Here is a 115,343-nt window from a genome sequence, read left to right on the forward strand (position 1 = left end):
GATTAATCGTATCTAATGTAGCTTCAATTTCGCTTTTTGCCGAAGTAATATTTGCACCCTGTACGGACTGAGTGTCAAATTCGCGGTAAGCATTTACTAATTTTAAAGTGGTAGGAAGATAATATTCCATAAACTTTTCTATTTCCGGAAGCTGTTCCGGATGAAGCTCCACGTAGTTAAAAATTTTACCAATCACTTCTTCCAAACGGTCTAATTTTCTGGATATTTCCTCTCCGGGAATTGCCTCATTGGCTTCACGAAGCTTAAAGATACAGTTCCTGCCGTTTTCAATGGCTTTTCTTAATTCTGGATTCATTCCTTGTGACCCAGAGGTTTCCCGGGACATTTCCTGCCCGCTTCCCTGTTTTACCGCATTTTTGCTTTTTTCCTGTTCTTCCAGATTCCGCATCTGTATACTCTTTTGGAGTTCCAGATATTGTTCATAACTTTCCCGGTTTAGCATGATACAAGTTTCCTGGTCATCAATACGGCCTTCGGGAAACATACCTAAGGATATCATTTTCCGTAAATCCTTTAAAATAAACTTCTGGCTTAATAAGGTATTCGCTGACAATTCCTTGATGGAATAGTAGCTGCGGTTCCGGAATGTCGCAAGATACCGGCGGAACCTTTTAAGACGCTTCCGTATCCTGGAACCCCTTGCCATTAGGAATATACTGATAAAAAGTATGGGAAGGAGACTTAAAGCAATTGTTCCGAAGAAATTCAGATTACCGGTCAGCTGGCCGATTAAGGCCAATACAAATGCCGAAATTCCTGCTCCTCCGAATCCTATGCTTCCAAATACGGTAAGAAGGATGCTGGAAACTCTGCCCACCGGAACCTGGGGATAGCTGCCTCCATTATTGCTATTCTTTTGCCGCATTTTATACTGATTATTAACAGGCTGAGGGGGTGCCTGTCCGGACCTTTGCCGGTTATAATTACGTTCGGTGCGGTTATTCTGTCTTTGAGCCTGTCCATAAGTCTGATCTGACCTGTTCCAACGGCGGTTACCTCGGGTTACATCCCAGTCCATCCTGCCACCGTTTATGTCTCGGTTCTGTCTGTCTCTATTAATACCCAGTGCACCTCGTACCTCATCTAAAGCACCGTTTACAGTATTTCCTATATCTCTGTTTAATTGTTGAAAGTTCATCGTATTAACTGCATCTTGGACAATGTCTTTGATATCGTCCCCTAAATTTGAAAAGTTCTTTCTGCTCATATTAACCTCCGCTATATCACATAAATATAACTAGTCCTATTATATCTTATTCTGGAGCAATTGACAATTTTAATAAAATTAAAATTCAATTAATAAGTAAAAAATAATCGGGCTAATCATATGTAATATATAAATAGGTTATGTTTATGTAACTTTAAATGATTGGAGATTCAGTAATTTAGTGTACTTTTGGTGTTATAGACAAAAACAGCTGTCTTATATACTCTTTCTGACGCCTGTTATAGAATTTCATAAAATATCCGATAAAATAGTTTAGTACGTAAAGCAATTAAAAATATTACTAATAATAATTTTAAGAAGGCGGCATTAATTCATGTCAGAAATTAGCAGAGTAAGAAAAATAATCCTCTTTAAAGGTCAAATCGAAACCCTTGGATACTTCTCGGAACAGCTTGCAAAGGCATTTGTCCAGTTGGGATATGAGGTTTATTTGTTTGATTTTAATAATAGCTATCAAGAAATAAATAATCTTATCTGGTTTTGTGATAAAGAGAATACGGTAATGATAACGTTTAATTTCATAGGTCTTAACAATGAAGATATTTTCCTCATGGAAAATGGAGAATTATTCTGGAACCAGCGTGAGATTTTGTGTGTAAATATCATTGTGGATCATCCATTCTATTACCATGAATTTTTTAAGAACCCCCGTTAAGATATGTTTTATTTTGCATTGACCAAAATCATATAAAATATATGGAACGTTTTTTTCCTGACATAAAATATGTTTCTTTTTTACCACTTGCCGGCACTCAGATAACCGATAACTATATTCCTTATACAGCAAGAAAATATGATATCGTATTTACCGGCAATTATACGCCGCCTCATACATTTGATAAATACATTAACCGTATTGATGACGATTATTCTTTATTTTATCATAACATAATTGATAATTTAATAAACAATCCGGATAAGACCATAGAAGAGGCTATTGAATACCAAACCAGAGCAGAGATTAACGATTTAACGGAAGAAGATTTAAAAAATGCTATGGCTTCTATGATATTTATTGATCTTTATGTAAGATTCCATTTTCGGGCTTTGGCAGTTCAAACACTTGTGGATAACGGATTTAGGGTTGATGTGTTTGGAAAAGGATGGGATTTGCTTGAATGCAGGAATAAGAGTAATTTAATTATCCATGGGGGGATTGAGTCACAGGAATGTATTTTAAATATGCTGGATTCCCGGATTTCCCTTAATGTCATGCCATGGTTTAAAGCCGGAGCCCATGACCGTATCTTTAATACCATGTTAAGTAAATCAGTCAGTTTAAGTGACGGCAGTACTTACATAACAGATCAATTTAATGAGGGGAAAGAAATTGTACTTTATTCATTATCATCCATGGATAAGCTTCCGAAGATTGCAGGTGATTTATTAAGTGACCCGGATAAAGCTGCGGGCATAGCAGAGGCCGGTTATCAAAAGTCGAGAATTTTACACAGCTGGAAGAACCGGGCTGAAGCACTCTCTGAATATATAAACAGGGTATGGTTCTGGATATAGCCAGTGATAAGAACCGCCTTCTGATGGGAACGCTGTTACACGACTACTTACTTATACATTTAAACTTGACAAACTGATTCGTTGTTATATAATAAGTTGAAAATATTGTAGAAAAAATGTATTTTTTGTCACTCAAGAATATACTACAAAATACTATAAGGGAAATTACTAGTTTTTTATGCATAAAATTATATTACTAATCATTATTTGCTCAATTTTATTTAATAATCCTGCAATTGTTCTTGCTTCAGGTAATATGAATATAATTAATATTAAGAAAACCGGCAATAACAAGCTGGAAATAAGCTGGATAAAAGTTTCTGACCAAGATGGATATAGAGTTTATCGGGCATCAGAATATAATGGAACTTATACTTTGGTAAAAGATACAAAAGATGATAAATTTATTGACAATGTGAGTATTGGCAATGGATACTATTATAAAATAAAGTCATACAAGAAAGAAGATGGTAAGGTTATTTTAAGTCATTTTTCATTAATTAAACGCGGAGGTATCAATGCAAATGGAGTGCCGGCATCCATACCTGCTACCAAAATCGGTTCTTTAAAAATTAACGGCAAACAAGTCATTATTGTTTCGGTTGATAAGGCAAACAATACAACGGCTAATGTAAGTTTTTATAGTAAAGATAAGAACGGGCAATGGATTTTAGACTTCTCCACCATTGGCTACATAGGTAAAAACGGTATTGGCAAGACAAAAGAAGGAGATAACAAAACACCCATTGGTTTATTTAATTTCACAGCTGCATTTGGGGTGGCATCTAAACCAGGTAATGCTAAAGTACCTTATGTAAAAGTAAATGAAACGCATTGGCTGGTAAGTGATTCGAATAGTAAGTATTATAATAGATTTGTTTCTACTTCAAAGAGTAAAGACGGATATTCTCAGACCCAAGAAGTAGTAAAGGATTGGGATTCGTCTTATGGAGAACAATTGTATAACTATCCGAAAGCTTATAAATATTCATTAATTTTAAATTATAATCCTGGGAATGTGCCGCATAAAGGTTCTGCAATATTTTTACATTGTTATACGAATAATAAGTATACCGCAGGATGTGTGGCTATACCTGAATCTAAGATGAAATATTTGCTGCAAAAATTAGACGTTAACAGCCAGAATAAAATAGCAGCATCCATTATAATTGATACGGCGGATAATATTTTATCATATTAGTTTTATTTTCATTAGGATCCATCAGAAAGCTATTAAAAGATAAGAACTAAAAAATCTGCTGTAATTAAAGGGATTGTTGCATTATTTTTGCAACAGTCCCTTATAGTTTTTGAGACAGTATAATCATATTACCTTTGCGATGCATGCCGCCATGTGCGGAAGCTTGGTATCGGTAATAATTTAAATACCATAAGCAAGGGCGAAGCAGAAGAAATCTAAAAACAGGCCTCAGAATATATACGATGTAAAGAATTGCATTGTATAGTCAACTGCAAATAGAATTAAAAGGAGGTATCAGTTCGAAAAGAATTCCGAATCTTCTGCGATTTCTTAGCCAATAAAATTGGCATTATTTATTAGTAATTTATGATTGACAATATAGAGCTATGATGTTATATTATAGATAATACGTAGGATGTTTAGGTGACATTTATTAACAGGTTTTCGTGACAGAAGAGAGGATTGATATAAAAGGGTATATACATAGAAAGGTTGAAAGGTATAAGCATAATTAAAAAGGTAGGACGTATTACGTAATATGAATAAGGAGGGAGAAATGGGAAAGACGGTATTAAGCATTAAAAGTGATAAATTTTATATTAACGGCAGTCTTATCTACAGCCAAATAAAAGACAGTAATCCGGATGCTTGGGGATTGTTAATGAATGCAAGGTTTATTCAGGGAATTTTTGACGATAAGGCTGGTAAAAGCCGGTTCAACCGGTTTGGAAGAAATTTTGACACAGAGCAAAATACGGAGGAACTGATTACAGCACTTCCTGAATGGTACCAATATGGATTACGTGGGTTTACGGTAGGCTTTCAGGGAGGCGGTCCTTGTTTTACTATGGACAATTACAGTATAGACAATAACCCTTTTTCTTCTGACGGTAAGGAAGTTGAACCAGGATATTTAAAGAGGATGGAGAAGCTTATAAGAGCGGCGGATGAACTGGGAATGATTGTAATTGTGAGCTTCCTGTATGGCGCACAGACAAGATTTTTAAAAGATGATGAAGCCGTTAAACACGCAGTAAAAAAGGCATCTAACTGGCTTCGTGACATGAAGTTTACCAATGTGATCATTGAGATAGCAAACGAACACAATGTGGATGATTTCAAAATTCATCCAATTGTATATACAGAGAAAGGAGTGGTGGATTTAATTAAAACGGCAAAGGAGGAATCAGGGGGAATTCCTGTAGGATGCAGCGGGACAGGAGGATATTTTTCAGAAAAGATTGCGGAGGTATCCGACGTAATTTTGATTCATGGGAATGGACAGACAAGGCAGCAATTATATAATCTGATTCAAAAGGCAAAAAGCATAAAACCATTGCGACCTATAGTCTGCAATGAAGATTCCCAGGCTTTAAGCCAGCTTCAGGTTACATCAAAAATGCAGGTTTCATGGGGTTATTACAATAATATGACAAAACAGGAGCCGCCGGTCAATTGGCACATTACTTCCGGTGAAGACCTGTTCTTTGCCCATCGAATGGCTGAAGTACTTGGTATAAAAACCGATGAGATACCTTTTGAAAATCAGTTTTATTTGCAGGGGCTGGAACCGGATATGACATATGAGCAAAAACGTTGGATCCGTCTTGCAAGCTTATATCCTGAAAAAATTGATCACGTAATATTTTACCGTAATGGAGAATACTTTGCTGCATCTTATGATGATCCTTTTATGATTCATTTTATTTGTAACTGGTTACAGGGTGCTGTGACAGGAACGAAAGCCGGTGAAGAGTGGGTTGCAGAAGTATATTTAACTAGTAGGGAAAAGATAGTAAAAAGTTGTAGGTTGCTCAGTTAAATAGTTAAAAATGTAAATTTATGTGTTGTGATTCCTGCTTTCCGGGGGTTTCATGGCAAAAGGAGGAGGTTTATTTATGAACGGCTTTAAAAAATTATTTAGTATAATCATTACTATAGCAATGATATCCGGTACGTTGACAGGATGCGGTAAGCAGGATGAGAAAACAGGAACAAATTCAGTTGACACAAATACGGCATCCGGAGATAAACCCGTTGTAAGAATGATAGTCCCGGGAATTAATGACCAGGATACAATTGATCCCATTTCCGGAATTAAATCATTAAGCCTGGGGGCTTTCGAAGAAATTCTGGAAGAACAGATTCCGGACGTAGATATTCAGCTGACAAGTATTCCATGGGACGGATGGATACAGAAAATGGAAGCCACCATTGCAGCAGAGGAAGTTGACATCGGTTTTTATACCAATCAGGTTATGGCACCGGACTGGTTTGTTGACCATAGACAATTTTTAGAAAAAGATACAGAGGTTAATCTTGACAATTTAGATGATATTTTCATTGAACCTGCCGTACATTATATGACATATAAATCCTTTAATTATCCCGAAGCAACCGGACAGATTTTTGGATTGCCGGTTACTATGGCCAGCAATATATTTGTTTACGATAAACAGCTATTTGAGGACTGGGGTGTTGAACTGCCCGGTGATAATGTGACCTATGAAGAATTAATATCAAAAGCAGAACAGATGAATGGCGTTAATCCTAAGACGGGAGCAAAAAATTATGGTGCATATATTGCATCTATGTGGATGGAATGGAACGCGATCGGTTTTGATGCGGTAAAATCATACTCCAGTGACACAATGTTATTATCAGAAATGGATAAAAGCCAATATGTAGATTATATTAAGGAATCACCGGAAGTATTAAATTTCTTTCAGAATATGGAACGTATCGTTAAGGTCTCACCGGAAGGAATAGCAACAAATTCAGGTTCAGAAAAATTTTTTACCAAGGATAATGATATTGCCATCAATTTTGATACTAATGCCATATCCGGTTCCATGCTTAAATATATATATGCGGATAAAAAAGAGATTACGGATCGTTTCATACCGATAACGATTCCTACAGGAAGCGGTGGAATGCAGGGATTTCCGGAATTTTTCAGGTATGCGGTTACTAAAAATGCAAAAAATCCTGAACTAGCCTGGAAAGTTATTAAGGCATTGGCTACGAATAAAGCTATAAATGATTTTTACTTAACAAATTATGCGAAAGATAAACTGACGGCTTTAAAAGATTTTAACGGAATGAAGTGTATGGAATATGATATCAATAAAAAAAGACATGAAAACCAACTGAAAACAATGTTTATTACAGATGACTATTGGTTCTGGAGAACTCCAATGCAGAATGTTTTAAGTCAGGTAATTGCTAAACAGGTCACACCGGAACAGGCAAGGGAAGAATTATATAAAGGCGTTAATGACTGGGTAGAAAATACGAAAAAACAATTAGGACAATAACTGATATCTGGGAATGCTGTAAAATAGCCGAAGCAAACATAAAAGGGCTATTTTGCAGCAGCCTTATCCATAAGGAGAGTTAATTGTGAAAAAAAATAGATTGAAAAACTATGTTAGTTGGTATATTCTGTTAATTATTCCTATCCTGGGTACCTTTATCTTTAATATTTACCCTTTAGTAAATACTTTTACGGATAGTTTTCAAAATATGAAAAATATATTTATCGGAACGGTAAATTATGATATTATGTTCCATGATACCGAATTTCGCCAATCAATCATAAATACCCTTTATATGGCAGTTTTGGGAGTGGGTTTTAATATTCCTATTGCATTTGTAATTGCCAATATGTTAAATAGCATACCCAGATCAAAAAATATATTTAAAGTAGTGTTTTTGCTGCCCATGATTATGTCGATGGTTACAGTTGCCATCCTTTTTAAATACATCTTCATGCCGGATGAAGATGGGATTGCCAATTATTTTCTATCCTTTTTCGGAATTGCTCCGAAAGGATTTTTTAACGATCCCGGTATGGCAAGAGAATCTGTTGTAACAATGGCGATCTGGAAAGGTGTCGGATATAATATTATAATGTTTTTTGCCGGGTTACAAACTGTATCAAAGGAACTTTATGAAGCGGCAGAGATAGATGGAGCCAATGAATGGAAAAAATTCAGCCGCATTACAATACCTTGTATGAAAAATACTTTTACCTATGTGTTGATTACATCTACAATCAGTGCCTTAAAACGTTTTGCTGAAGTTTATGCTGTAAGCGGTGAATACGGAAGTCCCTCCGGTGCATTAAATACGATGATGCTTTATATCTATAAAAAATCTTTTTCTACTTTAAATTATAAGGATATCGGCCTGGCAAGTGCAGCCTCAGTAACTCTGTTTCTAATTATTTTACTGATTACAGCCTTGAATTATTATTTAACGGAGAAAGAAAATTTTAGATTCGGCAGTATTTTAAAAAGAAAGGCGGGACGAAGGTAATGGAAGATAAACTAAATATCAGATTTAAAAAAATACATTTTTTTTATTATATTATTTTATCAATAATTTGTCTTTTGATTATTCTTCCTTTTATTTGGCTGGTGAGTACCAGTTTTGACAGGCTTGATACCTACTCCCTGCCATACCCTCCCAGACTGTTACCGAGAAACCCCAGCTTATTTAATTATCAGATGGCGGTTTCCAATGTGCCGATTATTCGGTATTTGATTAATACGATAATTATAGTATTAATCAGTTTAATCCTGAATATTTTTGTTGCGACGCTATCTGGTTTTTGCTTGTCAAAAGGTAAATTTCCTGGGAAAAATATAATTCTCATTTTTATTTTATCTAGCATGATGGTACCATATGAAAGTAAATTGATGCCAATGTATAATATTATAAAAAGCATAGGCTTATCCAACAATTTTTTAGGAGTTCTTCTGCCGGGTGTAATGACAAATGCAATTTATCTTTTTTTATAAAAAAGTTCTGTGATGATTTGCCCGACGATTTATATGATGCCGGCGTTGTTGACGGTGCTAGTAAATTTACGATCTATGTGCGGATATTTCTTCCTTTGATGAAGACAATTATTGCCACTCTGGCCATACTGGATGTAGTGAATAATTGGAATGATTTATTATGGCCTATGATTGTCTTAAGCAAAAATGAATTAAATACCATTCAGTTAGGCCTTATCAGGTATATGTCTGGAGCCAGCGGACAGGTACATGCGGGGATATCAACGGCTTTATCGATTTTAAGTGTTTTGCCGCTGGCCATGGTATTTGTTTTTCTGCAAAAATACATTGTACAAAGCATTGCTTCGACCGGTATAAAGCAATAGAAAAAAGTTATAACTATTTACCCGCACCGACTTATGATTGCTTTGATTCATTAAAACCAATATAATATATGCAGGAGAATAGTTACAGTAAATTTACATTAAGAAAATCATGGAGGTGGAGTAAATGACAGAAGCAAAGAAAGACTCTTTACCGCCTATAGGCAAAGAGTCAATAGTACAGCAGGTAGTAACAAGAATCATAGATTTAATAACCAATGGACATTACAAGGTAGGCTCCAAGCTTCCCAATGAATATGAACTGATTAAAGAGATGCAGATCAGCAGGAATTCACTCCGAGAAGCCATGAAGATACTCGAAGCAATGGGAATTGTGGAAATTAAGCGTGGTGACGGGACCTATGTCTGCTCACAGATCAATCCAAATACGTTTGATAAAGTTATCTATAGCCTGATTTTTGATTTGAGTACCAGCAGTGAATTATTGGAACTCAGACAGGTTTTGGATGAATCCATTGTTCGGCTGGTGATTACTAAGATAACTAGTGAGGAAATTGATGCATTGGAGCAAAATATCCGGAATATGCGTCTGGCCATTAACAACAATGATACGGAAGCAGCGGAAGAATACGATTATGAATTTCATATGCTGTTGATTGATGCCTGCAAAAATACGTTCTTTATCCGGATAGCAAAAGGTGTTTACCAAATATTAAAGCAATCCATAGGAGAAAATATCCATTTGGAGAGGGTCAATTCCCTGGCGCCGGATTATCATGAGGTTATAGTTGAATGCATTAAAAATAAAGATTATACGAAAATCAGCGAAGTTGTTTCAAATTCCCTGCTTACCTGGAGAGAGCGTATATAAAGTTCCTGGCCTGCCGTTTACGCTTTTGCTGAGAAGAAAGGACTTATTTGTAAGGCTAAATAGAGCTGCCGGAAAGGCAGTTTTATTTATAAATAAAAGGTAGTACGTATTATGTCTTATGATTACTTATTTTATACTTAAGGAGATGCAATTGTGAATCAAGAGGGTAGAATTAATTATTTAGAAATAAAGGCTAAAGAAATTCGTAAAACAGCGCTGACAATGATCTATAAAGCACAATCCGGTCATCCGGGGGGATCCTTGTCTGCCGCGGATATTATTACCGCCCTGTATTTTGAGGTAATGAATATTAATCCCCAGGAACCGAAGTGGACCGACAGGGACCGTTTTATCCTTTCAAAAGGCCATGTTTGCCCTGCCCTGTATTCCGCTTTGGCTATCCGGGGATATTTCGGCAAGGAACACCTTAATACATTACGGGTGCAAGGCTCAATTTTACAGGGACATCCGGATATGAAAAGGTGTCCCGGAATCGATATTTCTACCGGTTCATTGGGTCAGGGAATTTCCTGTGCGGTTGGAATGGCTTTAGCGGGGAAACGAGACCACAGGGATTATATGACTTATACCTTATTAGGCGATGGGGAATGCAACGAAGGGCAGGTTTGGGAAGCTTGCCAGGCTGCAAATAAATACCGTCTGGATAATCTGGTTGTGATTATTGATAATAATAATCTGCAAAACGACGGATGCTCGGAAGATATTATGCCCACTCTGGATCTGGCGGGAAAGTTTAAGGAGTTTGGTTTTGATACTATTAGAATAAACGGTCATTGTATGAAAGAGATAGTAGAGGCCTTAGATGATATGAAAGCCGAAAAGAATAACAAACCGAAATGTATTGTTTGCAATACGGTAAAAGGGAAAGGCGTATCTTTTATGGAAAATGTACCTGTTTGGCATGGCCAGGCACCCAATGAGAAAGAATATGAAACAGCAATGGAAGAATTAGAGGTGGGATTATCATGAATGGAAAGGCAACCAGAGATGCATTTGGGGATGAGATATTAAAACTGGGAAAAGAAATGAAGGAGCTATATGTAATAGACTGCGATATTTCCAAGTCCTGTAAGACGGTATTATTTTCAAGGCAGCTGCCGGAGCAGCATATTAATGTTGGAATCGCCGAACAAAATGCTGTGGGTATAGCAGCAGGATTGGCAACTACAGGAAAAATTCCCTTTGTGGTGACTTATGCGGTATTTGGAAGTATGCGTGCCCTGGAACAAATCCGTCAGGAAATTTGTTATACCGGCTTGAATGTGAAAATTGCATGTTCCCACGGAGGGCTGACGCCTTCCAACGACGGGGCTTCCCATCAATGTATAGAGGACATGGGAATTTTCAGAACCATACCCAATATGACGGTAATTATGCCGGCTGACTATTATTCGGCCAGAAAACTGATTGCGTTGGCAGCGAAAAGAAAAGGTCCGGTATATTTAAGATTTACCAGAGACGCCATTCCTTATATTTATGATGAAAACAGTGAATTCGAAATTGGAAAGGCTGTGGAACTAAAATCCGGCAATGATATCACAATTATTGGAAATGGCGATGTTGTCAGTATTTGTCTGAAAGCACAGGAAAAATTAATGGAATACGGTATTTCTGCCAGAGTGCTGGATATGCATACCATTAAACCCATTGACAGGGAAGCTGTGGAAAAAGCTTTAAGAGATATGGGGAAAATTATTACGGTAGAGGATCACAACATTTTTAACGGATTGGGTTCCGCAGTATGTGAAATAGCTGCTGAAACAGGGACAGGAACCGTAAAACGTATTGGAGTACAGGATTGTTTCGGAGAATCCGCCCCCTATTCTGAATTGTTAAAAATAAACGGCATTACTGTCGGGAACATTGTAAAAACGGCATTTGGTCTTCTTAAAAGGGAGGAAACCTATGAAAATAGTTGTACTTGACGGATATACCTTAAATCCCGGGGATTTAAGCTGGAACAGGTTAAGAGAGTTGGGAGAACTTTACGTATATGACAGAACGGATCCCGGACAGATCATAGATCGGATCGGTGATGCTAAAATTGTCCTGACCAATAAAACACCGTTATCCGAAGAGGTGTTTAAAGCCTGCTCCATGGATTATGTTGGGGTATTGGCAACCGGATATAATATTGTTGATATTAAGTCTGCCGATAACTATCACATTACAGTAACGAATATCCCTACTTATGGTACCTATGCCGTGGCTCAGTTTACCATAGGACTTCTGCTGGAGATCTGCCATCATATCGGAAGCCATTCTGAAAGTGTGAAAGCAGGAAAGTGGCAGAATAATGCTGACTGGTGTTATTGGGATTATCCTTTGATGGAATTAGCCTGTAAAACAATGGGGATAGTCGGATTTGGTAAAATAGGCCGTTTAGTTGGGGAAATTGCTAAAGCACTGGGAATGAAAGTGATTTTTTATGACAGGATTAAAACTTCGGAGGATGCCTGGTGCCGTCAGGTCGAATTGAATGAATTGTTTGCCTGCTCTGATGTTATTTCTTTACATTGTCCGTTATTTGACAGCACAAAGAATATGATAAATAAGGATTCCATAAAAGGCATGAAAGATGGTGTAATTATTTTGAACACTTCCAGAGGCCAGTTAATTGTGGAGCAGGATTTATGTAATGCCCTGGAAAAGGGAAAGGTTGCATATGCGGCAGTCGATGTTGTTTCAACCGAACCAATCGGCCCCCAAAATCCGCTGTTAAAAGCAAAAAATTGTCTGATAACTCCCCACATAGCCTGGGCCCCCAGGGAATCAAGGAAAAGACTGATGGATATTGCAGTGGATAATGTGAAGTCTTTTATAGAAGGAAACCCGGTAAATGTAGTCAACCGGCCGTAAGAAAGGATAAAAGAATGTTAAAACAGAAAGAATACAAGGCAGCAAGAGAAAAAGCAGTTAAAATGATTATAAATGCAGGTGTGGTAATCTGTAAAAAAGATATTGAAACTATGGATATTGCTGATTTTGGACTTTCAAATCTGAGCGAGGAAGGAGCACAGATTTTAACGTTATTCCAGACTGAAAAAGTGGCATGCAGGGTAATTGCACTTTTTGAGGACCAGACGGAGCCGGAACACTGGCATCAGCCGGTAAATGACATTCCCGGCAAAGAAGAGACACTTCGGATCATCTCAGGTGAGTTGAGATTATATGTAGATGGCGAGAATAACATAAAAGAAGGCCATATCCCGGATAAAAAAGAAAAATATTATACCTGCAGGCATGAAATAATCATGGGGCCATGTGACACCCTGACAATTTTACCAGGGGAAAAGCATTGGTTTCAGGGCGGAAAAGGAGGGGCAGTCTTTTTTACCATGTCTACAACTCCAAAAGATGCATATGATCCTTTTAGTGACCCCGGGGTAGTAAGAATTACACAGATTCGGACGGAATGATTATAAACCTGAGTGAATGCCGCTGAAATTCCTGCATAGCAGGTATAAGGATAGGCACAGCGTAAACGGACCTAAAAATATCCGTTTTGACTATGAAAGGTGGATGGAAAATGTCAAAAACTCATTATGAAATTATAAAGGATGATTTTTATATTAACGGGAAAAAGACTTATTCTGATATAACCGGGAGCAATTCTAAAATCCATGGATTACTGTTTAATAATCGTTTTATCCAGGGTATTTTTGAAGACAGGAATCCAAAAAATAGCGGAAAATATGACCGGTTCGGGAAAGTATATTCTGCAGAGGAGAATACGGAAAGCTTAATCCGAGCTTTAAAAAGCTGGTACGATTGCGGAATAAGGGCAATTACGGTCGGCCTGCAGGGCGGAGGACCGATCTATACATACTCGGATTGGAGTGTAATTAATACGGGGAGCTTTTCACCGGACGGCAAAGAGATGGATGAGGCTTACAAACAGCGTTTGATCAGGGTTATAAAAGCCTGTGATGAAATCGGTATGCTGGTAATCGTCAGTTTTCTGTATCAGGCCCAGGAACATTTATTAAACGACGGCGTGGCCTTGATGGAGGCAGTTAAGACAGCATCTAAATTCTTAAGTGAATTGAATTATACCAATGTCATTATTGAAGTTGCAAATGAGCACGATGTGGGAGCATTTTCAAAACATCCCCTTATTCACAGCGGGGAAGGGATAGCAAGTTTAATCCGTTTTGCAAGAGAATGGTCCCAAGGAAAATTCGCAGTAGGTTCCAGTGGGGGAGGCGGCATTTGTAAGAAAGAAGTAATAGAAAACAGTGATGTCATATTAATTCACGGAAATGGGCTGCGCCGGCAGGAGTTGTATGATTTTATACGCAGAATCAGGAAAACAGCTTCGGATAAACCAATTGTCTGCAATGAAGATTCCCAGATGTTCGGGCAGCTATCCATTTCAGTAGCGACTCACACTTCATGGGGATATTATAATAACATGACAAAACAGGAACCACCGGCAGACTGGGGGATTACAAAAGGAGAAGATGAATTTTATGCAGAACGGTTAAAGCAGATCATATATAATACACCGGATCAGGAGAATGAATTTTATCTGCAGGGATTTGAAGATAACAATGATATCGAAGGCAGAAGATATATAAAACTGGCCAGCAGATATCCTGAAAAAATAAATTATGTGGAATTTTATGAAGATGAAAAGTTAATCTATACTTCCTTTGCGGAGCCATTTATGTTATACAGCTTAACTACCTGGGAACAGGAGCCGTATAGTAAGAAAGATAGTGTTAATAAGTTCTCAGCTAAAATCTATTTACATAATGGAGAAATTGTAGTTAAGGATGTTATATTTAACAACAGGTAATTGCGAAACGATATAGTTATCTAATATATCACAGGGCTAATACTATTTTTTTGTTTCAACAGCCCTGGAAACCAGATTCAGACTGAAGTATCAGATGTATGGTGATAGATATAAAAATGTTGTTTTACAATCACCTCTTTATAATTAAATAATTGAGAAAGGAATGCATATTATGCAAAGAAAATATTCTATAATTACAGGTTTTATGGGAAAAGTACAGGACCGTTTTATCGATTACCAGCCGGTCCGCCCAATGGAAGAAATGGTGGAGATGGCTTCCAGAGTAAAAGGGTGTTCAGGTCTGGAGGTAGTTTATCCCCAGAATTTTACCAATGCCAAAAAACTAAAAGAACTATTGGATGCCTATCATTTAGGGGTTTCCACGGTAAATTTAAATGTGAAAGGTGACGTTATGTGGAGATACGGCTCTTTCTCAAATCCGGATCCGGAGATCAGAAAAGAAGCGGTAAATGCAATGAAACGGGCGATGGACTGTGCCGGAGAGCTCAATTGCGGAGTCGTCACTTGTGCATTATTAAATGATGGTGTTGATTATCCTTTTGAGACAGACTATCTGGATGCTTTCCAATATACCCTTGATGGAATCAGGGAAGCGGCGGAATACCGCAGGGATATTAAAATAAGCTTAGAGTATAAACAATCCGAGCCAAGAATCCACTGCCTGTTAAATAATGCGGGGAAAATGGCATATTTTACCCAGATGACAGGAAAAGACAATGTAGGGGTCACATTAGACTTTGGGCATGCCCTGCAGGCGTTGGAGGTTCCCGCTGATTCCGCTTCTTTTTTGGGGCAGACCAACCGTTTATTTTATATTCATATTAATGATAATTTTAGAAACTGGGATTGGGATATGGTTCCGGGTACGGTTAACTTTTGGGATTACATAGAGTTTGCCCTGGCTTTGAAGAAAGTAAATTATAATGGCTGGATTACAGCCGATGTTTTCCCCCAGAGGCATGATCCTGTTAAAATCATGGAGAAAACCTTTGAATGGATGGATTATATTTTTGATATTGCTGATAGAATAGATGAAAAAAAATTAAAAGAGATGCAGACGGAATTGAAAACCTTTGAAATACTGGATTATATCCGCTCTTTAATCTGACTAAGGAGTTAGTATGAAATATCAGAATATAAATTGCTATCGGAAAAATGAATTCTCCATCATTGAAATCAACCGTCCATATGCAAATAACAAACTATCCGTAAACTGTATGTCAGAAATATTGGAAGCCTTTGAACATTCGGAACATGATAACAATTGTAAGGTTGTAATTCTTACGGGAAAGGGAGAGTTTTTTTGCGGGGGCGGCGATCTTGGAGATTATTATCAGCAAAATTCCCGGGATATTCTTTATTTTGGAAACCTGCTTGTTAAGCTTCATCAAAAGATAGCGAAGTTCCCTAAACTGGTAACCGCTGCTGTTAACGGAGATGTATGCGGCGGAGGTTTAAGTTTGTTGGAATGTTGTGATCTTGCAGTGTCGGTGCGGACTTCCAGTTTTTCAATACCGGAAATTAATAATGAGTTAGCTCCCATGATTTCCTTAATGGGAATACGAAACCATTTCAGCAGAAAGCAATGTATGGAAATGATTGCTTTCGGAAAAGAATTAGATGCCGGAACAGCTCTTTCCTATGGCTTGATTAATCATATAACGGAACGAGAGGATGTGATTGATGTTGCTATGGAATATGTAAGAAAATTTTTGGGAAAAAACGAATTTGCATTCTCCATATGTAAACAATATTATAATAATACCCAGGGCTTATCCTATGACCAGCAATATGAGGCAGGGAAATATCATCTTGTGACCATGCTGAAATCTTTTTAAGAAGCTTCCTTTATGATAAAGCAATAACATAATAACTTAAAAGGGCTCCTTATAAGTATACCGCAGGATGTGTGGCCATACCTGAATCTAAGATGAAATATTTGCTGCAAAAATTAGACGTTAACAGCCAGAATAAAATAGCAGCATCCATTATAATTGATACGACGGATAATATTTTATCATATTAGTTTTATTTTCATTAGGACTCGTTACATTGTTATTTAATAAATATTTTAAAGGCTTGTAAATAATTGAGAAGGGGCTGTCGCAAAATAGTCAATTTACTAAACTTGTGTCTAGAATATGCTTTATATTTCTTGAATTTTGTTTCAAGTCGCGCGAATAAACGGCTCCATTCTCTTTCTTGGAGCCATTCGCACATACTTTCAACAAAATATCCGCGAAATATAAAGCATATTCTCCCACAAGTAAGTTATATTTTGAATTTTGCAACAGCCCCTTCTCGTTTTCTCTATTGGATAGCTTAAAAAGTCATTTCATCAAAATTGGCAGATATTTTTATCTCTTTGAATAGCCCAAATGCTGTCCACATAAAGATAGTAGGACTGGAATGGGCAGTGTACAAAAGGAAGTTTTAATTCTTTTATTGTTGACAAAATAAATAACCGATTTTATAATGAGTTTAAATTCACTCATTGAAAGGAGCAATTTTATGCCGCGCACAAAAGAACAGTTTGAAGCAATGCGTTTAGCAACACGTGAGAAAATACTTGCGGCAGCCGGAGAATTATTTGCAAAAAAGGGTCTGGCGGGGACAAACGTGCAGGAAATAGCTGATTTGGCAGGTATAAGTATAGGATTGTTATACCGCCATTATAAAACAAAGGAAGAACTCTTTGATGCACTTGTAAGTGAAGCATCCGATGGTTTAGCGGAGGTGGCAAAATTATTTTTATCAGATGCTCCGCCGGTAAAAATCATTGAGAACTTTTGTAAAGAAGTAGTAACCGATGTAGAGAAGAATGATGACTTTAACAATAGTGTCATGCTGATTACGCAAGCCATTACCTCCGGAAATCAAAGTACGGCTTTACAGACTTTATTAATGCGGGATAAAGAAATGTTTGATGCCTTGAAAAAATTAGTTGAACGGGGGCAAAGCGAAAGAGTTTGTCGGCCTGGTAATCCGTATGATTTAGCCCTGTTGTTCTGTTCTATGTTACAGGGAATCAGTCAATTCAAATTGGTTCTAAAAGAAGAATACAAAGCCCCTGCACCGGAATCTTTGTCGTCCATATTGCTTGTGTAGAAAGGAATTTTAGTGATGCAAGATTACATTATTAATATAAACGGGTTATACAAGTCTTTTAAGGGAGTTGATGTACTAAAAGGCATTAACTTGAAAATACGGAAAGGCAGTGTTTTTTGCCTGCTCGGCTCCAATGGAGCCGGTAAAACTACAACTGTAAAAATACTATCAACCCTTTTGCAAGCCGATAAAGGTAAGATTAATATTTGCGGATTTGATTTAAAAAAGGACCCGCAAAAAGTACGGGAATCCATTAGTATGACCGGGCAATATGCCGCTGTAGACGAACTGTTAACCGGCCGTGAAAATATGTATTTGATTGGACAACTTTTGCATATCGCCGGTTATAAAGAACGGGCAGAAATATTATTTAAGCAATTTGAATTATCTGGTGCCGCCAATCGGCGCAGCGGCACATATTCCGGTGGAATGCGCCGGAAATTGGACATTGCTATGAGCCTGATGGGGAATCCGCAAATTCTTTTTCTTGATGAACCCACAACTGGGCTTGATCCACAAAACCGCATAGCTATGTGGCAGGAAGTTATAAAGTTAAAACAAATGGGCATAACGATTTTTCTGACAACGCAATATTTAGAAGAAGCTGAACGCCTTGCCGACCATGTTGCCATTTTAAATAATGGTATCATTACTGCGGAGGGCAGTGTTGGCCAGCTTAAAAATTTACTGCCCATCGGAGCCGTTCAACTTATGTTTGATGAAAAACAGTATGGCCCGGCACAAAGCATTTTGGAAGCTGAATCGGCAGCTTCCAATGACGCGGGTCTGTCATTAACTGTAATGACAGATGGAAGTGTAGAAGCGTTAACCACCTTACTTGTTAAGTTTCGGGATGCCGGTATACGTGTAAAGAGTGTTGTGCAAAAACAGCCGACTTTAGAAGATGTCTTTTTAAGCCAGATATATTCTGGAAAGGAGGATTAGGACATGAAATTTATTAGACAAATAAAAGAAATAGGAGCAATGACCAAACGGTGTATGATGTATACGCTACGCAATGTGGATAATTTGCTTACTATGCTGTTCTTGCCTATTGCAGTATTACTTTTGTTCGTTTTCGTATTTGGTGGAGCAATCCAAACAGGAAATGATAACTATATAGATTATGTTATTTTCGGCATACTTCTTATCAACATAGGTTATGGGGCAGGAACAACTGCCGTAAGCCTGAATGTAGACTTGCAGAATGGTATCATCGATCGTTTTAGGACGATGCCTATTGGAAGAAATGTAGTACTTACCGGACATGTTCTCGCTTCCATTATTAAGAACATAATCTCAACAGTGGTATTGTTTGTATTGGCATTTTTGATAGGATTTCGATCAGTCGCAGGTTTTGGAGGATGGTTCGCGGCTGTGTGCATCCTTTTACTGTATAGCCTTGCTATGACCTGGCTTGCAATCGTTTTTGGGTTAATTGCAAAAACACCGGAGGGTGCCAGCGCATTTAGTTATGTGTTTTTATTCTTTCCTTATATTAGTTCTGCGTTTGTGCCAACAAAAACTATGCCAAAGGCATTACGTTTACTTGCTGAAAATCAACCTGTCACACCAATTAACGAAAGTGTTCGTACGCTGTTAATGGATTTACCCGTAGGAAACAATGTATTTTTATCATTGATATGGTGTCTTGGAATTACTGCAGTTACTTATGGCATCTCCGGATGGATTTATGGTAGAAAATCATAGGTTATATTTTAGGCATATAAAGTAAGGCCTTTTATTTTTAGAAGTATTAATGAGTATGTATTCACTCATTATTAAAATTAGATTTAAAGATTACCGGACCCGGAAGAGCCGGCCAGGAACTGTCTGAAATATTTACAAACGAGGAATTATGCCTGACCGGTTTACATATTGCACATTAAAAAAGTGGTTTTGTAAAAGAAAAAGCTTTTAACCGGTTTATGATCTTAACATTTTTCACCAATGGGATCTTCTATCAGGGTTGCAACTCTGAATTCATGTCTGTGTCCGTCATTTACAGTTGTTACCGACTCTAAAAAATGTACATGGCGGTTATTGCCAACCGGAATTGCTCCCGAGGTATTTCCACAAAATTCATGAAAGTGGTCTTCATAAAAATCTGTCCTGAATGCAACCTCATGGTAATGATCCTGTCCGTAAGGAATGGCTTCACCGGATACGGTTGCAAATCTATGATTATGCGGATCTTCCTCACGTTCAGCAATCATAACACTTCCCTGAACTTCATGAACATGTCTTTGTCCTTTGTTACAATACTGGTTATTATAATTTGTATAAGCCATATAATTGCTCCTCGCATAAGAGATTTAAGAATGAACCAGACTCATTCCCACTACAATTATATGACAAAAATGTCAAAATGTGACATGACCGATAAGTAATCAATAGGTAGTTGCGAAACAAGTTAAATGGTTGGTAAAAGGAGGATTGCAAAAATTATATTTATAATACAGTTAGAGCGTTTTAATTATTTGGCTCATATCCTCAGCTATGCCATTTAGCATTTCCGCACTGCTTGCAAGTTCTTCACTTGTGGCCAGATTCTGATTGATGGAATCAAATACCTGATTAAATCTATCAATTGTCTGGTTCGTAGCTTCCGTAATTTTTGAATTGAATACCACCGTATTCTGAGTTTCGCTAAGCATTGTCTGGGTAAGGCTGCTGATTTCATTAATATTTTGCCCCGAGTCTTTTAGGCTTGTAATCATATTGTTTACGTCATGTACCGCATTATTTAACAATGTATTACCGTGACTTACTTTTTCCGTATTTTGAGCCATTAGCGATTTAACCTGGTTTACTCTTTCCTTAAATTCCTGGGTGATGGAAGCTACCTGGGTTAACGAATTATTTGTATCTTCCGCCAGTTTTCTGATTTCATCTGCCACTACGGCAAATCCCTTACCTTGTTCCCCTGCTCTTGCCGCCTCAATGGAAGCGTTTAAGGAGAGCAGATTTGTCTGGTTGGATATCTGGCGTATGATTTCCAACACATTATCAATCTGGCCGGATTTATCCTCAAGAATATAGGTCGCGTCTAAAGTATTTTCAATATCCTTCTTAATATCAACAATAATGTTTAGGGTCTTATTCAGGGAATTTCCATTATTATTTGACAGTTCTATTAATTCTGCGGATTTATTTTCTGTATCTTTTATTTTATCAGTTATGGATTCGCAAGAATTTAATAAGTTATTTAAGCTTCGGTTATTTTCCTCAATGCCTTTTAACATCCTGTCTGAATCCGCCGCAGCTTTTTTACTGGTATCAGCAATCTCTTCAACGGATGCACTCTCTTCGTTTGCGATTGCCGCCAGATTTTCGCTGGATATAAGCAGGGATTGGACATATTCGGAAACTTTCTCAAATAAAATGTTGTTTTTTTCGTTATGTTCTTTCAAAGACCCTTCATTGATTTCAACGGTTTTTAAGATTCTGGATGAAAAATAAGTGAAAATAAATATACCGAAAGAAATCAGGCCGATTACTACAGCTCTTAAAATTAACTCTCTGATCATATGCCCTCCATCAGGCAGAGAAGATGGGTTTAAAAAGAAAATAATCACCTGTGATAGTACACCCAACAGGATATAAGCAATATTTAATTTCGTATCCAGTAATAAAGCACCTACAATTATAAAATAAAAAACAGAACACCAGATTTCCCGGGATGGTACCATAAGGCCGATATACAAATAATTTGCATAGGAAAATAACAATACGATGATTTTAAGTGCCTGAAACGTTTGAAAAGAATGATTGTTTTCTTTTGTGGTCTGGTCATATAATAATTTAAAAGTGATTATTTCAATAACCATAAGTGCGGAAAATATATTTAGGGACATCCATTTTATTTCCGGAAAGAAACCGGTTAGTTTTAAGAAAATAAATAGAGATGCTGCCAGAAAAGCACTGATTGAGTACAGAATAACGATATGTTTCAGTGTATTAAATTGATAGTGTATTATGGTACTTTTTTCATTAGTCATAATATTACCTCTTCCCTTAAATTAATTAATGTTTAAGAATAATGCTGATTACGTATGAGATTTAAAAGACCGGAGATTATTCCGGATTTCTCTTCCTGCTAACTGATAAGAGATAATATCCTTAGGATAAAAAAATAGATGGCACAAAGAATGCCATCTATCATCTATCCTTACAGCAACTCTCAGCAGCCTGGCTATCATGGGTAAAACCTTTAGATCCATGGCTTTGCGTCCTTACCTTTTGATAAGTTTGCCTTTATTAATTTCACAGCAGGATTAATACCGTATGATAAATTATATCATGAAGCTGCTTTTAATCAATAGGAGTTTGTAAATTATACCAAAATACGTTTACAATTATTTATTTCATAGAATTTAACTGATCTTTGCGATGTTCCTGTTTTTCAACCGTATTTTTCAGTGCTTCATTATCCATATGGTCTGCATTATGATCCAGGTAACCATTGGTATATTCATAACGTTTTTCTAAGTTTTTTACCTGGTCATTATTACTGTGTTCACCATGAACGATAATATTTTTCAGATTTTTAATTTCCTCGTTGCGGCCCTGCTGAACTTCTTTTGCATGCTTTAAATTTTCAGGATTTGAAATTTCTGAATTTTGCTCCAGATGCCGTTCGGTTCGTGTCTCTCTTTCCACTAAATTAATGAGATGGTCAACTCTGCGTTCGTTTTCACTGGAAGTTTTGCCGGAAGTATTTGACATATTACTATTCATTATATTTTACCACCTTTCTTAAAGTTGAGATAGTTATTCTCAAATATATTTTTCTTCTATAATGAAATACCTATTCTGTAAATCCTTTATAAAAGCATACCAATACAGGTTAATTTTCTCGCCTTTCGTATATTTTAACTGTATAAAAAAAATTGCTGCATAATTGTATAAAAAAAAATTGCTGTATTGACATTATTTAAAATAGTTAGTATACTAACTACTCTGAGAGGTGAAAATTATGCTTGAAAGTAAAGAAATAGGATATATCCTGCACCGGGCGGCAATGTTCGCTAAATGCCATTTAACAAATAAATTAAATGAATTTGACATTACACCGGGACAATACATGGTGCTGAAAGAGATTTATTATTATCAAATAAATAATAAAGAATTTGGGTTATCCCCTGCCTGTATTGCTGCCAGTTTGGAATCAGACAGGCCGACGATATCAGGAATCCTGGAAAGACTGGAGGCACAGAACCTGACAGAACGTGTTCATAATCCCCAGGATAAAAGATCCTGTCTTATCCGTGTTACGCAGAAAGCCATGGATAAGTTAAAAGAGCTGGAAGAGATATCGGCAGTGAATGATGCTAAAATACGAAACGGATTTACGGAAGAAGAGATAGATACGTTTAAAAATTATTTATTACGTGTTGCAGATAATTTTAAAAATGGATAGGAGTGAAAGAATGGATAAATCAAGACAATTAGGGGAAGAAAAAATCTTAAAACTATTAATTAAATTTTCAATACCTGCAATCGTAGGTATGTTAGTAAATGCTTTATATAATGTGGTCGATAGAATATTTATCGGAAATGGTGTCGGATATTTAGGGATTGCAGGGACTACGATAGCTTTCCCGGTTATGTTAATTATGATGGCCTTTTCCATGTTGATAGGTATCGGTGCTAATTCGTTGGTGTCGATACGCTTGGGAGAAAATAAAAAAGAAGAGGCAGAAGTTATTTTTGGCAATACGATTAATTTGTTAATCTTAAGTTCCCTATTTATTACCATAATCGGTCTGATATTTATGGATCCGATGTTAAAGCTTTTAGGAGCCAGTGAGCAGAATTTACCTTATGCCAGAGATTATTTACAGATTATATTAATCGGTGGAGTATTTCAATCTCTTGGTATGGGTATGAATAATTTCATAAGATCGGAAGGAAATCCCCGTATTGCAATGTATACGATGTTAATTGGTGCTTTGATAAATACAGTGTTAGATCCGGTATTTATTTTTATTTTCCACATGGGGGTGAAAGGAGCGGCAATCGCCACCATATTAGCTCAATTTATATCGGCGGTTTGGGTATTTTCCTATTTCCTGCGCGGGAATAGTTTATTAAAAATCAGACGTAAAAATTTAAGGTTAAAGCCCTTTGCGGTCAAAGGTATTCTAATCTTAGGTATTGCTCCTTTTGCAATGCAGCTGGCAGCAAGTGTGCAGAATCTAATTCTGAATACCAGTTTAGCTACTTACGGCGGAGATATTGCGGTATCCGGTATGGGTGTTGTAAATAGTATTATAACTCTTATGATTATGCCTCTATTTGGTATCAATCAGGGCGTTCAGCCAATCATAGGTTATAATTACGGTGCAAAGAAATATAAAAGAGTAAAAGAAGCGTATAAATTAGCAGTCTTTTTTGCTACGGCTATTGTTATTGTTGGGTGGGTAATCACCAGAGTATTTCCGGAACAGTTAGTTTTCTTATTTAACAGGAAAGATACGGATTTGATTCAATTCAGTGTACTTGCAATTAAGAAATTTATGATGTTTTTGCCGATTGTAGGATTCCAGATTATATCCTCCAACTATTTTCAGGCTGTAGGTAAGCCAAAACATTCCGCATTACTTGGGTTATCCAGACAGGTATTAATCTTAATTCCAGCGTTAATCATACTGCCTAAATTTTTTGGGATGAATGGAGTGTTGTCAGCAGGACCTCTATCTGATATTATTTCATCCCTGATTACCGGTACATTTATTTTAATTGAAATGAAACAGCTTGAAACGAATCATAAATCAATCCAGTCAGGAGAACTTAAAATGGCGGAAGTTGATTTAGAAGAGGGTATGTAATGCTATGCCACCAGCATTTGCTGGTGGCCCTGACTGATTTACATTTAAATGGATGGAAGAATTTTAGCCTAATGTTTTTTCTTCCGGTTCCTCTTCCTGAACGCCATCATTCTTTGATACGCTTGCTGAAAGAATAACCTGCTCCGGATGGAATTCAGTCCGGATGCCTTTCGGAAGTTTTAAATCACCTATTGTAATAATTTCTCCGGGTGTCAAATCAGATACATCAATCTCAATATTTTCCGGAATATTCTGCGGTAATCCGGTTACCAGGATGGTATCCATCTGACGGTTCAAATATAGATGTTTAGATTCCAGAAGTTCGATGCCGGTGATCTTAATTAAAACTTCTGTTTTTATCTCATCAGAAAGGGTTATCTGCTGAAAATCCACATGGCTGAAATCATGATTTACGGGAGAAATTTGAATTTCTTTTATCATTACGTTATATGTAGAATTTTCTTCGCCTTCCAGTTTAAATAATGTATTTCTTCCGTATTTGTTAAGATATTTTCTTAGTTCATCTTTTTTGACGGCAACAGCAATGGAGGGAATTCCTCTTCCGGAGATATTTCCTGTCAGATATCCCATTTTCCTTAATTGATTGTTAATACCTTTGGTTCTTTCTTTTCTTGTTACAAATTTCATAGTTACAGTTTCTTTCATGTACGTAGCCTCCTTAATATAACATGTATTTTTGAAAATATAGTGTTACACATCTTATTATTGAAACTTCGCAAGAGACAAATAGAATCTGTGAATTCCTGTTTTATTTGTGAATTGTAAATGTTTCTTCATGGTTATTATAAAACAAACCAGAAAAATATCAAGGGAAAATTAAAATTGATGCAAAATAATATAATAAGTTTAAAATTGTATCGTACATATATAATTAAAATCTTATTTGATGTACTTTTTGTGGACGAAAGGCACTAAGATTGTCAACAAATCCAAATTAACTAATCTCAGTAATATAAGCAGAGAGCAATCTTGCCGAAACCTTATTACTATATTAATAAGGTTAAAAATCTACCCCTTTTTTAAAATTATGGAATATACAGATTAAACTAAAAGTGGTAGCATAGATATATCATAATGAGTAAATTGTAAGCAAAATACTCATGTGTATCTAAAAGAAGAGTATCTCTAAAATAAATAGTTAAATCAGGAGGCAAAGATGGTACTTATTAAGGAAAGAATAGGTAAACTACTGGAATATCTGCAGGAACTGGTATACACATCACAGGTTGATATTACAGATTACAAAATGATTCGTACCGATGAGCGGTTTCAGGATGTAAAAAACCTGGATACTTCAGGCTGGTCGGATTTCAACCACCAACAGATTTGGGGAGGACATCGGGAGTTTTACTGGTTTGAAACCGTTGTTACAATACCGGATAACTTTAAAGGAAAATGTGTGGTTTATGAAGTTACTACAGGAAAAGAAGGTTTATGGGATGCCACCAATCCTCAATTTTTAATCTACGTAAACGGCGAAGTAAAACAAGGTCTGGATGTCAATCACCGTGAAGTAATTTTAACGGAAAAGGCAGTTCCCGGAGAAACATTCCGCATTCTGTTAGCTGCATTTACCGGTGATCAGAACTTCAGTTTAAAACTGGATTCCAAATTAAAAGTATTGGACCGTAAAACAGAGAAGTATTTTTATGATTTATCCGTACCTTATAACGTAGCCCGTATGTTAAATGAAGAAGACAAAGCTTATATAACTATTATACAAAACCTGAATGAGTCCTTAAATCTTTTGGACTTAAGAAAAGAATTATCAAAAGAATATTATGACAGCTTGGAGAAAGCACAGGAATATATAACGAAGGAATTTTATGAGAAACAATGCGGAGATTCCGAAGCGATTGTTTACTGTGTGGGACATACCCATATTGACTGTGCATGGTTATGGACATTAAAAGTAACGGAGGATAAAGCGGTAAGAAGTTTTTCCACCGTTCTGGAATTAATGCGCAGGTATCCGGAATATATCTTTATGTCAAGCCAGCCTCAGCTTTATAAATATGTGAAGAAAAATGCCCCTGAAGTTTATGAAGAAATAAAACAAAGGGTAGCAGAAGGAAGATGGGAGCCGGAGGGCGGAATGTTCGTTGAAGCTGATTGTAATATAGCTTCCGGAGAAGCCCTGGTTCGCCAGTTTATGCATGGACAGAAGTTCTTTAAGGATGAATTCGGTAAAGATAATTCTATCCTGTGGCTGCCGGATGTATTCGGTTATTCTGCCGCTCTTCCTCAGATTATGAATAAGTGCGGTTTACCTTATTTCATGACGACCAAAATCAGCTGGAACGAAATTAATAAGATGCCCTGTGATACCTTTGAGTGGGAGGGGATTGACGGAAGCCGTGTACTGACCCATTTCATACCAACCAGAGATTATAGCAAGGCAGCAGTTGAGGGCGGATTTGAAACAGGCCATTATACCACATACAACGGTTATATCAACCCAGCCCAGGTGAAAGGCGGCTGGAAACGTTACAGCCAGAAGTATCTGAATAATGAAGTACTTATGTCCTTCGGTTTCGGTGACGGAGGCGGCGGCCCTACTCAGGATATGTTAGAGAATCAAAGACGTCTCTCCAAAGGAATTCCGGGATGTCCGAAAACAGTTATGAGCACCGCTAAGAATTTCTTTGAAACCCTGGATAAGAATGTAAGAGATAAAAAATATCTTCCGTCCTGGGTTGGGGAACTTTACCTGGAATATCACAGGGGAACCTATACCTCCATGGCCAGAAATAAAAAATATAACCGTAAATCGGAATTTGCTTACCAAAATGCGGAACTGTATGGGGTGCTAGATAATCAGTTAAACAATTCGGCTTATCCGGATACGGAACTGCATGAAGGCTGGGAAGTTATTTTAAGAAACCAGTTCCATGATATTCTTCCCGGATCATCCATAAAAGAAGTTTATGATGATTCAAAAGAAGAGTATGAAGGAATCCTGGCTGCAAACAAAAAACTGGTTACAAACTCCCTAAAGAGCATAGCTGAGAAAGTAAATGCTCCGAAGTATTCTCTGGTAGTTTATAATCCAAACAGTGCTGAATCAGAGGAAATTGTTGCTTTTGTATGCCCTGATGGAATCAAGGAAGCAGCTGTATATGACGGAGAGAAAAAATTAGCTGTTCAGAAAACGACCGACGGAAGTTATATTTTTAAAGCTGATAAAGTTCCGGGCAAAGGTTATAAAACCTTTATATTAAAGGAAGAATCTTTAGAAACCAAAACAGCCATGAAAGCATCTGCTACTGTAATGGAAAATGATTTCTTTACGTTAGAATTTAATAAAAAAGGCCAGTTTGCACGTATTTATGATAAACGTGCGAACCGTGAAGTATTAAAAGAGGGCCAGGCAGCCAATGTTATCATGAGCTATGAGGACAGACCGCATAATTATGATGCCTGGGATGTAAATAACTACTATGTGGAAAAATCCTGGGAGGTTGATCAGGTAGAATCCATGGAAATCCTGGAAGACGGTCCGGTAAGATCCTGTATGAAAGTGGAAAGAAAATATTTAGATTCTACCATTACACAATACATCTATATGTATCAGGATATACCACGTATTGATATTAAGAATGTAATTGACTGGAAAGAACATCAGATTTTTGTAAAGACCTTATTCCCGGTTGACATACATTCCAGTGAAGCAACATTTGATATTCAGTATGGTAATGTAAAACGTCCTACTCATGCCAATACTTCCTGGGATTTTGCCAAATTTGAAGTATGTGTACACAAGTGGCTTGATTTGTCCGAAGATAATTATGGCGTCAGCATGTTAAATGACTGCAAATATGGCTGCAGTGTGCAAAATGGTGTTATTGGTATGTCCATGTTAAAATCAGCAATCTATCCGAATCCTGAAGCTGATAAGGAAGTGCATGAATTTACTTACTCTTTCTATCCTCATCAGGGAGATTGGAGAGAAGCCGGTACCGTGAAACAGGCTTATCAGATAAATAATCCGTTGACGGCAGTTGTGAAGGAAAATGAAGGCGGAACTTTAGATTCCAGTTATTCTTTTGTAACTTCAGACCAGGACAATGTCATTGTAGAAGTTGTAAAGAAAGCGGAAGAAGATACAAGTACCATCGTTCGTCTTTATGAATGTTTTAACCGCAGAACCGATGCCAAACTTACCTTTGGTAAAGAAATCGCTTCCATAGAAGAATGTAATATGATGGAAGAGGGAAATGAACCGGTTGAATTTAATGGAAAAGATGTTTACTTTACCGTAAAACCTTATGAAATCAAAACCTTAAAAGTTACTTTTAAATAACAGAGTCGGGTGGGGTATCGAAAGACCAAACAAAGTACATTTATGAATACAGTGTAAAGGCAGCGAAATGAAACATATTAACGCTAGTATTCATTAAGAAGTTATTGCCTTTCGACACCCAACCTGAAATTTAATCAATATAAGATGCATTTTTCGGCATTGTTTTAAAGGCTTTTTTAAATGCCCTGGAAAAAGTGGAATAATTCTTAAAGCCGCTTTTATAACAGGCTTCCGTTAAACTGCTTCCATTATGTACCAGATTTTTAGCCAGCAGAAGGCGCTTTTCCGTTATGTACTTTCCTATGGTATACCCTGTTTCTTCCTTGAAGAAATGCATTAAATAATAACGGCTTAAATAAAATCTGGCAGACAGGTTATCAATGGTAATATCCTCCGAAAGATTAACATTGATATAGTCTAATATCTCAAGCAGTTTCGAATTCGCCATATCCGAATCCATGTAATTAATGTGGTTGGATATGGCGGTTCTGTTTAACTGGATCATAAATTCCAGAAATAATATTTTTTGATATAATTCTTTGGCAAATTCATTATCATGAACAGAGTGTTCCAGTTCTTTGCATACCTGATAGAGTTTACTTATATCAATGGAGGGGATCCGAAGAACGTTGGAATGCTCTTTTTTTGCTCGGTCAAAACAATAATTTAAGTCATAATCCTTTTCTTTATAAGTTCCGATAAATCCGGGTGAAACATATATAATAATTCTCTCGTAGGTTGAATCCGTCAGGAAAGAAGGTTTATGGATTTCCCCTGCATTTACAAGAACAATATCATAGGGTTTCAAAAGATAATTCCTGCCTTCAATGAAATAATTCATATCACCTCTTAGAAATATCATTATTTTGTTAAAGTCATGATAATGGTAATCAAATACTTTTCGCTGTTCATCTATGTTATGGAAGATTCTGAAATCATCATTTAAATATCCCAGTTTATCAAAATTAGCCATCTTATCTCCTTTTTATCTTATAATATTTTCATTAATGCAGCTATATACCATGCAATTGATACGAATCTTAGTCCGATTTGCCCAAGGGGCAACCAAAGCCTGAAACAAGTATCAATTTTGTATGGTATATTCTAAAAACTAAAGTTTCCCAATTACCTATTATAAATTTATTATACAGCACTATTTGCAACATTTAAAGCATTATAAAAGTATTTTTTATAAATAATGTCTTGTAAAATAAAATCAAAGAGTGAGAGAAAGAAGGAAGTAGAAAGTAGCAAATTCTCATTTTTTCAATAAAATGTAATATAAAACTAATTAGGATTTCTATTTACAGGAGGTATTTTTTATGCCGATTTCTGGTGTCTGGTTACCGATAATAACCCCATTTATAGATGGTAAAATAGACTATACGTCATACAAGAGACTGATAGATAATTATGCCGATAAGGGAATAAGTGGATTAATTCCTTTAGGAACAACCGGTGAAATCCCCACGTTAACCGATTACGAATTTGAAGAAATGATTGAAAAGACCTTTGAATATAATAAAGGCCGTTTACCTGTGTATGTAGGGGTAGGTGGGAATTATACCGCTAAAGTGATTAATAAGGCAAAAATAGCTAAAAAATATCCCATACAAGGAATTTTATCCGTCTGTCCATATTACAACAGGCCGAGTCAGGAGGGTATTTACAGGCATTTTATAAGTATTGCGGAAGAAACCGGTTTAAATATTATTATCTATAATATACCTTACCGTACCGGGACGAATATAGAAAATGAAACTTTATACAGACTGGCAGAACATAAGAATATAGTAGGATTAAAGGATTCCTGCGGAGATATTAAACAGACGATGGCTTTGCTTTTAAATCCGCCTGAGGATTTTTCCATTCTCACCGGTGAGGATATCCTATTTTATCTGACACTTACTTTAGGTGGCCAGGGAGGAATACTGGCTTCATCCCATCTGAAAACGGAATTATTTGTAGATGTATACAATAAAGTAAAAGAAAACAACCAATATGCAGCACTGGAAATCTGGAAACAGCTTTATCCTTTTATTCCGCTTTTATTTAAGGAGCCAAACCCGGCACCGATTAAATATTGCTTAAAAGAATTGGGATTACTGGATTCCGATGAATTACGGCTGCCGTTAACGCAGATTTCCGATCCGTTAAAAGAAAATCTGGATAAAGTATTAAAATTAAAATAATTTAAATCGTCCCCTGAAGAGTTATTATTTTTAATGACAACTTCTAGTAGTATTTGAGTGCCGACAGACCAATATCATGTTTTATGAATATGGATAACTATATTCATGAACTCGCTATGAGGTCTTTGACACTCAAATATTATGAGTAAATTGCTTATGAGATAAAATAACGAATGATTAAACTGAACTGGCTAAGTTTTTACTGCATTATCTTTTATTATCTGGCGGTACATCGCAGGGCTCACACCCTTTCGGGCATGAAATACTCTTACAAAAGTACTATAGGATAAATACCCAACCTCATAAGTAATATCCGTAATGGACATTTTTGAAGAGGTTAACAGACTGCAGGCATTTTCGATGCGCAAGTCTCTTAAGAAAGCGTGAAAGCTGATACCCAGACATTGTTTAAAGCTGGTACTGATGTAGGGTTCGCTTAAATAAAAAAGTTGTGACAGGCTTTTTAAAGTAATATTGGTATTCCAGTTTTTATAGACATAATGGATGATGGACCAGGTATCATTACCCATTGTGGTCCGAAGACTGTTATTTTCTTTTGCAACAAGGGACCTTCTATACCGGTCAAATAATATAAATAATTCCACTATTTTGGCTTTCAGCATAAAATTTCTCCAGATTTCATCTTCTTTAAATTCTGCATGTATCTCACTTAAAAGGGTAAAAACTTTCTCTGATGTATCTTCATCCATATCATAAATTGTCCTGGCGTTTAAGTCTATATCAAATAACAGCTTATTCATAACAAGTCCGTATTCATCCTGATCAAATAAAGTTTTGGCGGAAAGACAAAGATTGTATAGGTGTACTTCTGAACCCTTAATAATATGCATTTCATGAATCTGGTACGGAAATATGACTGCAAAAGTACCGGGTTTCATAATATGTTCTATCCCATTTATTTTTTCAATACCCTGCCCTTCAAATACGTAATGAAGTTCTAAAAAACTATGTCCGTGTGGATATACATCATTTTTTATGTCATGAATGGAAATTTCAAAAGAGAAGTTATTATCTTTTTCCGTTAGATATAAAGGGAGCATAAATTAACCTCTTTCCTTACGAGTAAGCCCGTAATTATTCATTCCGCTTTCAATATATCATGAACGAAAAACGAGTTCATGATCTTGTAGCTCCAATCGGAATATATGAGCAAGCTCAAAATTCCTCATTCCGCTTTCATTATAATATAAACTGTAAATAAGTTCCACAGGTATCTTGCTGATAAGAATTACCTAATAGCTTTCGGAGCCGAAAGTCTGTTTAAACCCTAACAGTTAAAGAAATGAGAGGTTTTCTAAAAAAACTGCAATGATTTTAAAAGTCCAAATGTATATAATTCAGTTATCACAGGAAAGAAGAGGTAATTGTATCCATGGAAGGCAAGCTGTTTAATATTCAAAAATTTTCCATACACGATGGACCTGGTATACGAACGACTGTTTTCTTCAAAGGATGCAATCTCAGATGCAGGTGGTGTCATAATCCGGAATCCATACATAAAGAGAATCAGATTGAGTTCTATCCTGAAAAATGTATTGGCTGCGGTGCATGCTATCAGGTATGTGCTGCCGGGGTGCATTATCAGAATGTATATGGGGAGCATCAGATGGACCGGTTAAAATGTACCGGATGTCTGTTATGTGCAGAAACCTGTTATTCCAAAGCGTTGGTTGGCGTAGGTTTAAATGTAGATACCACTTATCTTCTGAATTCTATTCTGGAAGATAAGCCATATTATGATAATTCTTCAGGAGGAGTAACCTTTTCCGGAGGAGAAGCTATGCTGCAGATTGATTTTCTGGAAGAAATCATAACGCTATGTAAGAATAAGGGGATTCATACTGCAGTGGATACCGCCGGATGTGTTCCTTGGAGTTATTTTGAAAGAATTCTAAATGTGACGGATTTATTTTTATATGATGTAAAAGCTGCAGATTCGACCCGGCATAAACAACTGACCGGTGTGGAGAACCAATTGATCTTGGACAATTTGTATAGGCTGTCGGATGCCGGAAAGGAGATAATTGTTAGAATCCCTTTCATTCCGGGTCAGAATGAGGATCAAATCGAAGAAATTGGGAATATACTAAGGCATTTAAAAATAATAAAGGTTGAAGTAATGCCGTATCACAAACTTGGTAACAGCAAATATAAAGCACTTGGCTTGAAGTATGAATTACATCAAACCCAGACACCAGCAGAGGAAACGGTTGATAAAGCTGTTGCAATAATAAATAAATGTGGATTAAAAACCTGTAAAACATAAATAATTAAGGAGGAGCATTATGTTAAATACGGATAGGGTTTTACTGTCACCATTATACGAGCAAAGAATACATAATCTGCACGAAGATAAAATTAAAATCAATGAAACCAAACTAAAACACTTTGGCTCATTGGATTTTGATGACTGGGGATTTGTATATTATCCGGATTTTAAGTTTGAGGTCAGGCCCAATCATAAATCAGGAATTGTATGTGGTCCGCTTGCCATTGGGGAACATTTAAGAAGATTTTTTAATGAAATTCCCAAATATATCAATAAAAACAGTGCACTGGCAGGAGCATGGATCGAGCCTATTATCAACTATGTGCCGATTGAAATAGCACCGGAGGACCGGCCGGAGGAACTTTTTGAAATATGGAAAAAGTATGATACCCGTTCCGGTTTTGGAGGAATGAATCATTGTGCAGGTGATATGACGATAGGTTTAAAGCTTGGATGGGGCGGTTTGTTAGAAAAAATAAGATATTTCAGAGAAATAAATGCTCCTTCGAATGGGGAATTTTATGACGGGGAAGAACAGGTTGTGTTAGGAATGCAGGAGTGGATTACGGCACTAGCCAGGATGGCCCGTACATTGGCTGAAGCAGAAACAGATCCGGTAACCAGGGATAATTTATTAGAAATGGCAGACATAAATGAATGGCTTATTTCAAACCCACCCAGGACTTTAAGGGAAGCCTGCCAGTTCATTGCACATTTTCAGACATTGGACCGCACCTATTTTGTAGGGGGAGCTCTTGACCAGCTGGATGAGGTATTAAGACCGTATTATGAAAAGGACAGTAAGAAAAGCCTTGTGACGGATGAACAGGCAGTATGGTATATAGCCAGTTTGTTTTTTAATGATACCCATTATTCCCAAATCGCCGGGCTTACACCGGATGGAGAATATGATATGACAAGCAGGATGTCTTTTGTTATTCTGGATGCCATGCATGCTTTGTCTATCCCTGCAAACATAGCATTAAGGGTTCATGATAAAGTAAATCCCGATCTGTTAAGGCGTTCTTTGGAATATACCATAGAAGACGGATCCGGTGTCAGTTATTCCTGTAATGTAGGATGTGAACAGGGTTATACCAAAAATGGTTATCCATTGCAGCTTGCCCGGAAAAGAACAAAAGTCGGATGCAACTGGACCTGTATTCCGGGAGAAGAATATCCTCTTCAGGATGTTACCAGATGTAATCTGGGATTTGCCCTGTATTATGCACTCCAGGATATCAGACAGGGAGAACCTTCTTTGGAAGCTTTGTTTGAACGGTTCTGTTTTCATACCAAAACCATCGTAGACAGCATTAAAGCCGGATACGATAAACATTATGAAGTAATGGGAAGAAATAAGCCGGAATTAGTCTATAACCTGTTTATGCACGGTCCTATTGAGAGAGGACTTAATTGCTCGGAAGGCGGAGTGGATATTTTAAATTTTAACATCGATGGGGTAGCTTTGGCTACTGTTGCGGATTCTTTAGCCGCAATTGAGCAGCGTATTGTAAAAGAGAAACGGATTACCTGGCAGGAATTATTTGATGTTCTGGATAACAATTATGAGGGACGGAGAATATCCGGCTCATGTTGAAAAATATAAAAAGATTTGGGACTCCGGACTCTTTTGCCAAAGCCTGGGCGTTAAAAATACGTGATTATTTTGTCTGGTGCTGTAAAAACGAGGGAACACCCAAATACCATCTTCCTATTATTCCGGGTATGTTTTCTCATGGATCCATTCAGGAATTGGGTTCCAAATTGCCGGCTACACCCAATGGAAGAAGGGACGGGGAGCCGATTTCCCATTCCAATGAACCGGATCCGGGATTTGCCTTGGGATTACATACCTTTTCACCAACCCTAAAAGCTAATGCGGTAGCACTTGTGCAGCCCGGTTACGGCAATTCCTCACCTCTGCACCTGGATATTGATATGGATCTGTTAGACACGGAAGGCGGCATAGATGCCCTGATAGCTTTAATCCATGCGCATAATCAAATGGGAGGGACGTTAATAAACTTAAATTGCCTGACAAAACAAAAACTTCTTGAGGCACATGAAGATCCTCAGAAACATCCGGATTTGATAGTGCGTGTAACGGGATACTCCGCATTTTTTGCCTCTCTTTCCAAGGAATACAGACAGCAGATTGTTGACAGGTTTTTATCGGCTTAAAAATAAAAAATTAAAAGATCGGAGGAGTTATTATGTTAAAGGTAGCTTTAATTAGTAAGTGGCATGTACATGCACAGGGGTATGCTGAAACTTTAAGAACATTTCCGGATGTAACCATAACCTGTGTGTGGGATGAAGAACCGGAAAGAGGAAGAGAATGGGCTAAGTCTTTGGAGGTTGATTTTGAAGAGGACTTGAATAAGATTCTTGCCAGAGATGATGTAGAGGGTGTAATTATTTGTTCTCCTACAAGTAAACATGCAGAAATTATGAAAAAAGCCGCACAAGCGGGAAAAAACATTTTTACGGAAAAAGCAATGGCACTTACTAAAAAAGAATGTGAAGAAATCACTGCTGAAGTAAAAAAAGCAGGAATTAAGTTCGGAATTTCCTTCCCGGCCCGTACAACACCGGCAAATCTGTATGTAAAAAGTGTTATCGATTCGGGGTTAGTCGGAAAAGTAACGCTTTTAAGAATCCGGAATGGCCATGATGGAGCCACCCGTAACTGGCTGCCGGAGTACTGGTATGATGAAAGTAAAGCAGGCGGGGAGCTATGATGGATCTTGGCTGCCATCCTATGTATCTTTCCAGCTGGATTTTAGGTAAACCGGTAAGGATTTCCTCCATGTTCAGTTACTTTACAGACAGGACGGTTGAAGATAATTCCGTCTGTACCATAGAATTTGAGAATAAAGCGGTAGCTATTGTGGAAACAAGTCTTGTTACCTACAAGACTCCCTCCATGGTCGAGGTTTATGGAACAGAAGGAACTTTAATTATTTGTGATAATAACATTCGACTGACTTCAAATAAGATGGGAGAAGAATTTGACGGTTGGGTAACACCTGCCAAACTTCCACAGGCTTTACCCCATCCATTACGACAGTGGGTTGACGGTGTGTTATACAATAAACCGATTCTCTATGACGAAGAAGCAGGAACCAGACTTACAGAGCTATTGGAAGCTGCCTATATCGCCCATAAAGAAAAAAGAGAGGTACAAATGTGAAAGATTATATAAATCTTTCCCTCACGGGGGTGTGCCTGTGTAATTCTCGGCACAAATTTCAGGTGCGCTAATAATATGCGCAGGAATGGAGTTAATATGAGTAAAAAATTAAGAATTGGGATTATCGGAACGGGCGGTATAGCCCATGCCCATATGGCGGCTTATTCGAAATTTGAAGATGTAGAGGTAGTAGGCGGAGCGGATATCGTACCGGGAAAAGCAAAAGAGTTTATGGAAAAATGGAACCTGCCGGATGCCAAAGCATTTGAAAGTGCCAGGGAATTGATAGAAAATGTAGAAATGGATGGGGTAAGTATATGTACTTATAACACGACTCATGCGGAATGTACGATTGCCGCTTTGGAAGCCGGTTTACATGTTCTGTGTGAAAAGCCCATGTCCTTTACCTTACAGGAAGCAGTGGATATGGTGAAAGCTTCTAAGAAAGCTAATAAAATTCTGACGATCGGATTTCAGCCCCGTTATGATATAACCCGCCGCAAGGTAGATGATATCATACGTTCCGGAGCACTTGGAACGGTTTATTATATTCAAAGCGGCGGCGGGAGAAGAAGAGGGATTCCCGGCGGCACCTTTGTTGATGGGGATAAAGCCGGGTATGGCTGCCTGGGTGATATTGGCTGTTATTCCATCGATCAATGCCTCCATGCCGTAGGATATCCGAAACCTCTAACCGTATCAGCGGTGGCTACGGATTATTTCGGGAAAAACCCGAAGTATTTTTCCGGTGCGGATACTTTTAATGTAGATGATTTTTCTGTTGCTTTTGTGCGTTTGGAAAATGATATGACTTTTCTTTTTAAACAGTCCTGGGCAATGCATGCGGACACCTTAGGCGATACATTATGGCTTGGTACCGAGGGCGGAATTAAGATTAAAAATGAATTTGATTACGGTAATAAACCGTCCCGGGTTATGTATTTTACAGATGTAAACGGACAGAATATCGATAGTTTCGTATTACCCTCTTTACCCTTTAATGCGTATGAATCACCAAAAGAAGTGGATATTTTTGAAGCAAAAGTCCGCGATTTCTGTGATGCAATTATAGAGGGACGTCCGGCTCCCATTCCCGGAGAAGAAATCATATATAATCAGGCAATTTGTGATGGGATTTACCGTTCCGGTAAATTAAAAAAGGAAGTTGAAATTGTTATACCAGAATTGGATTTTTAAATGATACGAAGCCTATCCGTTTCGGCAAATAATTAAGTCACTATAAGAATAGCGCCTATCCGATTAAAGACAGGGCGCTATTTTTATCTCTTCATTTTCGATCAACAATTAGTTCAAATGAATTTATATTGGAATACAGGTCCAAACATCCGGTATTTCCACAGTCACATTTAGGACCGCTGAAATGAATGGAGGTATGACCGATTTCACCACTTTGTCCAATGATTGATTCCAAATAAGAATATTGGGAAAAAAGTTTTTAAAATTTGGTGTATGTGTTATAGTATAAATAAAAGAATAGATTATTTGCTATAATGACTAAAATGTGTAGCAGCAGTAAATAGAAATACAACGTAATTGATATAAATGATCCGCATTTTTTAAACGATATATACTTTATGCTATAAAAAAGACACATTTAACTATAAAATATGAGTATATTAAACAGACTTGTACAATTATAATTGACATTGCAAGTAGAAAAAATCTTAAATAGGAGGTATTTTTATGAAAAAGAAATTAGCGTGCTTCGCAATGACAATTGTAATGCTTGGAACAACATTACTTATGGGGTGTTCCGGTTCGGTGAAAACCAATTCACCGGACAGCACTGGGGATACTAAAACGGATAAAACCGCAGACAGTACCGTTCAGAGCGAAGACAGCAGTTCCGGTTCCGGTGAACCTGTAACTATTAAATTTCAAACCTGGAATCCGGGGGATGGGGCATCCTGGGATGAACTGCAGGCAGATTTTGAAGCGAAAAACCCGGATATTAAAATTGATTATGTGTACATGCCTTATTCCGATCACATTGAAAAATTAAAAGTTGATCTGGCAAGCGGCCAGGCAGCAGATGTATTTGGTATGCAGACCGGTGCTACCATCAAAGAATTCCGTGATTTTGAAATGGATCTGACCTCTAAGGCGGAAGAATCCTGGGGCAGTGACTGGCAATCCGGTTATCTGGATTTTTGTATGAAGCTTTTAAATGAAGACGGTCATTTTTACGGATTGCCACTGGGGTTAACCTATGCCGGTTTCGCATGGGCGGATGTTAATATGCTATCGAAATACGGCCTTTCAGTACCTAAAAGTTTAGACGATTTAGTTAAAGTATCAAAAACTTTACGTGATAACGGTCAATATCCGCTGGCTATCGGAGCGAAAGATGCCTGGATTAATATTGATACCTGGATGAATATTGCAAATGATATTAATTCTGAAAAATTATATTCCGCAATTGAAGGAAAGACATCCTTTGAAGATCCGGATTTAGTAAAATCTTTTGAAATCTGGCAGTCCTTATTTACAAATGGTGTATTCCAGGACGGCGCCTTTGGTGTTAATATGTATAGTGATACCACGGACCTGTTCCAGAAAGAGGGAAGCATACCTATGATATTAAATGGTTCCTGGGCAGGCGGTGTATATGTAAGTGGTGATCCGGATGAAGCTAAGGTGTTTAACGGTGACGGTGCCAATCATGATGTATTTCTGATTGACTGGAATAATGACGGAAAACCTGCACCGGCTACAGCTTCCGTAGATGTCAGCTTATGTATTAATAAAGATACAAAAAATGCGGATGCCGCATGGAAATTCTTGGATTACATGTTACATGACGGACAGGACATTTTAGTAAATAAGTACTTTACTTATTGCCCGTCCAGAACAGATTTAAAGCTTAACGTAGAGGGTATGAGCCAGGATGGACAGGATAATTTAACTTATATTTGTGACCAGGCAGAAAATAATCTCGGCGGTTACAGAGAAATGGCATATCCTGAATTAAAGCAGAAAATTTCAGATACTCTGACTGCTTTGGCATTAGACAGTACGAAACCGGAAGAGGCAGCTAAAGATGTGGAGGCGGCTTCCAAAGCACAAGCCAGATAAAGAACATATTTGATAAGGAACTTTAAACAAGTCCGGTTCAGTTAGATGGGGTTTGCTTAAAGTTCCGATCAAAAGGTAAGGAGAAGAATCGTCATGAAAAGAAAAGAGTATTCCGGGTATCTATTCATCCTGCCGCTTGTGATACTGTTCTTAATATTTATTGTTTATCCAATTGTTTATAATTTTATTATTAGCTTTTATAACTGGAATGGCATTAGTATTGAAAAAGACTTTGCGGGATTTAGCAACTATTTTGCACTTTTTATAGATCCGATAATGATAAGGATAATTAAAAACTTTATAATTTTTGCTTTTAGTACAATTATCATACAAGCGTTTTTCGGGTTGATTTTTGCATCTTTATTTATGAATAAACTAAAATTATCCGGATTTTACCGTATCATTTTTTATATTCCCGTTATTGCGACACCTGCTATTGTGGGAAATATATTTTCTAAAATATTCGAAACCAACCGGGGATATTTAAACCAAATACTTCGCCTAGCAGGATTGGATTCTTTGACAGGGCAGTGGCTGGCGGATCCAAAACTTGCCCTTGGCTGTATTATATTCGTAAATATATGGCAGTGGACTGGTTACAGTATGCTTTTATATTATGCAAATATGCTGAATATCCCACAGGATTTATATGAAGCAGCTACCATTGACGGTGCAAACAAATTTCAGCAGTTTACTAAAATTACATTTCCACTTCTTAGAGGTACCCATTTTACCTTGTTTATCATGGGTATGTTAGGTTCACTTAAATGCTTTGATTTGCCTTATGTGCTCACAAAGGGCGGTCCCAATTATGCGACTGAATTTTTATCCACCTATATATATAAACAGTCATTTAGTTTATTTAATCAGGGTCAGGCTTCGGCATTAGTTGTTATAATGTTTTTAATTGCTATGTTTATTACAATGGTGCAATTGAAATTGTATTACAGAAATGATAAAGATAAGGAGTTGGCAGGTTGATGAGAAATTCACTGATTTACAAAATTTTTGGACAGCTTATTTGTATGATTGCAACCGTCTTATTTTTATTTCCATTAGTCTTAATGCTAATACGTTCATTTGGCGGCAGCGGGATATATAACTATGTAAAGGTCTTTAAGGCTGTTAATTTAGCTCCGAATTTCGGTACCAGTTTAATCGTAGTTTTTGGTACGCTCCTTATTGTATCACTGGTCGCTACCATGGCAGCATTTGCATTCTCTAAACTGGAATTTGCATATAAGAAAATCATTTATTACATAGTGCTGACAGGAATGATGATTCCGACTTCCGCGTTAATATTCCCCCTGTTTCAGATAGTAAAGGGGATGGGATTAAATAATACGCCATTTTCTCTAATTTTGCCCTATGCAACTTTAAATTGCTGTTTTAATTTAATGATATTAAAGAATTATTTCGATTCTTTGCCAAATGAACTGCTGGAAGCAGCCAAAATTGACGGAGCGGGTACAACCAGAACATTTTCCACAATAATGATGCCTTTGGCAATACCGGGACTGGCTTTTGTATTGATTCAGACATTCCTTTCAGCCTGGAATGAACTTCAAATGGCATTGATATTTATTAATGATACGAAAGTACAGCCAATTTCCGTAATTCCGTTAAGGTTTACACAGACAGCAGGGGTTCAGGGATTTCCGCTGGAAGTAATGTTTGCAGCGTTGGTAGTATGTCTGTTTCCCATTGCCGTATTTTATATCTTTGGTTCCAGATTCCTGATTACCGGGTTAACACAAGGCGCAATAAAAGGATAAAAATAATCGTATAAATACTAACCATATAAATACCAATTACATAATACCAGAGGATATGCATGAGCGAAAATAAAGTTGTAAATTTAAAAATCCGTAATAGTCTGAGTGCAAAAGTGAGTTTAATAAATGCTTTTATTATTTTAATAGGTTTTATCATTATGATTTTTGTTACTGCAAAGATCAATTATAATTTATCTGTTAATAAAGAAAAGCAGATGATGGATGTTTATCTTTCAAACTCACTTAACTCTGTTGATAACAAGCTCAAAGATATGGGCAGGGTTTCTTTGATGTGTTTTTCCGATAACCAGACTCAGGATATTTTAAAAAATTATGACTCCTTTACTTATATGGAAAAATTGTCAAGTGATACTTACCTGAACAAGCTATATACATCCCTGGTAACGATCCGTGATGATATCAGCGGTATTTATATGTTTGATTTCAATAACCTTATTTTTCATCAGGATTCTTATGCTTCATCTTTTCGAAGAAAATATGATATTAAAAAATACATAAAAAAATTAGAAACTATTGAGCAAAATGATGAGAATGTTTCAGGCTGTAAACTAGCCTTAGGAAAACAGCCGGAGTTTATGAGATATTCAATAAATTCTATAAAGAATAAGCTGGATGAGAATTGCCTTTATTTGATCCGGGGAATTAAGAGTTTTTCCCCCAATGTACAAATAGGGTACATTCTGCTTACAACACCTGTAAGAGTCATGGATGATATTTTAAAAGAATATCTGTCTCCTGACGCACCCTATCTGCTGATTACGGAAGATGGCTCCATTGTCTGCAGTGATAAGGAAAATATGATAGGAAATAAATTAAAGCAGGAAATGCCCCAGGTATTCCGTAATATAACGAATAAAAGCGGCAGTTTTCGGGCAGCCATTCATAATGACTCGTATCTGTTTTCTTATCAAAAATCAGAATACAGCAAATTAATATTAATAACGGGAACCTCAAATAAATTATTAAGTTTACAGTCGATGGAATTTATTAAGATCAGCCTGATATTCTTTGCAATTATGATACTGGCGGCAGTAGTACTGGTTACCTATCATACAAGAAAAATGTTACATCCCTTACACAAACTTTCACAGGCTATGTCAAACTTTAACCAGAATGATATGAGTGTAAGATTTTCCATTGAATCAGGTGATGAAACCGGGCAATTGGTGGCTTCCTTTAATACCATGATGGATATTATCAATGATTTGATTGAATTGGAATATAAAAGTAAAGTCAGTTTAAGAGAGGCTCAGTTAAATCAGCAGAAAATGTCCCTGCTGTATTTAAAAAATCAGATTAATTCCCATTTCCTATATAATACGCTGGATAATATAAGAACCAAAGCGGAGATACAGGGGGATAAGGATGTGGCTTATATGATTATGCTTCTGGTTGATTTTTTCAGATTAAGTGTTAAGGCTGACAGCCAGCTTGTATATATACAGCATGAGGTCAAGCTGATACAGGTTTATTTTAATTTGATTTGCTGCCGTTATCCCAATCTGCAATGTAATCTGGATGTAGATACTTCGCTGGATCTTGTGAAGATACCCAACTTCATTTTACAGCCTTTGGTAGAAAACAGTCTGATGCATGGTCTGAAAGGAAATGGTTATAAAGGACGTATTCTGGTGTCCATTCAACAGGATTATGCAAGGGAAGGTTACATTATAATCAAAGTTTATGATAACGGAGTTGGTTTAAGGGAAGAAAACAGGTATTGCTTTGATAAAATGCTGGCATCAGTGGGTAAGGGGATATTGGATGAGAACATGAGCGAAGATAATCACATTGGAATTCTTAATGTACAAAGGCGTCTGCTTATGTATTACCCGGAGGAGAAAGGACTTATTTATACGGAAAATCCGGAAGGCGGAATTACGGTTACTATAATTATTAAAAAAGAGTTAGATACGAATAATGAAAATACAGGAATACCGGAGAAAGCAGCTGAATCTAGTAGCTTTTGACACCAGAATCGTAGAATATAATAATAGAATAGGAGAGAATATTATGAAATTGAATTTTGACACTTATAAAGATAAGGTAATGGGATGTTGGGCTGGTAAAAATATCGGCGGTGTGTTAGGTGCACCATTTGAGGGAATAAGACAGGTGAATGAACTGGATTTTTACACACAGGATTTATCCATGGGACCGCCGCCAAATGATGACCTGGATTTACAGATTGTATGGCTGGCTGCAGTAGAACGTTACGGCCGTAATGTAAATGCCTCCATACTTGGAGAATACTGGCTGTCTTTTGTTATTCCGAACTGGGTTGAATACGGTACCGGTAAAGCAAATCTCCGTGCCGGTCTGCAGCCGCCTCTGTCCGGTTTGATTGATAACACCTATAAGGACAGCTGCGGTTGTTACATCCGTTCCGAAATCTGGGCTTGTCTGGCACCGGGACATCCGGAAATAGCAACCAGATATGCTTATGAAGATGCCATAGTGGATCATTCTGGCGAAGGAATGTACGGAGAAATATTCTTTGCAGCTCTTCAAAGTGCGGCATTTGTTGAAAGTGACACCATGAAATTACTGGACATTGCATTATCCTATATACCGGAATCCAGTAAAACAGCAAGAGCAATAAATAAAGCAATAGAATGTTATAAAAATAAAGTTGATTTCTATGAAGCAAGAAAGCAGATACATAATGCTGCACCCGGCACTTTTGGTATACAGGGTATAAAATTATCCGAAATAATAGAAGAGGGTAATGAGGGAATGGAGATTGGAGCTTCAGGTTTCGATGCCCCTGAAAATGTAGCCTTTACCGTAGCGGCCTGGTTATATGGTGAGGGAGATTTCGGGAAAAGCTTATGCCTTGCCGTAGCCTGCGGAGAGGATACGGACTGTACCGGAGCTACTTTGGGAGCAACCCTTGGCATAATAAGCGGAGCAGCAGATTTACCTGCTAAATGGACAGCACCGTTGGATGATAAGATTGTGACACTTTGTATCGATAAAACCAGCAGGGGTATATGGGTTCCGTCAACCGTAACCGAATTGACAGAGCGTGTTTTGCGTACTATGCCGCTGTTTTTAGGACAGGATATCTGTGACATATTTGCAGAAGAGGGTATGACTGTTGATTGCAAGGCTGGAAAAGAACTTTATTGCAATAAGACAACGGATTACCTGTTGTATATTAATGGAAACGGTAAAAGTGAGGAGCTTCCTATCAGGGATTTATGCAGTTTGTCTCCTTATGTAATACGTTATTCTTTCCCGGCTTTCCAGGTTATGATTGATTATATGGATTCCGTATTTTTCAAATCCGGAGAAAACCGTAAAATTAAAGTAACCGTTGTAAACTCCCATACCATGCGGCAACAGCAATGGGCGGCTATAAAGGTATTTATGCCTGCAGGAATTCAGATGCTTAACGGGCGGGTGTAGAGCTTCCTTTGAATAATCTGTATGGTTCTAAAGCAGAAACCGTGTTTGAGTTTAATGCAGATCTGTTTGACGGAGCAAAATTAGAATTTATAGTGGATGTATCCTTAGCAGGAAGACATTCATCCGGTTCCATGAAAGTAACTCTTATGAGAAACAACTAACAAGTTTGGTAAATACTAAAATTCAAATTACAACAGTTGGTGGTGAAGCTTATGAAGAAATTGAAAGTAATGATTGTTGATGATGAGGTTACCATTGTAGAGGGGTTTAAGCGGCTTTTTGACTGGGATAAACACGGATGTGTTCCGGTTTGTGAAGCCGGAGACGGAATGTCTGCCATAAATCAGGCAAAACTATATCAGCCGGATATTATTATTATGGACATTAATTTGCCTATTGTAAACGGTCTTGATGCCATAAGTATGATACGTGAGCAAAACCCAAATATTACTTTTATTGTGATAAGTGGTTATGATGAATTTGAATATTGTCAGGAAGCATTAAGATTAAAGGTTAAAGATTATATTTTAAAGCCGGTTAAGTATGAAGAGTTGGGTAAAGTAATTGATCACATCCGGATGGAGCAATTTCATGTTGTAGTGGATCATAAAACTACGGTAACAGAAGAAATTAAAAATGAAGACAGCAAAATAATTTTCCGTTTCATAGCATACATACAGGAGCATCTGGTAGAGGATATTAATTTACAGAAATTATCCCTGGAATTTCACATGAATCCTGCTTATATCAGTCAGTTATTTAAAAATGAAACGGGAATCAATTACCACTCCTACCTTACCAGATTACGGGTTAATAAATCAAAAACCTTACTCACAACAACCGATAAGAGTATTTCGGAAATAGCCACAGCTGTTGGGTTCAGTGATTACCGCGTATTTACTAAAATGTTTAAAAATTATACAGGTATGACCCCATCCCAATATAAAAATCATAGTGATTATTCAGCCACAGCGGTTCTGACGAACAACAACGCGTGAATGGGATTGTTACTATGCAATTATGCAAATAAAATACTACGGAATGGTCTATAAAACATGTTTCTGCGGAATATGTTAAAATGAAACAATGAAACACTTAAAGGGCTGTATAAACGGTATAAAATCTCTCTGAATAGTATTGATACTAACTATTACAGGGTTATAAGCTGTTTTGTACAGTCCTTAAAATTTATTAAGAAAGGACTAATATATGGAATTAAAATTATCTTGTGCAGATTTTACATTTCCGTTATTAGAACATAATGACGGCTTAAAATTAATAAAAATGATGGGTTTTATGGGTGTTGATATCGGTCTTTTTGAAGAACGCTCCCACTTAAGGCCTTCTACGGAATTTGCAAATACCAGAACAAATGCTGGAAATTTAAAGAAAAATCTGGATGAAGCAGGCTTAAAGGCAGCGGATATTTTTATGCAGACAGCACCGGACTTTTCGTTAATTGCACCGAATCACCCGGATAAACCGGTACGAATGAAAAACAGAGACCTATTTTTACACACCTTAGAATATGCTTCTATTTCGGGAAGTGAGCATATTACGGTATTACCGGGGGTAACCTTTGCAGACGAGGAATATGAAAAGTCCTTAAACCGGTGTTATTCCGAGCTTACCTGGAGAATAGAAAAAGCAAAAGAATATGGTTTAATATTTGGAATTGAAGCCCATGTGGGTTCGATTGCAGATACCCCGGATAAGGCACTTAAATTGCTTCAAAATGTTCCGGGACTTACTCTTACTCTTGATTATACCCATTTTACCAGATGCGGTATTCCGAATGAACAGATTGCCGTTCTGCTTCCCTATGCTTCCCATTTTCATGCCAGAGGAGCCGCTCCCTGTAAACTGCAATGTACAGTTTCAGAAAATACAATCGATTATCACGGTATTGTAAAGCAATTAAAAGCGCTTGATTACAAAGGGTATATTTGTTTGGAATATACCTGGGATGAATGGGAAAATTGTAACCGGAATGATAATGTAGCTGAATCCATTCTTCTTAAAAACCTGATTACAGAAGCTTTTAATGAATAAAAACTGGGGCTCAGAAGGAATTTCTTTATTGGCTGTTCCTGTTTTTGAACCAATATAGAATGGGAGGCAAACAGATGATACTTCCAACCAATAAAAGAGAATAATGGAAAGCATTCAGCATCCATATAAATTGGGCAGGATCAAAGATGCCATTTCCATCCGGGATAAAAAAATCTGCTGTAAATTGGTATGAAATGATAGGCGAACAAAGTATTATTAGTAATCCAAGTAAGAATGGAATGAGCATTCCTGCTTTAACAGGTTTGCTCTTCTCAGCAATGACATCGGGTATTTCTATTAAATCACATTTACAATCACTGCAGGTCTTATACCCTTCCTGATATTCATTTTTACAAACCGGACATATCAACATAATTAAACCCCCTGATTGGTTTTCAATTTATCATAAATTCACTCTTATTTTTGATTTTATTATATATTACTTAATGTGATATTACCACTATAATTTACCAATTAGTTATGCGGATATTAATAAAAATATTTTAATCATTAGTGAGTTATGGTATAGTTTGGTTATGCTTAAGTCATAATTTAAGCGATTGCTTATCCTTTTTTACAGAAATATTTTGTTACGGGAATTACATTAAGAAGCGTTAAAGGATAGATATTAGGCAGTTGCGAAACTAGATTATATTCAGAAAACTAAATAGTTTCGCAATTGCCTATTATACTGAATTACAGAAAGGAAAATTAATTATGTTAAGACTTAAAGTCAGCAGAAACCAACATTTTTTATGTTTGGAAGACGGCTCCCCGTTCTTCTGGTTAGGTGATACCGCCTGGGAATTATTTCACTGCCTGAATACAGAGGATGCAAGGACTTATTTTAAAACCAGGGCAGCTTCGGGGTTTAATGTAATCCAGGCAACCATACTTGCAGAAATTGACGGACTTACCACACCCAATGCCTATGGCCGTTATCCCTTAAAATTCAATGAAAAGGGAGAGTATGATCCCTGTCTTTGGGATACGGACGGAGAGTATTCTTATTGGGATCATGTGGATGCAATTCTTGATATGGCAGAGGAGGAAGGGCTTTATGTTGCCCTCCTTCCAACCTGGGGGATAAGTATTTTCTTGCACACGGCGTAGGACCGGTTATTTTCACACCCGAAAATGCATTGGAGTACGGTCGTATGATTGGAAAACGTTACGGTAACCGGAATAATCTGATATGGGTTTTAGGAGGTGACCGTACTCTTATGGCTTATGAACATTTTCAGGTAAATGAAGCCCTCGCCCGGGGAATTATGGAGACGGAGGGAAAGAAACATCTGATTACCCTCCATCCGGGGGGATACCAGTCCAGTACCCGTTATTTCCCTAATGCATCCTGGATTAATTTTCATATGATTCAGTCCGGACATACTTGCCGTAATCTTAAAAATTATGAATTTGTCCAGCATGATTACGGGATGATACCGATAAAACCGACCTTGGATGCCGAACCCCGTTATGAGGACCATCCGATTGACTTCAAACCTGAGAACGGATATTTTGATCAGGCAGATGTTCGTCAGGCCGCCTATTGGAATGTGTTTTCAGGAGGATTTGGACATACCTACGGTCATCATAGTGTATGGAAAATGAACCGGGAATTTTCTGCCTATTTTCCGCTGTGCTGGAAAGACGCCCTGACCCGTCCGGGGGCGGAACAGATGCGGCATCTAAAAGAGTTGATATTATCAAAGCCGTTTTTTGAGCGGATTCCCGATCAAAGCCTCGTTGCAGAAAACTATGCCGGTGCCAATTATATTGCTGCGACCAGAGGTTCTGATTATGCATTTCTTTATGCACCAAACGGTGTGGATATCAAGGTGCGGATGGGGATCTTAACCGAAAAAACAGTAAAGGCCGAGTGGTTTTGTCCCAGAACGGGAAGCTATGAGCCAATCGGTATTTTCCCAAATGAAGGGGTACGGGTTTTTTCACCTAAATTGCGGGGACGTGATTGTGACATTGTGCTTTGCCTTACGTCTGTAAATGAATAAGCTATACTATAAAGAGAAATTATTATGGATTACTAATCTCCTTGCGGGACATGAATTGTAATACCGGCCGGCTTTGAGGCCCGGAAGCTAAACAGGCTTCATAGATGATATCCGCAACTGACATTGTTTGAAGCTGGTAATACACTTTTAACGGCGCATAATTATGTTTTATAATTTGCGCCGTTTGTATAGCAGAAAAGTTCGTCCTATAAGATAAATAATAAACTTATCGGAGATTGCTTTCCAAATTTCTATAAAAAGCGGTGCCTTTTCCGCCGTGCATATAAATTTATTTTATATAAGTATCGCTGACCAATGCATCCCGGATTACTTCCGTAGGGATAATAAACGCTACCAGTCCCATGCTTCCGGGTGCCACTTCATATTCGTCAAAGGAAATAACGAGTTTTCCGTCTTCATTAATGTAGAAATTCTGATCCGGTTTGATTTGATCGAAACCCGAATTAGAATCATCTCCTTCCATAAAGTATATAACCCTTTCCTCTTCGTTCATTTTCTCCCTCATCTGGGTTTTAATATTATCACTGATGAGACCGATATAACTGTCATCCTTAAAAAGACTGGGAAGGGTGATCATTACCTGGTTTTTTAAATCAATATTATCAAACTGAACCGATTCGGAGCCGGAAGCGGCTATTTCAGTTTTGATACTTTCAATAACCAATAATTCCTCCGTACGGACTTTGACCTTATAATTGGTATAGAGTGCCAAATTCCCAGGGCTTACATCACTGCCCACCGTATCCATGAAATCCTTATAAAGCTTCGTATTTACTTCCAGATACTTTGAGTTAAGGGAATTTTCCAGTGAGCTGTTCCCTAACCCGGTTATTTCCGGTACTTTCACTTCCGCCTCACAAATCCCGTATGAGAGGTGTTCCTTCGCAGTATTCATTGTTTTATGGCATTTTCCAACATAATATGTTATATTTATATAGAATTCATTATGAATATGATGGAAGATCAATTTATAATGAATTATGATATAAGAATAGTATGGATAGTCTCGCAAGGTACATGCGGGCTATTATAAGAATAGCAAAGGCAGTTGTTCTTTACAGTTTATGCCCAAAAAGTATAAAAAGTATGGGTGTTAGTAGGAAGTTTCTTTATTAGGAACCGTTAAGGAGTTACTTATGGAAGAATTATTAAAAATACCGCAGCAGTTTTTCCGGCTGTTTTATTCCAGAAACCGATACATTTATATGGAATCACTTATGATCCTATATGATGAATATTTATATAATGATTATTTTATAACGAAAGAAACCTGTATACAGCTTATTGCGGAGCACTTTTCCGACCGTATAGTAGACATTACTGCAGACGATGAAGAAGGGGAGCAACAAGAAGCTTATGAACCCATGGCAACGAAGATTTTAAACCGGCTGATCCGGTTTTCCTGGCTTAAGAAGGTGGAGGATTACAGTTCTTTTAAAACAAATATAGTAATTCTGGATTATGCATCATTATTTATTGAAGTTTTTAAGAAATTAAGCAATCCGGATCAAAATGATACGGATCTTTACATACAGAATGTTTATACCAACATCTTTTCTTTTTATCATGATAATAAAGTCGGAATGGAGATATTAAGTACAGCCATGGTCAATATCACCAGACTGAACCGGTCCCTTCAGGATATGCTCCACAATATGGACCAGTTTTTCAGTTCTTTATTGGAAAAGAAAAATTATGAAGAACTTTTAAAAGAACATTTGGATATTTACGTTGAAACCATAGTAAATAAAAAATACAGCCTCTTAAAGACAAGTGATAATTTTTATATCTATAAAAATGATATAAAAAAAATTCTTCGTTCCCTCCAGGAAGATGAAAGCCGGCTTTCTTTATTAAAGCAGAAGATGGCGGCGGAAGGGAATAAGGCGGAGGAGGTTGAAAGTGAATTCCTGGATCTGATTTACCAGATTGAACGGGGAATTATTAACATGGAGAACCGGATTTCCCATATTGACTCGGAACACAGTAAATATGTACGTGCTACCGTAAGCCGGCTGGAATATCTCTTAAGCAGTGATGACAGTGTAAAAGGAAATGTGGTTGCTCTGTTAAACAAACTTGGCAGTGATAAAAGGGATGAACTGATAAACAAAGTGGCTAAGGTGATACGTATTAATGACCTGACCGTAACTTCGGCCGATTCCCTCTATAAAAAAAGGGGAAAGCGCAAGGTGTTTGAAGAAACTGTAGAAACAGAAGAGGAAACGGAAGAAGAGTTATCCAAAGAAGATATCCTGCGCATGAATAAGAATAAAAACCGTTACAGCAAAACCCAGATCGAGCAATTTGTCTTTAACCGTATGGAAAACGGAATCTACCGGACAAAGGAGCACCCCATTGATTCTGAAGAGGAGTTTGAGCTTCTGATTTTGGCTTATGATTACAGCCTGAGAAGAAACAGCCCCTTTCGGGTGGTAAAAGGAAAAGGGGATAAAATATCCGGTAAAAAATTTACCTATCCGGATTTAGTATTTGAAAGGAATAATCATGTTACCTTATTACAATGAATTATTAGATGAAGAAAAAGATATGCTGACAGAGGTGATAAAGACTTTATTTAACCAGACCTTCCTGTTGGAGAGTAAATTTGATAAAAAATCAGGGCGTTATATGCCAAGCAAATTGTACCGTGCCTGTGAACGGCACCTGGACTTTTTAAAAGAATATTTTAAGGTGGCTGATATTGATATTATTGAGAACAGGCAGTATGGGATTATATTTTTGAAAACCCAGAGCGTACAGGGTGACAAATTAAGCAGGTTAACTACGGTATTTTTACTGCTGTTTAAACTGATTTATGATGAACAGATGAATACGGTTTCAAACTCCATTCATGTCTATACAACTTTAAATGAAATCTTTGATAAGATACAGTTATTCCGCTTGTGGAATAACAAAACCATTTCCCCTACGGAAGTACGCAAAACCATAACGGCCTTAAAAAAATACCAGGTTATTGAAATCCTGGAGGATATGGGAGAAATGGAAGGGGATTCCAGATTTATCCTGTACCCCACGGTTAACCTGTTATTTGAGGGAGGGGCTATCCAGGCCATAATTGAACAATACCAAGAAGAGGATATGGAGGAAACAGAGGATGAACAGATATCAATCACTGACCAGGATGTGTTTGAATAACTGGCATTATATCAATGAGAAGCTGCTGACCTTTCATGATGATATTAATTTCTTTACAGGGCACTCCGGCAGCGGGAAATCCACCGTCCTGGATGCCCTTCAGATAGTATTATATGCCGACAGCAACGGCCGGAATTTCTTTAATAAGGCTGCCAAGGAGGATTCCGACCGGACTCTGATGGAATACTTAAGGGGCATGAAAGTAGTTCAGGAGAATAATGAAGCCAGCTATTTAAGAAACAAGAATTTCTCTTCCACCATTGTGCTGGAATTTAAAGATACGGAAACTATGAATTATCAGAGTATCGGGATTGTTTTTGATGTGGATATACAGGCAAATGATATAAACCATATGTTCTTCCGCCATAAAGGAGAATTGGAGCCGGGACTTTACAGGCAGGATGAAAGGACTTTATCCATCAATGAATTAAAAGAGCTTATGAAAATAAATTATGAGGCAGAAGATTATTATTTTTCCAGGACCAATGAGAAATTCCGTAATGAACTTTATGGAAGTTATTTCGGAGGACTCCATCCCAAACATTTTCCAAGCCTCTTTAAGAGAGCAATTCCCTTTAAAATGGATATAAAGCTGGAAGAGTTTGTGAAGAATTATATCTGTACGGAAAATGATATCCGTATCGAAGATATGCAGGATAGTGTAGCCCAGTATACCAGGTTAAAAAGAAGGCTGGAGGATACGAAAAATGAAATAGCCCTGCTGGCCGAGATTGAAGAACAATTTATTCAGTATAATACTTTTTTGGAGCAGACCCTGCAATACCAGTACAATATGGATAAATATGATATACAAACCATAGAATCAAAACTTAAGGTTTTCATGGATAAGCAGACGGAATACACAAAGGATACCGCTTTGCTTGAGCATACGGTAAAATCCCTGGAAGAGCAGTTAAAAGGACTCAGGGACCAAAGGGACCAGGTTATGATATCTATTGAAAACAGCGGATATGACCATTTGGAGCGGGAGCTTGTCTCTTTAAACCAGATGTTGGAACTCCTTTATGGAAATAAAAGCAAATATGATAAGATTGCCCACCGGTTAAAGGAATGGCTTGATACCAACGTAATCGAGCCGTCTGCAAAGTTAAGTATAGAACGCTTTATCAGTTATGAGGCTGACCGTAAGGATATGGAGCGTATTCAGTCTGCCGTAAAAGAGACCAGAGAAGAAATTCAAAAGGATAAAGACCAGTGGTCCGCCGAACTGCTGGAATTAAAAAAGCAATTAGGGGAAATTACGGAGCAGACCGGGATATTAAGCAAGGGACAGAAGGCTTATCCGCCCTATCTGTTTAAGGCAAAGGAGTTTATTGCAAAAGAACTGGAACAGCATTTTAGAAAACCTGTAAGTGTGGATATTCTGGCGGATTTAATTGAGGTTGGCAATGAAAACTGGCTGAATGCGGTGGAAGGATATATGGGTAATAATAAATTAGCCATAGTGGTTCCTCCCGAATATGCCGGGAAGGCCATGGAAATATATAAAGATTTAGATAAGAAGCAGTTCTATAAGGTATCGGTATTGGATACGGAAAAAGTTTTAAAGGAAATAAAACCCGCTCTTAAGAACTCCCTGGCAGAAGAAGTGGAAACAGACTTTGATTATGTCAGGGCTTATGTGGATTTCCTGATGGGTTCCGTTATAAAATGTGTAGATATGAAAGAACTCAGGGAAAACAAAAGTGGTATTACACCGGATTGTATGTTGTACCAGGGTTATAAACTACAGCATATAAATCCCCGAGGTTACACGGAATATGCTTATATCGGGCAGAGTGCTGTGGAGAGAAGATTAGTACAGTTAGAGTTGAAAGCATTTACTATCCGGTCTGCCATGGAGCCTTTAAATGAGCAGTTAAAGGACGCAAATCTTTTGTTAAGTTATGAAACCCTTCCAGAGGACGCGGAAAGTTATGAAAAACTTATAAAAGAAATTCAAACGATTCCGGATAAGGAAAAACAAAAAAAGGAATATGCAGACAGAATAAAGGAATTAAAAGAAAGAAAACTGGATGAATGGCTTACGGAGAAACAAAAACTGGAGGGTGCGATTGCCAGCATAAATAAAGAGAAAGATACCGGTATGGTGAATCTCAGTACCAAAAACCATGAAGTGGAAAACATGAAAAGACAGATACTTGAATTTAGTGAAGAACTTCTGCAAAAGCAGAAAGTATTTACGGAAGATGAAAGACGGGAAAAGAGCTTTAACCGGTTCATGGAAGAATTTGCCGGCAGAAGGTCAGAGCAGCTTAAGGGAATTTTATTTAATAAGATGCAGGGGAGCAGAGGAAAAGCAGAGGAAGAGTATGAAGCCTTATTAAATAAAAGGGAGAACTATCTTAAGTCATATGCCTATCGGGGATTTTCTCTTACCGCTAAAGATAATAAAGAATACAGCCAGTTACTTAATAATCTAAGGAGCGATAAGCTGACAGAATTTACGGAAAAAGCCAATGAGCAGGCCAAGGTAGCCATATATCACTTTAAAACGGACTTTATCTATAAAATCCGGGATGCCATCAAGGAAGTGATGCAGCAAAAAGAGGATTTAAACCGGATACTGGCCCAGCTGGACTTTGGCAAGGATAAATATAAATTCATCATTACCAAGAATAGGGGGGAGGAAGGCAGATTTTATGATATGTTTATGGATGAGGACCTGGAAATCAATCCGTACCAGCTGAATGGACAGGTTGAGAACCAGATGAACCTCTTTGCCATGCATCATGAAAAGAATTATGGGGAGTTAATTAATGAACTGATTGGTTTATTTATGCCTCCGGAAGACAGTGATATAAAAGCTCTTGAGGAAGCAAGGGCAAATATGGAACGTTATGCGGATTACCGTACCTATTTATCTTTTGATATGGAGCAGCTGGTGGAAGGAATGCCGCCTATGCGCTTAAGCCGCATGCTTACCAAAAATTCCGGCGGGGAGGGGCAGAACCCGTTATATGTTGCCCTCCTTGCCAGTTTTGCCCAGATCTACCGGATAAATTTAAAACCTACGGTAAGGCGGAGACCCACACCAAGGCTGGTTGTGTTGGATGAAGCCTTTTCCAAAATGGATGGGGAGAAAGTAGGAAGCTGTATCGGATTAATCCGGAAGCTGGGCTTTCAAGCCATCATCAGTGCAACTAACGATAAAATACAAAACTATGTAGACAATGTAGATAAAACCTTTGTATTTGCCAATCCCAATAAAAACCGTATCTCCATCCAGGAGTTTGAGAGAAAGGAGTTTGATGAACTGCTTACCGTGGAAGGAGGAGAGGAAGATGATACTGTGTGATTTTTTGATAGATCAATATGAAAGAAAGACGAAATGGAATAACATTACGGAAGGAAATGCAAGCTTTCGTATTGAGGAAAAATATTATAAGTACCTTGATAAAACTTCATTCCTGAATCAGGCGAAAGAGCTTGAAAGTAAAAAGCTCCTCAAGATTAAATGGGTCAGCGGATATTATAATGAAGATATAGAAAAGTTAAAATATCCTTTAACCAGTATGAAAGATTTTTACCGTATTGCAAATCGTAAACCGAAGTATGAAGAAATTATGGAAAAAAAGCAGGAAATCATTGATTTATTACAGAAAGTTAAAACTTCCTGGATAAGGGAATATCTTGAAAAAGAAGTCCTTAAAAACCTTATTGATGAGAAGTATTTAAAAAAGTACAAAGTGAATGAAGCAAAAGACAAGAAAAACACATTACTATATCAGTGCTTACTTGGACTTGACCAGCTAGATTCCCCAATTTTCAAGCGAGTATTCAGTAAGCGGTACTTAAAAAATTCAAAACTCTTCGAAAAGCAGCTTCAATCGGTTGTCCTCCGTATTGCCAGAAAGTACCACGATGGGGTAGAAGAGGGCATGGAGAATTCCGATGTTTTGTTTCAGCTATATATTGAGGAATATTCCCAGGAGCTGCATATAAAGGGAAGTTTACTGATAAAAGCTGACGGTATAACTCTGGATACAGGAGAATATCATTATGGAACCGTATTAAACAGTCTGACTTTAAAAAACGCTGTAATACTGAAAAACCAGAAAATAAATAAGATACTCACTATAGAGAATAAGGCAAATTATATGGCGGAGCCATACGAAGCGGGAACTCTAGTTATTTTCACTCACGGTTACTTTACACCTCTTGAAAGGGATTTTTTATGCTGCCTTAAGGAAAGCCTGGAAGATAAGCCAGTTACTTATCTTCACAGCGGAGATCTGGATTACGGAGGAGTTCGGATTTTTCAATATATTAAAAGCAGAATATTTCCAGATTTAAAACCTTATAAAATGGATATAGAGACATATAATCGGTATATTTCCTGTGGGGAAGCAATAGAAGAAAGAACTCTGAAAAAGTTAAAAAAGTGCAGGGAACCAATACTGCAGGATGTAATTGACCGTATTATTGAAACCGGACTGGTTATTGAACAGGAAGCTTATTTATAAAAGTATGTTTCAAATGCAATCGGTAATGCGGAATGGAATTCCTTTTGAAATTAAAAGAGTGGAAGATCCTTTCTACAACGATTATAACCAAGAGTGATTAAGTAAATCCATAGGAAAAACAGTTTTTTTTAAGTACTCCCTGGGGGACATCCCCACGTTTTTTTTAAATATACGGCTGAAATAAAGAGGGTTATCGTATCCTACAAATTCAGCGGTTTCGGTGATATTAAACGTACCGTTTTTTAATAATTCCTTTGCTTTATTTATTCGGATATCGGAAAGATATTGTCCGGGTGTGGTTCCAGTGTGTTTTTTAAAGCTGCGGATAAACCAGCAGCAGCTTATATTACACTTATGGGCATATTCTTCTATGGATATTTTATTTCTGTATTCCTTATGAAAATATTCGATTGCCTGTTCAATCAGTTCATTTTTGCCGCTTTCTTTGGATTCCTCCGCGATCTGTCTGGAAAGCAGTAATAATAATTCATCAAAATATACATTAATCAGTGAAAAGAAGTTCGTCCGTTTTAACTGTAATTCACGGATTATCTTATCAAAGATCCTTTTACATTCTTCTCCTGAATTAACATGAAAAAGATGATGAGGATATAGTCCATACTTTTTAAGTAATTCCGTAATTTCAAGACCTGAAAAATGAATCCAGTACAAATCAGGATGATCTTCCAGACAGTAAGAATAATGCTGTTGTTCACCGGGATAATATAATACGAAAGACTCAGCGGGAACATGTACCATTTCGCCCTGAATTAAAAAATTGGCAGAACCGTGTGAAACATAAAGCAGTTGGTAATCCTGTCTGCCAAAGGGGCGCTGGGTCTCAAATTTATTCAAACTGATTAATTTGTAATGGCCGCAGCTGTTTACGGAATTATTATTTTGTGTATCTACTATTTCTTCATCATATTCATTTAAATATCCGGATATGTTTAACATTGTAACTCCTTTTTTGGGTATTTTCCAATCAGGATTAAGAAATCTCCCGTAAATTACTGTTTAATTTATTATTTGAAAGCTATAAATAATAGAAATTGCTTTTTTCTGTATCTCTATCAGTATGAATGAAATTCGGTGAAAAGTAAAGAGACTTTGTATCATTTTGTATATGTTTTGGATAATATCCTTTATATGCTTTTTTATGGAGATATATTATAATTTACATAGGTTAATTGTGCTGCATAAAGCCAGATTCTACAATGCGAAGGTTAAGTGCTGCAAAGAAAACTAACAGCTATCCCAGGCACAAGATAAAAACCGTAAGATTTTGCGGTAGCTCAAAAGTTGATAATGAAAAAGGAGACGCATATGGAGTTAACAAAGTATTATGAAGATCCAAAAACACTTCATTTGGGAACCATGCCATACCGGGCCTATTATATTCCCTTTGAAGCAGACAAGCCGGCTAATGAAATTTTAGAAACTGCAAGAGAAGATTCTAAGAAAGTTACCATGTTAAGCGGGGACTGGAAATTCCACTATTATAATAACCGCTTTGATGTTGATGAAAAATTTATTGAGACGGAATTTGAAGCAGAGAATTTTGACACCATTCCGGTACCCAGCTGCTGGCAGATTCTTGGGTTTGACAGGAACCAGTATACCAACATTAATTATCCTTTTCCCTATGATCCGCCTTATATGCCCGATGAGAATCCATGCGGTGCTTACATAAAAAAATTTCAGATGACAAAAGACCAGGTAGATAAGAAAAACTTCTTAAATTTTGAAGGGGTGGATTCCTGTTTTTATGTTTGGGTAAATGGTAATTTCACAGGTTACAGCCAGATTTCCCACTCTACCAGCGAATTTGATATTTCCGATTTTTTAAAGTCAGGGGAAAATACCCTGGCGGTACTGGTATTAAAATGGTGTGACGGAAGTTATCTGGAAGATCAGGATAAATTCCGCTTTTCCGGTATTTTCCGGGATGTGTACATCGTAACCCGTTCTAAGGAACATATCCGGGATTTCTTTGCAAAGTCAGAGGTTTCTTCTGATTGTAAAAAAGCTAAAATACTTGTAGATATCGAATATTTTAATAACCCGATACCAACAACCTGTCTCCTTTTGGATGCTGATGATAAAACAGGAATCTTCAGTGAAGACGGTAAGAAATTATTAGGCCAGGCGAAAGGTAATTCATTAGAAACCAAGCAGGTTTCAGGAGGCCATATTGAATTTGAAATAGAAGAGCCAAAGTTATGGAATGCGGAGAATCCGGTACTCTATACCCTTATTTTAAAAACAGAGGAAGAAACCATAGTACAGCGAGTTGCCTTAAGAAGAGTGGAAATCATCGATCAGGTTATTTACGTCAATAAAGTTGCCATTAAGATCAAAGGGGTAAACCGTCATGACAGCGATCCGTATACCGGTGCTTCCATCAATCAGAAGCAGGTATTAAAAGATTTCGCTTTAATGAAACAACATAATGTAAATGGTATCCGTACCAGCCATTATCCGAATTCTCCCTGGTTTTTACAGATGTGTGATGAAATCGGGTTTTATGTAATTTCCGAATCTGATATTGAATCCCATGGTTCTGCGGCAGTTTATAACGGCAGTCATCTTACTACTTATGGCAATCTTGCACAGATGGATATCTTCTATGATGCAATTTGTGACCGTATCGAAAGTAATGTGAGACGGAATAAGAACTGCGGCAGTATCATTTTCTGGTCACTTGGCAATGAATCCGGCTATAGTAAAGCGTTTGAAGATGCTGCCAGGTGGATAAAATCCTATGACAATACCCGCCTTACCCATTATGAGAGCAGTATTTATGAAACGGGCGGTCATAAAAATGATACCTCCATGCTGGATGTTTACAGTAAAATGTATGATTCCCTGGAAAAGGTGGATGAATACCTGAATAATAAGGAAAATAAGAAACCTTATATCTTATGTGAGTTTATTCATGCCATGGGAAATGGCCCCGGAGATATCGAAGATTATTTTGAAAAAATATATAACGATAACCGTTTTATAGGAGGTTTTGTCTGGGAATGGTGCGACCATGCGGTTTACATGGGTAAGACCGCAGAGGGTAAAGACAAATTCTTTTATGGCGGTGATTTTGGAGAATACCCTCATGACGGTAACTTCTGTGTGGACGGTCTTGTATTCCCTGACCGCAGGGTTGGGAACGGATTACTGGAATATAAGAATGTAATCCGTCCGGTAAGAGCATCCATTGAAGATTTGTCTTCCGGTAAGATATACTTTGAAAACAAACTGGATTTTACCAATCTTAAGGACTTTTTATTTGTTTCTTATGATGTGGTATGCAATGGAAATACCGTAGAAAGCGGTATAATGGAAGAACTTGATATTCCTGCCCATTCCGGTAAAACCGTTCAAGTAAACTTTACCAGACCGGAAGGTGGTATCAGTTATTTAAATCTGCATTATATTTTAAAGGAAGACAGACCTTTCTTAACCAAAGGCCATGAGTTAGGATTTGACCAGCTTCTGATTCAAGAAGGCAGATACAAGGCGGATAAAAACAATGCGGATTCCGTTATGTTCGCAGGAAAGGAAATTCAAGTTGCGGAAGACGAAAGAGCAGTCATCTTAACCGGTTCAAATTTCCGGTATGTTTATAATAAGCTGACAGGAACTTTTACTTCCCTGGTCAATAATCAGGTTTCTTATCTGGAAAAACCGATGGAATTTAATATTTTCCGTGCTCCTACGGATAATGACCGTAATATTAGAGTGGAATGGGAGAAAGCCGGTTATGACAAAATGACCGTAAGAGTATATAATACTAGTATCACCACCGGTGATGAAGCCAGGATAACTTCCAGTCTTGCAATCGCAGCCATTCAGATGCAGCATATTATTGATATTGAAGTAACATGGAGCATTAAGAAAGACGGAAGTATTGCAGCAAAAGTGAATGCGGTCTGTAATACGGAAATGCCTTATCTGCCAAGGTTCGGACTGCGTATGTTTATGCCGAAAGCTTTCAGTAAGGTTCAATATTTCGGTTTTGGCCCTTATGAAAGTTACATTGATAAGCATAGATGCACTTATATTGGTACATTTGAGCAGAATGTATCCGATATGTATGAAGATTATATAAAACCACAGGAGAATTCCAGTCATTATGGCTGTCAGTACCTGAGTATAAGTGACGAACAGGAGCATTTATTGGAAGTGACCGGAGAAGAAGATTTCAGCTTTAACGTTTCGGAATATACCCAGGAAGAGTTAGCCGTGAAGAAGCATAATTTTGAACTCCAGAAGTCCGGTTACACCGTAGTGTGTCTGGATTATAAGAACAGTGGTATCGGCTCTAACAGCTGCGGTCCCGAATTAATTAAGAAGTACCGCCTGGAGGAAGAAAAAATTGCTTTTGAGTGGACACTTTCATTTCCGGCCAGTAACTGATTTACAGTAATAATAAGGTATAATTTTTCATATAAAAGTTTTAGAATTTAAGGCAATTATTGGAGGCAGATTTAATCTTTTTGTATTCTAAGATTAAATCTGCTTTCGGTAATTGCCGTAGTTTTTATCTTTCCGGTGTTCACCTTTGTAAATAAAGTGGATTAAGCTATAAAGTATATTGATAATATGGGTAATGTTCCGGGCGGTCTTTAATATAGAACAATTGATGCAAAATTATATTTATAAATGAAACAAAAAATCATTACAATAGGATGATTCTTTTTTTACAATGTGTTATAGTATTCTTAGGACAAAATTAACCAATGGCCAGGTAATTTCCAAACCATATCGTTTTTTTGAATATCCGATACAATTAATACGAATTACACGGCTTTCGTTGCCCTCCTGGCAAGATTCAGCTCTGAAATTCGTATTAGTTGTATGGTATATAGATAAAATAACGGTGTTTCGCAAATACCTGAAAAAGCAAATTATGTGAGGTAAAAATACAATGCCATATAAAGATATCCAACATTTTATGAGATATTTAGATGAAAAAAATCAGTTAAAACGGATTAAAGCAGAGGTTAGTCCTATCCTTGAAATTACGGAAATAGCGGACAGGGTGGTGAAAAAAAGAGGACCTGCGTTACTATTTGAAAATGTAAAAGGTTCACCTTATCCCCTTTTAATTAACACATTTGGCTCATATAAGCGGATGAGCATGGCAATCGGTGCAAGTAAGCTGGATGATATCGGTAAAGATATTCAGGATCTGATTGACTTTTCCAATTACCGGACCATGTTAGACAAGGTAAAATCCATACCAAGATTAGCCAGGCTGTTAACCGTATTCCCAGTTAAAGTAAAGAAGGCACCCTGTCAGGAAGTAATTGAGGAGCCGGACTTAAGTAAACTTCCTATCTTAAAGTGCTGGCCGGACGATGGGGGACGGTTTATCACACTTCCTTTAGTTTTTACCAAAGACCCGGAGACCGGGCAGCAGAATATAGGAATGTACCGGCTGCAGGTTTACGATAAAAATACTACGGGAATGCATTGGCATCTTCATAAAGACGGGCGTGAAATCTATGACAAATATAAGAAACTGGGCGGAAAAATGCCGGTAACCGTGGTAATCGGCTGTGACCCGGCTACTATTTACGCATCTACGGCTCCGCTTCCGAAAATGATTGATGAAATCATGTTCGCCGGATATTTAAGAAGAATGCCCGTACCAATCGTGAAATCCGTTACCAACGATATCTATATACCGGCAAACAGTGAATTTGTTTTAGAGGGATATGTGGATACGGAGGAATTGAGGATGGAAGGCCCTTTTGGGGATCATACCGGTTATTATTCTGAAAAAGACATGTATCCGGTATTTCACATTACTAAAATGACCAGAAAAGAAAAACCTGTGTTTATGGCAACTATTGTTGGCAGGCCGCCCATGGAAGACTGCTTTATGGGAAAAGCAACGGAACGGTTATTCTTACCCTTACTGAAAATGATTGCACCGGAAATCGTGGATATTAACTTTCCTCTGGAGGGGGTATTCCATAACTGCGTGATCGTATCCATTCATAAAAAGTACCCTGCCCATGCAAAAAAGGTACTGAATACCTTATGGGGCAGCGGCCAGATGATGTATACCAAATTAATTATTGTGGTAGATGAGGAAGTGAATCCTCATGATATTTCGGCAGTAGCCTGGAAAGTATTTAATAATATTGATGCTAAGAGGGATCTGATCATTTCGGAGGGGCCGCTGGATGCTTTGGATCATTCTTCACCACTGCATCTTATCGGTAACCGTCTGGGGATTGACGCAACGAAAAAATGGGCGTCCGAAGGATATGAGAGGGAATGGCCCGATGATATTGTCATGTCGGATAAGATTAAGGAAAAAGTAGATAAGAGGTGGAAGGAATATGGTATTTGATAAATTAAAAAAGTATGGGGAACTGGTTATGTTCTCCCACACCGTTTTTTCTCTGCCATTTGGTCTGATTGCCATGTTATGGGCGGCAAACGGAATACCGGAACTGCGGGTGTTTTTCTGGATTCTGGCAGCCTTATTCGGAGCAAGAAACGGTGCCAATGCATTTAACCGTATTGCAGACCGTTTTATTGATGGGAGAAATGATCGTACCAAGGACAGGCACCTTTCCACCGGACAGGTAAAATTATACGAAGCTGTTATCATAACGGTTTTATGCTTTGTATTAATGGCAGTCGCGGCTTATATGCTAAACCTGACCTGTTTGATACTGCTTCCTTTTGCCATTGCTTTATTTATTTTTTATTCTTATTCCAAAAGGTTAACCTGGTTATGCCATTTTATACTGGGAACCGCCTGCGGAGGAGCACCCGTTGGAGCCTGGATTGCTGTTACGGGCGGGATTACCTTTATGCCGCTTTTCCTTGGTGCCGCTGTTTGTTTCTGGGTAGCAGGATTTGATATCCTTTATGCAACGCAGGATATTGATTTTGACAGAAAAGAAGGACTTCACTCCGTACCGGCACGGTTTGGATTAACAAATGCCTTATGGATAGCAAGGGCTTCCCATACGATGTGTATTCTGTGCCTTCTTGCTATTTTTGTACTTATGCCGAGAGGAATCTTTTTTCTAATCGGAATTATAGTGTCCATCCTGTTACTTTGCATTGAACATTACAATGTAATTCCGGAGAATAAAGATAAGATGATTTTTGCTTCCTACCACATCAATCAGGTTTTAAGTATTGTATTTTTTATTTTTGCCATGCTGGATTTCTGGTTTGATAAGTTTATACAAATATGAGGGTTTATTACATACATACATATATAGGTAATTGCAATACTATAGGAAACATCCCGCTAATGCAGAGTGTAGATGTGCAAATTGACGAATGTTAATTATTTGTATGGCTTTTGAAACCTAATCCTGTTCATAGAAAAATAAACGATAAACAGATTGGAGAAAATAGATGAAACGATATATCATTGGTATTACCGGGGCCAGCGGGAGTGTTCTTGCTAAGCGGCTTTTGAGTTATTTATCGGATACTGAGGCTGAACTTCACATTATTGCTACTGATATGGGAAAAAAAGTGTTTGAATTTGAAACCGGGATTCCCTGGACGCAATTTTTAAGTACAATAAATCAGAATAAGGCAGAAATATGCTCCTATGATAATAATGATATGTTTGCCAGTGTTGCAAGCGGTTCCTTTGTTACGGATGCCATGATGATTGTACCTTGTTCCATGGCTACTGCTGCGAAGATAGCAACCGGCACCGGGGGGAATTTGTTATGCCGCGCTGCAGATGTCTGCCTGAAAGAGAAAACAAAGCTGGTTATTTCGCCTAGGGAAGCACCCCTTAACAGCATCCATCTAAAGAATTTGCTTACCCTTAGTGAAAACGGAAGTATGATACTGCCCCCGGTTCCTATGTTTTATGCGAAATCAGAGGATTATAATGATCTGATGGACGGAATCGTAGGCAGGATCTTAAAATCCGCAGGGATAGAAAATAATTTATATACCGAATGGAGAGGTTAATGTGAATAGTCTCGCGAAATACATGCGAGGTAAAAGCCTCAAATATGAGGTTTGAGAAGAATAGCAAAAGAGCTATTCTTCAGGATTTATGCCCATAAAACATGGGTGTCAGGGTGGATTGTCTCGTAATAGATACAAGCCATTAAAAATATAATTAAAAGAAAGGTATGCCACTTATTGATTTTTTCACCATTTTTATTAGTGGCAGTAACACATCTGTGGGCAGATGTGTTATGCATTGGGTATTAAAATGAAATTAAGAAAATTGCATGTTTTATTCCTTATTGCAGTTATGTTTATATTAACTGCATGTTCAAAAGAAAGAAATACATTAACGGTAGGGATTATGACAGACCTTGACTCCATCCCTTTTATGGTGGCAAAACAGCAGGGTTATTTTTCAGACTATGTAAAATTGGAAGTTTATCAAAGTCCTGTGGACAGGGACAGTGCTTTATATTCCGGTAATCTGGACGGAAGTATCTCTGACGTTTTAGCTGTTTGCCTTGCACAGGAGGGAAAATTCCCGGTTTATGCAACTTCTAAAACCAATGGACGTTACGGTATTGTATCCGGTAAAGATTCTGAAATTACCAGTGCTAAAATGTTAGAGGGAAAAGAAATCGGTCTTAGTTTAAATACTGTTATTGAATATGTTACGGACAGTATGGTGACAGCGGATGGAGGAGATCCTGCTATGCTTAAAAAGACCTCCGTGCCTAAAATACCATCCAGACTGGAACTTTTACAGAATAACCAGATCGATGCAGTTGCCATGCCGGAACCTTATATTACGGCGGCGGGAAAGGCAGGAGAAACCATTGTAAATACTTCCGATGAATACAGTATTAATCTGGGGGTTATGTTATTTACCAAAACTGCAACGGAAAAGAAAACTAAAGAAATAAGAGAATTCTATGAAGCCTATGATAAAGCGGTCGAATATATTAATTCCACCGATCCAAAAGAGTTTATGCCTGCAGTGATAAAAGAACTTGGTCTGCCGGATACTGCTCTGGAGGTAGAATTGCCCCAATATGAAAAAACTACACAGCCGTCAGAAGACCAGGTATTAAACGCTATGAAATGGTTAATTGATAAAGGATTTTTAAAACAGGAATATACATATACAGATCTGGTAAAAGAGATTAAATAGTATGATAGAATTTAATGCAGAAGCCATTTATTATAAAACAGGGCAGCCAATCTTAAAAGATATATCTTTTACTATTAAGCAGGGAGAGATTGTTTCTTTAACCGGTGCATCCGGAATCGGCAAATCTACTATCTTAAAGATTATTGCAGGGATTCATAAAGGGTATGATGGAACACTTGTTATTCCAAGGAACAGCAGAATTGCCTTCATTTCCCAGAGTAATTGCCTCCTTCCCTGGAAAACAGTTTATAATAATATCGTATTACTAAAAAAAGTGGAGGTCGGACAGGTTGATAAAACAAGTGCAAAGAAATTGATAGAAGATCTTGGTTTATCCGGACTTGAAAAACAATATCCGCTCACATTAAGCGGCGGACAATATCAAAGAACGGCACTCGGTCAGGCATTTTTCTATGAACCGGATATTATTTTAATGGATGAACCATTTTCTGCATTAGATGCCAAAACGAAAAGGGAGATTCAGGAACTCTTTTTAAATCTGCAGAAACAACATAATATAACGACCTTATTCGTTACTCATAATATAGATGAAGCAGAGTATTTAGGCAGCAGAATTATTAATCTGGAGAAATGATTGGAGGGATTGATTGTGAAGAAATGGATTGGTATCCTGGCTTTGATTGTACTGTGGCAGGTTACCGCGGTTCTTACCCATAATTACATATTCCCAACATTTTTGCAGGTAATGCAATCATTTGCTGTTAATAGTAACTCTATTATAATTCATGGGTTTTACAGCAGTATAAGATTAATTGCCGGTGTTATTCTGGCTGTAATGATTGGAATGCCTGTGGGTATCTTAATCGGCTACCACAAAACATTAAGTGAATATATATCACCGGTTATATACCTGCTTGCCCCTATTCCTAAAATAGCCTTGCTGCCAATGATTATGTTACTGTTTGGGATAGGAAACTTATCTAAAATATTTATTATTTTTATAATTATGTTTTTTCAGGTTATTGTAGCAGCACATGATGCAGTAAAAAATATACCAGGGGAGTACTTCATACCGCTTAGGACGATTCGTTCGGGGCATAAAGCGATCATTTTACATATTATACTCCCGGCAGTTCTTCCGGAAATGTTCACTTCTGTCAGAATTGGACTTGCCACCGGTATCTCTGTTTTATTTTTTGCAGAAACGTTCGGAACAAGATGGGGACTTGGTTTTTATATAATGGACATGTGGATGAGACTTGATTACAAGCAGATGTATGCCGGTATTTTAGCGCTGGGAATTTTGGGCCTTATCAGTGTATCAGCTGTCAACCGGCTTCAAAGGTGTATCTGTCCCTGGATGCCAAAACAGGAAACAAAATAATTTAGGACGGCGCCTCAGAAATCTTGAATGTTTATCACATAGATTTGTAAAAGACTAGCGTGTGATTATTAATCCATTAAGAGACCGTTTGCCGCCATCGGTATTTAGGTTGTGGCAGAATCGCTTATCTGCCACAACCTTATGTACCGCTATGTGCGGCAACCGAGTGAGAACGTGTCTCTGTTGGATAATAATCACACGCTATTTTTGATACCCTAAAATGTGATAAACATCTCTAAAGGGCGCCGCATTTAGTGCGACAGCCCCATTTCTATGAAATCAAAGTGAGAATTAGCAAGCTATCTTATAATAATTCCAACGCGCAGGGGAACCGAAGAAACTCGCGAAGCGTGTTTCTGCCGGTTGATTAATTTACTATCGTTACCTTAAATTCTTCAGTATGTGATCCAGCTTTGGCTGTTACAATGACAATACCTGCCTTTTTAGCTTTCAGCATACCGGTCTTTGGATTTATGACGGCAAGATTCGTATCGGATATCTGATATATTATTTTGTTTTTTATACCATAAGTACTAACATTAAAATCAAAGGATCGATTCACCTGAATGGATGCCTGCTTTTTGGTGAAAGAAATATAAGGAGCTTTTATTGTAACCTTTATTTTCTTTACGAGAGAACCTGCTTTGGCAGTCACGTATAAGGTGCCGGTTTGTTTTACAGCCAGCCTGCCGGTAGCTTTATTTATTGCCCCAAGCTTAGAATCTGATATACTATAAGCTATCTTATTATCCATACCATATATTTTTGCATTGAAGTTATAGGAATTCCCGGTATAAATAACGGCAGGTTTTTACCAAAACTTATATAAGGATTTTTAACGGTGACTTTGGTTATAAATGTCTTTGTATTTCCGTCTATGGTAACTTTAGTTGTAATGGGTGCACTTCCGGCTTTTATAGCTGTTATTGTTCCGTTTGAGGAAACTGTTGCAACGGATTTTTTACCGGAGCTGAAAGATTTTGAAGCTTTATTAGCATAACCCGCTGGTAATTTCACTGAAATTTTCCCTGTAAGACCTTTATATAAAGCAGTATTTGCCGGTGTGACTTTCACCAGGTTTACTGCCGGAGTTGGAGCCGGAGTTGCCTTCGGAGTCTGAGCCGGTGATGGAGTAGCCGTAATTACAGGTGTTGCCGTCGGTTTCTTTGATGAGCTTGAGGAACTGCCAGAACCATGTTTGTCGGGTTTATGTGTCGGTTTTGCAGTTGGTGTAGCGGTTGGTGCGGTAGTTGGAGTTATAACAGGAACCGTTGGAGTAGGGGTCACAGTATCCGTAGGTGATGGTGTTACAACAGGGCCAGTCGGATTAGGAGTCGGAGTACCGGTAGGAGTCGGAGTACCGGTAGGAGTTGGTGTACCGGTAGGAGTTGGTGTATCGGTAGGGGTTGGAGTTACCGCATCATCAAGCGTAAATAAATCGAAATTCGTCGCGTAATCAAATATTAAAACTGCAAGATCCGATGGGGTTTTATCCGTTAAACCTAATTCTTCTAAATCAAAATCTACCCGGGAAGAGGTGCCTTTGGTATCCTCATCCAATAAATATTCTGCTAAAGGTATAGATAAATCTGTTTTATCAAACAGGTAGACAGCAGCTACATACTGATTGTCTCTTACGGTAACCTGTATATGATTTTCCGCTTCCGATGCGGTTTCCATTGTTGGATTCTCTGTATCTATGGTAACCGGAAATGTCAGGGTATCACGTAGATTATTCTGTTCGTGATTGGAATAATCCAATTCTCCGTTTACTGTAAAATTAACGACAGTATTATTATCTAAAACATTACCATCTTCATCTGTTCCATCCCAGTAAATGTTTTCAAAATAAGCAGGTATCACATAATCCAGTGTAGGATCATAGGTAGTTTTTGGCATATAGGAATAGGAATCTGAAACAATAACATGGTCGTTTTCATCCGTTATGGACCAATTTAAATTCCTGGCATTTCTTAATAAGCTTATTTGTGCAATGTCCAGCCTGTCAAAGGAGTCATCCCCGTTTGGTGAAATAGCTATTTTATCCGAATCTGCCCTGGGCGTATACAAATCATAATATTCGGGATAAATATACGGATTGTAATTACCGATTAGAGCATATGCATCCTGATCAAATGGATTTACGCCTAAGTAACTGCTGCCGTCATCCGTATAAAGTGCATGAATATTTTGCTGATAACCTTGTAAGTCATTAGCGGAGCCGGAATCGAACAGCGGAGCCAGTGTCCAGTCCCCAAAAAATCCCATAAACGGAATCGTTAAATCGTAATTGGTTTCTAATGATTCTAACCGAATAAAACCATCGATAAATTCTCCGTTTTCAAAACCAGAATCCAAAGCCTCTTTTAAATCATCAGATAATTGGATTGTTACGGTTACTTCCACATCGTCCCTTGGATCTACGGTAATAATATCGGTTGCTTCCCCGTTGACGATAAACTCGACCTTTGTATCCCCACTGATATCTTCAGGAGTTTCACCAAGAACACTTCCTAAATCAGTTTCCAGCCTGGTTTCGGTTAATGTATTTGCTGTGGGAATAAAAGTAATCGCTGAACCGGTAACGGATTTTATATGAAAAGATTCTTTATAAAACCCGGTTTTTAATACATCATCGCCAAGGTTTAATTTTGGTCTTTGGTTATCTTCTTCCTCTGTAACATAAAGATAAGCATCTGTATTTACAGCATTATATACATTGACTATACCACTGCCTTGTTTGCGGGGGGAATAGTAGGTCCCGTCTGAATTGGCAGCAGGGGTGGCCGTACTCATTAATAAATCATTTGCCAGTTCCGATTTTTCATATTCCGTGGAGAATTTAGCTGAACTATTGAGGTATTGTTTCATCAGTGCAAAGGTACCGGCAATATGGGGAGCTGCCATAGAAGTTCCGCTCATGCTTCCATACTTGTCAAAAGGCAGAGTGGAATAGATATTTTCACCAGGTGCGGCAATTTCAGGTTTTAGTTTTAAGTCAGGAGTTACACCCCAGGAAGAGAAATCTGAAAGCTGATTTGCCCGGTCGTCAGGGAAAACTTCTGTTTCACCGGAGGCAGTAAGTGTTTTATCTTCCGCATCCAGTAACCGTTCCCCGTCTTCCTCCGTAATGGAAACAGCCGGGATTTCATAATCTGAAATTGCCATGGAAATAGTTCCGGGCTGATTGTTATAAACTACGATACCAATAGCCCCACCTGAAACAGCATTTAACAATTTATCATTAAATGAAATGGAACCTCTTCTAACCAGCGCAATCTTTCCATTTACATTAATTTCTTCGTAATCCTCCGGTTCACCTGCATTCGGTACCGGAACATATTCGATAGCACCGCCGGACACGACACTTAAGTCACTAAAGTAAGGCTGTTCACCTGCCGCAGTCTCTGTATAGGTTATTTTATCTCCCTCCACTTCGAAGTAAGATGCATGGTAATTAGCATTAATCACACTGGCTACGGAAGTGGACGCATTATAGGTAGAGGGTGACCCTACAACGGAAGTATCCGGATTACCGGATAAGGCATTTCCCTCTAATCCGTTATTATAGGAGGAACTGTAACTGTTACCTGCGGAAACTGCCAGATTAATACCCGCTTCTGCAATCCGGTTATATACATCATTAATAGAGGTCTCCCCTTCTTCGGAGAATCCGCTTGGGGAACCTAAACTCATATTAATGACATCTGCACCCAGCGTTACCGTATCATCTAAGGCAGCCAGAATATCTTCCGTGTATGCACCGGTTTCACCGATTTCATCGCTGAATACCTTCATAATCATTAATTGGGCATCCGGTGCTACGCCGGTAATCTCATCACCGTCACCATCCGGTGCGGCTATGGTACCTGCAACATGGGTACCATGGTCATTACCGTTTTGTTCCACTGATTCTTCCGATGGGGTTACTTCCGTATCATAATCGGCATAATCAAAAGCATAGGGTATTTTTGCACTCACATAAGTATCATCTGCGTTATCAATACCGGAATTTAAACCTGCGCTGCTCTCTATTTTTTGCTGGATATCCTGTTTTGTAAATTTAGGGGCGGAGGGTTCTTTTTGAAATCCATTATGGCCGGTATCAAGACCGGTATCCAATACGGCTACAATGGTACCCTCTCCGGTCAACCCCATATCCCATGTTGATACGGCACCGATAGTACCGGTACTGGTATCCATAACCGGTTCAATTTTTTCATAACTTCCTGCTATGTAAGCTGACTTTACATTAGGTAATTTTTTATATCTCTCAGGGATTGGTATTTAACTTTAATTGCAAAGCCGTTCATAACTGCGGTATAATTATAAATTATATCGGTTGTATTTTTTTCGGATTTTAACGCTTTAATTTTATCAGCAACATTTTTCTGCTGTTTTAGTAAACCGCCGGCTATTTGTTCAGCTTCCTCTGTTTCGGCATATTCATCATAACTGACTGGTTCACTGCTTTTAAATTGTCTGGCAGACTGATCATTTTTAAAATGTTCCAGCAGTGGAATTTGTTTTAATTCAACGATTACAATAACTTCATCTTCGGGTGCATAATTCTTTTCCGCATTTTTTTTGTTTATGGTATTTTTATTTATCTCATTAGAGCTTTCGGCTTTTGTAAAAGGCTTAACTTCCTGCGGTGTTCCTGCGGCTTTGGCGTAGGTTACCGGGTATGCGGTTATTGAAGTAATAACAAATACCAGGGCAGTTAAAGCTGCTGTAAGTTTCTTTCTCATTTACATCCCTCTCTCTATGATTATTTCTACCACCCCTATTCGGTAAATTAATTAACAGTTAAGCTCTGGTAGTATTCAGGCTTAAATGAAAAAAGAGTTTTGCAATATGCAACACTCCAGAATAGGAAATGATATTTCTATCGTTCTCATCGTATCACAGTTACCAATAAATTACAATTAAAAAGGGAAACATTCTGTTGACATGCCGGTGCGAACATTTACCAGATTTAAATAGATTTATGGCAGATAAATTATTTTTTAGTCAGTTCATAAGAAAATGAATCAAACTTTTTTTTTGTTTATTGTTACGATTGTAAATTTTCAGAAATACTATATAATGTTATAGTCAATAAAATAAAAGGCGGCGTTAGTGTGAATAGTCTCGCAAAAAAATGCGAGCCATTAGAAGAATAGCAAAAGCGGCTATTCTTCAGGATTTATGCCAGGAAAGCATGGGCGTTAGTGTGAATAGTCTCGCAAAAAAAATGCGAGCCATTAGAAGAATAGCAAAAGCAGCTATTCTTCAGGATTTATGCCAGGAAAGCATGGGCGTTAGTGTGAATATAATTATAGTAACACATCTGCCAGCAGATTTGTTATGCAATGGGAGTTAATATGAAAAATACAATTACAGATTTATTGCACAAGTTATTGGATTTAGGTTATTATCTTGAGAAGTTTTATAGGCATTTCAGGGACAATCAAGATTTTGCTTTGAAAAACACTGCGGCAATTCTTGCGTCAGAAGAAAGAAAGCATATAGAGATTTATAGGAATATTGTAAAGGAAGTAGAAACAAAGGAAGAATATCCAATTGAGGATGAACTTATGGGGTATGTTAATTATCTTCTTATTAATATGAAACAATCACTGAACAACTACGGGATTATTACACCGGGCCAATTAATTGCAAAAGCGATTGATAATGAAAATAAACAGATATTCCTGCTGTCACAAATTATTGAAATGTCAAGCACCGCAGCATTGCCTCCGTATTTTCATGAGATTTTAACATTTCTTTTAAAGGAGGAAAACAACCAGCTTGCCAATCTTCTTCCATTTAATAAATTAGTATGAATTGTCTCGCTAAAAACAAACGGGCCAAAAGCCTCGGGTACGAGGTCCGGAAAATTACCACATAATTCATAAAAACCAATGGATATACTATTGACATGTTATTTAAATAATAGGTATAATCACTGTAATGTTTAAATCATACTTTTTTAAAAAATATTTGAATCAAAAATCAAGAAATCAATCATACGACGGAAGCGAAAATTATGTCAAAAATCAGATCATTTATTAACAAAGGCCATAATATATATTTCATTTTAATACTAACATTTGTTTTCAGTGTAATTTTACGAATCGGTTTAGGTATACTATGCGGGCAGATGAATGTTTTTTATGATGAATTATTGCATTGGAATTTAAGCAAGTCCATATATTATCATTTAGGAAGCAACTTTCGGAACGATATATTAAGTTATAAGGAAATACTATACTCCATAGTATTATCCGTTTCCCACAGTTTTGGTAATGTGCAGACTCAGTATCATATTGCGGTAGGGATTAATTCGGTTTTAATGTCTTCCGTTCTATTTCCGGCATATTTCATGTCAGAGAAATTTCTGAATAACCGGTTTCGTTCCTTTATCATTGCATTTTTAAGTATTATGCTCCCGGAAATGTACTATACTACGAAGATACTCCAGGAGAACCTGTATTATCCCATGGTTATCTGGTTTTTTTATATCTTTATAGTTCTTATATTAAAAAATCAGTATAAGTTAAGAAATATTATTTTTCTTGCCAGCTATATTTTCCTGGTCAGTTTATGTAAACAAATGGCCTTGAATATTTTTGCAGGGGTAGTTTTATATTATATATTGCAGTTTCTTGTTTTTGATAAACAAAACAGGAAAAAGTGTCTGATTAGTTTATTGTATTTTATAACAACTTTTATGGTATTAAAGGTAGCATATGATATTCTGTTTAACATCATAAATGGAATTTCTAAAGAATCCTCAGCCGAATCAACCATAATTGCCATTTTGCAGAATATGTTTGACAGTTATTTATTAAGCAGATTAATTTTCCCTGCCTTATCCTATTTGATATTATCTACTTTATTTTTTAGTTATTTTACAATTACATTACCCTTATCCTTTGGTAAGTTTTTAAATAAAAAAGAAAGTCAGTTATTCCTGCTCATTGGTACTATTTTATTCTCTACCATTATGGTTATCTGCCTCAGAATCATACCGGCAGAAAATTTGGACGAGATAATGCACAGGTTCCATTTTCGGTATATGTTCTATCTAATTGTACCATTATTAATTGTTTTTTTCAGTATTTACGATAAAGTGAAAATAATTAAATTTAATTATTCTATTATAGTAATTTCTTTGTTATACGGATTGTTATTAGGTTATATCAGTATAAAACCTGCGGAGGGTTCTACCATAGACTGCGTAGGTGCAAATTATATTAAATACCTGTTTGACAGTGAGATGATGGTCAACACCTTACGTATGCTGGTTATTATCGGCATAGCTTTCGGAATCTACCTGTTATATAAAAGAAGATTAAATTGTTTTATTCCTTTCTGGTAATAGGGTTATTATTATCAGGTATTATAAATAATCTATATACTTATATTTATATTTATAATGATAAACAAAATTCAGTAAACAAAAATTCGGATGCTCTTGCCCTTAATGATTATTTCGATGAACAGCCGGATTTTAACTGGAGATCCTTATTAATTATTTCGGATAAAAATGTTTCGGATGCGAAACTGGAAACATTCTTAAAACGTCCGGACTATTATTATTCCAAAACAGAGGATTTCTCCAAATATATTAAGGATTATCCCGGTGAATCATTCTGGGATCTTAACCTGTATAGTTTTAACCATCAGTTTCATGATGCAGCCATAGAGTTCCCAAAATATATTCTGACAAACAAATGGTTTTCCATTGAAGGATATGAAAAGGTCAATCTTAATTTAAATAGGTATTATTTGTTTTTAAGAGTGCAAGAAGAATAAGAGAGAAGAGATAGAAAAAAGTGAGCCCCATAAAGATAACCCGGAATGCAAGTAAGTTTATTTGGAATACAATGGGAATCATGTGCAATGCAGGCACATCCTTTTTGTTGTTAATCTTCGTAACACGAATATGCGGAGATTTTAATGCGGGTATTTTTGCCCTGGGATTTGCTAATGCACAATTAATGTTAACCATCGGAAGATATGGTATGCGGGTTTATCAGGCAACGGATATGAAAGGTTCAGTAAGATTTTCTACCTATTATCTTTCCCGAATTTTGACCTGTGCCTGTATGCTGATTATAAGTTTAATTTATATCTTATGGAGTGGTTATACTTTTACGAAAGCAGCCATTGTTTTTAGTATCTGTATTATAAAGATGGCGGATGCCCTGGAAGATGTTTTTCATGGCTTATTTCAGCAAAACGGCCGTATCGATGTTGCAGGAAAATATTTAACCGCAAGAAATTTAATCACCCTGTTAGCTTTTATTATCTTATTAGTAATAACCAAAGATCTTTTATTAACCTGTGTTATTTCCGGACTTTTATCCGTAGCAGCCTGTTTTTTTATAAATGTACCAACTGCTAAAAAAATGACAGATGTTAAATTAGAGCTGAATAAAAAAGAACTGGTTACTTTATTTATAAGCTGCTTTCCCTTATTTATCGGAAGTTTTTTGGCACTTTATATTAATAATATACCGAAATATATGATAGACCGCTATCTGACCGAAGAGATACAAGCTTTTTTTAATATATTATTTATGCCTGCATTTGTGATTAATTTATTCAGCGAATTTATCTTTAAACCCTTATTAACAGACATTGCAATAAAATGGGAACAAAACCAGGTAAAAAGTTTTGTATTTTATATAATTCGTTTAATGTTGGGGATATTAATTATAACAGTAATCGTAGTCGTCGCCGGATATTTTGTCGGAATTGATGTACTGACATTTGTTTATGGAGTAGATTTATTGAAATACAGGAATGAGTTAATCCTGTTATTGATAAGCGGCGGTTTTGGAGCAGGTGTATATCTGTTATTCCATGTATTAACCGCAATGCGCAGGCAGGTAATCCTGCTTGCAGGTTATACGGTTGCTTCCATTATTATAACAGCTATCAGTCCTGTTCTGGTACAAAATTATAATATATTTGGTGCTTCCATTATCTGCTTTATATCAAGTATTATATTATTTTTAATCTTTTTGAGTGTGTTAGTGTTAGCCGTTATTAATAAAATTAAAACAATAAGATAAACTTGTCTTAAGAGGTTTCTTACATAAGAGTAAGAAACAACATTGAAAGGTATGGGTGCAAAATGAAGATACTAATCATAATACCGGTTTACAATGAAGAACATAATATAGAAAAAGTAATCACCCAGTTAAAACAAAATGTACCTTATGCTGATTATATAGTGGTAAATGATTGTTCCAATGACAATACTGTCATGGTCTGTAAAGAAAAAGGTTATCATTATATCTCTCTGCCTGTTAATCTTGGTATAGGAGGAGGAGTACAAGCCGGATACTACTATGCCATAGAACATGATTATGATATTGCCGTACAGATGGATGGTGACGGGCAGCATGATGCCAAATATATTGAAAATATCATAAAACCTATCCTCGATGATGAGGCGGATATTGTTATCGGTTCCCGTTTTATATTAAAGCAGGGATTTCAATCATCCAAATTAAGAAGACTGGGCATTAATTTTTTAAGTATGTTAATCAAGATCTGCAGCGGAACCAAGGTGAAAGACGTTACCAGTGGATTTCGAGCCGTAAACAGGAAATTTATTAAAATATATTCCGAAGAATATTCCCAGGATTACCCCGAACCGGAAGCAATTATTGCTGGTGCTTTATATAAGGGAAGGATAAAAGAAGTTCCTGTCATTATGCATGAAAGAGAAGCAGGCAGCAGTTCCATTCATTCCTGGAAATCTGTTTATTATATGATTAAAGTATCGATTGCTATTTTTACCTATCGGCTTAAATTCTGAATGGGAGGAGTTTACATATGATATCATCATCTCTTCGGGTATTTTTAACGATTGGTTTAGCCTTATATTTTTTTCTCATTTTTACGCTTTTAAAGAGGAAAACTCTTTCATTAAAATATACCTTATTATGGATTTTCGGGGGAGCAGGAATGGCAATACTGCTTATTTTCCCCGAAATATTAAACTGGTTTATTCATATTGTTGATATAAAATTAGCCAGTAATGGGTTGTTTGCCATAATTCTATTTTTTATTTTAATTATACTGATTTCCATAACTTCCATTGTCTCTAAGCAAAGTGATAATATAAAAAGGCTGGTTCAGGATAATGCTTTATTGGAAAAAAGAATCCGGGACCTGGAAACAAAAGCAGAGACGGAAGATATTTCAATTAAAAATTAGTTCACCTTGTTTCGCAATTACCTAAATTGATTGGCTTTTGACACTCGAATCCTAAATGAAAAAAAGAACGAAAAAGGAGATACGGCTTTGAGTACTGTTAGGGAACATACCTTTGTAATTTGTGCATATGAAGAAAGTCCGTTTCTGGAGGAATGTATTCAGTCTCTATTCAGGCAGACAGTAGGTTCTGAACTGATTATGGTTACATCAACCCTAAACGGTTATATAAGCAATCTTGCTGATAAATATGAGATACCTTTAAGGATTAATACAGGGGATAAGGGAATTGTACAGGATTGGAATTTTGCATATAAACAAGCTGATACCAAGTATATTACCATTGCTCATCAGGACGACATCTATTCCAAATATTATACGGAAACTATGTTAAAGGAAATGAAACAGGCAGAACGTCCCTTGATAGGTTTTACGGATTATGCAGAGATAAGGCAGGGAAAAATAGTAAAAAATAATACCATGTTAAAGATAAAACGGCTGATGTTATTGCCGTTAACCCTTCGATATTTGCAAAAAAGCAAACCGGTTAGAAGAAGAATCCTGTCCTTTGGCTGTCCAATCTGCTGTCCATCGGTAACTTTTTATAAAGAGAATCTTCCTGATACCATTTTTCAGGTCGGTTACCGCTCTGATGAGGATTGGCAGGCATGGGAGAAGCTATCACGGCTAAAAGGTGATTTTGTTTATTGCAGCAGGATTCTGACTTATCATAGAATTCATGAGAAATCCGCTACGACATCCATTATCGGAGACAGAGTACGTTCGAAAGAAGATTATGAAATGTTTCGCAGATTTTGGCCTGAGTTTATTGCAAAAGGTTTAGTTAAGTTTTACTCAAAATCAGAAAAATCTAATTCTATGACAAGCGGCAGCAAGATTTGAAAGGCAACGATATAGCCAAATTTTTCGTAAGTTACTTAAGCTTTATGGACATCAGTATAAAGTCCTAATTTTAATGGAGACAGTGCCGAATCTTCAACGGGTTCGATACTCAATAGGTGAAAAAATGAAAATTGGTATAATTACATTTCATAAGGTAAATAACTATGGCGCAGTTTTGCAGGCGTACGCATTACAGAAAACTATAAAAAGTTTAGGATGTGACTGCGATATTATTGATTACAGCAGGAAAAATTTAAGAGATATTTTCCTGTGGCAGAAAAATAAAGTCAAATGTCTTTTAAAAGGGGCTCCGGACCGGCAGGGATATTCAAATCTGGAATTTATACGAATGGTATTAACTACTATATTTTTTAATAAAAAAGCTGTGGCAGTCAAGTTTAATACCTTTCGTAACCGGTATGACTTAAGCAGACCGGTTAACAGTGACACCGTCAAATACATAAATAATGAATACGATCTTTTCCTATCAGGCAGTGATCAGGTTTGGAACTGCGGAAGAGTAATCCTTGATAAAAACTATTTACTCGACTTCGTAGAGGAAAGAAAAAAGAAAGGCAGTTATGCAGCCAGTTTTGGAATCAAGGAAATACCGGATAAATACTTGGCTGAATATAAAAGGCTGCTAACTGATTTTAGGTATCTTTCCGTAAGGGAAACGGCTGGTGCAGACTTAATAAATGAATTGATACACCGGGAGGCAAAGGTTGTATTGGATCCGACTTTACTATTAAGAAAAGAAGAATGGGCGGAACTTGTTGATGTTAAAGCGAATAATGAAGATGTTATCATCGTTTATATGCTTGAATATTCGGAAAGTCTCCTCCGGTTTGCAAGAGAATTATCGGAAAAGGTAAACTGCCCCATACGTCTTTTAAACAAACCCCTCCACAGGAATGTAAAGGAAGATTGCAGAGTTGATGTAGGACCGGTGGAATGGCTTTCGGAAATACAGAATGGAAAGTACATTGTAACGAATTCTTTTCATGGAGTGGCATTTTCCATTAATTTTAACCGTAATTTTTATGTGGAGATAGCAGAAGAAAGGATCAGAGGGGCTATGTCCTCCCGTATAGAACATATTCTGCACACGTTTGGCCTGGAAGACCGGTTAATTCGGAGAAAGAAATACGGCAATTCAAAAAGGAATTATATTAAATTCAACTATTGCAGTGCAGATATAGATTATATTAAAGTAAATAGAAAACTTGAGAAACTAAGGGATGAATCCGTGGATTACTTAAGTAATATGTTATATGTAAAAGATGGAGAAACAATGATAAATTCCCAGGAGTATAAAAAGAAGATCGGATAAAACAATTTGAGATGCCGCCTAAGCGGCATCATGACGGGAAGGTTGAAAGAAAATAATAACAAAGAAAGGACGCCGCATTACAATTCTTTCAACCATTTTTATTTATGGCAGTATTCCATCTGTAAACAGAAGGGATATGCAGGGGGTATGAAAATGATTAATTTATATACGAATAAGGAAAATTGCTGTGGTTGTACGGCCTGCTTAAATATCTGCCCTAAAAAATCCATAACCATGGAAAAAGATAAAGAGGGTTTTTTATATCCTGCCATAGATTCAGAATCCTGTAACGAATGCGGGGCTTGTGTAAGAGTATGCCCTTTTCATAAGAAGGAATTCGAAGAGAAGATTCCCAAAAACCAGGCTGTCTATGCACTCAGACACCCAGAGAAAAGTGTACTGAAGAAAAGCACCTCAGGTGGAGCTTTTACTGTTATCTCTGATTATGTTTTAGATCAGGGCGGAGTTGTTTACGGTGCGGTATTTAATGACCGTTTTGAGGTAATTCACAGCAAGGCAACGGATAAAAAGCAAAGGGATCAAATGAGAGGTTCAAAATACGTTCAAAGCGATATGGGGATTATCTTTAAGGAGATTAAAAATACCCTGGAAAGCGGCAAAACCGTATTATTTACCGGTACGCCCTGTCAGAATGACGGACTTAAAAGCTATCTAAAAAAAGAATATTCAGGCCTGATCCTCTGCGATATTGCCTGCCATGGTGTGCCCAGTCCCAAAGTTTGGACAGACTATAAGGCATATTTGGAAGAAAAGTATAATGATACGATCAAAGAAGTTAATTTCCGCTGTAAAGATACCGGATGGAGAAACAGTTCTTTAAAGGTGGAATTTACGAAACGCAGCCATATAAAAAACATGCAGGAAGATCCTTTTTATATATTATTTTTTTCCCATCTTATCTTAAGGCCATCCTGTCATGAGTGTATCTATGCCAGCTACCACAGAGTAACGGATCTTACGTTAGCAGATTTTTGGGGCATTGAAAAATCAAATCAGGCTTTTCAGGATGATAATGGTGTTTCCCTGGTACTTGCCAATACTAAAAAAGGAAAAGATTTAATAGAGGCAGTTAGAAATAGTGCTGAGATAATAGAAAGCAGTCATAATGATTTTTATCAGCCGATTTTTGAAGTACCCAGTAAAATATCCACCAAACGTAAAGTTTTCTGGGAGGAATACGTATCGAAAGGAAAGATAGAGGTTTTACTGAAATTTGGAAAATTAACACCGGCACAATGGGTGATAAAAAAAATAGCAGTACCGATACTTAAAAAGACTGGCTTGTATCATGTAATAATTAAAGCTTATTTTAAGTAAAACTTGTATCCCGTTTATTTATATGCTAAGATATTTTAGGGCAGTATATAAAACCTGATATCATTGAAAAAGCAGGGGGAAATAACGTGAAACAATTTATTTATGATAAAAGACTATTTATAAGAAGGCTGTTTTTAATAATCCTGGATACTATTTTAATTAATATTGCATCCTTTTCGGCATTATTAATCCGGTTTGACTTCCGTTTGGGTCAGATACCTACGAATTATGCAGAGGCAGTGTTGTCATATACTATTATAAACACGGTAACTTCCATTATTGTATTTTTCTTATTCCGATTATATAACAGCCTTTGGAAATATGCCGGAATTGATGAACTGGTTAATATTATTTTTGCCAGTATGATAGCAGGATTATTGCAGCTTATTGGTATGCATTTCATTTTTACCATACATGTTCCAAGGAGTTACTACCCGTTAAGCACTTTATTTATGATGGCATTAATCAGTATCAGCAGGTTCTTTTACCGTTATGTCAGACGGCTTTCCAAACGCCATCATGGTAGTTCACAGAGCCGGATTATGATTATTGGAGCCGGAGAAGCAGGCAGTTCCATCATACGGGAGATTTCAGTCAGCGGTTATGTAAAGGGCACTGTAATCTGTGCAATTGATGACAGCAAGGATAAATTGGGCAGTTACATACAGGGAGTAAAAGTTGTTGGAGGCCGTGACAAAATAATTGAAGCGGCAGAAAAATATGATATAACCGATATTTTTATAGCAATGCCTTCCGCCTCCAGAAAGGTTATAAAGAAAATCCTTGAAATCTGCAAGGAGACAGGCTGTGTACTAAAAATTCTTCCCGGTATGTATCAAATAATCAATGAGGAAGTAAGTATCACCAGATTAAGAGATGTGGAAATAGAAGACCTGCTTGGCAGGGAACCGGTCAATATTGACATGGAGGGTATTATGAGCTATGTCAAAGGTAAAGTTATTATGGTTACCGGCGGCGGCGGATCAATCGGCAGTGAATTGTGCAGGCAGATTGTAAAACATAAACCCAGGCAGCTGATTATAGTTGATATCTACGAGAATAATGCCTATTTTATACAACAAGAGTTAAAAAGTGAATATCCTGATCTGGACCTGGTGGTTTTAATCGCATCCGTTCGGAATTCAAACCGTATGAACTGGATTATGGAGCATTATAAACCCAATATTATATATCATGCTGCAGCCCATAAACACGTTCCCCTGATGGAAGACAGTCCGAATGAGGCAATTAAAAATAATGTGGGCGGAACCTATAAGATGGCAAAAGCAGCAGATGCTTACTCCGTTGAGAAATTTATACTGATATCTTCCGATAAAGCCGTTAATCCGACTAATATTATGGGGGCTTCCAAGAGAATCTGTGAAATGATTATACAAGCATTTAATAAACGGTCTAAAACGGAATTTGTAGCAGTACGGTTTGGTAATGTATTAGGCAGCAACGGAAGTGTAATTCCTTTATTTAAAGAGCAGATATTACGCGGCGGTCCGGTTACGGTTACCCATCCGGATATTATACGGTATTTTATGACCATACCGGAAGCAGTCTCTCTAGTGCTTCAGGCAGGTGCATATGCCAAGGGTGGTGAAATCTTCGTTCTTGATATGGGAGAACCTGTTAAGATTGCAGAACTTGCCAAGAATCTAATCCGTTTATCCGGTTATGAGCCGGGAAGGGATATTTCTATTGAATTTACCGGATTAAGGCCTGGAGAAAAGTTATATGAAGAACTACTGATGGATGAAGAAGGCTTACAGGATACCAAAAATAAATTAATACATATCGGAAAACCAATCGAAATGGATGAAGAAGCAATTCTAAGAGAGGTAGAGGAATTAGACAGTGCTGCAAAAGAAGAAACCGATGATATTAGAACACGCGTGAAACAACTGGTGCCTACTTATGTAATTAAAGAATAAACAAACACAACTGCAGGGAGCAGATGGTCAGAGCCTGTAATAAAATCATGGATTTTGTTACAGGCTCTTTAATTTCCGTGAAAGCAAAGTGAGAATTAGCAAGCTTGCATGTAATAATTCGAACGAAAAGCGTGTTTCTTCCGGTTTCTTTAACTTTGATTCCGTTGACAATGAATCTGGAAATGATTTAATTATAGTGTACGAATCTGTTACTGAATCGATCTGTCAGAGAATGTAAAATTTTATGAAACGGTTTAATTGGTTTTTATATGAAACGCTTTTATGCTTTGTATACTATATAATACTGGAAATAAAAGAAACGAAACAATAATGCCAAATACATTTTGAAGTAAATTGAATGGTACACCGGTTATTGCTGTAGCAAAACCAAGTCCCATTATATAAGCTTCAAATATAAAATATCCGCCCGTTACCACTACACCACCCAATATTCCCGCTATGACAACTGAAACCATTTTCAGCCAAAGCTTGGGGGTAATAGAGCTAATTACATGAAAAGCAATACTGCCGGCAACTGCGGCTAATGCTTTAATGATAAATGTAGCGGCAGCATAACCAGCGTATCCTGAAAAAAGGTCTGCAAACATAGATCCTATTCCGGCTGCTAAACCACCGTAGACAGGTCCCAGGATAATACCGGATAACAATACAAAACCATCCCCATATGAATATAACCGGATGTAGGAGAGGGGATTTTAATTATCATGGTTGCGATGCAAGTCATGGCTGCCATTAATGCTGCTACCACGATTTTAAAAGTTTTATTATTCATTGTTATTACTCCTTTCAACGATTTAATTATCGGATTCATTTTACTTGTTGATACTTTATAATAATATTGGCATGATTAAAAGTTCCAGAATTAATAAAAATAATAGTACCAGATGTGCAAAAAAGAGTAAACTGAAAAGATTAATCTCCAAAACGGCCAAATTGATTTTAAAATTCGTTGCTTTATAGAATAAGAAAGAGTATGTACATTGAGTAATTTGATGTATAATAGATACAGGAGATACGGTACAGGAGGAAAAAGTATAGTGTAAATCTAAGTAATCTAATAATATAATTATAAAAAGTATAGTTAATGTATGAGGAATAAGAAATGAAGAAGCTGCTTGTTATAGGAAGTTTAAATATGGATATAGTAATAAATGTAGAGAATATGCCTTTAACCGGTGAAACTATACTGGGTAAAGATATTAAATACATTCCCGGTGGCAAAGGGGCAAACCAGGGGTTTTCCGCCGGAAAACTTGGTAAAAATGTAACTATGTTAGGCTGTGTTGGGCAGGATGAATTTGGTGAGGTGCTACTAAACAATTTATCGCGGACAAATGTTGATATCAGTTATATGAAAAAAAGTAAAGATCTAAAAACGGGTACTGCATTTATTTATGTAAATCGGGAAGGAAATAATAGTATTGTGGTAGTTCCCGGGGCTAACAGCCAATGTGATAAGAATTATCTGGTTGAACATGATAAGCAGATTCAGGAATGTGATTTTATACTGCTCCAGATGGAGATTCCGGAGACTGCTGTATATTATGTAATTCAAAGAGCAAAGCAGTTAGGTAAAACGGTGATTTTGAATCCTGCGCCTGCACCGGAAAAAATTCCGGATGTAATACTGAAAGACATAGATTATTTAACGCCTAATGAAACAGAATTAGCCAGATTAACAAATAACTCTTGTGAAAAGTTAGAGGATATGATAGATGCTTCCTATATACTGATTCAAAAAGGAGTGAAAAACGTTTTGGTTACATTAGGAGAAAGAGGAGCGCTTCTAGTAAATGAAAATGGTACGGAAGTGTTTGCAACGCGAAAAGTAAAACCTGTGGACACAACTGCCGCAGGAGATTGCTTTAGTGCGGCTTTCGTTATTGCATTAGCAGAAGGAAAATCTCAGAAAGAAGCGATTTCTTTTGCAAATGCCGCATCTTCCATCGCTGTTACAAGACCAGGGGCTCAAAGCTCCATACCGACTCGAGAAGAAACGGATAAATTATTATTAAGTTGAGATACTATATTAAGCAATTGCTAGGCAATTGCGAAACTAGCTTATTGCATCTATATACCATGCAAATAATACAATTTCAGAGCTGAATCTTGCCTGAAAGGCAACTTAAAGCCATGAAATTCGTATTAATTGTATGGTATATTCGAAAAACTATATAGTTTCGCAATTATCTACAAATTTATATACATTTGAAAGGAGATATTTATGGATATACATAAATTATTAGAACAAGTAAAGAACAATGAGATAGACCTTGCAGAGGCGGAAAATTTACTAAAGAAACTGCCTTATGAAGATTTGGGATTTGCTAAACTGGATCACCACAGAACTTTACGGTCCGGTTTTGGAGAAGTAGTATTTTGCCAGGGAAAATCAATTCCTCATCTTAGGGATATTTTTGTTCGATTTTATGAACGTGATACCAATGTTTTAGGAACCAGAGCCAGTGTAGAGCAATATGAAGAAGTAAAAAAAGTATTACCCATGGTGGAATATGATCCAACCTCCCGTATCTTATCCATACAAAAAATTAAAAAGCAGGGTGTGGGCTGTGTGGCAGTATGTACAGGCGGCACTTCCGATATCCCCGTGGCGGAAGAAGCAGCTCAAACGGCTGAATTTTTTGGTTCAAATGTATTAAGAATATATGATGTGGGGGTAGCCGGAATTCATAGGCTTCTTTCCAAAATGGACGATATCCATAAAGCCAATTGTATTATAGCAGTTGCCGGAATGGAGGGTGCATTAGGCGGAGTAGTTGCGGGACTTGTTGATAAACCGGTAATTGCAGTTCCCACGTCAATTGGTTATGGTGCTAACTTCGGTGGATTATCTGCACTGCTTACCATGCTTAATTCCTGCGCGGAAGGTTTGGCAGTGGTTAATATTGATAACGGCTTTGGAGCCGGTTATATAGCTACACAGATAAACCGTTTAAAAAATGAATAATAGAATAGCTGCAAGCTTGCTAATTCTCACTTTGCTTTCACGGAAATAAAAAGGGGTTGTTGCAAATCAATTAACTAATCCGGACCTCATCTGGATGATAGCTTTTGATTTTTGCGACAACCCCTTTAAAGAAGTTTATTCATTATTTACAGACACGTCTGTATTTATTATATTTTCAATATTTCAACTAACAAGACTATTTATTTATGTTAACATCCATACTGCCTGAACGAAAACCTTCCAGATCCAAGGTGATATATAAAAAGCCGAGCTCTTTCAGATGCTTTATAACCACTTCCTGGCATTCCATAAATTTCATAAAATCCTCTTTATCAATTTCAATACGGATGATATCATTATGGGCTCTTAATCTCACATTGTAAAATCCCAGACCTTTTATAAATTTTTCCCCCAGATCAATACGTTCCAGCAGATCAAAATCTAAAACAGCTCCGTAAGGAAGTCTGGTCGCAAGACATGGTGCGGACGGTCTGTTGCTTGTAACTATATTAAGGTCAGCTGATAAAGAACGAATCTCATTTTTGGTAATCTCCAGCTCCAATAAGGGGCTGTGTATGCCCAATTCCTTTAAAGCTTTCATCCCTGGCCGATAGGCATTTAAATCATCATAGTTGCTGCCATCCATCAGATAATGATAACCCTCCTCATCGGCAGCTTTTATTAAGGTTTTAAATAAAAGGTTCTTACAACGATAACAACGGTCAACCGGATTATACATAATTTCCGGATCAGCAAATTCATCAACTTCTATCACCTTATGGACCGCACCAAAGCTTTCTGCTAAAGCCTTAGCTTCATCTAAATCACCATGGGGATGAAGTTTTGTTTCAAAAGTAACAGCTAATACGGAATGATGCATTTTTTTACCTGTATCACAGGCTATTTTTAACAGGAGGCTGCTATCAACACCGCCGGAAAACGCCACGCAGATTCCGGCTGACATATTAGTTTCCATTATCAGCTCCAGTTTTTTCAGATTCTGTTTATTTCTATCATGATTCATATTATTTATTGGATTCAATGACAAAACTCCTTTTATTTGCTAAATTCCAGGTTATTGCGAAACCCTGCTATTGTATCTATATAATACGATGCAATTGATACAATTTCAGAGCTGAATCTTGCACTGAGACAACTGAAGCTCTGAAATTCGTATCAATTGTACGCTATATTCGGAAAACTATATAGTTTCGCAATTACTTGTTCATATTTTGTTATTTTTAATTAACCTTGACTGGCTAAGGTTTGTACCAGACTGTATAATGTTATATAATCTTTACCGGATTTATTGCACAATTTCTTAATGCTGTCACATTCCGGATAATAGAACGTTTTATCATGATAAGTACATACTTTAACAAGTGCCTCACCATAAGGAGTAATTATGGGTATTATTTCCCTGTTAAGTGTTGTCCTCAGTGCTTCCTGCTTACGGATTCCAATTGTGGTAGTATGGGTAAAGATTATTTCTTCCATTTCCGCTACTTTATTTTCGCTGCATATAACTCCAAGGAGATAAGCCGGGCGGTTTTTCTTCATAAAGATTGGGGTATAATAAGCATCTTTTGCTCCATTTTGTAATAATGTTTCCAAAGCGATAGACATTGCTTCGCCGCTGCAGTCATCAATATTAGCTTCTAATACCCAAACCTTATCAGGAACTGTATCAAATGAAGAATTACCTGTAGTATCTTCAATTAACATGGCACGCAGAAAGCTGGTACGTTCATAATTTCTCTTACCGGCACCCAGGCCGATTTTACTAATTTTAAATTCCTTTGGAAGAACTTCTTTCGTTCTTATGGCGGCGGCAATGGCAGCTCCGGTAGGAGTAACTAATTCTCCTTTTATAGAGGTGATATGAAGGGAAAGGTGGTGTTCCGTAACAATATTGACTACGGCAGGAACAGGAACCGGAAGTATCCCGTGCTGGCAGTTTATATGACCGGTACCCTCATACAATTCTGACACAATTACATCTCCGATATTTAAATTATCCAGACATATGGAGACAGCGACGATATCCACTATTGAGTCCACCGCGCCAACTTCATGAAAATGAACTTCTTCAATTGGCTTACCATGCGCTTTTGACTCGGCTACTGCAACAATATAGAATATTCTTTTCGCAATTTGCTTAGCATTATCTGTGATAGCCGAACCATCAATGATTGCATTAATATCATTCAGATTCCGGTGTTCATGGTGCCCATAATGAATATGGGGATGCTCTCCCTCATGTGAATGGGAGTGAATATGCATACCTTCCGGGCGTTTCAAACGAGCATGAAGATGCACATGTTTATGTCCGTTAGAATGTTCATGGGAATGTTCTGGGATGTGCTCATGAGAATGTTCTGTGTGTTCATGAGAATGTTCTGTGTGTTCATGGGAATGTTCTGGGATATGCTCATGAGAATGTTCCGCGTTATGTTCGTGAGAATGTTCTATGTTATGCTCATGAAGATATTCATGGTTATGTGTCTCATGAGATGCGCTTGTACCAGTATGCTTATTATCTTCTGTCTCATAATTAGCTTCCGGCACATCTAAAATTACGTGAAAATCGCAGGCATCAATACTGTTAATTGCTTTTCTGCTGATCTCAATCTTATAACCATCTACGTTAAGGCTATTTAAACCGGCAGTTAATACTTCCACATCCGCACCAAGATCGATTAAGGAAGCAACAGTCATATCACCGCTTATACCGGAATAACACTCTAAATATAAAGTCTTTTTATCCATAATTATTCTCCATTCTATATAAAAGTACTTTCTTACATCATATATTGCTATTATAACATTATGCATTGGAAATAAGCAAATAATAGATTTTAAATAACCCATCTCCAGATATTATATAACAGTCTTATAATAAAAATCAATTATGCTGTAAAAATAACTATTGACATAGGTAATGAGTTATGCTAAACTTGCCATGAACTAGGGGTGCCTGATGAATCAGGCTGAGAGAAAACTACTCAAATGTTTTAAACCCTGAAACAGTGAGAACTGTTTCATACCTGATCCGGATAATGCCGGCGTAGGGATGTATAGGAAAATGCTTAAATAAATTAGGCCAGTTAATATACATACCTCTCCGGTTAACGGAGAGGTATTTTTTATATCATTGGAAAGTTCTCCGAACTTCCCAACGATATAAAAACCCTCCGGGCGGATGGGCACGAATGCAAAAGGATAATATCCTTTGGGTAGATAGGAAAACAGATACATAATAACAATCAGAGTGTGAGGCTGTTATAACAGCCTTAAGAAAAAAGGAGGACAAAAAATGAATGCAAGTGTAGCAATACAGGTATTACCCCATGTTGATACCGATGAGGAAGTAATTAGAATAGTCGATGAGGTTATCGCCTATATTAAAAACACCGGTTTAAATTATTATGTAGGACCTTGTGAAACAGCGATTGAAGGAGAATACGAAGAATTAATGGAAATAGTGAAAAATTGCCAGTATATTGCAATAAAAGCCGGATGTCCGAAAGTAGCTGCCTACGTAAAAATAAGTTTTGCACCGGAGGGTGGTGTATTAACAATTGAAAAAAAAGTTACAAAACATCATTTATAAAATATCCCCAGTATTTGCGATAGCTGCTATTTTAGCAGTATGGCAGCTTTGCTCGTCTGTTGGTTTTGTTCCTAAGTTTATGCTGCCGTCCCCGGCAGATGTTGTGGCTGCATTTTTCAGTGATTTCTCATTATTAATGACCCACGCTGTGACAACTTTAACGGAAGCATTTATTGGATTATCTTTAGGAATTCTATTAGGATTTGTAGTGGCTGTGGTAATGGACCGGTTTCAGATTGCCTATAAATCGATTTACCCGGTTCTGGTCATCACCCAGACGGTACCTACGGTTGCCATCGCCCCTTTATTGGTGCTCTGGCTTGGATATGGCATACTGCCAAAAGTTACGCTGATTATAATAACATCATTTTTCCCAATTACGATTGGTTTATTGGATGGTTTTCGATCTGCCGATGCAGATGCCGTAAATCTTTTAAAAGCCATGGGAGCCAGCCGTATGCAGCGATTTTTTCATATAAAACTCCCAAGTTCCATGAGTCATTTTTTTGCAGGACTTAGGATATCCGTTTCCTATTCCGTAATTGGTGCGGTTGTTGCCGAATGGCTTGGAGGTTTTAACGGCTTGGGAGTTTATATGACCAGAGTCAGGAAATCTTATTCCTATGATAAAATGTTTGCTGTCATTTTTTTTATATCCCTTATCAGTTTATTACTGATGTTTTTGGTGACATTAATGCAAAAAGCATTAATGCCCTGGGACCATAGAGATACAAAGAAATCGGACAGGACTGCTGCAAAAAGTTAATACGTAATACTTAGGTTTAAATATCATTAACTTATTATTATGCCGTTAATGAATGAAATATTGACAGAATAAGGAACAGGAAAGGAAAACTATTTAAATGAAAAAGAAATTACTGACATTATTGCTGACAGCTGTTTTAGTTACAGCGACTTTATCAGCCTGTGGAAATAAAGAAAAAAATGAAGCCGGTAAAGCAAATACGGCTAACGATACAACCGTTACGGAAGAGAATACGGCGGCTGAAACACCTGCCACGGCGGAAGATACCGTCAGCATGGCAGATGAAAAAGAAAAAGTTCGCATTGTACTTGACTGGACCCCTAATACCAATCATACGGGTTTATACGTAGCCCAGGCAAAAGGTTTTTTTGATGCTGCCGGACTTGAAGTAGAGATCATGCAGCCGCCGGAAGGAAGTACAACGGAATTAGTCGGTGCCGGCGGTGCAGAATTCGGTATCAGTTTCCAGGATACTTTAGCACCTACCTTTGCTTCGGATAATCCTATGCCGGTTACTGCAGTTGCCGCCATAATACAGCATAACACATCCGGTATTATTTCTCTGAAAAAAACCGGTATCGATACCCCGGCTAAAATGGCAGGTCATTCCTATGCAACCTGGGATTCTCCAATCGAACTTGCGATTATTAAGAAGATTGTGGAAGATGACGGCGGTAAATATGATGATATCAAAATGATTCCAAATACAGTTACGGATGTAGTTACCGCTCTTCAGACTGATATTGATTCCGTGTGGGTATATTATGCTTGGGACGGTATTGCCACAAAGGTTGCAGGTCTTAAGACCAATTATCTTAACTTTGCAGATTATGGTAAGGAACTGGATTATTATAGTCCTGTTATTATTGGAAATAATGATTACCTAAAAAATAATCCTGAAACTGCAAAGAAATTTATAGATGCCGTAAAGCAGGGCTATGAATATGCGATTGCCAATCCGGACGATGCCGCTGCAGTGCTTTTAGCTGCTGTTCCGGAATTAGACGAAACTCTTGTGAAAGAAAGCCAGAAATGGCTTGCCGATCAATATAAAGCCGAAGAGACAAGGTGGGGTTATATTGATCCGGCAAGATGGGACGCCTTTTATGCCTGGTTATTTAAAAATGGTCTAGTTGAAAAAGAAATTCCTGCAGGAACCGGCTTTAGTAATGATTTCTTATCGGAATAACTAAAATTCTGATCAGTATAATAGGTAATTGCGAAACTATATGGTTTTATGAATATACCATACAAAATGATATTTGTTTCTAGCTTCAGTTGCCCTCCGGGCAGGATTCAGCTCTGAAATTATACTTAATTGCATGGTATTAGATACAAGTTGCGCAATTACTTAAAACAGTATAATCCAGAAAGGAAATATACATGGAAAAGCTAACTGCAAAAGGAATTTCAGTAAGTTTTGACGGCAATAAAATCATAGAGGATATTTCCATTGAACTGAATAGAAATGAAATTGTATGCCTTTTAGGTGTAAGCGGTGCCGGTAAGACTACTTTATTTAATGTATTATCAGGCTTATTATATCCGGATAGCGGTACAGTTACCTTAGACGATACGGATATAACGGGCAAAGCCGGTAAAATCAGCTATATGCTTCAGAAAGACCTGCTTTTGCCGTTTAAGACAATACTAGATAATGTTTCATTGCCTTTGAGGATAAAAGGAGTAAAGAAAAGTACAGCAAGGGAAACTGCAGCACAGTATTTTGCGGAATTCGGACTTTACGGTACGGAAAAAAAATATCCCCACCAGTTATCGGGAGGTATGAGACAAAGGGCAGCTCTGCTTCGTACTTATTTATTTTCGGACAGGGTAGCGTTATTGGATGAGCCTTTCAGTGCTCTTGATACCATAACCAAAAGCAGTATGCATGAATGGTATCTGGAGGTAATGGAGCAAATCAGACTTTCCACTTTATTTATAACACATGATATTGACGAGGCAATTCTTCTGTCGGATAGAATTTATATGATGACAGGAAAGCCAGGCAGCATAACAGAAGAGATTATTATTGACAAACCAAAACCCAGGAGTAAGGATTTTATTGTCAGTGAACAATTTATGGAATATAAAAAACGTATATTAAACATTTTGGAACAATAAAATAGTATTATTTAAAAGAGTCTTCCTAAAACTTTAATTATAAACCTGGCATAATTATAAGGTAATAATGGTAAGTTTTTGGAAGACTCTTTTTGTATAAAAAAAACATTGAAAAAATATATATTTTTAGTTAAAATAGATATATAAAATCGTTTTTTGTTATTTTATGTAATATTTTGGCGTTATTACTGAATTATTTGTATGCTTTAAGACCGTTAATTTTTCGCATAAATTTAATATTAAGCTAATAGAAATTGATTGAATTAGAAAGGCAGGTTTTTATCAATTATTCTGAGGGTGAGGTAGTTGTCAGCAAAATAAAAAACATCAAGTTTTTAGCTGGGACAGATATGACAAAGGGAGGCCGCATGTTAATCCAACGTAAATCCTACTTAGAAGGAGACATTGATGAAACTGAAGAAACCTATCATCATTTTATTGATTTTTATCAGTAACTTAATAACATACCAAAATAAGTATGATTCTTTAATAAAGGATTTTAAAAATAATGCAATATCAAAAGAAGCTATCCTGAATCGGCATATAGATTTAATCAGCGGTTATGCGGACATTATATCTATTTTTGGTAATGGCATTTACCAGAGTACGGAAGCAAGTAATTCCAGATTTCTTGATTTCGTTCAATATAATTCGAAAGAGAATTATTTCCATACAGATGTTATCGGCGGTACAATAATGGAAAAAACGGAAGGAAATTTAACCGGCGTCGGCAGGATACCAACTGATATAACTGTAAGGGATGATTTAAATTTAGCCATACATTTTAATAAGGTTTTTAATAAATTATATCAAAAACTTCCGGATATAAAATGGATGAGTTATATCAGTGAGAATAATTTTATTAACCATTACCCTTTTATTTATTCGAAGGATTTTCGATATACAGATGATTTAAAAAAGCAAATATTTTATACAAAGGCAGCACCGGAAGAAAACTATACCCAAAAGTCTGTCTGGACACCGGTGTATTTAAACCAGGATAAAACAGAATTAATCGTTACATATTCAACACCGATCTATCATAGGAAGCAATTTATGGGTGTCGTAACTATAGATTTCTCAAATTTCCGTTTTAATGAAATGATAGATTCGAATTACGAAAGCTGCCTTGTTGATGAAAATGATTTCGTTATCGCCTCCGGGCACAAAAAAGCATTGGGTAAAGAGGTGATTTCCATGGAAGAATTTTTGGATATTTCTGATTTTACCGCTAATACTATGAAACACATGGAAGTTAATGAGGTAAAACGAATTAATGGTTATTATGTATATTCCATTCGCTTAACCAATGCACCCTGGAACCTATTTATACGAGTACCGGCATGGACGATATTATTGCAATCTATACTTACAACACTGCCAATTATGTTAATCTGCCTCTTCTTATTATTGACCATGAATGAAGCGGAAAAACGGAAACAAACGGCTAGATTATTAAAGGATTCCATTGTGGAATTAAAATCTTATCAAAGATTGTTAGAGAGTGCGGCTAAAATGGATTTTCTAACAACCACTTATAATCGAAGGGGTTATGAGGAAAAATTAACCGAATATATGAAAGAGACGGAAGTAAATAAATTACCCATTTCCGTTTTAATTGCAGATATCGATTTTTTTAAACATTATAATGATACTTATGGTCATGCGGCAGGTGATAAGGTTTTAATAAATACGGCAGCTATTATGCAAAGAAATGTATCCAAAAAAGACATCGTCTGCCGTTGGGGTGGTGAGGAATTTTTAATAGTATTATTTAATAAGACTTATGAAGAAGCACTTATCGTAGCAGAAAACATCCGAAAAGATATAGAAACTTCCCTTATAAAATTGGAGAATTCACAGACGTTAAACTTTACTATTACCATTGGCGTAGCAGAATATGAGAGGGATAACAGTTTTGACCAGTGTATTTCAAATGCTGATAAAGCCTTGTATAACGGAAAAGAACAAGGCAGAAATAAGGTTACAGGAAGTAGATATTTGCTGTAATTAAAAAAATTTAAAATTTACTGTAATTAAATTTGAAAAAGATATTTACATTAAAATTAGTATAGTATTATAATTAATTCAGCAGTAAAATTATTACATTCTTATATGGAGATGAATAGATGAAAAATGGGATAATATATCTTAAAATAGCTGTAAACCTAATAATTTTCATTTTAGGACTGCTTTTTGTCATATTCATATTCCCTAAAATTTTAGCATTTTTTATGCCCTTTGTAATTGGCTGGATTATATCCATGATAGCGAATCCACTTGTTAAGTTTTTGGAGAAAAGAGTGAAAATCTTAAGAAAGCATAGTTCGGCGATTATAATCATAGTGGTCATTGCAGCGGTAATTGGTGTTTTATATGCTTTAGTATCCTTAATAATGAGGGAGTCGGTCAGGTTAATGAGTGACCTGCCTAATATCTATAAAAGCATAGAAAACCAGTTAAATGAATTATCAGTTAAATTACAAGGTGTTTACTCCTTACTTCCTGCCGGTATGAAACATATGGTGGACAGGATGAATATAAATATATCAGAATATGGCTCAAAATTAATGGCGGAAGAAAATATGCCCACCATTAGCGAGGCCGGAACGTATGCAAAAAATATTGTCGAAATGCTGCTTATGACAATTATAACTATTTTATCGGCATATTTCTTTATAGCAGAACGGGAGAATCTGTCAAGAAGCATTAAAAAGATAATGCCCCGGGCGGTGGTAAAAAGTTATACTTTGATAATTGATAATTTTAAAGCTGCTGTCGGCGGTTATTTCAAAGCTCAGTTTAAAATTATGCTGATTTTGATCATTATTTTATTTATAGGTTTTGAATTACTGAAAGTTGACTATTCTTTTCTTTTGGCAACAGGTATTGCATTTCTGGACTTCCTCCCATTCTTTGGGACGGGTGTAGTAATCTGGCCGTGGGCATTGGCTGACTTTTTACTTGGCAGTTACTTAAAAGCAGTGTTACTGATTGCGATATACCTTATCTGCCAAATTGTAAAGCAGGTCCTTCAGCCTAAAATGGTGGGAGACAGTATCGGTATCAATCCGTTTGCAACTTTAATTTTTATGTTTGTCGGTTACCGTTTTATGAATGTACTTGGAATGATTATCGGTATACCTATCGGGATGATTTTAGTTAAGTTTTACCAAATTGGGATGTTTGACAGAGTGATAAAAGGGTTTAAGATTATAGTCCATGATTTAAATGAATTTCGTAAATTCTAATACTTTAGTATGAATTGTTATTAAATTTAATTAGGTAAATAAATTACTTTAAATAACCCTGTTTTTTTCGCAATTATTGTTGACCAGGCTTTAAAAATTATATATTATTTAGTTATAAAAAATGCGAAATGAATTAGGGAATTTGGGGAAGACATTATACTGAAAGGGATAAAACTATGAAAGAAAATAATCTGCAGAATAATGCTAATTCAATTGTCACTGCCAATGAAATACGAGCAATATTAAGTGATTTTCGTATAGGCAAAAAACCTCTTGCAAAACTATTGGGTTGGGGGGAAACCACCATCATAAGATATATAGAAGGTGATATACCAACTGCGGAATACTCCAACAAATTAAAAACCATAGCGGAAGAGCCGGCTTATTATTATGAATTATTACTGGAGAACAAAGATAATTTAACGAAAGTAGCTTATCGAAAAAGTTTGCAGGCTGTGCTGGAAAAATTAACGGAGAAAAAGATTAACCTGATTGCACAGTATATGATTTATTTCTGTCAGGGAGATTTATCTCCAAGTTATCTTCAATGGCTTCTCTATTATTCCCAAGGGTTTTCTCTGGCATTATTTGATAAAGAAATATTTGAGGATGATTATAATGTAAATCAGGAAAATGCTCCTTATTACCAGCTTTACTTCACTATGAAAAAACATGGTGTTAATGTTTTCGAAATTCCTGAAAGCAGACTGGCAGAAGAAGAGATGAAACTCATCAATAAGATTCTTGACACATTCTGTTGGTACGGCCCGAAAGCGCTAAAATCAATCACTACATCAGAACGTTCCAATTTCCGGATATCAAGGGATAAAGAAGGCAGAAAGATTATTTCAAAAGAAACAATAAAGAACTATTTTAAAGATATTTTAGTTCAATATGAGATACATAATCTGGATGATATTAATAAATATCCTGACAGACGGTTTATGCAATTAAAAGGTATTTGAATTTTATAGAAATCCCTGATTAATAAATTCAGTAAATCAATAGAATATTATATTAAAAATACTTAAACAATTTCTTATATATTTTGACCAGTAGTATGTGGATTGAAATATATAAGAAATTGTTTATTTTAGACTTAAGCATAACAAATGCTGGAGAAATTTCTTGCTGATTTTAATCACTTATTCAGGTATTGCTGTTTTTACTCCGGTTATTTTTTGATAGATATGGTATTTGGTCTCCAACCTTATTGGCTGATAAGATAGTTTTGATTTTCTAAGTCCCTCCTGGCCTAAATCGTCTTCTCTGTTAACAATTTTAGCCTCGGGGAAAGCATGGATTAAAAATTGCTGATTAATAAAGTTATATAATCCGGGAATGTTAATATTTGCTTTTTCAATATGAATAAATGCACACTCAATATCAGGGGCATAACTGCCAATGGAATAGGCCTCCAATTTATTGTCTATATAGACACCACCAAGTTCACAATCAATTAACCCGCAGTTTCTGAAAAGTCTGTGGATACCGTTTTCTTCCATACGCATACTGCCGTGTTTATCTTCATAGTCACGGTTATCCAGCCATGTATCATGGAAAGCCTCGATTTCTTCAATATCCGCGCAGGAAAGAGACCTATATTCATATCTTCCCGCATAATTCTTTAAAAAAGAATTCAGGTGATTTTTTTTCTTGTGATATGCTTTTCCGCTTAAGGTTCTTAATTTTTCAGCATCATACATGTAATCATAAGAATCCCTGTCATCAATAATATCAAATTCATCCATAAAACCCGGAATGGTTTTAAGAATTTCCAGAAAAACCCCGTCTACCAGATACATATTTAAAGGTTCATGCAGATTTTGATTCCAATGACTTTTAATTTCCATAAATACATCTTTGATATCTTCAATTTTACACATAGGCATCATCGGACAGTTACGATTTCTTGATTTAATTACGCACATCATATACATATCATTGCAGTAATAATGGGTATCATAGAATTCTTCCCATATAATTGCATTAATAGATTGGCGTTCGGAAATATAGATTGGACGTAAGTTATTGTATTTCTCTAAATACAGGCTGTCCATTATAGTTAACTTTTTTAATTCTATCCCCATAGATATCACTCCAGATTATAAAAAACAGCCGGGTGCCTTTTGGCAGCCAGGCCGCCTTTCCTATTATTTTTATTTATTCTGACTGTTTCTCTTTGCCCTCATTCGCATTGTCGGATCTAATATTTTTTTACGGATCCTTAAACTTTTGGGAGTAACTTCTAATAATTCATCGGTATCAATAAATTCCAGAGCCTGTTCCAGACTTAAAATTCGTGGCGGAGTTAATTTTAAGGCTTCATCGGCACTGGAGGAGCGGGTATTGGTAAGTTGTTTTCTCTTACATACATTAACTTCAATATCCTCTGCTTTACCATTCTGTCCTACAACCATACCGGAATAAACTTTTTCTCCGGGATTAATAAATAAAGTTCCTCTTTCCTGAGCATTAAATAAACCATAAGTGATAGCTTCACCTGATTCATAGGCAATTAAAGAACCTTGTTTTCTGTATTGGATGTCTCCCTTGTAAGGACCATAATCGTCAAATAATGTGTTAAGAATACCATTACCTTTTGTATCAGTCATGAACTCACCGCGGTAACCGATGAGGCCTCTGGAAGGTATGGAGAATTCGAGACGGGAGTAGCCGCCGCTTGCGGTAGACATACCCTGCAGTTCTCCTTTTCTCTGGCTTAATTTATCAATAACAGTACCTGAGAATTCTTCCGGTACATCAATAATAGCTCTTTCCATAGGTTCAAGCTGTTTGCCCTTTTCGTCATATTTATATAAAACCTCTGCCTTGCTTACTGCAAACTCATAACCTTCTCTACGCATATTCTCGATTAAAACGGATAGATGTAATTCACCGCGGCCGGATACTTTATAACTTTCCGTAGCATCCGTTTCTTCGACCCTAAGACTTACGTCCGTATTTAATTCACGGAAGAGACGGTCCCTTAAATGACGGGATGTTACATATTTACCTTCCTGCCCGGCAAGAGGACTGTCATTTACCATAAAGTGCATGGCTATGGTAGGTTCGGAAATCTTCTGGAACGGAATCGGTTCCGGATTATCCGGTGAACATATGGTATCACCGATATGAATATCTGCAATACCTGATATGGCAACTATGGAACCTACGGTTGCTTCTGCCACCTCAATCTTTTTTAAACCTTCAAATTCATATAATTTACTGATTTTAACTTTGACATTCTTGTTAGGGTCATGGGCATTTACCATAACGGCTTCCTGATTTACCTTGATGGTACCGTTGTCTACTTTACCTACTCCGATACGCCCAACATATTCATTATAATCAATGGTACTGATCAGCACCTGTGTGCTGGCATCAGGATCACCCTCCGGAGCAGGTATATAATCAATAATAGTTTCAAATAAAGGTTTCATACTTTCCGGTGTATCATCTAACTCTAAGATAGCTATACCGGATTTAGCAGATGCATAAACAAAAGGACAATCGAGCTGTTCGTCGGAAGCATCTAATTCTATAAACAATTCCAATACTTCATCAATAACTTCCTTTGGCCGCGCTTCCGGTCTGTCAATCTTGTTAATGCAGACAATAACCGGTAAGTTCAGTTCCAGTGCTTTCTTAAGAACGAATTTAGTCTGCGGCATCGCCCCTTCAAAGGCATCCACAACTAATATAACACCGTTAACCATTTTTAAGACACGTTCCACTTCACCACCAAAATCTGCATGGCCAGGAGTATCAATGATATTGATTTTAACTCCTTCATAATATATAGCTGTATTTTTAGAAAGTATCGTAATCCCACGTTCCCTCTCAATATCATTGGAGTCCATAACCCTTTCCTGTACGGTCTGGTTGGAACGGAATACACCGCTTTGCTTTAGTAGCTCATCTACCAAGGTTGTTTTGCCATGGTCAACATGGGCAATAATAGCGATGTTACGAATATCTTCTCTTTTGATTTTCATATAGTACTTCCTTCCTTTTTAGTGCCTTTTAGGTACCTAGCAATAGATAATTATTCAAAAACTTTTACTCACTTATAAATGAATTCTGTTACCTGTAAATAGCAGTTGCTGTCATAATAAATACGGTTAAGTAATAGATTATAAGGTATTATTATGGTTAAACTTTTAAAATGAGTATAGTCCGGAATATTCTAACTTGAATATTGTATCATATAACAGAAAATTTACAAGGCTTTTCATTTACAGTCCCAATTTTTCAGCGTTTTGCTGTCGGGAATGAACCATAATAAAAATAAATTAGGAAATTTTTTGAAATTTTGATTCTAAAATGATAAAAACGAGCATACATATAATAATGGAGAAAATATTTATCTTGAATTTCAGGACAATGAAATTGGGTAACCAATATATTTGTACAGAGCAGGATTAAAGAGAAGGGAGTCATACGATATGACAGATAAAGTATTTGATAACAATCAAGTAAGTATTGCAGGCGAGGTAATGACTGATTTTGTATTCAGTCACGATGTATTCGGGGAAGGCTTTTACATTTTGGATGTATCGGTAAGCCGGTTAAGTAATTCCTATGATATTATTCCTATCATGGTATCTGAGAGACTAATCGATGTAAAAGCAGATTTAAAAGGAAAATATGTGGAGGTAAATGGGCAGTTCCGTTCCTACAACCGGCATGAGGATAACAAAAACCGTTTAGTTCTGTCCGTATTTGCCAGAGAAATTAAAGTTTGTGAAGAAGATATGGATGGTGTAAGACCAAATTATATCTTTTTAGATGGTTATGTTTGTAAGCAACCGATATATCGAAAGACTCCTTTAGGCAGAGAGATTGCAGATATTTTATTGGCAGTAAATCGTCCCTATGGTAAATCTGATTACATACCATGTATTTGCTGGGGTAGAAACGCAAGATTTGCAGAGAATTTTACTGTGGGTGGACACATACAGGTCTGGGGCAGAATCCAAAGCAGGGAATATCAGAAAAAAGTCGGTGAGACCGACTATGAAAGACGTGTAGCATATGAAGTTTCAGTGAGTAAACTGGAATATTTGGAAGAATATTGATTAATTGACTAACCGGACGCTTTGCCCGGTTAGTTTTTGGTAATACCATAAACTACCGCATTTAATCCATGTTATGAGGCAAAGCTGGTTACATCATATCTCATTATAGTTTATCATTTAATATTTTTTATTAGCATATATCTCTATAAGCTTTACGTTGGGCTGTATAGAAATCTCGTAGACTGATGATGCTAAAAACGTTAAAATATATTTATTATATAGTCTGATATATAAGGATGCATAAAAAAGACAACGAACCAGGTTATAAAAAAGTAAAAATATATCTCATGAAATATTAATAACCCTTTTTTCTTAGAAAAGGAAGTATTTAAGCAGAATTTATTGATTATCTTAGGACTAAGATTTTTTACGACGAGAAACAAAATATATCCCAGATAGGTACCTAAGGTATTAGTCCATAAATCATTCACATCCGATATTCGAAAACAAAAGAGCTGCATGGTTTCAATTATCAGTGAAAGAAGAAAACCGGTAAAAACAGTCTTTTTTAAATTATATTGTATCCATAAAAGCGGAAGTAAAAAACCAAAAGGTATAAATAAAAATATATTATTAACGTATTGATCATAATATGGAAAAATTCCGTCAAAAAGGTCAAAACTAATATTGGTATCCAGATGAATCGTTGTAATCGAGGGGATACCGGTAACCAGAAAAATTCCTGCCAATAAAAAGCAAAAAACATATGTTCCTATTTTATGAGAAATGGAAGCGGAAACATGATTTATATACTTAAACAGGATCTGAACAGTTATTAAAAGCGGTATCATCACAGTGAAAATAATTGTAGCTTTTGTAAATAAAATAATCAAAAACATAATAGCACCTCGTTTACTATTTCGTTAAATAGATTTTAACAAAATAAAAGATTAATAACCATTTTGAAAACCTTAAAATTGATTAAGATAAAGTAAATAAATCTTTATTTCATATGTAGAAAAGGAACATAATGATTATCCGACCGTAACATATATCTTGATTAAGGAATGGTATAAATAGAGATGGCAGTTGATTTAGAATAAATAAAAGAATATTATAATTTCTTATAAGTAATTCCAACATCAGCTTTGCTCAAAGTCTGAATAAGAAGCAGGAGTATGATATGTATCTGCAGTGAATTGAAAGGCAGCTTTCCTGAACTGCAGATACATATCATACTCCTGTTTTTCCTATGCCCTAATAGCAAAGCGTCCGTTAGCCACTTTAAGAAATATATTTTTCCGAAAATTCATATTGACAAGCAATAACGGTAATGATAATATGTGTTAAAAGAATTATGGTAGAGACTTTAAATAAAATTGAATAGATGATTTTTTGGTAGAGGCGCATTTTTTAAGAGTACATAGCTGGATATGGCAGACATGGAAGAAAGCTGTGGAAAGGAAAAGATGCCGAAATTAAGGTAAACTGCATTGCCTTAGTTGGGCATATGGTAAATAACCATATGACTGTCATCATTTTATTGATGGAGTGCTGCCTAAAGAATGTAAGCCATTTATTTTTGCACACTGCTTTTTGTAGTTGAAGAATAGGCGTTACAGGAAAATTCTTTAGTGTCGACTCTTAAGTCGGCTTTTTTTTTACATAAATTTTAGGAGGTGCTGTTATGGCAATATTTAAAGGAGCCGGTGTTGCAATTGTAACACCATTTAAAGAAAACCTGGAAGTTAACTATGATAAGCTGGGGGAATTACTGGATTATCAGATTGAACATGGAACTGACAGTATTGTAATATGCGGAACGACCGGCGAAGCATCCACACTGACACATGAAGAACATTTGGAATGTATTAGGTACACCGTAGATAAGGTAAATAAAAGAATACCGGTTATAGCAGGAACCGGATCCAATAGTACGGATACAGCCATATATCTTTCAACGGAAGCTGAAAAATATGGTGCAGACGGGCTTTTACTGGTTACACCTTATTATAATAAAGCTACTCAGAGAGGATTAAAAGAACATTTCACGGATATTGCAAAGGAAGTGAATATTCCGATTATTCTCTATAATGTACCCGGCAGGACGGGATGTAACCTTCTTCCCAAAACAGCAGCGGAATTGGTAAAAGATGTGGATAACATTGTGGGAATGAAAGAAGCCAGTGGAAATATATCACAGGTTGCAAACCTGATGCATCTTACACAGGGAGATATTGATTTATATTCCGGTAATGACGACCAGATAGTACCACTGCTATCCTTAGGCGGAATCGGTGTAATTTCCGTACTTTCTAATATAGCACCCAAAGAGACACATGATATAGTTGCAAACTATTTGGATGGGAATGTAAAATTAAGTTGTGAGCAGCAGTTAAATTACATACCATTAATAGACGCCCTGTTTTGTGAAGTGAATCCCATTCCCATTAAGAAAGCATTAAATCTTATGGGATTTGAAGTCGGAGGTTTAAGAAAACCTCTTACGGATATGGAACCTGAAAATGTAGAAAAACTAATAAAAGCCATGAATGAGAAAGGCCTGAAGATTGTTTAACCGAACAAGTAAAAATACCGCTTCTTAGCGTAGCGGACTTAATAATACCCGCTTTGGCTTTCTGTGCAATATTTCATATGGATTAAATAATTTTACAAATATATTGGTTAAACAAAGTTATAAGTTAATTGAATAATATAGTATGCAACCTCAGATTACTATAATATAATAAAGTATGGCATTATTAAAAATTACTTACATCACCATAGTAATAGTAATGAATTGTTGATGTAGAGTATTGAAAAGGTGCCATAAGATAAAAGTTACGAGGAGGATAAAATGACAAGAATAATATTACGCGGCTGCAATGGGAGAATGGGTCAGGAAATAACTAAACTTCTTAAATCCGATGAACAGGCCGTTATTGTAGCAGGTGTTGATTTGCATGAATCAACCGGTAACGGTTATCCTGTATTCACTTCTTTTTCCGCCTGTAATGTACTTGCAGACGTTATAATCGACTTTTCTTCTCCACAAAAGCTGAATGAAATGCTTGCATTTGCAGAAAGGAATCAATTACCCGTTGTATTATGTACGACGGGATTATCGGAAAATGATCTTGCAATGGTTAAAAAGGCTTCCCAGAATATTGCCATATTAAGATCGGCAAATATGTCCGTGGGAGTTAATACTGTGATGAAATTATTAAAGACTGCGGCACAGGTTTTAGCAGCGGCAGATTTTGATATAGAAATAGTAGAAAAACATCATAATCAGAAACTGGATGCACCATCTGGTACGGCTTTGGCATTGGCCGATGTCATGAATCAGGTATTGAATCAGGAATATGATTATAACTTTGACCGCTCCAGGGAACGTAAAAAGAGAGAAAAAAAAGAAATTGGCATCTCTGCTGTCCGAGGCGGAACGATTATCGGTGAGCATGAAGTGATATTTGCAGGTTTGGATGAAGTGATAGAAATCAAACATACGGCTTATTCCAGAGCCATTTTTGCAAAAGGAGCTATCCATGCCGCCAAATTTTTAGCAGATAAAGTTCCTGGTATGTATGAGATGAGTGATGCTATCGGTTAAATAATAAATAGCTGCAGCTAAATTATTTGAGAATTTTGCTGCAGCTGTTTTTACGTTTTAATGGATAATTGTGGCAAATGATAGGCATGTATCACTAATCCGCCATAAAAAAGACACATTTTATGTATATTAGGCAAAAAACATGTAGAATGTGCAAGTACTATTGTAAAAAATTAGCATTTGATTATAATGAATATTGTAATAAGCAATTTGTTACAGTAACTAGTAACCGTAAACTTTTTAAAGGAGGATTTCGAAATGAAAAATGTTCAGGAAAAGGTATGGAAAACAGTAGCAAAATGGGCTTATCAAATGACAGGTTTATCAAAAGACACCGCTTGCACGTCAATGGAGGAAAATAAAGATTTATCTACCTTGGTACAAGCATTAGGAATTTTTTAAGTCAGATTGCTGCCATTGAGGGGTGGTGATGCAATGGTTACGTATGATTCATTATTCTTAATGCTTGAATTCGGCATGATACTGCTTGCAATGCTTACTTTTATCGATAATAGGAGTAATAAGCGTAGAAGATAATTATGTATGTTTGAAAACCTAAATATATGATACCAACTTTTACATAAGTAAATAATGGTAAATTAGATTAATGGTTATGTAAGTTAAAAAGCGCAGGAAAACTTAAAATAAACTTAAGAAAATTTTTTATCGAAGCAGGAGGCTTATGTTTACAGTATATCCGGAATGGTACAAATGGAACCATATTTCTTTCATTGATTTTATCAGGCATCTGACTTATAATTTAATTGGAATAATTGTGAAAAATTTGTGAACAATTTATTTTTATATAATTGTTCACAAATTTTTCGCATTATAAGAGTATCATATTCTTGTTAGAGGCCAATTTTATTTAAGGAGGAGAAAGTCTTGATAGAAGTTAAGAATTTAGTCAAAAAGTATGGGGACCATCTAGCAATAAATAATTTAAGCTTTACGGTTGAAAAAGGTCAGATACTTGGCTTTTTAGGACCAAATGGGGCAGGAAAGTCCACAACTATGAATATTATCACAGGTTATATATCAGCAACGGAAGGATCCGTAGTAATTGATGGCCATGATATCTTTGATGAGCCGGAGGAAGCCAAAAAGCGTATCGGTTATTTACCGGAATTGCCCCCCTTATACCCCGATATGACCGTAAGAGAATATCTTAATTTTGTCGCTGACCTTAAAATGGTTAAAAGATCGGAAAAAAGCAAGATGATAGCAAAGATCATGGGGATGGCAAAAATAACGGATGTATCCGACCGCTTGATCAAACAATTATCGAAAGGTTATAAGCAAAGGGTAGGTCTGGCTCAGGCTATTATCGGTTTTCCTGATGTTTTAATATTAGACGAGCCTACCGTAGGTTTAGACCCCATGCAGATTATTGAAATCAGGGATTTAATAAAGAAACTTAGTAAAGAACATACCATTATTTTAAGCTCCCATATCTTATCGGAAGTAAGTGCAATTTGCGACACAGTTATGATTATTAACAAAGGTAAATTAATTGTCAGTGATACACCGGATAATCTGTCCAAACATATCGGAGGCTCCAACGGATTACATCTTCAGGTGAAAGGCACTAAGGAAAAGATAAAAGAAGCTCTGGAAAAGATAACAGAGATAACAAAAATAGATTATGAATCCAGAACGAAAGACGGTATCATCAAATTAACTGCTTACTGCAAAGAAGACGATGATATTCGTGAAGCAGTCTTTTATGCTTTAAGTGATGCCAGATGTCCAATCTTAAATATGCAATCCTCAAATATGTCTCTGGAAGATATCTTCTTAGAGGTAACCCAGACTAAGGTTAAGGGAAAACAAGCAAAAGGCCTCGGAAGACGGAAATTAAATCCGTCAAATACAGAGGATGTCAGTCAAGTGAGCCCGGTAACAGGGCAGAATCAAGAAACGGATCATGAGGAGGAAAATTAAAGATGCTGGCAATTTATAAAAAAGAGTTAAAATCTTATTTTACATCAATGACCGGATATGTATTTATCGCATTCTTTTTAGTAATTATTGGTATATATTATGTTATTTATAATATGATTCAGCTGTATGCCAATTTTGAATATGTATTATCCGGCGTTTCCTTTATATTTATTTTACTGGTACCAATTTTAACCATGCGCCTTATGGCAGAAGAGAAGAAACAGAAAACAGATCAGTTACTGTTTACTTCACCGCTGCCGGTAGGAAAAATAATAGCCGGTAAGTTTTTTGCGGTTCTTACCGTATTTTTAATCGTAATGGGAATCGTATGTCTTTATCCGTTGATTTTATTGCAGTTTGGTTCCTTGTCCTTAAAGGTTGCGTATGGTTCCATTTTAGGTTTTTCCTTATTAGGTGCGGCTTACATAGCAATCGGTCTATTTATTTCTGCTTTAACCGAAAGTCAGGTAGTCGCCGCAGTAGTATCGTTTGTTGTAATTTTAATCACGGCTTTAATGGACAGCCTTGTTAATCTGTTGCCCAAGGATAATAAATCAGCATGGATTATATTCTCCATTATTTTAGTTATAATTTGCTGGATTGCCTATATTATGATGCATAATCTCACTGTATCTCTGTCTGTAGGTATTGTGGCAGAAATCGCACTCACAGTAATATATTTACTGAAACCAACCTTATTTGACGGTTTGGTATCTAAAGTATTTAACTGGTTTTCTGTTATAGCAAGGTTTGATAATTATACTAAGGGTGTTTTGGATTTATCCTCCGCAGTTTATTTTATCAGTATTGTATTCCTGTTCCAGTTCTTGACGGTACAGGCAATTAAGAAACGCAGATGGAGTTAAGGAAGGGAGAGGAATAAGGTGAAAGACTTAAATAATACAAATCAAGATAATTTTAATCAAGATAATTTAAATCCGGATAACTTAAATCCAGAAGATTTCAATCAGGATGAAATAAAACAGGACAATATAGAGCAGGAAGATTTCAGTCAGGATGAACTGGGTCAGGAAGATATAGACCGGGAGGAAGAAAATCAGGATGAAGTTCAGGAAACCGTAAAGAAAGAAAGCATAGTTTCCAAAATCAAAGCTTCCTTTTCATCCAGAAAATTTAAAGGCGGAGCTTATGCAACTACAATATCCGCTATCGTTATCATAATGATACTTGTAGTAAATATTTTTGTAACCGAATTAGACCTTAAGATTGACGTAAGTAAAGAAGGCATGTACACCCTTACGGATACTACGAAAGATTATCTGAAAGATTTAAAGGATGACATAACCATTTATTATATTGCACAAACCGGTTCCGAGGATAAAACGTTCAAGGAAATAGTCAATAAATATGATGCTCTTTCAGACAAGATAAAAGTAGAATATAAAGATCCGGTTTTATATCCCAATTTTGCATCCGATTATACGGATGATAAATTAACCGATAATAGTGTATTGGTTGTTAATAATGCTAACAAAAGAGCAAAATATGTGGATAATTCCGATATGTATAAGACAGAAATTGATTACCAGACCTATCAGACCAATGTAACCGGTATCGATGCGGAAGGTCAGATAACCTCCGCATTAGAATATGTTACTACAAAAGATTTACCGATTATGTATATGGTACAGGGTCATGGTGAAACAGCAATCGGTGATACGCTGGCTTCTTCCTTTGCAAAGGTTAATGTAACTACGAATACTTTAGCTACCTTAACTGTAAAGAGCATACCGGACGACTGCTCCATCCTGTTTATTAATGCACCTCAAAAAGATTATACAAAGGATGAAGTAGCTATGATAAAAGATTATCTGGCCAAGGGCGGCGATGCTATTATTTTAGCAGACTATGCGGCAGAAGGTCTGGATAATTTCAACAGTCTGATGAATTACTACGGTATTAGTTTTGTAAAAGGTATCGTGTTGGAAAAAGAACAGGGTTATTATATGGGACAATATGTGAATAATCTTGTACCTAGTATAAAAAGCCATGATATAACTTCCTCCATCATCTCCGGTAAAGCTTCTATCGTAGCGCCATCTGCAATCGGTATACAGGTACTTGATACCAAGAGAAGTACTACACAGGTTGAACCGTTACTTACTACCTCCGATACTGCCTACTCAAAAATTGATGTAAAATCCAATACGGTTGAAAAACAGGACGGAGATATCGACGGACCATTTAACCTTGGTGTAGCAATAACAGAAACTTATAATGGCGTAGAGTCTAAATTAGTTGTACTAGGCTCCGCGTTAATGATTGATGAAAGTATGATGTCCTATCCGTCTATCGGCAATCTGGATTTAATGTTAAATTCCATTAACTTTGTTTCTAATAAGGAAAGCAATCTGGCTATCCGTACAAGAAGTGTGACACAACAATATTTAACCATGAATGCGGCTCAGGTTAACTTCTGGGCAATCGTTATTGTAGTTGTAATTCCTGTATTTGTACTGGCATTTGGCGGATATATCTGCATCAGAAGGAGGAAAAAATAATGGCAGGCAGTAAGAAAAAGAAAAATCTGACACTTATTGTATTGCTGATTGCTCTAATTTTAATGATTGCAGCCTGTTTTTCCCTGATTAAATACAAGGATAAAAAGGCTGCTAACGGCAATGAAGATTCCACAAAAGAGACAGAAACCATAGCTAATGTGGAAACGGATACCATCCAGACCATCTATTTTAAGAATAAAGATAATGAGATGACTCTTGTTAAAGGGGATGATGGTAACTGGAAAAATTCAGAAGATGAAGCATTTCCGGTTAATCAAACCAATGCGGGAAATATGGCGAAAGCTTTTACAGACATAGCTTCTTCCAGAACAATTACGGAAGGAGTGGATGATTTATCTAATTTTGGTTTGGATAATCCGGCCATCACGGTAACAGCAACTGCAAAAGACGGTACGAAAACAACGATCACCCTTGGTAATGAAGCCCCTATTGGCGGCGGCTATTATGGAGCCTTAAACGAGGATAAGAAAGTATATGTACTTACGGCAGCATTTTACAATAACTTTACCTATACTTTAGAGCAGATGACAACGGTGGAAACCATTCCATCCATAACAGCAACGAATATTACCCATCTTACCGTATTAAATAAAGATAAACCCGGTTTTGAGATTGTTTATGACGGAAGTAAGGCAACTGATTTCGCCGGTCTGACCAAATGGGCCATGAAGCAGCCATATAAAACAACGTTACCTGCAGATGCGGATGCGGTAAATACTTTATTAGGTAATTATTCTGCTATGTCCTTTACTTCCTGTGTGGATTATAATGCATCGGATCTTAGCAAGTATGGTTTAGATGATCCGGCAGCCAGCGTATCCCTTGAATATTTTGAAGAATATACAAAGGATAAAGCTACTTCGGATGACAAAGCTACCACTGATACGGCAGACAATAATACGCAGGATGCTAAGGAAGATGAAAAAACAAAAATTAATTATACGTTGGATCTGTTAATCGGATCAAAAGATGCAGAGGGTAATTACTATGTAAAGACTAAGGATTCCAAAGCAGTAAATATCATGAGTGCGGATACGGTGGAAAAATTAATTACCATCGATGCATATAGTAATGTTGACCATTATGTTAATTTAGTAAATCTGGATTCCATCAATCAACTTGACATCAGCGTTGATGGTAAAACCTATACCCTGACTACCGAAAAAGCGGAAGAGGCAAAAGACGATACCCAGACAAAGGATGATACCCAGTCTGGCGATTCTAAAGAAGAAGTAATAAATTATTATTTTAACGGTAATAAAGTTGGGGAAGACGATTTTAAAAGCTTATATCAGACAATTATATCTCCGACAACGGAACGTGATATACCGGAGGAATACTTTACCAGTAATACCGATCAAACCCCGGTAATGACTTTAACTTACCATCAAACAGACGGAAATACCATTGAAATACAATATAAACCATATGATGATAGTTATTATGTGGTAAATACCAATGGTTTGGAATATTTTCTTACCGATATGAGAAAGGTGAATGATATTAAGACAGCTTTGGTCAACTTTATGAAAAATAAGTAATAACCGGAAGAAACACGCTTTGCGAGTTTCTTCGGTTCGCGTGCGCGTTCGAATTATTGCAAGCAAGCTTGCTAATTCTCACTTTGCTTTCGCGGAAATTTAAGAAGAAAAAGGACCGTTTTAAACGAGTCCTTTTTCTTTTGGGTAAAAATTACCAATCTAAAATTAGTTGACATATTCTCAGGTACCACGTATATAATTGTAATACAAGCAGTATGAAACAGGAAGAAACCTACTTACGTTTCGTTCTTCGCGGATGAATTTGCAATTTGCCCGGAAGTTTGAGGAATATTTGTTTATACTTTGCGGTAATAAAAGAATGGATATTTGCATGGGGACATGCAGGTGGGGAGTCATATGAAAAAAAAATTATGGTTGATGGGTATTTGTATCTGTTTACTCATCCTTATATTTGCCAAAAACATTTATAAACAATTAAATCAGGACAAGGAATCCGTTACTATGGGGCCGCAGCAGGAAACTGTTTTGGATGACAAAGGCGGCATCACTGTAAAAGAAGCTTTACGATTGCTGGGGTACCTTGGAGTAATGAATGAACAGACAGGGGAAGAATTAATTACAGAGAAAGAGGAGGAATACTTTAATTATAACGATGGAAGAACAACCCTTACAGAGGTTTGTAATGAACTTTCCATTCAGGAAAATGATGTTACAAAAAAGCTGTCTTTTGATCTGCCAGGCGGAGCAGACAGTAAGGTTATGACAGAGAAAGAATTTTTAAATCTTTATGAAAGTATTTTAGCTGCACTTCCCAAAGACAAAAAGCCGGTAACGGAAACAACCATGTTTATATTAGGCAAACAGACCAATCAGGGTACCGGTTCCGAAGATGTTATAGTTACGGATCAAGGACATTTTATATATACAGATGCAAAAAGTTATGAAGATTTATATACCAATGGAATTCTAAACCCAATCAATAAAAATACTGGGGATAATACAGTAGAGACCTCCGATGATGAGCCCGGTATCCTGTTCCAGCCTGAAAATTATATTGATTGCAAGGTAATGGCTTATGTTAGCGGTAATAAACTGGTATATGTTAAAGATATCTTAAATGAACAAACAACCTTACACAACGTATGGATTACTTCAGGGGAAAACAGTACCGTAACCGCTTTCGTAAACGATATTACCAGAGATTTTACTACCAGATATAAATTGTCTAAGGAAATAAAAGGGCAAATAGGAGATTTGGTTATTGAGGATAAAGAAATCGTTAAAATAAGCATTAAACCTGATAAAATCAATGGTAAAGTTTTGGTAGCCAACCAGGATTACATAGAAATTGAAGGATACGGTAAAGTTGACTTAGATGATAATTATAAAATTTATAAAATTTATGATGAGTTATCCATGGAGGTAACTAATAGTATACTGGTAGGTTATACCGCAACGGATTTTGTTGTGGCGGATGGTAAGATTTCAGCTGCTTTAATAAAAGAGTCCATAAAAGCAAAAAACATCAGAGTTTTAATAAAGACCGATAATTTTGAAGATATTTACCATAATAAAGTTCAGCTGACAGCGACTAAGGATTTTACCGTTACGGCGGGGATATAGTTAAGTCTTACAAAGCAGGAAAGAAAATAACCATAGAACCGGATAATAAATTGCTAAAGGAAGGACGAATAAGAATTGAGACAAAATCTGAAAATGGAAAAATTAAATTACTTTCCATTAAACGTTCAGGAAATAATCCGGCATACCGTGGTGCTATGGAACTATCGTCTGCTGAGAATGGGATAATCGTGATAAATGAACTTCCCATCGAAGACTACCTTTATGCGGTAATTCCCAGTGAGATGCCGTCGGACTACGGGGAAGAAGCTCTGAAAGTACAGGCAATCTGTGCCAGGAGTTATGCTTATAACCAATTATTTGCCAATGGTTACAGCCAATATGGAGCGCATGTAGACGACAGTGTAAGTTATCAGGTATATAATAATATTCCGGAAAATGAAGCCACCATCCTTGCTGTAAAAGATACCTACGGAAAAGTAATCAGATATAACGATGCAGTAATCACCGCATATTATTTTTCTACCTCCTGCGGCCGTACCGCTTCTTTAAACGAGGTATGGGGAAGCAGCCAGAGCGTGGATTATCTTCTTGGAAAGATGCAGACTACTTATGATGTGGTTAATGGGGAGGCTGTATATGCTTCCTCAGGCTCACCGGAGGGAGTAAACTTCTCCACTGAAAAAGCTTTCAGGAACTTCATAATGAATCCTCCGAAAGATACTTATGACAGTAAATTTCCCTGGTATCGATGGGATGTAACCATTACAAAAGCCGACTTAAAAAAATCCATCGATAAAACCTTGGCAAACCGATATAATGCGAACCCTGATTTAATTCAGACCCTGGTAGGGGGCAATGTTAACGATAATCCCAAGTATGAAAGCAAACCGGTGAGCACCATTGGTACAGTTAAAGACGTATTGGTTAGTAAGCGTGAAAAAAGCGGAATTTTATCCGCAATCGTATTAGTTGGTTCCGACCGTACCGTGAAAGTACAATCCGAATATAATATCAGAACCCTGCTGGCACCTATTACGGATGAAGTTGTCCGGCTGGATAAAAGTAAAGCACCTGATTTGGGAATGCTGCCAAGTGCATTTTTCGTTATGGATAAATCAGAAAAAAGTATAACATTCCATGGCGGCGGTTATGGCCACGGTGTAGGTATGAGTCAGAACGGGGTAAAGGCAATGGCAGATTCCGGTAAAAATTACGAGGAAATTATTAAACATTATTATACCGGAGTTGATATTGGATTTATTTATTAAATGATTCGCCCGCAAAAGCCAATTTTAAATTATGGTTCCGTCAATTTGCACAATTTATTTCTTGATTACGTAATGTTCCATATAGTTCATTCGTAACACGCTCTCGCTTGAATGAAGTACGTAGTGGTACATAAGGCTCTAAAATACAGAGCCTAAGTACCAACGACTTCATACAGTTACTCATCGAACTATATGGAACATCACGCTAATGTAGAGGTATAGATGTGCAAATAGACGAATGCAAATTATTTATATGGCTTTTGTCAGGCAAATCATTATATGGTTTAAATGTCATTTATTTTATATGCCATTCTTTTTATTATTTGAATTAGCGGTGTTCTCTGTTGCCTGAATTCTTTGAGCAGAGGAAATTTTATTGTTTTTATACTCTTTTCTATGCTTAAAAATATATTTTAAGTAATAAATCAGATCTCCTGATGAGAGTACAACATTAATTTCTCCTCCGATGAAGAGTATGTGCATACAAAAATAAAACCATAACATGAACAGTACAATGGCCGTAAGGCTGCCGTACATTCTGGAATAATTACTCATATTATCAATATAAAAGGAATACAGATAGGAAAATCCCATCCATCCGGCTGCGGATAAAACAGCACCTGGTAATTCTTTATATACTTTGGTAGAACGGTTGGGAATAACAGTATATATCAATAAAAAAAATAGAGTCAGTATAAAAAGACCTGCTATGGTACGGATACTTATAATAACCAAGGCAAGATCCCTTAATATAGGGATTTTGCTTTCAATCCAGATGTATAAGCGGTTTCCGAATACTAATATTACTAAAGTAACCATCATCATAACTGCAAAGATAAAGGTATAAATGACTGAAATAAGCCGTAGTTTTAAATAACTTCTGGTTTCCCTGATTGCATAAACGGAATTTAATCCTTTTATGATTGCTAATATTCCCCGGGAAGCCGACCAGAGAGCAGATATGGCGGTAATTGAGATAATAGTACCCGATGCCTTATCATATATTTCAGATATAATACTGATAATAAGGGAAGTTACACTGTTTGGGAAGATTTGGGTTAAAGTTGACATAAGTACGCTTTCCGTAATCGGTAAATACTGCAGCAGTGTTAATAACAGCATAATAAAAGGGAAAAAAGATATCATGACGAAAAAAGCTGCCTGTGCGGAAAATGCAGTAATAAAATCGTCCCTTACTTTTCTGTTAAACGCACGTATTATTTTATAAATTGAAATTGCTATATTCATAGGATACCTCGCCGGACAATACACATAAAAGGTGTAATATCGTGATTATATTTTAGTATATGTAATCAACAGTAACCTTAGTCTTAAGAAAAGTTGGCTTCTTATGATTATACCATTATTTGGCCGAAAATGCGTAAAAAATTTAAAATTATATTGTACATTATAAATGAAAAATTTGTTTCCCAGGAGACAAAAAAGGGAGTTGTACAAAACCTAAATGTATAGGATTGTGTCAGAAAATAGAGTTATCTTTCGAAGAAAAGAAAGATAACTCTATATTCGAGACGCAAATTCATCATTTAAGATTTTGTAACACTCCCTATTACCTTGTAAGGCCTCATCATTTCGTTATCTTCATGATCTAATATATGGCAGTGCCAAATATAACCAGGCCCCTTGCAGGGTCGAAGGAATAACGGTTTTCACCGGGTTTTACTGAACCGGACGGAATACGCTGCGGTGCAAATCGAACCAGTATACGGGTGACTTCATTCGGATTCATTCTTACGGTATCTTTCCATCCTTTTTCATTTTCATCAGGAAGATAAGGGGATCCGATTAAATACGGCTCCAATTCCAAAACATTCGTAGGATGGTCTAAAGGCGGAAGACCATTGATTTGGGTCCACTTATTTTCATATTCGGAGGCTTTGAATTTTTGCCGGTTTAAAAGACGGAATTGTACTAAATGCAGATGGATTGGATGAGTGTCCGCCGTCAGGTTTGCAATTTCCCAGATTTGCGTTGAACCAACTACCGGTAATTCGGATGTTGGGGAACTCCATTTCTGGCCGTCTAAGAGCAGTTCTACTGGACCGTTCAAACCGTTAATTTCGAATAAAGTAAGGACTTTTTTAGGAGAATCCGGAATCAGTTCCGGTAATTTATTTAA

The 115,343-nt window shown here is 36.8% G+C and carries 102 protein-coding genes, 1 pseudogene and 2 riboswitches (2 of these 105 only partly in view); of the genes and pseudogenes, 79 read left to right on the forward strand and 24 right to left on the reverse strand.

Annotation, left to right across the window (positions count from 1 at the left end):
- Positions 1 to 1,228: the 5' portion of a 5-bromo-4-chloroindolyl phosphate hydrolysis family protein gene (locus tag Ana3638_RS10050; RefSeq protein ID WP_161837898.1), read on the reverse strand. Its footprint begins 128 nt before the window's first position; only the first 1,228 of its 1,356 coding nucleotides appear in the window; its start codon is at positions 1,226 to 1,228; its stop codon lies off the left edge, out of view.
- Between the two features lie 334 nt (positions 1,229 to 1,562).
- On the opposite strand from Ana3638_RS10050, the gene Ana3638_RS10055 reads away from it, so the two are divergent.
- From Ana3638_RS10055 to Ana3638_RS10140, 18 genes are all read left to right on the forward strand, one after another.
- Entirely contained in the window at positions 1,563 to 1,904 is a 342-nt protein-coding gene (locus Ana3638_RS10055) for a hypothetical protein (protein ID WP_161837899.1), read from the forward strand.
- A 41-nt stretch (positions 1,905 to 1,945) separates the two neighbouring features.
- Positions 1,946 to 2,764 (forward strand): glycosyltransferase family protein, encoded by an 819-nt coding sequence (locus tag Ana3638_RS10060; protein WP_161837900.1) that lies wholly within the window; start codon positions 1,946 to 1,948, stop codon positions 2,762 to 2,764.
- 256 nt (positions 2,765 to 3,020) lie between these two features.
- Complete coding sequence (locus tag Ana3638_RS10065; protein WP_161837901.1) at positions 3,021 to 3,965, forward strand: L,D-transpeptidase family protein; 945 nt, start codon at positions 3,021 to 3,023, stop codon at positions 3,963 to 3,965.
- Between the two features lie 556 nt (positions 3,966 to 4,521).
- Positions 4,522 to 5,787, forward strand: a complete 1,266-nt coding sequence (locus Ana3638_RS10070; RefSeq protein ID WP_161837902.1) for a hypothetical protein — start codon at positions 4,522 to 4,524, stop codon at positions 5,785 to 5,787.
- 76 nt (positions 5,788 to 5,863) lie between these two features.
- Positions 5,864 to 7,282, forward strand: coding sequence for an ABC transporter substrate-binding protein (locus Ana3638_RS10075; protein ID WP_161837903.1), 1,419 nt, complete (start codon positions 5,864 to 5,866; stop codon positions 7,280 to 7,282).
- Between the two features lie 85 nt (positions 7,283 to 7,367).
- Positions 7,368 to 8,285, forward strand: a complete 918-nt coding sequence (locus tag Ana3638_RS10080; protein ID WP_161837904.1) for a carbohydrate ABC transporter permease — start codon at positions 7,368 to 7,370, stop codon at positions 8,283 to 8,285.
- Between the two features lie 481 nt (positions 8,286 to 8,766).
- Positions 8,767 to 9,135, forward strand: coding sequence for a carbohydrate ABC transporter permease (locus Ana3638_RS10085; protein WP_281352942.1), 369 nt, complete (start codon positions 8,767 to 8,769; stop codon positions 9,133 to 9,135).
- 124 nt (positions 9,136 to 9,259) lie between these two features.
- Entirely contained in the window at positions 9,260 to 9,964 is a 705-nt protein-coding gene (locus tag Ana3638_RS10090) for a FadR/GntR family transcriptional regulator (RefSeq protein ID WP_161837906.1), read from the forward strand.
- A 171-nt stretch (positions 9,965 to 10,135) separates the two neighbouring features.
- The gene (locus Ana3638_RS10095; RefSeq protein ID WP_202621633.1) at positions 10,136 to 10,954 is read left to right on the forward strand and encodes a transketolase; all 819 of its coding nucleotides are present in this window, start codon (positions 10,136 to 10,138) and stop codon (positions 10,952 to 10,954) included.
- The gene (locus Ana3638_RS10100) at positions 10,951 to 11,910 is read left to right on the forward strand and encodes a transketolase family protein (RefSeq protein ID WP_161837907.1); all 960 of its coding nucleotides are present in this window, start codon (positions 10,951 to 10,953) and stop codon (positions 11,908 to 11,910) included. The genes Ana3638_RS10095 and Ana3638_RS10100 overlap by 4 nt, the downstream gene beginning before the upstream one ends.
- Positions 11,891 to 12,844 carry a D-2-hydroxyacid dehydrogenase gene (locus tag Ana3638_RS10105; protein WP_161837908.1) on the forward strand — a complete coding sequence of 318 codons (954 nt, stop codon included), beginning with the start codon at positions 11,891 to 11,893 and terminating at the stop codon, positions 12,842 to 12,844. Before Ana3638_RS10100 ends, Ana3638_RS10105 begins: the two co-directional genes overlap by 20 nt.
- Before the next feature lie 14 nt (positions 12,845 to 12,858).
- A complete protein-coding gene (locus tag Ana3638_RS10110) occupies positions 12,859 to 13,404 on the forward strand; it encodes a D-lyxose/D-mannose family sugar isomerase (RefSeq protein ID WP_161837909.1) in 546 nt (181 codons plus the stop codon).
- Positions 13,405 to 13,514: 110 nt separating this feature from the next.
- Positions 13,515 to 14,786 carry a glycoside hydrolase family 5 protein gene (locus Ana3638_RS10115; RefSeq protein WP_161837910.1) on the forward strand — a complete coding sequence of 424 codons (1,272 nt, stop codon included), beginning with the start codon at positions 13,515 to 13,517 and terminating at the stop codon, positions 14,784 to 14,786.
- Between the two features lie 172 nt (positions 14,787 to 14,958).
- Positions 14,959 to 15,915, forward strand: coding sequence for a sugar phosphate isomerase/epimerase family protein (locus Ana3638_RS10120; protein WP_161837911.1), 957 nt, complete (start codon positions 14,959 to 14,961; stop codon positions 15,913 to 15,915).
- Between the two features lie 13 nt (positions 15,916 to 15,928).
- Positions 15,929 to 16,645, forward strand: coding sequence for an enoyl-CoA hydratase/isomerase family protein (locus Ana3638_RS10125; protein ID WP_161837912.1), 717 nt, complete (start codon positions 15,929 to 15,931; stop codon positions 16,643 to 16,645).
- A 673-nt stretch (positions 16,646 to 17,318) separates the two neighbouring features.
- Entirely contained in the window at positions 17,319 to 17,915 is a 597-nt protein-coding gene (locus Ana3638_RS10130; RefSeq protein ID WP_161837913.1) for a TetR/AcrR family transcriptional regulator, read from the forward strand.
- Positions 17,916 to 17,930: 15 nt separating this feature from the next.
- Complete coding sequence (locus Ana3638_RS10135) at positions 17,931 to 18,860, forward strand: ATP-binding cassette domain-containing protein (protein ID WP_161837914.1); 930 nt, start codon at positions 17,931 to 17,933, stop codon at positions 18,858 to 18,860.
- A gap of 3 nt (positions 18,861 to 18,863) precedes the next feature.
- Entirely contained in the window at positions 18,864 to 19,625 is a 762-nt protein-coding gene (locus Ana3638_RS10140) for an ABC transporter permease (RefSeq protein ID WP_281352909.1), read from the forward strand.
- Between the two features lie 224 nt (positions 19,626 to 19,849).
- On the opposite strand, the gene Ana3638_RS10145 is transcribed toward Ana3638_RS10140, so the two are convergent.
- The 4 genes from Ana3638_RS10145 to Ana3638_RS10160 all read right to left on the reverse strand — a co-directional run bounded on the left by Ana3638_RS10145 (position 19,850) and on the right by Ana3638_RS10160 (position 22,655).
- Entirely contained in the window at positions 19,850 to 20,206 is a 357-nt protein-coding gene (locus tag Ana3638_RS10145) for a YmaF family protein (protein WP_161837915.1), read from the reverse strand.
- A gap of 171 nt (positions 20,207 to 20,377) precedes the next feature.
- A complete protein-coding gene (locus Ana3638_RS10150; RefSeq protein ID WP_161837916.1) occupies positions 20,378 to 21,916 on the reverse strand; it encodes a methyl-accepting chemotaxis protein in 1,539 nt (512 codons plus the stop codon).
- A 48-nt stretch (positions 21,917 to 21,964) separates the two neighbouring features.
- Positions 21,965 to 22,138, reverse strand: coding sequence for a hypothetical protein (locus Ana3638_RS10155; protein WP_161837917.1), 174 nt, complete (start codon positions 22,136 to 22,138; stop codon positions 21,965 to 21,967).
- Positions 22,098 to 22,181, reverse strand: a riboswitch (cyclic di-GMP riboswitch). Its footprint overlaps the gene before it by 41 nt.
- A gap of 96 nt (positions 22,182 to 22,277) precedes the next feature.
- The gene (locus tag Ana3638_RS10160; protein ID WP_246240965.1) at positions 22,278 to 22,655 is read right to left on the reverse strand and encodes a hypothetical protein; all 378 of its coding nucleotides are present in this window, start codon (positions 22,653 to 22,655) and stop codon (positions 22,278 to 22,280) included.
- A 238-nt stretch (positions 22,656 to 22,893) separates the two neighbouring features.
- Here Ana3638_RS10160 and Ana3638_RS10165 point away from each other — a divergent pair, with 238 nt between their 5' ends.
- Positions 22,894 to 23,337 carry a MarR family winged helix-turn-helix transcriptional regulator gene (locus Ana3638_RS10165; RefSeq protein ID WP_161837918.1) on the forward strand — a complete coding sequence of 148 codons (444 nt, stop codon included), beginning with the start codon at positions 22,894 to 22,896 and terminating at the stop codon, positions 23,335 to 23,337.
- Between the two features lie 10 nt (positions 23,338 to 23,347).
- Positions 23,348 to 24,748 carry an MATE family efflux transporter gene (locus Ana3638_RS10170; protein WP_161837919.1) on the forward strand — a complete coding sequence of 467 codons (1,401 nt, stop codon included), beginning with the start codon at positions 23,348 to 23,350 and terminating at the stop codon, positions 24,746 to 24,748.
- A gap of 63 nt (positions 24,749 to 24,811) precedes the next feature.
- On the opposite strand, the gene Ana3638_RS10175 is transcribed toward Ana3638_RS10170, so the two are convergent.
- The gene (locus tag Ana3638_RS10175) at positions 24,812 to 25,414 is read right to left on the reverse strand and encodes a 50S ribosomal protein L25 (RefSeq protein ID WP_161837920.1); all 603 of its coding nucleotides are present in this window, start codon (positions 25,412 to 25,414) and stop codon (positions 24,812 to 24,814) included.
- 511 nt (positions 25,415 to 25,925) lie between these two features.
- On the opposite strand from Ana3638_RS10175, the gene Ana3638_RS10180 reads away from it, so the two are divergent.
- Positions 25,926 to 29,072 (forward strand): alpha-mannosidase, encoded by a 3,147-nt coding sequence (locus tag Ana3638_RS10180; protein ID WP_161837921.1) that lies wholly within the window; start codon positions 25,926 to 25,928, stop codon positions 29,070 to 29,072.
- Positions 29,073 to 29,202: 130 nt separating this feature from the next.
- On the opposite strand, the gene Ana3638_RS10185 is transcribed toward Ana3638_RS10180, so the two are convergent.
- Positions 29,203 to 30,045, reverse strand: a complete 843-nt coding sequence (locus Ana3638_RS10185) for an AraC family transcriptional regulator (RefSeq protein ID WP_161837922.1) — start codon at positions 30,043 to 30,045, stop codon at positions 29,203 to 29,205.
- 349 nt (positions 30,046 to 30,394) lie between these two features.
- On the opposite strand from Ana3638_RS10185, the gene dapA (Ana3638_RS10190) reads away from it, so the two are divergent.
- Positions 30,395 to 31,264 (forward strand): 4-hydroxy-tetrahydrodipicolinate synthase, encoded by an 870-nt coding sequence (gene dapA / locus Ana3638_RS10190; protein WP_161837923.1) that lies wholly within the window; start codon positions 30,395 to 30,397, stop codon positions 31,262 to 31,264.
- Positions 31,265 to 31,455: 191 nt separating this feature from the next.
- Here dapA (Ana3638_RS10190) and Ana3638_RS10195 read toward each other — a convergent pair whose 3' ends face one another.
- Positions 31,456 to 32,325 (reverse strand): AraC family transcriptional regulator, encoded by an 870-nt coding sequence (locus tag Ana3638_RS10195; RefSeq protein WP_161837924.1) that lies wholly within the window; start codon positions 32,323 to 32,325, stop codon positions 31,456 to 31,458.
- A 332-nt stretch (positions 32,326 to 32,657) separates the two neighbouring features.
- Here Ana3638_RS10195 and Ana3638_RS10200 point away from each other — a divergent pair, with 332 nt between their 5' ends.
- The 6 genes from Ana3638_RS10200 to Ana3638_RS10215 all read left to right on the forward strand — a co-directional run bounded on the left by Ana3638_RS10200 (position 32,658) and on the right by Ana3638_RS10215 (position 37,947).
- Positions 32,658 to 33,551, forward strand: coding sequence for a glycyl-radical enzyme activating protein (locus Ana3638_RS10200; RefSeq protein ID WP_161837925.1), 894 nt, complete (start codon positions 32,658 to 32,660; stop codon positions 33,549 to 33,551).
- A 19-nt stretch (positions 33,552 to 33,570) separates the two neighbouring features.
- A complete protein-coding gene (locus Ana3638_RS10205) occupies positions 33,571 to 35,154 on the forward strand; it encodes a pyruvate formate lyase family protein (protein WP_246240967.1) in 1,584 nt (527 codons plus the stop codon).
- On the forward strand, positions 35,148 to 35,738 hold the full coding sequence (locus Ana3638_RS25080) for a glycine radical domain-containing protein (RefSeq protein WP_246240970.1): 591 nt from the start codon (positions 35,148 to 35,150) through the stop codon (positions 35,736 to 35,738). Before Ana3638_RS10205 ends, Ana3638_RS25080 begins: the two co-directional genes overlap by 7 nt.
- 32 nt (positions 35,739 to 35,770) lie before the next feature.
- Complete coding sequence (locus Ana3638_RS24660) at positions 35,771 to 36,298, forward strand: Gfo/Idh/MocA family protein (RefSeq protein ID WP_202621594.1); 528 nt, start codon at positions 35,771 to 35,773, stop codon at positions 36,296 to 36,298.
- Complete coding sequence (locus Ana3638_RS24665; protein ID WP_202621595.1) at positions 36,295 to 36,750, forward strand: Gfo/Idh/MocA family protein; 456 nt, start codon at positions 36,295 to 36,297, stop codon at positions 36,748 to 36,750. Before Ana3638_RS24660 ends, Ana3638_RS24665 begins: the two co-directional genes overlap by 4 nt.
- Positions 36,751 to 36,846: 96 nt before the next feature.
- The gene (locus Ana3638_RS10215) at positions 36,847 to 37,947 is read left to right on the forward strand and encodes a Gfo/Idh/MocA family protein (RefSeq protein WP_161837926.1); all 1,101 of its coding nucleotides are present in this window, start codon (positions 36,847 to 36,849) and stop codon (positions 37,945 to 37,947) included.
- 91 nt (positions 37,948 to 38,038) lie between these two features.
- On the opposite strand, the gene Ana3638_RS26755 is transcribed toward Ana3638_RS10215, so the two are convergent.
- Positions 38,039 to 38,182: an ROK family protein gene (locus Ana3638_RS26755; RefSeq protein WP_161837927.1), complete on the reverse strand. Its 144-nt coding sequence runs from the start codon at positions 38,180 to 38,182 to the stop codon at positions 38,039 to 38,041.
- A gap of 272 nt (positions 38,183 to 38,454) precedes the next feature.
- On the opposite strand from Ana3638_RS26755, the gene Ana3638_RS10225 reads away from it, so the two are divergent.
- The 8 genes from Ana3638_RS10225 to Ana3638_RS10255 all read left to right on the forward strand — a co-directional run bounded on the left by Ana3638_RS10225 (position 38,455) and on the right by Ana3638_RS10255 (position 47,105).
- Positions 38,455 to 39,846: an ABC transporter substrate-binding protein gene (locus Ana3638_RS10225; protein ID WP_161837928.1), complete on the forward strand. Its 1,392-nt coding sequence runs from the start codon at positions 38,455 to 38,457 to the stop codon at positions 39,844 to 39,846.
- 93 nt (positions 39,847 to 39,939) lie between these two features.
- Positions 39,940 to 40,827 (forward strand): carbohydrate ABC transporter permease, encoded by an 888-nt coding sequence (locus Ana3638_RS10230; protein WP_161837929.1) that lies wholly within the window; start codon positions 39,940 to 39,942, stop codon positions 40,825 to 40,827.
- Complete coding sequence (locus Ana3638_RS10235; RefSeq protein ID WP_161840515.1) at positions 40,827 to 41,621, forward strand: carbohydrate ABC transporter permease; 795 nt, start codon at positions 40,827 to 40,829, stop codon at positions 41,619 to 41,621. Before Ana3638_RS10230 ends, Ana3638_RS10235 begins: the two co-directional genes overlap by 1 nt.
- A 59-nt stretch (positions 41,622 to 41,680) precedes the next feature.
- A complete protein-coding gene (locus Ana3638_RS10240) occupies positions 41,681 to 43,612 on the forward strand; it encodes a sensor histidine kinase (protein WP_161837930.1) in 1,932 nt (643 codons plus the stop codon).
- A gap of 43 nt (positions 43,613 to 43,655) precedes the next feature.
- Positions 43,656 to 45,053, forward strand: coding sequence for an ADP-ribosylglycohydrolase family protein (locus Ana3638_RS10245; RefSeq protein ID WP_246240972.1), 1,398 nt, complete (start codon positions 43,656 to 43,658; stop codon positions 45,051 to 45,053).
- 8 nt (positions 45,054 to 45,061) lie between these two features.
- A complete protein-coding gene (locus tag Ana3638_RS25085) occupies positions 45,062 to 45,214 on the forward strand; it encodes a hypothetical protein (protein ID WP_246240974.1) in 153 nt (50 codons plus the stop codon).
- Positions 45,215 to 45,265: 51 nt separating this feature from the next.
- On the forward strand, positions 45,266 to 46,051 hold the full coding sequence (locus Ana3638_RS10250) for a response regulator transcription factor (RefSeq protein ID WP_161837931.1): 786 nt from the start codon (positions 45,266 to 45,268) through the stop codon (positions 46,049 to 46,051).
- Between the two features lie 211 nt (positions 46,052 to 46,262).
- Positions 46,263 to 47,105 (forward strand): sugar phosphate isomerase/epimerase family protein, encoded by an 843-nt coding sequence (locus Ana3638_RS10255; protein WP_161837932.1) that lies wholly within the window; start codon positions 46,263 to 46,265, stop codon positions 47,103 to 47,105.
- A gap of 25 nt (positions 47,106 to 47,130) precedes the next feature.
- Here the strand turns inward: Ana3638_RS10255 and Ana3638_RS10260 are convergent, their stop codons facing one another.
- Positions 47,131 to 47,478: a hypothetical protein gene (locus Ana3638_RS10260; protein WP_161837933.1), complete on the reverse strand. Its 348-nt coding sequence runs from the start codon at positions 47,476 to 47,478 to the stop codon at positions 47,131 to 47,133.
- Positions 47,479 to 47,822: 344 nt separating this feature from the next.
- On the opposite strand from Ana3638_RS10260, the gene Ana3638_RS25705 reads away from it, so the two are divergent.
- Positions 47,823 to 48,218 carry an apiosidase-like domain-containing protein gene (locus Ana3638_RS25705; RefSeq protein ID WP_202621596.1) on the forward strand — a complete coding sequence of 132 codons (396 nt, stop codon included), beginning with the start codon at positions 47,823 to 47,825 and terminating at the stop codon, positions 48,216 to 48,218.
- Between the two features lie 44 nt (positions 48,219 to 48,262).
- Positions 48,263 to 49,117, forward strand: coding sequence for a glycoside hydrolase family 140 protein (locus tag Ana3638_RS25710; RefSeq protein WP_408609507.1), 855 nt, complete (start codon positions 48,263 to 48,265; stop codon positions 49,115 to 49,117).
- A 289-nt stretch (positions 49,118 to 49,406) separates the two neighbouring features.
- Here the strand turns inward: Ana3638_RS25710 and Ana3638_RS10270 are convergent, their stop codons facing one another.
- Positions 49,407 to 49,985 carry an RsiV family protein gene (locus Ana3638_RS10270; protein WP_161837934.1) on the reverse strand — a complete coding sequence of 193 codons (579 nt, stop codon included), beginning with the start codon at positions 49,983 to 49,985 and terminating at the stop codon, positions 49,407 to 49,409.
- A 289-nt stretch (positions 49,986 to 50,274) separates the two neighbouring features.
- On the opposite strand from Ana3638_RS10270, the gene Ana3638_RS10275 reads away from it, so the two are divergent.
- Genes Ana3638_RS10275 through Ana3638_RS10290 form a run of 4 tightly spaced genes read left to right on the forward strand, consistent with a single transcriptional unit; the run spans position 50,275 to position 56,784 of the window.
- Positions 50,275 to 51,666 (forward strand): Wadjet anti-phage system protein JetA family protein, encoded by a 1,392-nt coding sequence (locus Ana3638_RS10275; protein WP_161837935.1) that lies wholly within the window; start codon positions 50,275 to 50,277, stop codon positions 51,664 to 51,666.
- Positions 51,647 to 52,297 (forward strand): DUF4194 domain-containing protein, encoded by a 651-nt coding sequence (locus tag Ana3638_RS10280; protein WP_161837936.1) that lies wholly within the window; start codon positions 51,647 to 51,649, stop codon positions 52,295 to 52,297. The genes Ana3638_RS10275 and Ana3638_RS10280 overlap by 20 nt, the downstream gene beginning before the upstream one ends.
- Positions 52,257 to 55,616, forward strand: coding sequence for an ATP-binding protein (locus tag Ana3638_RS10285; protein WP_161837937.1), 3,360 nt, complete (start codon positions 52,257 to 52,259; stop codon positions 55,614 to 55,616). The genes Ana3638_RS10280 and Ana3638_RS10285 overlap by 41 nt, the downstream gene beginning before the upstream one ends.
- On the forward strand, positions 55,603 to 56,784 hold the full coding sequence (locus Ana3638_RS10290) for a Wadjet anti-phage system protein JetD domain-containing protein (RefSeq protein WP_161837938.1): 1,182 nt from the start codon (positions 55,603 to 55,605) through the stop codon (positions 56,782 to 56,784). Before Ana3638_RS10285 ends, Ana3638_RS10290 begins: the two co-directional genes overlap by 14 nt.
- Positions 56,785 to 56,865: 81 nt before the next feature.
- Here the strand turns inward: Ana3638_RS10290 and Ana3638_RS10295 are convergent, their stop codons facing one another.
- A complete protein-coding gene (locus tag Ana3638_RS10295) occupies positions 56,866 to 57,741 on the reverse strand; it encodes a helix-turn-helix domain-containing protein (protein WP_161837939.1) in 876 nt (291 codons plus the stop codon).
- Positions 57,742 to 58,110: 369 nt separating this feature from the next.
- Here Ana3638_RS10295 and Ana3638_RS10300 point away from each other — a divergent pair, with 369 nt between their 5' ends.
- The 7 genes from Ana3638_RS10300 to Ana3638_RS10330 all read left to right on the forward strand — a co-directional run bounded on the left by Ana3638_RS10300 (position 58,111) and on the right by Ana3638_RS10330 (position 67,253).
- Positions 58,111 to 61,200 carry a glycoside hydrolase family 2 TIM barrel-domain containing protein gene (locus Ana3638_RS10300; protein ID WP_161837940.1) on the forward strand — a complete coding sequence of 1,030 codons (3,090 nt, stop codon included), beginning with the start codon at positions 58,111 to 58,113 and terminating at the stop codon, positions 61,198 to 61,200.
- 511 nt (positions 61,201 to 61,711) lie between these two features.
- On the forward strand, positions 61,712 to 63,148 hold the full coding sequence (locus Ana3638_RS10305; protein ID WP_161837941.1) for a menaquinone biosynthesis decarboxylase: 1,437 nt from the start codon (positions 61,712 to 61,714) through the stop codon (positions 63,146 to 63,148).
- Positions 63,138 to 64,010: a UbiA-like polyprenyltransferase gene (locus Ana3638_RS10310; RefSeq protein WP_161837942.1), complete on the forward strand. Its 873-nt coding sequence runs from the start codon at positions 63,138 to 63,140 to the stop codon at positions 64,008 to 64,010. Before Ana3638_RS10305 ends, Ana3638_RS10310 begins: the two co-directional genes overlap by 11 nt.
- 166 nt (positions 64,011 to 64,176) lie before the next feature.
- Positions 64,177 to 64,752, forward strand: a complete 576-nt coding sequence (locus tag Ana3638_RS10315; RefSeq protein ID WP_161837943.1) for a UbiX family flavin prenyltransferase — start codon at positions 64,177 to 64,179, stop codon at positions 64,750 to 64,752.
- Between the two features lie 250 nt (positions 64,753 to 65,002).
- On the forward strand, positions 65,003 to 65,908 hold the full coding sequence (locus tag Ana3638_RS10320) for an ABC transporter substrate-binding protein (protein ID WP_161837944.1): 906 nt from the start codon (positions 65,003 to 65,005) through the stop codon (positions 65,906 to 65,908).
- A gap of 1 nt (position 65,909) precedes the next feature.
- The gene (locus Ana3638_RS10325) at positions 65,910 to 66,503 is read left to right on the forward strand and encodes an ABC transporter ATP-binding protein (RefSeq protein WP_161837945.1); all 594 of its coding nucleotides are present in this window, start codon (positions 65,910 to 65,912) and stop codon (positions 66,501 to 66,503) included.
- Between the two features lie 15 nt (positions 66,504 to 66,518).
- Complete coding sequence (locus tag Ana3638_RS10330; protein ID WP_161837946.1) at positions 66,519 to 67,253, forward strand: ABC transporter permease; 735 nt, start codon at positions 66,519 to 66,521, stop codon at positions 67,251 to 67,253.
- Positions 67,254 to 67,620: 367 nt separating this feature from the next.
- On the opposite strand, the gene Ana3638_RS10335 is transcribed toward Ana3638_RS10330, so the two are convergent.
- The 3 genes from Ana3638_RS10335 to Ana3638_RS10345 are packed head-to-tail and all read right to left on the reverse strand — an operon-like array spanning position 67,621 to position 72,004.
- On the reverse strand, positions 67,621 to 68,007 hold the full coding sequence (locus Ana3638_RS10335; RefSeq protein ID WP_161837947.1) for a hypothetical protein: 387 nt from the start codon (positions 68,005 to 68,007) through the stop codon (positions 67,621 to 67,623).
- Positions 67,992 to 71,456: a S8 family serine peptidase gene (locus Ana3638_RS25715; RefSeq protein ID WP_161837948.1), complete on the reverse strand. Its 3,465-nt coding sequence runs from the start codon at positions 71,454 to 71,456 to the stop codon at positions 67,992 to 67,994. The genes Ana3638_RS10335 and Ana3638_RS25715 overlap by 16 nt, the downstream gene beginning before the upstream one ends.
- 44 nt (positions 71,457 to 71,500) lie before the next feature.
- Complete coding sequence (locus tag Ana3638_RS10345) at positions 71,501 to 72,004, reverse strand: hypothetical protein (protein WP_161837949.1); 504 nt, start codon at positions 72,002 to 72,004, stop codon at positions 71,501 to 71,503.
- Between the two features lie 615 nt (positions 72,005 to 72,619).
- Between Ana3638_RS10345 and Ana3638_RS10350 the strand changes: the two genes are divergently transcribed.
- The 10 genes from Ana3638_RS10350 to Ana3638_RS10395 all read left to right on the forward strand — a co-directional run bounded on the left by Ana3638_RS10350 (position 72,620) and on the right by Ana3638_RS10395 (position 82,985).
- Entirely contained in the window at positions 72,620 to 73,081 is a 462-nt protein-coding gene (locus Ana3638_RS10350; RefSeq protein ID WP_161837950.1) for a hypothetical protein, read from the forward strand.
- A gap of 203 nt (positions 73,082 to 73,284) precedes the next feature.
- Positions 73,285 to 74,619, forward strand: a complete 1,335-nt coding sequence (locus Ana3638_RS10355) for a hypothetical protein (RefSeq protein WP_161837951.1) — start codon at positions 73,285 to 73,287, stop codon at positions 74,617 to 74,619.
- Positions 74,598 to 75,056, forward strand: coding sequence for a hypothetical protein (locus Ana3638_RS10360; RefSeq protein WP_161837952.1), 459 nt, complete (start codon positions 74,598 to 74,600; stop codon positions 75,054 to 75,056). Before Ana3638_RS10355 ends, Ana3638_RS10360 begins: the two co-directional genes overlap by 22 nt.
- 20 nt (positions 75,057 to 75,076) lie before the next feature.
- On the forward strand, positions 75,077 to 76,321 hold the full coding sequence (locus Ana3638_RS10365; RefSeq protein WP_161837953.1) for a lipopolysaccharide biosynthesis protein: 1,245 nt from the start codon (positions 75,077 to 75,079) through the stop codon (positions 76,319 to 76,321).
- A gap of 62 nt (positions 76,322 to 76,383) precedes the next feature.
- Positions 76,384 to 77,073 (forward strand): glycosyltransferase family 2 protein, encoded by a 690-nt coding sequence (locus Ana3638_RS10370; RefSeq protein WP_161837954.1) that lies wholly within the window; start codon positions 76,384 to 76,386, stop codon positions 77,071 to 77,073.
- A gap of 17 nt (positions 77,074 to 77,090) precedes the next feature.
- Positions 77,091 to 77,474, forward strand: a complete 384-nt coding sequence (locus Ana3638_RS10375; RefSeq protein WP_161837955.1) for a DUF2304 domain-containing protein — start codon at positions 77,091 to 77,093, stop codon at positions 77,472 to 77,474.
- A gap of 87 nt (positions 77,475 to 77,561) precedes the next feature.
- The gene (locus tag Ana3638_RS10380; RefSeq protein ID WP_161837956.1) at positions 77,562 to 78,374 is read left to right on the forward strand and encodes a glycosyltransferase family A protein; all 813 of its coding nucleotides are present in this window, start codon (positions 77,562 to 77,564) and stop codon (positions 78,372 to 78,374) included.
- A gap of 124 nt (positions 78,375 to 78,498) precedes the next feature.
- On the forward strand, positions 78,499 to 79,707 hold the full coding sequence (locus Ana3638_RS10385) for a polysaccharide pyruvyl transferase family protein (protein WP_161837957.1): 1,209 nt from the start codon (positions 78,499 to 78,501) through the stop codon (positions 79,705 to 79,707).
- Positions 79,708 to 79,860: 153 nt separating this feature from the next.
- Complete coding sequence (locus Ana3638_RS10390; protein ID WP_161837958.1) at positions 79,861 to 81,045, forward strand: Coenzyme F420 hydrogenase/dehydrogenase, beta subunit C-terminal domain; 1,185 nt, start codon at positions 79,861 to 79,863, stop codon at positions 81,043 to 81,045.
- Between the two features lie 86 nt (positions 81,046 to 81,131).
- Positions 81,132 to 82,985 (forward strand): polysaccharide biosynthesis protein, encoded by a 1,854-nt coding sequence (locus tag Ana3638_RS10395; protein ID WP_161837959.1) that lies wholly within the window; start codon positions 81,132 to 81,134, stop codon positions 82,983 to 82,985.
- Positions 82,986 to 83,239: 254 nt separating this feature from the next.
- Here Ana3638_RS10395 and Ana3638_RS10400 read toward each other — a convergent pair.
- Positions 83,240 to 83,817, reverse strand: a pseudogene (locus tag Ana3638_RS10400) (ECF transporter S component).
- 291 nt (positions 83,818 to 84,108) lie between these two features.
- Between Ana3638_RS10400 and rbsK the strand changes: the two are divergent.
- Entirely contained in the window at positions 84,109 to 85,026 is a 918-nt protein-coding gene (gene rbsK / locus Ana3638_RS10405; RefSeq protein ID WP_161837960.1) for a ribokinase, read from the forward strand.
- Positions 85,027 to 85,230: 204 nt separating this feature from the next.
- The gene (gene larB, locus Ana3638_RS10410; protein WP_161837961.1) at positions 85,231 to 85,974 is read left to right on the forward strand and encodes a nickel pincer cofactor biosynthesis protein LarB; all 744 of its coding nucleotides are present in this window, start codon (positions 85,231 to 85,233) and stop codon (positions 85,972 to 85,974) included.
- Between the two features lie 196 nt (positions 85,975 to 86,170).
- Here larB and larE read toward each other — a convergent pair whose 3' ends face one another.
- Together larE and larC are read right to left on the reverse strand one after the other, a co-directional pair.
- Positions 86,171 to 87,016: an ATP-dependent sacrificial sulfur transferase LarE gene (gene larE / locus Ana3638_RS10415; protein ID WP_246240984.1), complete on the reverse strand. Its 846-nt coding sequence runs from the start codon at positions 87,014 to 87,016 to the stop codon at positions 86,171 to 86,173.
- Between the two features lie 203 nt (positions 87,017 to 87,219).
- A complete protein-coding gene (larC, locus tag Ana3638_RS10420; RefSeq protein WP_161837962.1) occupies positions 87,220 to 88,743 on the reverse strand; it encodes a nickel pincer cofactor biosynthesis protein LarC in 1,524 nt (507 codons plus the stop codon).
- Between the two features lie 547 nt (positions 88,744 to 89,290).
- On the opposite strand from larC, the gene Ana3638_RS10425 reads away from it, so the two are divergent.
- From Ana3638_RS10425 to Ana3638_RS10455, 7 genes are all read left to right on the forward strand, one after another.
- The gene (locus Ana3638_RS10425; RefSeq protein WP_161837963.1) at positions 89,291 to 89,587 is read left to right on the forward strand and encodes a thiamine-binding protein; all 297 of its coding nucleotides are present in this window, start codon (positions 89,291 to 89,293) and stop codon (positions 89,585 to 89,587) included.
- Complete coding sequence (locus tag Ana3638_RS10430; protein ID WP_161837964.1) at positions 89,556 to 90,353, forward strand: ABC transporter permease; 798 nt, start codon at positions 89,556 to 89,558, stop codon at positions 90,351 to 90,353. The genes Ana3638_RS10425 and Ana3638_RS10430 overlap by 32 nt, the downstream gene beginning before the upstream one ends.
- 97 nt (positions 90,354 to 90,450) lie before the next feature.
- Positions 90,451 to 91,542, forward strand: a complete 1,092-nt coding sequence (locus Ana3638_RS10435) for an ABC transporter substrate-binding protein (protein WP_161837965.1) — start codon at positions 90,451 to 90,453, stop codon at positions 91,540 to 91,542.
- A gap of 194 nt (positions 91,543 to 91,736) precedes the next feature.
- Positions 91,737 to 92,477: an ABC transporter ATP-binding protein gene (locus Ana3638_RS10440; RefSeq protein WP_161837966.1), complete on the forward strand. Its 741-nt coding sequence runs from the start codon at positions 91,737 to 91,739 to the stop codon at positions 92,475 to 92,477.
- A gap of 408 nt (positions 92,478 to 92,885) precedes the next feature.
- Positions 92,886 to 94,487, forward strand: a complete 1,602-nt coding sequence (locus Ana3638_RS10445; protein WP_161837967.1) for a sensor domain-containing diguanylate cyclase — start codon at positions 92,886 to 92,888, stop codon at positions 94,485 to 94,487.
- 119 nt (positions 94,488 to 94,606) lie between these two features.
- Positions 94,607 to 95,728 carry a sporulation integral membrane protein YtvI gene (ytvI, locus tag Ana3638_RS10450; RefSeq protein WP_161837968.1) on the forward strand — a complete coding sequence of 374 codons (1,122 nt, stop codon included), beginning with the start codon at positions 94,607 to 94,609 and terminating at the stop codon, positions 95,726 to 95,728.
- 176 nt (positions 95,729 to 95,904) lie between these two features.
- The gene (locus Ana3638_RS10455) at positions 95,905 to 96,693 is read left to right on the forward strand and encodes a type II toxin-antitoxin system antitoxin SocA domain-containing protein (RefSeq protein ID WP_161837969.1); all 789 of its coding nucleotides are present in this window, start codon (positions 95,905 to 95,907) and stop codon (positions 96,691 to 96,693) included.
- 180 nt (positions 96,694 to 96,873) lie between these two features.
- Here Ana3638_RS10455 and Ana3638_RS10460 read toward each other — a convergent pair whose 3' ends face one another.
- Positions 96,874 to 97,818 (reverse strand): DUF2156 domain-containing protein, encoded by a 945-nt coding sequence (locus Ana3638_RS10460; RefSeq protein WP_161837970.1) that lies wholly within the window; start codon positions 97,816 to 97,818, stop codon positions 96,874 to 96,876.
- 69 nt (positions 97,819 to 97,887) lie between these two features.
- Positions 97,888 to 99,726, reverse strand: coding sequence for a translational GTPase TypA (typA, locus tag Ana3638_RS10465; protein WP_161837971.1), 1,839 nt, complete (start codon positions 99,724 to 99,726; stop codon positions 97,888 to 97,890).
- Positions 99,727 to 100,176: 450 nt separating this feature from the next.
- Between typA and Ana3638_RS10470 the strand changes: the two genes are divergently transcribed.
- Positions 100,177 to 100,809: a single-stranded DNA-binding protein gene (locus Ana3638_RS10470; RefSeq protein WP_161837972.1), complete on the forward strand. Its 633-nt coding sequence runs from the start codon at positions 100,177 to 100,179 to the stop codon at positions 100,807 to 100,809.
- Between the two features lie 200 nt (positions 100,810 to 101,009).
- Here the strand turns inward: Ana3638_RS10470 and Ana3638_RS10475 are convergent, their stop codons facing one another.
- Entirely contained in the window at positions 101,010 to 101,648 is a 639-nt protein-coding gene (locus tag Ana3638_RS10475) for a VanZ family protein (RefSeq protein WP_161837973.1), read from the reverse strand.
- Between the two features lie 492 nt (positions 101,649 to 102,140).
- Positions 102,141 to 102,314: riboswitch (Lysine riboswitch) on the forward strand.
- A 122-nt stretch (positions 102,315 to 102,436) separates the two neighbouring features.
- On the opposite strand from Ana3638_RS10475, the gene dapA (Ana3638_RS10480) reads away from it, so the two are divergent.
- From dapA (Ana3638_RS10480) to Ana3638_RS10520, 10 genes are all read left to right on the forward strand, one after another.
- Complete coding sequence (gene dapA / locus Ana3638_RS10480) at positions 102,437 to 103,327, forward strand: 4-hydroxy-tetrahydrodipicolinate synthase (protein ID WP_161837974.1); 891 nt, start codon at positions 102,437 to 102,439, stop codon at positions 103,325 to 103,327.
- Positions 103,328 to 103,606: 279 nt separating this feature from the next.
- A complete protein-coding gene (gene dapB, locus Ana3638_RS10485) occupies positions 103,607 to 104,362 on the forward strand; it encodes a 4-hydroxy-tetrahydrodipicolinate reductase (RefSeq protein ID WP_161837975.1) in 756 nt (251 codons plus the stop codon).
- Between the two features lie 258 nt (positions 104,363 to 104,620).
- Positions 104,621 to 104,764 (forward strand): hypothetical protein, encoded by a 144-nt coding sequence (locus Ana3638_RS10490; RefSeq protein ID WP_161837976.1) that lies wholly within the window; start codon positions 104,621 to 104,623, stop codon positions 104,762 to 104,764.
- A gap of 33 nt (positions 104,765 to 104,797) precedes the next feature.
- Positions 104,798 to 104,899: a putative holin-like toxin gene (locus tag Ana3638_RS27030; protein ID WP_408609508.1), complete on the forward strand. Its 102-nt coding sequence runs from the start codon at positions 104,798 to 104,800 to the stop codon at positions 104,897 to 104,899.
- Positions 104,900 to 105,247: 348 nt separating this feature from the next.
- The gene (locus Ana3638_RS10495) at positions 105,248 to 106,306 is read left to right on the forward strand and encodes an ABC transporter ATP-binding protein (protein ID WP_161837977.1); all 1,059 of its coding nucleotides are present in this window, start codon (positions 105,248 to 105,250) and stop codon (positions 106,304 to 106,306) included.
- Positions 106,307 to 106,308: 2 nt separating this feature from the next.
- Complete coding sequence (locus Ana3638_RS10500) at positions 106,309 to 107,172, forward strand: ABC transporter permease (protein ID WP_161837978.1); 864 nt, start codon at positions 106,309 to 106,311, stop codon at positions 107,170 to 107,172.
- An 18-nt stretch (positions 107,173 to 107,190) separates the two neighbouring features.
- Positions 107,191 to 108,828, forward strand: a complete 1,638-nt coding sequence (locus Ana3638_RS10505) for a GldG family protein (RefSeq protein ID WP_161837979.1) — start codon at positions 107,191 to 107,193, stop codon at positions 108,826 to 108,828.
- A complete protein-coding gene (locus tag Ana3638_RS10510; RefSeq protein ID WP_161837980.1) occupies positions 108,828 to 110,390 on the forward strand; it encodes a DUF4340 domain-containing protein in 1,563 nt (520 codons plus the stop codon). The genes Ana3638_RS10505 and Ana3638_RS10510 overlap by 1 nt, the downstream gene beginning before the upstream one ends.
- A gap of 357 nt (positions 110,391 to 110,747) precedes the next feature.
- Entirely contained in the window at positions 110,748 to 111,974 is a 1,227-nt protein-coding gene (locus Ana3638_RS10515) for a hypothetical protein (RefSeq protein ID WP_161837981.1), read from the forward strand.
- Positions 111,975 to 112,024: 50 nt separating this feature from the next.
- Entirely contained in the window at positions 112,025 to 113,203 is a 1,179-nt protein-coding gene (locus Ana3638_RS10520; RefSeq protein ID WP_161837982.1) for a SpoIID/LytB domain-containing protein, read from the forward strand.
- A 300-nt stretch (positions 113,204 to 113,503) separates the two neighbouring features.
- Here the strand turns inward: Ana3638_RS10520 and Ana3638_RS10525 are convergent, their stop codons facing one another.
- The 3 genes from Ana3638_RS10525 to Ana3638_RS10530 all read right to left on the reverse strand — a co-directional run.
- Positions 113,504 to 114,451 (reverse strand): YihY/virulence factor BrkB family protein, encoded by a 948-nt coding sequence (locus Ana3638_RS10525; RefSeq protein ID WP_161837983.1) that lies wholly within the window; start codon positions 114,449 to 114,451, stop codon positions 113,504 to 113,506.
- 299 nt (positions 114,452 to 114,750) lie between these two features.
- Complete coding sequence (locus tag Ana3638_RS27035) at positions 114,751 to 114,834, reverse strand: multicopper oxidase domain-containing protein (protein WP_408609519.1); 84 nt, start codon at positions 114,832 to 114,834, stop codon at positions 114,751 to 114,753.
- Positions 114,813 to 115,343 carry the end of a multicopper oxidase family protein gene (locus Ana3638_RS10530; protein ID WP_330587975.1) on the reverse strand. Its footprint extends 1,350 nt past the window's final position, so only the last 531 of its 1,881 coding nucleotides appear in the window; its start codon lies off the right edge, out of view; its stop codon occupies positions 114,813 to 114,815. The genes Ana3638_RS27035 and Ana3638_RS10530 overlap by 22 nt, the downstream gene beginning before the upstream one ends.

The sequence above is a fragment of the Anaerocolumna sedimenticola genome (genome assembly GCF_009931695.1).
GTDB lineage: Bacteria > Bacillota > Clostridia > Lachnospirales > Lachnospiraceae > Anaerocolumna > Anaerocolumna sedimenticola.

What these genes read in the sequence shown, in the direction of transcription:
- Ana3638_RS10125 (WP_161837912.1), top strand. Translation starts at nt 15,929, where the DNA reads ATGAAATATCAGAATATAAATTGCTATCGGAAAAATGAATTCTCCATC.
- Ana3638_RS10245 (WP_246240972.1), top strand. Translation starts at nt 43,656, where the DNA reads ATGAAATTGAATTTTGACACTTATAAAGATAAGGTAATGGGATGTTGG.
- Ana3638_RS10375 (WP_161837955.1), top strand. Translation starts at nt 77,091, where the DNA reads ATGATATCATCATCTCTTCGGGTATTTTTAACGATTGGTTTAGCCTTA.
- Ana3638_RS10390 (WP_161837958.1), top strand. Translation starts at nt 79,861, where the DNA reads ATGATTAATTTATATACGAATAAGGAAAATTGCTGTGGTTGTACGGCC.
- Ana3638_RS10200 (WP_161837925.1), top strand. Translation starts at nt 32,658, where the DNA reads ATGGAAGGCAAGCTGTTTAATATTCAAAAATTTTCCATACACGATGGA.
- Ana3638_RS10355 (WP_161837951.1), top strand. Translation starts at nt 73,285, where the DNA reads ATGTCAAAAATCAGATCATTTATTAACAAAGGCCATAATATATATTTC.
- Ana3638_RS10300 (WP_161837940.1), top strand. Translation starts at nt 58,111, where the DNA reads ATGGAGTTAACAAAGTATTATGAAGATCCAAAAACACTTCATTTGGGA.
- Ana3638_RS25710 (WP_408609507.1), top strand. Translation starts at nt 48,263, where the DNA reads ATGATTGGAAAACGTTACGGTAACCGGAATAATCTGATATGGGTTTTA.
- Ana3638_RS10135 (WP_161837914.1), top strand. Translation starts at nt 17,931, where the DNA reads ATGCAAGATTACATTATTAATATAAACGGGTTATACAAGTCTTTTAAG.
- Ana3638_RS10295 (WP_161837939.1), bottom strand. Translation starts at nt 57,741, where the DNA reads ATGTTAAACATATCCGGATATTTAAATGAATATGATGAAGAAATAGTA.
- Ana3638_RS10515 (WP_161837981.1), top strand. Translation starts at nt 110,748, where the DNA reads ATGAAAAAAAAATTATGGTTGATGGGTATTTGTATCTGTTTACTCATC.
- Ana3638_RS10325 (WP_161837945.1), top strand. Translation starts at nt 65,910, where the DNA reads ATGATAGAATTTAATGCAGAAGCCATTTATTATAAAACAGGGCAGCCA.
- Ana3638_RS10460 (WP_161837970.1), bottom strand. Translation starts at nt 97,818, where the DNA reads ATGGGGATAGAATTAAAAAAGTTAACTATAATGGACAGCCTGTATTTA.
- Ana3638_RS10345 (WP_161837949.1), bottom strand. Translation starts at nt 72,004, where the DNA reads ATGAGAAAGAAACTTACAGCAGCTTTAACTGCCCTGGTATTTGTTATT.
- Ana3638_RS10490 (WP_161837976.1), top strand. Translation starts at nt 104,621, where the DNA reads ATGAAAAATGTTCAGGAAAAGGTATGGAAAACAGTAGCAAAATGGGCT.
- Ana3638_RS10250 (WP_161837931.1), top strand. Translation starts at nt 45,266, where the DNA reads ATGAAGAAATTGAAAGTAATGATTGTTGATGATGAGGTTACCATTGTA.
- Ana3638_RS10475 (WP_161837973.1), bottom strand. Translation starts at nt 101,648, where the DNA reads ATGTTTTTGATTATTTTATTTACAAAAGCTACAATTATTTTCACTGTG.
- Ana3638_RS10155 (WP_161837917.1), bottom strand. Translation starts at nt 22,138, where the DNA reads ATGGATCTAAAGGTTTTACCCATGATAGCCAGGCTGCTGAGAGTTGCT.
- Ana3638_RS10225 (WP_161837928.1), top strand. Translation starts at nt 38,455, where the DNA reads ATGAAAAAGAAATTAGCGTGCTTCGCAATGACAATTGTAATGCTTGGA.
- Ana3638_RS10455 (WP_161837969.1), top strand. Translation starts at nt 95,905, where the DNA reads ATGAAAGAAAATAATCTGCAGAATAATGCTAATTCAATTGTCACTGCC.
- Ana3638_RS10255 (WP_161837932.1), top strand. Translation starts at nt 46,263, where the DNA reads ATGGAATTAAAATTATCTTGTGCAGATTTTACATTTCCGTTATTAGAA.
- dapA (WP_161837923.1), top strand. Translation starts at nt 30,395, where the DNA reads ATGCCGATTTCTGGTGTCTGGTTACCGATAATAACCCCATTTATAGAT.
- Ana3638_RS10445 (WP_161837967.1), top strand. Translation starts at nt 92,886, where the DNA reads ATGAAACTGAAGAAACCTATCATCATTTTATTGATTTTTATCAGTAAC.
- Ana3638_RS10315 (WP_161837943.1), top strand. Translation starts at nt 64,177, where the DNA reads ATGAAACGATATATCATTGGTATTACCGGGGCCAGCGGGAGTGTTCTT.
- typA (WP_161837971.1), bottom strand. Translation starts at nt 99,726, where the DNA reads ATGAAAATCAAAAGAGAAGATATTCGTAACATCGCTATTATTGCCCAT.
- Ana3638_RS10280 (WP_161837936.1), top strand. Translation starts at nt 51,647, where the DNA reads ATGTTACCTTATTACAATGAATTATTAGATGAAGAAAAAGATATGCTG.
- Ana3638_RS10510 (WP_161837980.1), top strand. Translation starts at nt 108,828, where the DNA reads ATGGCAGGCAGTAAGAAAAAGAAAAATCTGACACTTATTGTATTGCTG.
- Ana3638_RS10275 (WP_161837935.1), top strand. Translation starts at nt 50,275, where the DNA reads ATGGAAGAATTATTAAAAATACCGCAGCAGTTTTTCCGGCTGTTTTAT.
- Ana3638_RS10215 (WP_161837926.1), top strand. Translation starts at nt 36,847, where the DNA reads ATGAGTAAAAAATTAAGAATTGGGATTATCGGAACGGGCGGTATAGCC.
- larB (WP_161837961.1), top strand. Translation starts at nt 85,231, where the DNA reads ATGGATATACATAAATTATTAGAACAAGTAAAGAACAATGAGATAGAC.
- Ana3638_RS10305 (WP_161837941.1), top strand. Translation starts at nt 61,712, where the DNA reads ATGCCATATAAAGATATCCAACATTTTATGAGATATTTAGATGAAAAA.
- Ana3638_RS10440 (WP_161837966.1), top strand. Translation starts at nt 91,737, where the DNA reads ATGGAAAAGCTAACTGCAAAAGGAATTTCAGTAAGTTTTGACGGCAAT.
- Ana3638_RS10110 (WP_161837909.1), top strand. Translation starts at nt 12,859, where the DNA reads ATGTTAAAACAGAAAGAATACAAGGCAGCAAGAGAAAAAGCAGTTAAA.
- Ana3638_RS10090 (WP_161837906.1), top strand. Translation starts at nt 9,260, where the DNA reads ATGACAGAAGCAAAGAAAGACTCTTTACCGCCTATAGGCAAAGAGTCA.
- Ana3638_RS10350 (WP_161837950.1), top strand. Translation starts at nt 72,620, where the DNA reads ATGAAAAATACAATTACAGATTTATTGCACAAGTTATTGGATTTAGGT.
- Ana3638_RS10060 (WP_161837900.1), top strand. Translation starts at nt 1,946, where the DNA reads ATGGAACGTTTTTTTCCTGACATAAAATATGTTTCTTTTTTACCACTT.
- Ana3638_RS10120 (WP_161837911.1), top strand. Translation starts at nt 14,959, where the DNA reads ATGCAAAGAAAATATTCTATAATTACAGGTTTTATGGGAAAAGTACAG.
- Ana3638_RS24660 (WP_202621594.1), top strand. Translation starts at nt 35,771, where the DNA reads ATGTTAAAGGTAGCTTTAATTAGTAAGTGGCATGTACATGCACAGGGG.
- Ana3638_RS10145 (WP_161837915.1), bottom strand. Translation starts at nt 20,206, where the DNA reads ATGGCTTATACAAATTATAATAACCAGTATTGTAACAAAGGACAAAGA.
- Ana3638_RS25705 (WP_202621596.1), top strand. Translation starts at nt 47,823, where the DNA reads ATGTTAAGACTTAAAGTCAGCAGAAACCAACATTTTTTATGTTTGGAA.
- Ana3638_RS10180 (WP_161837921.1), top strand. Translation starts at nt 25,926, where the DNA reads ATGGTACTTATTAAGGAAAGAATAGGTAAACTACTGGAATATCTGCAG.
- Ana3638_RS10240 (WP_161837930.1), top strand. Translation starts at nt 41,681, where the DNA reads ATGAGCGAAAATAAAGTTGTAAATTTAAAAATCCGTAATAGTCTGAGT.
- Ana3638_RS10160 (WP_246240965.1), bottom strand. Translation starts at nt 22,655, where the DNA reads ATGAATAGTAATATGTCAAATACTTCCGGCAAAACTTCCAGTGAAAAC.
- Ana3638_RS10100 (WP_161837907.1), top strand. Translation starts at nt 10,951, where the DNA reads ATGAATGGAAAGGCAACCAGAGATGCATTTGGGGATGAGATATTAAAA.
- Ana3638_RS10075 (WP_161837903.1), top strand. Translation starts at nt 5,864, where the DNA reads ATGAACGGCTTTAAAAAATTATTTAGTATAATCATTACTATAGCAATG.
- Ana3638_RS10170 (WP_161837919.1), top strand. Translation starts at nt 23,348, where the DNA reads ATGGATAAATCAAGACAATTAGGGGAAGAAAAAATCTTAAAACTATTA.
- Ana3638_RS10320 (WP_161837944.1), top strand. Translation starts at nt 65,003, where the DNA reads ATGAAATTAAGAAAATTGCATGTTTTATTCCTTATTGCAGTTATGTTT.
- Ana3638_RS24665 (WP_202621595.1), top strand. Translation starts at nt 36,295, where the DNA reads ATGATGGATCTTGGCTGCCATCCTATGTATCTTTCCAGCTGGATTTTA.
- Ana3638_RS10335 (WP_161837947.1), bottom strand. Translation starts at nt 68,007, where the DNA reads ATGGATAATAAGATAGCTTATAGTATATCAGATTCTAAGCTTGGGGCA.
- Ana3638_RS10230 (WP_161837929.1), top strand. Translation starts at nt 39,940, where the DNA reads ATGAAAAGAAAAGAGTATTCCGGGTATCTATTCATCCTGCCGCTTGTG.
- Ana3638_RS10285 (WP_161837937.1), top strand. Translation starts at nt 52,257, where the DNA reads ATGAACAGATATCAATCACTGACCAGGATGTGTTTGAATAACTGGCAT.
- Ana3638_RS10175 (WP_161837920.1), bottom strand. Translation starts at nt 25,414, where the DNA reads ATGAAAGAAACTGTAACTATGAAATTTGTAACAAGAAAAGAAAGAACC.
- larC (WP_161837962.1), bottom strand. Translation starts at nt 88,743, where the DNA reads ATGGATAAAAAGACTTTATATTTAGAGTGTTATTCCGGTATAAGCGGT.
- Ana3638_RS10105 (WP_161837908.1), top strand. Translation starts at nt 11,891, where the DNA reads ATGAAAATAGTTGTACTTGACGGATATACCTTAAATCCCGGGGATTTA.
- Ana3638_RS10195 (WP_161837924.1), bottom strand. Translation starts at nt 32,325, where the DNA reads ATGCTCCCTTTATATCTAACGGAAAAAGATAATAACTTCTCTTTTGAA.
- Ana3638_RS10500 (WP_161837978.1), top strand. Translation starts at nt 106,309, where the DNA reads ATGCTGGCAATTTATAAAAAAGAGTTAAAATCTTATTTTACATCAATG.
- ytvI (WP_161837968.1), top strand. Translation starts at nt 94,607, where the DNA reads ATGAAAAATGGGATAATATATCTTAAAATAGCTGTAAACCTAATAATT.
- Ana3638_RS10185 (WP_161837922.1), bottom strand. Translation starts at nt 30,045, where the DNA reads ATGGCTAATTTTGATAAACTGGGATATTTAAATGATGATTTCAGAATC.
- Ana3638_RS10385 (WP_161837957.1), top strand. Translation starts at nt 78,499, where the DNA reads ATGAAAATTGGTATAATTACATTTCATAAGGTAAATAACTATGGCGCA.
- Ana3638_RS10205 (WP_246240967.1), top strand. Translation starts at nt 33,571, where the DNA reads ATGTTAAATACGGATAGGGTTTTACTGTCACCATTATACGAGCAAAGA.
- Ana3638_RS10290 (WP_161837938.1), top strand. Translation starts at nt 55,603, where the DNA reads ATGATACTGTGTGATTTTTTGATAGATCAATATGAAAGAAAGACGAAA.
- Ana3638_RS10310 (WP_161837942.1), top strand. Translation starts at nt 63,138, where the DNA reads ATGGTATTTGATAAATTAAAAAAGTATGGGGAACTGGTTATGTTCTCC.
- Ana3638_RS10070 (WP_161837902.1), top strand. Translation starts at nt 4,522, where the DNA reads ATGGGAAAGACGGTATTAAGCATTAAAAGTGATAAATTTTATATTAAC.
- Ana3638_RS10115 (WP_161837910.1), top strand. Translation starts at nt 13,515, where the DNA reads ATGTCAAAAACTCATTATGAAATTATAAAGGATGATTTTTATATTAAC.
- dapB (WP_161837975.1), top strand. Translation starts at nt 103,607, where the DNA reads ATGACAAGAATAATATTACGCGGCTGCAATGGGAGAATGGGTCAGGAA.
- rbsK (WP_161837960.1), top strand. Translation starts at nt 84,109, where the DNA reads ATGAAGAAGCTGCTTGTTATAGGAAGTTTAAATATGGATATAGTAATA.
- Ana3638_RS25080 (WP_246240970.1), top strand. Translation starts at nt 35,148, where the DNA reads ATGTTGAAAAATATAAAAAGATTTGGGACTCCGGACTCTTTTGCCAAA.
- Ana3638_RS10130 (WP_161837913.1), top strand. Translation starts at nt 17,319, where the DNA reads ATGCCGCGCACAAAAGAACAGTTTGAAGCAATGCGTTTAGCAACACGT.
- dapA (WP_161837974.1), top strand. Translation starts at nt 102,437, where the DNA reads ATGGCAATATTTAAAGGAGCCGGTGTTGCAATTGTAACACCATTTAAA.
- Ana3638_RS10055 (WP_161837899.1), top strand. Translation starts at nt 1,563, where the DNA reads ATGTCAGAAATTAGCAGAGTAAGAAAAATAATCCTCTTTAAAGGTCAA.
- Ana3638_RS10470 (WP_161837972.1), top strand. Translation starts at nt 100,177, where the DNA reads ATGACAGATAAAGTATTTGATAACAATCAAGTAAGTATTGCAGGCGAG.
- Ana3638_RS10150 (WP_161837916.1), bottom strand. Translation starts at nt 21,916, where the DNA reads ATGACTAATGAAAAAAGTACCATAATACACTATCAATTTAATACACTG.
- Ana3638_RS10235 (WP_161840515.1), top strand. Translation starts at nt 40,827, where the DNA reads ATGAGAAATTCACTGATTTACAAAATTTTTGGACAGCTTATTTGTATG.
- Ana3638_RS10425 (WP_161837963.1), top strand. Translation starts at nt 89,291, where the DNA reads ATGAATGCAAGTGTAGCAATACAGGTATTACCCCATGTTGATACCGAT.
- Ana3638_RS10525 (WP_161837983.1), bottom strand. Translation starts at nt 114,451, where the DNA reads ATGAATATAGCAATTTCAATTTATAAAATAATACGTGCGTTTAACAGA.
- Ana3638_RS25715 (WP_161837948.1), bottom strand. Translation starts at nt 71,456, where the DNA reads ATGGATACCAGTACCGGTACTATCGGTGCCGTATCAACATGGGATATG.
- Ana3638_RS10435 (WP_161837965.1), top strand. Translation starts at nt 90,451, where the DNA reads ATGAAAAAGAAATTACTGACATTATTGCTGACAGCTGTTTTAGTTACA.
- Ana3638_RS10065 (WP_161837901.1), top strand. Translation starts at nt 3,021, where the DNA reads ATGAATATAATTAATATTAAGAAAACCGGCAATAACAAGCTGGAAATA.
- Ana3638_RS27030 (WP_408609508.1), top strand. Translation starts at nt 104,798, where the DNA reads ATGGTTACGTATGATTCATTATTCTTAATGCTTGAATTCGGCATGATA.
- Ana3638_RS10260 (WP_161837933.1), bottom strand. Translation starts at nt 47,478, where the DNA reads ATGTTGATATGTCCGGTTTGTAAAAATGAATATCAGGAAGGGTATAAG.
- Ana3638_RS10165 (WP_161837918.1), top strand. Translation starts at nt 22,894, where the DNA reads ATGCTTGAAAGTAAAGAAATAGGATATATCCTGCACCGGGCGGCAATG.
- Ana3638_RS10370 (WP_161837954.1), top strand. Translation starts at nt 76,384, where the DNA reads ATGAAGATACTAATCATAATACCGGTTTACAATGAAGAACATAATATA.
- Ana3638_RS10140 (WP_281352909.1), top strand. Translation starts at nt 18,864, where the DNA reads ATGAAATTTATTAGACAAATAAAAGAAATAGGAGCAATGACCAAACGG.